This is a genomic window from Clostridioides sp. ZZV14-6387, assembly GCF_020657835.1.
Classification (GTDB): Bacteria; Bacillota; Clostridia; order Peptostreptococcales; family Peptostreptococcaceae; genus Clostridioides; species Clostridioides difficile_A.
In genome coordinates this window covers 57,672-151,202 of the sequence record NZ_JAGWCW010000009.1, presented here as the reverse complement: position 1 = coordinate 151,202, position 93,531 = coordinate 57,672, and the positions used below count along the sequence as shown (strand labels likewise).

The 93,531-nt window shown below is 29.2% G+C and carries 70 protein-coding genes and 2 riboswitches (1 of these 72 cut by a window edge); of the genes, 58 read left to right on the top strand and 12 right to left on the bottom strand.

Features of this window, described 5'->3' with window-relative positions:
* Positions 1-2,676: SrtB-anchored collagen-binding adhesin (locus tag KGF38_RS08050; RefSeq protein WP_227832295.1), on the top strand; the 2,676-nt coding region annotated here is incomplete at its 5' end.
* Positions 2,677-2,860: 184 nt separating this feature from the next.
* Positions 2,861-2,946, top strand: a riboswitch (cyclic di-GMP riboswitch).
* A gap of 99 nt (positions 2,947-3,045) precedes the next feature.
* Positions 3,046-3,708, top strand: a complete 663-nt coding sequence (locus KGF38_RS08045; protein WP_054271401.1) for an anthrax toxin lethal factor-related metalloendopeptidase — start codon at positions 3,046-3,048, stop codon at positions 3,706-3,708.
* 120 nt (positions 3,709-3,828) lie between these two features.
* Here the strand turns inward: KGF38_RS08045 and KGF38_RS08040 are convergent, their stop codons facing one another.
* The gene (locus tag KGF38_RS08040) at positions 3,829-4,791 is read right to left on the bottom strand and encodes a DMT family transporter (protein ID WP_074180142.1); all 963 of its coding nucleotides are present in this window, start codon (positions 4,789-4,791) and stop codon (positions 3,829-3,831) included.
* Positions 4,792-4,957: 166 nt separating this feature from the next.
* Positions 4,958-6,148 carry a pyridoxal phosphate-dependent aminotransferase gene (locus tag KGF38_RS08035; RefSeq protein ID WP_167639998.1) on the bottom strand — a complete coding sequence of 397 codons (1,191 nt, stop codon included), beginning with the start codon at positions 6,146-6,148 and terminating at the stop codon, positions 4,958-4,960.
* A 304-nt stretch (positions 6,149-6,452) separates the two neighbouring features.
* Here KGF38_RS08035 and bilQ point away from each other — a divergent pair, with 304 nt between their 5' ends.
* From bilQ to KGF38_RS08015, 4 genes are all read left to right on the top strand, one after another.
* Positions 6,453-6,899 carry a bilirubin utilization transcriptional regulator BilQ gene (gene bilQ / locus KGF38_RS08030; protein ID WP_054271398.1) on the top strand — a complete coding sequence of 149 codons (447 nt, stop codon included), beginning with the start codon at positions 6,453-6,455 and terminating at the stop codon, positions 6,897-6,899.
* A 1-nt stretch (position 6,900) separates the two neighbouring features.
* Positions 6,901-7,995, top strand: a complete 1,095-nt coding sequence (bilR, locus tag KGF38_RS08025; RefSeq protein WP_074180144.1) for a bilirubin reductase — start codon at positions 6,901-6,903, stop codon at positions 7,993-7,995.
* A 90-nt stretch (positions 7,996-8,085) separates the two neighbouring features.
* Positions 8,086-8,619 carry a flavodoxin family protein BilS gene (gene bilS / locus KGF38_RS08020; protein ID WP_074180145.1) on the top strand — a complete coding sequence of 178 codons (534 nt, stop codon included), beginning with the start codon at positions 8,086-8,088 and terminating at the stop codon, positions 8,617-8,619.
* A gap of 302 nt (positions 8,620-8,921) precedes the next feature.
* The gene (locus tag KGF38_RS08015) at positions 8,922-9,755 is read left to right on the top strand and encodes a MerR family transcriptional regulator (protein WP_074180146.1); all 834 of its coding nucleotides are present in this window, start codon (positions 8,922-8,924) and stop codon (positions 9,753-9,755) included.
* A gap of 92 nt (positions 9,756-9,847) precedes the next feature.
* Here KGF38_RS08015 and KGF38_RS08010 read toward each other — a convergent pair whose 3' ends face one another.
* Positions 9,848-11,209, bottom strand: a complete 1,362-nt coding sequence (locus tag KGF38_RS08010) for a hypothetical protein (RefSeq protein ID WP_074180147.1) — start codon at positions 11,207-11,209, stop codon at positions 9,848-9,850.
* Between the two features lie 262 nt (positions 11,210-11,471).
* Between KGF38_RS08010 and KGF38_RS08005 the strand changes: the two genes are divergently transcribed.
* From KGF38_RS08005 to KGF38_RS07995, 3 genes are read left to right on the top strand one after another with little or no spacing between them, the layout of a single operon-like run.
* Positions 11,472-12,644 carry a M20 family metallopeptidase gene (locus KGF38_RS08005; RefSeq protein WP_074180148.1) on the top strand — a complete coding sequence of 391 codons (1,173 nt, stop codon included), beginning with the start codon at positions 11,472-11,474 and terminating at the stop codon, positions 12,642-12,644.
* 13 nt (positions 12,645-12,657) lie between these two features.
* Positions 12,658-13,299, top strand: a complete 642-nt coding sequence (locus KGF38_RS08000) for a nucleoside recognition domain-containing protein (protein ID WP_074180149.1) — start codon at positions 12,658-12,660, stop codon at positions 13,297-13,299.
* Position 13,300: 1 nt separating this feature from the next.
* The gene (locus tag KGF38_RS07995; RefSeq protein WP_054271392.1) at positions 13,301-13,810 is read left to right on the top strand and encodes a nucleoside recognition domain-containing protein; all 510 of its coding nucleotides are present in this window, start codon (positions 13,301-13,303) and stop codon (positions 13,808-13,810) included.
* 221 nt (positions 13,811-14,031) lie between these two features.
* On the opposite strand, the gene KGF38_RS07990 is transcribed toward KGF38_RS07995, so the two are convergent.
* Positions 14,032-15,144: an alanine racemase gene (locus KGF38_RS07990; RefSeq protein ID WP_054271391.1), complete on the bottom strand. Its 1,113-nt coding sequence runs from the start codon at positions 15,142-15,144 to the stop codon at positions 14,032-14,034.
* A 315-nt stretch (positions 15,145-15,459) separates the two neighbouring features.
* Between KGF38_RS07990 and KGF38_RS07985 the strand changes: the two genes are divergently transcribed.
* The 3 genes from KGF38_RS07985 to KGF38_RS07975 all read left to right on the top strand — a co-directional run bounded on the left by KGF38_RS07985 (position 15,460) and on the right by KGF38_RS07975 (position 19,761).
* Positions 15,460-15,993, top strand: coding sequence for a dihydrofolate reductase family protein (locus KGF38_RS07985; protein ID WP_054271390.1), 534 nt, complete (start codon positions 15,460-15,462; stop codon positions 15,991-15,993).
* A gap of 250 nt (positions 15,994-16,243) precedes the next feature.
* Entirely contained in the window at positions 16,244-17,971 is a 1,728-nt protein-coding gene (locus tag KGF38_RS07980; protein ID WP_054271389.1) for an ABC transporter ATP-binding protein, read from the top strand.
* On the top strand, positions 17,971-19,761 hold the full coding sequence (locus KGF38_RS07975; protein ID WP_054277394.1) for an ABC transporter ATP-binding protein: 1,791 nt from the start codon (positions 17,971-17,973) through the stop codon (positions 19,759-19,761). Before KGF38_RS07980 ends, KGF38_RS07975 begins: the two co-directional genes overlap by 1 nt.
* Before the next feature lie 145 nt (positions 19,762-19,906).
* Here the strand turns inward: KGF38_RS07975 and KGF38_RS07970 are convergent, their stop codons facing one another.
* From KGF38_RS07970 to KGF38_RS07960, 3 genes are all read right to left on the bottom strand, one after another.
* The gene (locus tag KGF38_RS07970) at positions 19,907-20,215 is read right to left on the bottom strand and encodes a hypothetical protein (protein WP_021385744.1); all 309 of its coding nucleotides are present in this window, start codon (positions 20,213-20,215) and stop codon (positions 19,907-19,909) included.
* Between the two features lie 261 nt (positions 20,216-20,476).
* A complete protein-coding gene (locus tag KGF38_RS07965; RefSeq protein ID WP_176702559.1) occupies positions 20,477-21,025 on the bottom strand; it encodes a hypothetical protein in 549 nt (182 codons plus the stop codon).
* A gap of 94 nt (positions 21,026-21,119) precedes the next feature.
* Positions 21,120-21,791 carry a GntR family transcriptional regulator gene (locus KGF38_RS07960; RefSeq protein ID WP_074180153.1) on the bottom strand — a complete coding sequence of 224 codons (672 nt, stop codon included), beginning with the start codon at positions 21,789-21,791 and terminating at the stop codon, positions 21,120-21,122.
* Positions 21,792-22,182: 391 nt separating this feature from the next.
* Between KGF38_RS07960 and garR the strand changes: the two genes are divergently transcribed.
* The 3 genes from garR (at position 22,183) to KGF38_RS07945 (ending at position 26,101) form a co-directional block, all read left to right on the top strand.
* The gene (garR, locus tag KGF38_RS07955; RefSeq protein ID WP_074180154.1) at positions 22,183-23,073 is read left to right on the top strand and encodes a 2-hydroxy-3-oxopropionate reductase; all 891 of its coding nucleotides are present in this window, start codon (positions 22,183-22,185) and stop codon (positions 23,071-23,073) included.
* A gap of 137 nt (positions 23,074-23,210) precedes the next feature.
* Complete coding sequence (locus KGF38_RS07950; RefSeq protein ID WP_054277391.1) at positions 23,211-24,593, top strand: GntP family permease; 1,383 nt, start codon at positions 23,211-23,213, stop codon at positions 24,591-24,593.
* A gap of 71 nt (positions 24,594-24,664) precedes the next feature.
* On the top strand, positions 24,665-26,101 hold the full coding sequence (locus KGF38_RS07945) for a four-carbon acid sugar kinase family protein (RefSeq protein WP_074180155.1): 1,437 nt from the start codon (positions 24,665-24,667) through the stop codon (positions 26,099-26,101).
* A 96-nt stretch (positions 26,102-26,197) separates the two neighbouring features.
* On the opposite strand, the gene KGF38_RS07940 is transcribed toward KGF38_RS07945, so the two are convergent.
* Both KGF38_RS07940 and KGF38_RS07935 read right to left on the bottom strand, forming a co-directional pair.
* Positions 26,198-27,052, bottom strand: coding sequence for a putative ABC transporter permease (locus tag KGF38_RS07940; RefSeq protein WP_054271382.1), 855 nt, complete (start codon positions 27,050-27,052; stop codon positions 26,198-26,200).
* 271 nt (positions 27,053-27,323) lie between these two features.
* Positions 27,324-27,647: a DUF1540 domain-containing protein gene (locus tag KGF38_RS07935; RefSeq protein ID WP_054271381.1), complete on the bottom strand. Its 324-nt coding sequence runs from the start codon at positions 27,645-27,647 to the stop codon at positions 27,324-27,326.
* Between the two features lie 202 nt (positions 27,648-27,849).
* Between KGF38_RS07935 and KGF38_RS07930 the strand changes: the two genes are divergently transcribed.
* From KGF38_RS07930 to KGF38_RS07830, 21 genes are all read left to right on the top strand, one after another.
* Positions 27,850-28,479: a hypothetical protein gene (locus KGF38_RS07930; protein WP_054271380.1), complete on the top strand. Its 630-nt coding sequence runs from the start codon at positions 27,850-27,852 to the stop codon at positions 28,477-28,479.
* Between the two features lie 252 nt (positions 28,480-28,731).
* Positions 28,732-29,241 (top strand): crossover junction endodeoxyribonuclease RuvC, encoded by a 510-nt coding sequence (gene ruvC, locus KGF38_RS07925; protein WP_074180156.1) that lies wholly within the window; start codon positions 28,732-28,734, stop codon positions 29,239-29,241.
* Complete coding sequence (gene ruvA, locus KGF38_RS07920; RefSeq protein WP_054271379.1) at positions 29,234-29,836, top strand: Holliday junction branch migration protein RuvA; 603 nt, start codon at positions 29,234-29,236, stop codon at positions 29,834-29,836. The genes ruvC and ruvA overlap by 8 nt, the downstream gene beginning before the upstream one ends.
* 89 nt (positions 29,837-29,925) lie before the next feature.
* Positions 29,926-30,945, top strand: a complete 1,020-nt coding sequence (gene ruvB, locus KGF38_RS07915) for a Holliday junction branch migration DNA helicase RuvB (RefSeq protein ID WP_054277388.1) — start codon at positions 29,926-29,928, stop codon at positions 30,943-30,945.
* Positions 30,946-31,262: 317 nt separating this feature from the next.
* A complete protein-coding gene (gene queA, locus KGF38_RS07910) occupies positions 31,263-32,288 on the top strand; it encodes a tRNA preQ1(34) S-adenosylmethionine ribosyltransferase-isomerase QueA (RefSeq protein ID WP_074180157.1) in 1,026 nt (341 codons plus the stop codon).
* Between the two features lie 11 nt (positions 32,289-32,299).
* The gene (locus KGF38_RS07905; RefSeq protein ID WP_054271377.1) at positions 32,300-32,785 is read left to right on the top strand and encodes a phosphate-starvation-inducible PsiE family protein; all 486 of its coding nucleotides are present in this window, start codon (positions 32,300-32,302) and stop codon (positions 32,783-32,785) included.
* 78 nt (positions 32,786-32,863) lie between these two features.
* Positions 32,864-33,985, top strand: a complete 1,122-nt coding sequence (gene tgt / locus KGF38_RS07900) for a tRNA guanosine(34) transglycosylase Tgt (protein ID WP_054271376.1) — start codon at positions 32,864-32,866, stop codon at positions 33,983-33,985.
* Positions 33,986-34,117: 132 nt separating this feature from the next.
* Positions 34,118-34,411, top strand: coding sequence for a preprotein translocase subunit YajC (gene yajC / locus KGF38_RS07895; protein ID WP_054271375.1), 294 nt, complete (start codon positions 34,118-34,120; stop codon positions 34,409-34,411).
* A 58-nt stretch (positions 34,412-34,469) separates the two neighbouring features.
* Positions 34,470-34,832, top strand: a complete 363-nt coding sequence (locus tag KGF38_RS07890; RefSeq protein ID WP_054271374.1) for a TIGR04086 family membrane protein — start codon at positions 34,470-34,472, stop codon at positions 34,830-34,832.
* A 65-nt stretch (positions 34,833-34,897) separates the two neighbouring features.
* Positions 34,898-35,041: a six-cysteine ranthipeptide SCIFF gene (scfA, locus tag KGF38_RS07885; RefSeq protein WP_009891067.1), complete on the top strand. Its 144-nt coding sequence runs from the start codon at positions 34,898-34,900 to the stop codon at positions 35,039-35,041.
* Between the two features lie 353 nt (positions 35,042-35,394).
* A complete protein-coding gene (locus KGF38_RS07880; protein ID WP_054271373.1) occupies positions 35,395-37,290 on the top strand; it encodes a cell wall-binding repeat-containing protein in 1,896 nt (631 codons plus the stop codon).
* Positions 37,291-37,774: 484 nt separating this feature from the next.
* Positions 37,775-39,178: a cell wall-binding repeat-containing protein gene (locus KGF38_RS07875; protein WP_227832294.1), complete on the top strand. Its 1,404-nt coding sequence runs from the start codon at positions 37,775-37,777 to the stop codon at positions 39,176-39,178.
* A 219-nt stretch (positions 39,179-39,397) separates the two neighbouring features.
* A riboswitch (cyclic di-GMP riboswitch) is annotated at positions 39,398-39,483 on the top strand.
* A 121-nt stretch (positions 39,484-39,604) separates the two neighbouring features.
* Complete coding sequence (locus tag KGF38_RS07870) at positions 39,605-45,532, top strand: M60 family metallopeptidase (protein ID WP_227832293.1); 5,928 nt, start codon at positions 39,605-39,607, stop codon at positions 45,530-45,532.
* A 211-nt stretch (positions 45,533-45,743) separates the two neighbouring features.
* The gene (locus tag KGF38_RS07865) at positions 45,744-47,627 is read left to right on the top strand and encodes a cell wall-binding repeat-containing protein (protein ID WP_227832292.1); all 1,884 of its coding nucleotides are present in this window, start codon (positions 45,744-45,746) and stop codon (positions 47,625-47,627) included.
* Between the two features lie 368 nt (positions 47,628-47,995).
* Positions 47,996-49,597 (top strand): cell wall-binding repeat-containing protein, encoded by a 1,602-nt coding sequence (locus KGF38_RS07860; protein ID WP_227832291.1) that lies wholly within the window; start codon positions 47,996-47,998, stop codon positions 49,595-49,597.
* 218 nt (positions 49,598-49,815) lie between these two features.
* A complete protein-coding gene (locus KGF38_RS07855) occupies positions 49,816-51,414 on the top strand; it encodes a cell wall-binding repeat-containing protein (protein ID WP_227832290.1) in 1,599 nt (532 codons plus the stop codon).
* 281 nt (positions 51,415-51,695) lie between these two features.
* A complete protein-coding gene (slpA, locus tag KGF38_RS07850) occupies positions 51,696-53,861 on the top strand; it encodes an S-layer protein SlpA (RefSeq protein ID WP_227832289.1) in 2,166 nt (721 codons plus the stop codon).
* 300 nt (positions 53,862-54,161) lie between these two features.
* A complete protein-coding gene (secA, locus tag KGF38_RS07845) occupies positions 54,162-56,507 on the top strand; it encodes a preprotein translocase subunit SecA (protein ID WP_227832288.1) in 2,346 nt (781 codons plus the stop codon).
* Between the two features lie 425 nt (positions 56,508-56,932).
* Positions 56,933-58,804, top strand: a complete 1,872-nt coding sequence (locus KGF38_RS07840; RefSeq protein WP_227832287.1) for a cell wall-binding repeat-containing protein — start codon at positions 56,933-56,935, stop codon at positions 58,802-58,804.
* Between the two features lie 104 nt (positions 58,805-58,908).
* Positions 58,909-59,616 (top strand): PIG-L family deacetylase, encoded by a 708-nt coding sequence (locus tag KGF38_RS07835; RefSeq protein ID WP_167640335.1) that lies wholly within the window; start codon positions 58,909-58,911, stop codon positions 59,614-59,616.
* Between the two features lie 32 nt (positions 59,617-59,648).
* Positions 59,649-61,481: a cell wall-binding repeat-containing protein gene (locus tag KGF38_RS07830; RefSeq protein ID WP_227832286.1), complete on the top strand. Its 1,833-nt coding sequence runs from the start codon at positions 59,649-59,651 to the stop codon at positions 61,479-61,481.
* Between the two features lie 48 nt (positions 61,482-61,529).
* Here the strand turns inward: KGF38_RS07830 and KGF38_RS07825 are convergent, their stop codons facing one another.
* Positions 61,530-61,928, bottom strand: a complete 399-nt coding sequence (locus tag KGF38_RS07825) for a GtrA family protein (RefSeq protein ID WP_227832285.1) — start codon at positions 61,926-61,928, stop codon at positions 61,530-61,532.
* 198 nt (positions 61,929-62,126) lie between these two features.
* Here KGF38_RS07825 and KGF38_RS07820 point away from each other — a divergent pair, with 198 nt between their 5' ends.
* The 21 genes from KGF38_RS07820 to KGF38_RS07720 all read left to right on the top strand — a co-directional run bounded on the left by KGF38_RS07820 (position 62,127) and on the right by KGF38_RS07720 (position 90,611).
* On the top strand, positions 62,127-64,538 hold the full coding sequence (locus tag KGF38_RS07820; RefSeq protein WP_227832284.1) for a cell wall-binding cysteine protease Cwp84: 2,412 nt from the start codon (positions 62,127-62,129) through the stop codon (positions 64,536-64,538).
* Positions 64,539-64,738: 200 nt separating this feature from the next.
* The gene (locus KGF38_RS07815; protein ID WP_227832283.1) at positions 64,739-66,316 is read left to right on the top strand and encodes a cell wall-binding repeat-containing protein; all 1,578 of its coding nucleotides are present in this window, start codon (positions 64,739-64,741) and stop codon (positions 66,314-66,316) included.
* A gap of 109 nt (positions 66,317-66,425) precedes the next feature.
* Entirely contained in the window at positions 66,426-67,577 is a 1,152-nt protein-coding gene (locus KGF38_RS07810) for an acyltransferase family protein (protein WP_227832282.1), read from the top strand.
* A 250-nt stretch (positions 67,578-67,827) separates the two neighbouring features.
* Positions 67,828-69,852 carry an N-acetylmuramoyl-L-alanine amidase gene (locus KGF38_RS07805; protein WP_054271360.1) on the top strand — a complete coding sequence of 675 codons (2,025 nt, stop codon included), beginning with the start codon at positions 67,828-67,830 and terminating at the stop codon, positions 69,850-69,852.
* Between the two features lie 219 nt (positions 69,853-70,071).
* On the top strand, positions 70,072-70,758 hold the full coding sequence (locus tag KGF38_RS07800; RefSeq protein ID WP_021385677.1) for a sugar transferase: 687 nt from the start codon (positions 70,072-70,074) through the stop codon (positions 70,756-70,758).
* Between the two features lie 96 nt (positions 70,759-70,854).
* Positions 70,855-71,910, top strand: a complete 1,056-nt coding sequence (locus KGF38_RS07795; protein WP_054271359.1) for a cell wall-binding repeat-containing protein — start codon at positions 70,855-70,857, stop codon at positions 71,908-71,910.
* Between the two features lie 113 nt (positions 71,911-72,023).
* Complete coding sequence (murJ, locus tag KGF38_RS07790; RefSeq protein WP_054271358.1) at positions 72,024-73,580, top strand: murein biosynthesis integral membrane protein MurJ; 1,557 nt, start codon at positions 72,024-72,026, stop codon at positions 73,578-73,580.
* A 45-nt stretch (positions 73,581-73,625) separates the two neighbouring features.
* On the top strand, positions 73,626-75,332 hold the full coding sequence (locus KGF38_RS07785) for a phospho-sugar mutase (RefSeq protein WP_074178797.1): 1,707 nt from the start codon (positions 73,626-73,628) through the stop codon (positions 75,330-75,332).
* A gap of 21 nt (positions 75,333-75,353) precedes the next feature.
* The gene (locus tag KGF38_RS07780) at positions 75,354-76,427 is read left to right on the top strand and encodes a mannose-1-phosphate guanylyltransferase (protein WP_054271356.1); all 1,074 of its coding nucleotides are present in this window, start codon (positions 75,354-75,356) and stop codon (positions 76,425-76,427) included.
* Between the two features lie 11 nt (positions 76,428-76,438).
* A complete protein-coding gene (locus KGF38_RS07775) occupies positions 76,439-77,161 on the top strand; it encodes a glycosyltransferase (RefSeq protein WP_074178798.1) in 723 nt (240 codons plus the stop codon).
* Positions 77,162-77,176: 15 nt separating this feature from the next.
* Complete coding sequence (locus KGF38_RS07770) at positions 77,177-78,334, top strand: polysaccharide polymerase (RefSeq protein WP_074178799.1); 1,158 nt, start codon at positions 77,177-77,179, stop codon at positions 78,332-78,334.
* 2 nt (positions 78,335-78,336) lie between these two features.
* Complete coding sequence (locus KGF38_RS07765) at positions 78,337-79,176, top strand: glycosyltransferase family 2 protein (protein WP_074178800.1); 840 nt, start codon at positions 78,337-78,339, stop codon at positions 79,174-79,176.
* A gap of 14 nt (positions 79,177-79,190) precedes the next feature.
* Positions 79,191-80,366, top strand: coding sequence for a CDP-glycerol glycerophosphotransferase family protein (locus KGF38_RS07760; RefSeq protein ID WP_054271352.1), 1,176 nt, complete (start codon positions 79,191-79,193; stop codon positions 80,364-80,366).
* 28 nt (positions 80,367-80,394) lie between these two features.
* A complete protein-coding gene (locus KGF38_RS07755) occupies positions 80,395-81,144 on the top strand; it encodes a glycosyltransferase family 2 protein (RefSeq protein ID WP_054271351.1) in 750 nt (249 codons plus the stop codon).
* 21 nt (positions 81,145-81,165) lie between these two features.
* Positions 81,166-82,074, top strand: a complete 909-nt coding sequence (locus tag KGF38_RS07750; protein ID WP_074178802.1) for a glycosyltransferase family A protein — start codon at positions 81,166-81,168, stop codon at positions 82,072-82,074.
* A 47-nt stretch (positions 82,075-82,121) separates the two neighbouring features.
* A complete protein-coding gene (locus tag KGF38_RS07745) occupies positions 82,122-82,874 on the top strand; it encodes a glycosyltransferase family 2 protein (RefSeq protein ID WP_054271349.1) in 753 nt (250 codons plus the stop codon).
* A 26-nt stretch (positions 82,875-82,900) separates the two neighbouring features.
* Positions 82,901-84,196, top strand: a complete 1,296-nt coding sequence (locus tag KGF38_RS07740; RefSeq protein ID WP_074178803.1) for a UDP-glucose dehydrogenase family protein — start codon at positions 82,901-82,903, stop codon at positions 84,194-84,196.
* 5 nt (positions 84,197-84,201) lie between these two features.
* On the top strand, positions 84,202-85,293 hold the full coding sequence (locus KGF38_RS07735; RefSeq protein ID WP_074178804.1) for a glycosyltransferase: 1,092 nt from the start codon (positions 84,202-84,204) through the stop codon (positions 85,291-85,293).
* An 83-nt stretch (positions 85,294-85,376) separates the two neighbouring features.
* Positions 85,377-87,290 carry a polysaccharide biosynthesis protein gene (locus tag KGF38_RS07730; RefSeq protein ID WP_074178805.1) on the top strand — a complete coding sequence of 638 codons (1,914 nt, stop codon included), beginning with the start codon at positions 85,377-85,379 and terminating at the stop codon, positions 87,288-87,290.
* A 201-nt stretch (positions 87,291-87,491) separates the two neighbouring features.
* Positions 87,492-88,196, top strand: coding sequence for a C40 family peptidase (locus KGF38_RS07725; protein WP_227832281.1), 705 nt, complete (start codon positions 87,492-87,494; stop codon positions 88,194-88,196).
* 300 nt (positions 88,197-88,496) lie between these two features.
* Complete coding sequence (locus KGF38_RS07720) at positions 88,497-90,611, top strand: cell wall-binding glycosyl-hydrolase Cwp19 (protein ID WP_074178806.1); 2,115 nt, start codon at positions 88,497-88,499, stop codon at positions 90,609-90,611.
* A gap of 191 nt (positions 90,612-90,802) precedes the next feature.
* Here KGF38_RS07720 and KGF38_RS07715 read toward each other — a convergent pair whose 3' ends face one another.
* Positions 90,803-91,768 carry an LCP family protein gene (locus KGF38_RS07715; protein ID WP_054271343.1) on the bottom strand — a complete coding sequence of 322 codons (966 nt, stop codon included), beginning with the start codon at positions 91,766-91,768 and terminating at the stop codon, positions 90,803-90,805.
* A 285-nt stretch (positions 91,769-92,053) separates the two neighbouring features.
* Complete coding sequence (locus KGF38_RS07710) at positions 92,054-93,010, bottom strand: LCP family protein (protein ID WP_054271342.1); 957 nt, start codon at positions 93,008-93,010, stop codon at positions 92,054-92,056.
* Between the two features lie 368 nt (positions 93,011-93,378).
* Between KGF38_RS07710 and KGF38_RS07705 the strand changes: the two genes are divergently transcribed.
* Positions 93,379-93,531, top strand: partial view of an HAD family hydrolase gene (locus KGF38_RS07705; RefSeq protein WP_054271341.1) — the beginning only. Its footprint extends 636 nt past the window's final position; the window shows 153 of its 789 coding nt (coding positions 1-153); its start codon is at positions 93,379-93,381; its stop codon lies beyond the right edge, outside the window.

Here is a 93,531-nt window from a genome sequence, read left to right as displayed (position 1 = left end):
GGAGAGAAGCCATCAGACAACAAAAAACCAGAGCAGACTCCAGAAGAGGAGAAGCCATCAGACAACAAAAAACCAGAGCAGATTCCAGAAGAGGAGAAACCATCAGACAACAAAAAACCAGAACAGACTCCAGAAGGAGAGAAGCCATCAGATAACAAAAAACCAGAGCAGACTCCAGAAGAGGAAAAGCCACTAGATAATAAAAATATAGATCAGACTCCAAAAGAAGAAAAGCTGCTAGAAGATGAGAATTTGCTGAAAACGTTAGAAGAAGAACTTAATGAAGAGAATGAAGATTATGGATTTATTATAAAAATTAATAATAGTACAATAGAAACTGAATCAATGAAAAAGATATCATTTAATTTAACTTATACTCCAACATCAAAGGGAATACAAGCAGGTGATTCAATAACTTTCAAGGTGCCAGATGTATTTAACAAAGTTAATTTAGATTATACAAGTGAATGTTTCGATAAAACAGAAAGTAATGGAGAATATACACTTACATTTAGAGAACTGCCTAATGGTCAAAGTGTAATGCAAGGAAAAATAGGTCTAGAAGCATACGTTAAAAGGGTTGACGAAGAGACAAATACAAAAATTCATATTGAGACTACTGGAAAAATAGAAAGTGGAAATGGAGATGTGGATGTAGAAATAAAGCCTGGAGATAAGGGCGAGGAAGAAGAGTCTAAAGGAACTCTTAAGAAACTTGTTGAAGGAAAAAAATCAACTACAGTATTTATGCCAGTTAAAAATAAAGATATAAATTATAGCATACTAGTAAATGAGAAACAGGAAGAATTGAAAGATATTACTTTGTATGATGAGCTTCCTGAAGGATTGACATTAGTAAATGATTCTGTAAGTGTAGTAACAAGTGATGGGAAAGAAGTAAGTGATTTTAATATTGAACAAAGTGCAAATTCTATATCAGTTAATTTTGGAAATATAGATAAAGCATATACTGTTAAATACAAAGCTAGAATTAGTGATGAAAATGCAAAACATGATAATAAATATAAAAATGTAGCTAGGATAGAATCTGATGGTAAGAAGGTACAAGAAGATGATGCTACTGTAAGTATCTTTGATAGAGGTAGCGATTATCTTTTGACTAAAGGGCATTCAGGAGTAACAAATATTACTCAAGTTGGCCAAGTAATAAACTATCAGATTTCAGTAAATGATGATAAGTCGCCAATAAGTAATGTTGTTATAACAGATAATATACCAGAGGGTATGAGATTAACTACAGCAGGAGAAGCTGGACATGATTTTAGAGTAGTAGAAATTCCAATGAATGGTAACTGGACTCCTTGGAGTAAAGAAAAAATTGCAAACAATATTTCATATAAAATAGAAGAGAAAAGAAATGAAAGCGGTCAAGTAGATAAAGTTATAACTGGATTTACGATTAATCTTAGTAAAGAAGAAGTAGAATCAAAGTTTTATATAGCTTATACATTAAAGGTTATTAGTATTGAAGATAGTTATACAAATAGAGCTGTTCTTGATGCAAATAACAGTCAAGTTGATAAAAGCGATGAGATAAGTTTTAAGAAAAACTCTGGATTAATAAGCGCAAAAAAAGAAGTTGATAAAAAAGTTTTAAATAACAATGATAGTCAAATTGTTAAATACAAAATAAATATGTCAACTTATGGAGTTTATGATGCAGGGCAAGTAAATCTTTTAGATGAAGTAAACTCAGCTCTAAAAATATCTAATATAAAATATTCTGATAACCTTGAGTTTAAAAAAGAAGCTGGAGATGGAGAAAATACTGTAAGATTAGTAAATAAATATGAATTTAAGCAGATAAAAGAAGGCGAACCTGTACAAAGTTGGGTTACATTCGATGCAGATTTTACAGATGTAAAAGTTGGAGAGACTATACAAAATGTAGCTCAGATTAATGGCTCAAGTCCTCCTGGAGTAGAAACTACTAAGCAAGGTTATGCTTTTGAAGCTAAAAAAGTAGATTCTTTAGATAAAAAGGCACTTTCAGGTGCTAAGTTTAATTTAGAAGATGTATATGGAAATGTAGTAATTAAAGATTTAGTTAGTGATGAAGATGGTATAATTCAGTCTAGTGTAAAAAAACCAGGAACATATTATTTAGTGGAAATAATAGCTCCAAGTGGATATGAAAAACTAAAGGATAAAGTCAAAGTTAATATTGATAAGAAAGATATTGGTAGTATTGTGGATATTGGAAATATAGAAAATATAAAACAAGAAAATCCACCAGTAAATCCACCAATACCACCGAATCCAGATAAACCAGTAGTAAATCCACCAGTACCACCAAACACAGATAAGCCAAGAAAACCATCAAAACCATCTGACACAGATGAAATAGTAGTAAATCCACCAGTACCACCATCAGATGATGTGGTAAATCCTCCGATACCAGAGGTAGTAAATCCACCAATACCACCATCAAATGAGGTAATAGAAAATCCTGTTAAACCAATTGTTCCAATACCAGAAGTAGTAAAACCATCAGTATCAGAAGAAAAGAATAATAAAGTGAAAGATGACGCTGTAGTAAATCCTCCAGTACCACCAAAGACAGGAGATAACACTACAATTACTGGAGAAATACTATTAGGTTTAGGAGCTATTGTGGGGCTTATTATATTAAGAAGAAACAAAAACACAAATTAGACCCTAACATTATTAAAATATAAGTAATATTAAAAAATATCTTCTAAAACAATATTTAAGAGTGAAAATATTGTTAGAAGATATTTTTTTTTGAAAGATTATGTAAAAAAATAATAATGTTTTAGAAAAAAAATCCAAAAAACTATAGACAATTAGAAATATATAAGCTATAATATAAATATAAAATTAAATGAGGCAAAACTAGGGAAACCTAGTCACGCAAAGCTATAGGGGCTAAAGTTTAGTAAACTACGCCAGCCAGCTGCCGAAAAGAGTAAAAATTTCTTTTTGTATATACAAAGATACTCTTGGGTATCTTTTTTATTTTGAAATTTATTACTCCCGGCCTAACTCAAAGGAGGGAATAATATGAAAACAAGTAAAAAGTTATTAATCGCTATAATGTCAATATTCTTAATAAGTTCAGTTCCAGTAAGTGCACATGCAGATAATGTAAATGTACAAAAAAACAAAGAAACACTTAATCAAATAGTGGTTCTTCCAGCTGGAAATTACAATAAAAATGAAGCTAATGCTATGGTAAGTAGATTAGCAAATATAGATGGAAAATATTTAAGTGCTTTAAAACAAGATAATTTAAAAATAAAATTATTAAGTGGAAAGTTAACAGATGAAAAAGAATACGCTTATTTAAAAGGTGTAGTTCCTAAGGGTTGGGAAGGCACTGGAAAAACTTGGGATGATGTTCCTGGTTTAGGTGGAAGTTCAGTAGCTCTTAGAATAGGATTTAGTAACAAAGGTAAAGGTCATGATGCAATAAACTTAGAATTACATGAAACAGCACATGCAGTAGATCATATAGCATTAAATGATATTTCTAAATCAGCACAATTTAAACAAATATTTGCTAAAGAAGGACGTTCTTTAGGTAATGTAAATTACTTAGGCGTATATCCAGAAGAATTCTTCGCAGAAGCATTTGCATATTATTATTTAAATCAAGATACAAATAGTAAATTAAAAGCAGCTTGTCCACAAACTTATAGTTTTTTACAAAACTTAGCTAAATAGAGAATTTAAAAAATTTAAAATAAATATAAATTAAGAGATGCTATTATGATAGCATCTCTTTTATATTTCGTTTAAGACTAATAAATTTGTCTTGTGTATATTATGATAGATTATAAGTTACTACTCCTTATACAAGGCTTCAACGTGCTTATTATGTGCTTGAGTAATTATCGTAGGTATAATAGAAATTATTGAACCAATTACTATCAACAAAATTCCTATAATCATGTTAATGGGGATAATTTCTTTAAGTATTAATAATGCTAGTATTGGAGAGATTACTGGCTTAAAGAAGAATACTAAAGACGTAAGACTAGTAGATGTAGCCTCCATTGCCATAAAGTAAAGTGCATAACCAACACCTGTGACGAATACAAATACATAAATCATAATAGGCATATTGTGTAAAGTATAGCCACTAAAAATAGGGATATTTGCAAATACATGGAGTTTATTTTTATTTAAAATATCTGCTATAAAATTAATTTTAGTAAGCAAAACTAATATTAACATTTCTAAACTTCCAAATATAAAACTAAAGCAAGTTACAACTATCCCACCAAATTTTAACGTTTTCTTTTTACCAAATACAGTATACATTGAAAAAATGATAGCAGAAGATAATGTCAGGAATATTCCACTAAGAGTTAATTTTGTATGCAATGGATTTATGATAACTATAATTCCAAGCACTTCTAATATAAGTGAAATTACATTGTGCCTATATATTTTTTCCTTTAAAATTAAGTAAGCTAAAAGCATTACAAATACTGGATTACAACTAAACAAAACAGCAACTACAGATGCTTTTGTGTTTAGAACAGCCAGCTGGTACAATGACATACTCACAACTACACACATAAAACCTAGAAATGCAAAGTATTTTAGGTCTGATTTTGTAATAGAAAGATTAAGAGATTTTAATCTTTTTATGGCAAAAGGTAGTAAGACTAAACCACCAACAAAAAATCTTGATAAAGTTATTTGTAAGGGATTAAAGTCATTAGTAACAGTTTTTAGACTAATTTCCATTGAACTAAAAAATAGGGTAGTCAGTATGATATAAACATAACCTTTTTTCAAGTCAAACACCTCCTTGTAATTTATATTAGTACTATAGATTACAATATTCAAGTATATTGGTATAATATGGTATATAAAATATAGTACATAAAATTATAAACTACCTTAGTATAGAATACTTAGATTCTAAACTAAGGTAGTTAATTATTTGAATTACCTTATTTAATTATTTTAAATTATAAAGTTTAGCTAATTTTTCAAATGCTGGCAAAGAGCTTTTAACTTTGTCATAAGACACACAATATGATACTCTAAAGTGGCCTGGACAACCAAAAGAAGAACCTGGTACTAATAATAAATTAAACTGTTTTGCATCATTGCAGAATTTTTTATCATCTTCAATTGGAGCTTTTGGGAATAAATAGAATGTACCACTAGGTTTAACACAAGAAAATCCCATATCTATTAAGCTATTATATAAAAGGTCAAAATTCTTTTTATAAATATTTACATCAACTTCAGCATCTAAACTTCTTGCAATAACTCTTTGGAAAAGAGAAGGAGCATTTACAAATCCAAGTATTCTATTTGCAACATTTAATGAAGACATAACATCATCAAAATCATCCATTTGTCCATTAGCAACAATATATCCAATACGTTCACCAGGTAGAGATAATGATTTACTATAAGAGTATCCTATAAATGAATTTCTATAGTATTTTAGTACACAAGGTACTTTAGCACCATCATAAATTATTTCTCTATATGGTTCATCAGAGATTAGATATATGTTTGTATTTAATTCTTTTTGCTTTGAGTCTAATAGTTCTCCAAGGTCTTTTAATAATTCTTCAGAATAGATAACACCAGTAGGATTATTTGGAGTGTTTATTATTAAAGCTCTTGTTTTTGAAGTAATGGCATTTTTCAACGCATCTAAATCTGGTTCAAAAGTTTCTATATTTGTAGGTACTTCTATTAATTTTCCATCATAGTTCTCTGTATAGTTTTTATACTCACCAAAATATGGAGCAAAAGCAATAACTTCATCATCAGGATTCAAAAGAGTTTTTAAAATAATATTTAGACCACCAGCAGCACCACAAGTCATAATTAAATTTTCTCTTGTAAGGTTTAACCCGTCTTTTTTATTTATATGTTCAGCAATAGCATCTCTTACATCTTCATATCCTGAATTATTCATGTATCCATGAACTAGATTTGGAGATTCTTCATTTAAAATATCATTTATAACTGCTTTAATAGTCTCTGGAGGTTCAACACTTGGATTTCCTATACTAAAATCAAAAACATTTTCTTCTCCATAAATATCAGAAAGTTTTTTTCCTTCTTCAAACATAGCTCTTATAACAGAGCTATTTGCAACTAAAGTTTGCATTTTATTAGATATCATATGTAACACTCCTTTTTATAGATTTATATTGCCTATGTATATAGTACCATATTTTTACAGAATTTAGACAATTTTCGAAAAATTATTTGTTTGAAAATATAAACTTTTATATAAAATATATTTATGTATGCTAAGTATTAAAAATTCCAGTTTCAACTTAATCATAATTATTTAGCAAAAGAGTTTTATAAAAAATTAATAAAAGTTATCTTAATAAAGTAAAATATTCTTGACTAGATTAATTGTTTAATATAATATAGTTGATATAGTCAAATATATTGAAATTATAGAGGGGAAATTTAAGATGGATTTTAGAAATTTACAGTATGAAAGTTTATCGTATGTTATATGTAATTTACAAAAAAACTTTAAACTTTATTGTGAGAAATGTTTAAAGCCATACAAACTTACGAATGGTTTGTATTTCTATTTAATTTATATCAATAAGAATAGAAACTGCTCTTTAAATGATATTTCAACAGAATTTGAAGTTGACAAAGCGCATACAACAAGAACTATATCTAGATTAGAGCAAGATGGATACATAGAAAAAATCCAAAATCCCAATGACAGCAGAGCTTTTCAGCTGAGAGTAACAGATAAGGGTGAGGAAGTCTTAGGAGATATAAAAAATATATTTTCAAAATGGGATAATAATATAAAAAAAGAATTTTCAGATGAAGAGTATAGAGAATTAGTTAAGAAATTACATATAGTAAAGGATATAAAGACAACAGTGGAGGAAGAATAGGATGTATTGCAATCTTTTAAAGCCAATTAAAATTGGAAATTTGGAATTAAAAAATAGAGTATCATTTGCACCTACAAGTATGAGTCTTAAATTTGAAGAAAAAATTAAAAAACTTTGTGATATTGCCAAATCAGGTGTAGCTCTGATTACTTTGGGAGATGTATCTGTTAGACCTAGCTTTCATAAGATGGCTTTGAGTTTATCAGATGAAGAAGGAGTAATGAAGTATAAGAAAATTGTGGATGAAATACACAATTCTGGTGCAAAGGTATCTGCACAGTTGTTTTGTTCAGATTATGATATTAATTTAATTAAAGATACTATGAAGACAGGAATTACTTCACATGATGATATTAAAAGAATAATGAGTGATGGAGTAAAAGATTACATAACAAATATGTCAAAAGAAGAAATTAAGAATATTATAGATTTGTTTAAAGTAGCAGCATTGAATGCAAAAAAAGCTGGTTTTGATATGATTCAGATTCATGGAGATAGATTGATAGGAAGTTTTTCTTCAAGTATATTTAATAATAGAAACGATGAATATGGTGGGACATGTGATAATAGAAGTAGACTTGCAAGTGAGATAATCAGGAGTATACGAAATGAGATTAAGGATATTCCAATAGACTACAAACTTGCAATAAGACAAGAAAGCCCTCATTATGGTAATGCAGGAGTGCTACTTTCAGAGGTTGAGTATTTTGTGAAGAAATTTGAATCATCAGGCGTAAATAGTTTTCATGTAACACTTGCAAATCATTCAAAATTAGAAGATACTATACCAACTAAGAATCATCCTTATTTTAAAGATGAAGGATGTTTTTTATATTTGGCTGATGAAGTAAAAAAACATACAAATCTTCCAGTGTGTGGAGTTGGAAAATTATCTAGTCCAGATTTTATAGAAAATATTATCTCAAATGATAGGGTAGATATGGTTTCTATGTCAAGACAATTATTGGCAGATAGTAAGTGGTTACAAAAAGTAAAAGATGGAAGAGTAGAGGATATTAAAAAATGCTGTTATTGTAATAAAAAATGTGCAGATGCATTACAAACACGTTCCCAGTTTGGATGTATATTAGATTAGACTATGTTTATAGAAATTAAAAAACATATTCATAATTAATATGTTTTCGCTAAGATGAGATAAGTGTATAGATAAAGAGGAGGATATATCATGAAAAGTTTAATTTTATATTCAAGTTTAACTGGAAATACTAAAAAAATTGCTTATTCTATATATGATGCAATACAAGGAGAAAAAGACATTAAAAACATAAGTGAATTAGTTGATGAGAGTATTAACTATGAAAATTATGATATAGTATTCCTAGGGTATTGGGTGGATAAAGGAATTTGTGATAAAAATTCAAAGCAGGTACTTGAAAATATTCATAACAAAAAGATAGCTCTATTTGGAACAATGGGAGCTAGTACAAAGGGAAGTTATGGTGCTAGTATTATAGAAAAGGTTGAATCAATCGTTTCAAAAGATAATGAAAACTTAGGTTCATTTATATGCCAAGGGAAGATAGCAAAAGAGTTAAAAGTAAAATATGAAGAGCTGTTAAAGCTTCATCCTGAGAATGAGCATATTCGTGAACAGTTAAATAATCATGAAGAGTCTCAAAGTCATCCAGATGAGCAAGAGATAAGTGAAGCTATCATATTTGCAAAAGATGTGATGAGTAAGGTTAATACTATTATGTAATAGTTACACTCTAAGTTTATAGAATCTATAGTCTAATAAAAAAGCATGGCAAATGATTTGTTATGCTTTTTTTTATGAAATCAAAAAAATAATAAAAATACTTGACTGTAAACCTTGTTTATAGAGTACTTTATAGAAAATAATATAGTTTTAAATATAGAAAAATAGAGTATTGTATGAAAATTTATAGTAGATAAGGAACTTGCTTTTAAGATATCATAAATACTTCTACATAAAAAATGAATGGATATAAAACTAGAGCATAGTTATAGTTTAGCAGAATGGGAAGGAGATATTTAAAAATGACAATTAAAGAAGTTGAAGAAAAAACAGGATTGGCTCGTTCTAATATTCGTTTTTATGAGAAAGAGTTTTTAATTAAACCAATTCGTAATGAAAATAATGGATATAGGGAATATTCAGAGGAAAATGTGGAGGACATCAAAAAAATTGCATATTTACGTACATTGGGAATTTCTATTGAGGATATCCGTAATATTATATTACAGAAAGTCTCTTTATATGAAGTTCTTGAAAAACAAGAGCAAGTTCTTAAAACTCAAATATCCGATTTAGAAAATGCTAAAAGTATGTGTAAGAAAATGTTAAAGTCTGAGGAATTAACTTATTTAAATTTAAAAGTAGAAGAATACATAAATAAGTTGCCAGAATACTGGAATAAAAACAGACCTATTTTCAAACTAGATTCTGTAAGCTTCTTATATATGTGGGGAGGAAAATTTACATGGGGAGTTATTACTCTTGCATGTTTGCTGATTGCAATAATAGTATTTCCAAAGTTGCCATCCCAGATTCCTGTGCAATGGAATAATGGAGTGGCTAATTATGTAGATAAAAAATTTATTTATGCATATCCTGTTGTTTGTGTTGTGTTTAGATTTCTTTTACGTCCATTTATATGGAGATGGTTACAAATACATACTTTTCATATTGATATTATTGCAGATTATTTAACGAATTTTGTGTGTTTTGTAGCTTTGTCTGTAGAAGTATTCTCTATACTTTTTATATATAATATTGTCGAACATGTTACAGTAATTCTCTTTATAGATGCACTTGTATTTATTGTTCTACTGATAATAGGATGGTATAAACTGTTTAAAAAAAATAATTAAATTTAAAAAATTAGTAACAAGTAATGATATAAAAAATAGCCACTACAAATTATAGTTTGTAGTGGCTATTTTTTATTAACTAAATTAAATATCTACATATTATTTAAAAAAGACAAGAAGTCAATTTTATATATTTTTTTTGGTCTTCCTCTTTGGTTATCAAGTTTTGTATTTACAATAGTAGCAATTCCAGCTTTATATAAGATACTTAATATTCTATTTGCACTTCTAAGAGTTATATTCATATAGTCTGATAGTATTTCTGCTGAGACATTATTTGAATTTCTATCATTAATCATGCATATAATTTTAGATACATTAGTATTAGATAGAGGTATAAAAGAAGCAACCTTATTAGCTAATGAGCTTTCTTCAATATCAGGATAATTCTTATTTGAATATAAAGGTCCTATTGTATTATTAGTATCATTTACTATAAAAGTACAGTTTCCACCTAAAGAAGAAGATTTACCATTAGCTTGACGAGCATTCTGTTCTGCATGAATATTTGTATTTCCAATACCCCAACCAATATTTAAGCTATACTTAATTTCTTTTAAATCTTCTGAAATAAAAAAGTCTGTATAATTATTGGTCATATTATTTAACATTTCTTTAGTGGTATGTATCTCTATTTTCATATCATTTTTTTTGACTTGAACACCATAAAAACCATTTCTTGATAGCGAATCTAAGATAGTGTTATATATTTGGTTTTGTATCTCATCATTTTTAAATATCAAATCTTCATTTATATACTCTGAACTGTTTACTGTAACTATGCAAGTTGCAGATTTATTTTTGTCTAAGTTCTGTAATGTTATTTCGTTTACTAAAGATTTAAATGTATTTAAGATTGATTCTGTGGATGGAACCATATAAATACAATCGTGTCCAAGTTTATTAAGTTCACAACTAATGATGTAATTTCTAGTAAAAGAAAGGTTAATCTTATTATTTTTCAATAAATCCAAGTGTATCTCCAGTAACTTATCATTTAATTTCTTAAAGTCATACACAGGTTGAGGGATGTTAAAATCTTTAATTGTATATGGACATTTATTAGAATCTATTAATGAATAGATATCATAATAATTATTGTCTTCTCTTAAAAAATCCATGAATGATTTTGTAAAATCAATATCTTTATGGCTATTTAATAGCTTAAATAAGTATTTATAAAAATCTCTTTCATCAAGTTTTAAAAAGTTCAATGGTACTTTTATGTCCTTTATGTTTATTACAAGTTCACTATATGGAACTATACCACTACATACAAATCCATCGAAATTGTCTACTTGCTTATTGTATATATTAGGTAAATTACTAAAAGGATTTTCTCCTTTGAGTTCAATAAATGTAATTTCACAAATATTTTTTAGTTCTTTAAGAGCTTGTTTGTACTTGTCTGACATAAAATAAGATGTTGTTAAAAATCCAATTTTATATTTCATAAAACCTCCTTTAAGATTTCGAGAGTATTATAATCAATCAATTTATATCCTCATTTTATAATAGTAGATAAAACGCGTCAATTTATTTTACAAAACGAAAATTGAAAGAAAAATCAGAAAATATAAAAAATACAGAAAAAAATGTTGACTGATAAAAATAATTGTGATATTTTGTATTTAAGGACTAGTCTTTTAAAATTTCCTAAAATAAGCTTAGTTTTAGGAAATAAGTATATTTTATTAAAGAATGAAGGAGATTATTATGAATACATATTTAAATGAGATTTCTGAGTTTGTTGATGAGAATAAAGAAGAAATAGTTTCAATATGGAAAGAGATTGTCAATATGGAAAGCTATACACATTGCAAAGAAAGCGTAAATAAGTTGGCTGATAGATTAAAGCTTGAGTTTGAAAAGGAAGGTTTAGATTGTGAGCTAGTGGATGTTGGAGATAATGGTAGCACACTTATAGGAACACTTGGTTCTAATATAGATAAAAAGCCAATAATTTTTTCAGGACATATGGACACTGTGTTTGAAACAGGTACATTTGGTAAAAATCCATTTAAAATAATAGAGGGAAAAGCATATGGACCAGGTGTCTTAGATATGAAAGGTGGAATAATAATTGCTTTATATGTTATCAAAGCTTTAAATAAAATAGGGTATAAAGAAAGACCAATAAAAATAGTATTTTCTGGGGATGAAGAGATAGGACATAAGGATTCAACTGGTGGGGAAGTTATATTAAAAGAAGCAAAAGGTGGTCTTTGTGCTTTTAATATGGAAACTGGATTAGTAGACAATAGCTTGTGTGTAGGTAGAAAAGGAAGAATAGGATGTAATATACATGTAAAAGGTGTAGAGACACATGCAGGTAATGACTTTGAAGGTGGAAGAAATGCCATAGAAGAAATGGCAAATAAGATATTATGCATACAGAAATTGACCAATCTTGAGGTTGGAACTACAGCAAGTGTAAGTGTAATTAAAGGAGGAAGAGTATCAAACTCTATTCCAGAAGATTGTAATATAGAAGTAGACCTTAGATTTGAAAAAGTGGAAGAAATGGAGAATGTTAAAGAAAGAATTAGAGAAATATGCAAAGAAACTTATATAGATGGAACTTCTACAGAAGTTGACTTTATAAGCGAAATGATGGCATTTGAGACTACAGAAGATGTTATGAGATTTCATAAATTTGTAAATACAGTATCTAAAGAAAATGGGTTTGGAGAATTAAATGCTAAGAGACTTGGAGGTAGTTCAGATGCTAGTTATTTGACAATTGCAAACGTTCCCACAATCTGCTCTTTTGGTGTAAGAGGAGAATGGAATCATACATCAAGAGAATACGCATTAGTAAATTCGATGTTTGAGAGGGTGAAATTAATTTCTACAATTATTTTAAATTTAGATAAATTTGAGGTATAAAGGGGGATTTTATATGGATAAAACAACTGGAGATAATAAGGTAACATGGAAAGGGTATCTGTCTTTATTTATATTGATAGTATTATTTTCAGGAATATTTAAGGATAGTCAAGGATTTCTTAAAGCACTAGATTTTGCAAATCTCACAGGTTCATTTGGTACTATCTCAGATGGTGTAGATTTTATGGGGAAAGGAGGAACTGGAGCAAAAGATGGATTCTTATTTGCACTGACTTTAATACCAACTGTCTGTTTTGCTGTAGGTCTTATAGATGTAGTTGAGTCTATGGGAGGAATGAAAGCAGCATCAAAAATATTCAATCCATTGCTTAGACCTATACTTGGTATACCTGGTATAGCAGGTATAGCATTTGTATCTTCATTTACTAGTTCAGATGTTGCTTCAATAATGACAAAAGAATTGTATGAAAGTGGAGAAATAACTGATGATGAAAGAACTATATTTGTAGCATATCAATATGCTGGTTCAGCTGTTATATTAAACACAATAAATACTCAAGCTCCACTTTTACCAATAGCATTATTGGCATTAGGCCCAATAATCCTTATAGAGATATTCTGTAAGATACTTGGTGCCAATCTAGTTAGATTAATTATAAGTATAAAAAATAAAAAGACTAAGGAGGCTGTGTAGTATGAGTCAACAAACTAATGGAAATGCAATTGTAAATAGTAAACCTAAGAAAACTGCTGTTGAAACATTTATGGGGGGAGCAAAAAAAGGTTTCTACATAGGTGTTGAACAAATATTACCAGCTATGATAATGGGTTATGTAATAGTACAGTTTTTACAATTAACTGGACTAGTTGATATTTTAGGAAGTGTTTTTGGACCAGTAATGGGTATTTTTGGACTACCTGGAGAATCAGTTGTAGTTTTGATAGCAGCGTTCTTTGCTAAGGCAGCAGGAGCAGCTACAGCAGCAAACTTATTTGCACAAGGTCTAATTACTGCACCACAAGCAACTATATTAATTATGCCATGTATGTTAATGGGTACTCTAGTTGGTCATTATGCAAGAATAGTACTTGTAGCAAATGCTAGTACTAAGTATAGAGTGTTATTGCTGGCAGTTCCAATATTTGATGCAGTAGTGGGAATGTTGATAGTAAGAGTTTTACTTACTGTTATGGGATTAATGTAGATAAAATAAAATTATAACCTAATTATAAAGTATGTATGAGAATCTATATATGCAGAAATTGACAAATATAATAATTATATACTAATTAAAAAAGAAGAGGTTATCTCAAAATAGAGATAAACCTCTTCTTCATTGTTGAAATGATGAAAACATATTTTCTTTTTACATTTTTAATGACGATATTATAATAAATACATTTTGAAATTAATATAAATATGTTTTTAAAGTAGAATTTGTTGTGAATTTCCACGTATATCCACTTTGATAACTTTTTCTATTGTATCTCCTCTAAAACCTAACAAATTACTTGTCAAGTTTGCAGTAGAACAAGAATGATTAGGTATGATTCTTATTCTATCACCAATTTTTATATTAGTTTCACCATTTACTTTAATTTTTCCAACTTCTTCTGAAAGTGAATCAATAGTAAGTTCTGGATGTCCACAAACTCTGCCATAGCCAACAATACTACTATTTCCATGTGCACCTTTATCAAGTCCAAGACACTTGCTTCCACAATCTACTAAATAATATCCACTGCTATTTTTTGAGATTACAGTGCACATAACAGTAAGAGCACACATATCTTCAGTAGCACAACCTAGACCTATTTGTATAGCATCGTAGTATACATAGTTTCCAGGTCTTACAGCAGTTATAGTTTTAGAAGCAGCTTCAGCTTCAACTGTTGGAGTACTACCAGAAGCTACAATTTCTACATTGAATCCATTATCAGTTAAAGCCTTGCATGCTTTCTCTAAAGAAGAATCTTCTTGAATACACACATCTGGAACTCCTTCTGGGGAACTACAACCATAGACTTGTCCTGGATGTGAGCTTATACCAACGATTTTTATGTTTTCTAGTTTTGAAATTGCAGTAGCAAGTTCAACTACTTTTTCTGGCTCAATTCCAAAACGATGTAAGCCACAATCTACAATGATAAGTAATTTACATTCAACTTTAGCCTTAGAAAAAGCTTCACTGTAAGCTTTAGCACACTCTAGATTATCTGTAGCACATATTAAATTTATTTTTGATGCCATAGATAAGATTCTATTTATATTTGCATCTCCCATGTAAGGGTAAGCCAACATAATATCTTCAAAGCCAGATTTCATTAAACATTCAGCCTCATCAAGTGTTCCAACTAGAAATCCAGTGGCTCCTGCATCTTTTTGAAGTTTTGCAATATAGGTACTTTTATGCGTCTTAAGCATAGGCCAAAGTTGCTTATTATTCTTTGAACAAATTTGTTGAACTGTATCAATATTCTTTTCTAACTGGTCTAAATCTAGTAAAAAACTTGGAGTAGCAATTTCTGAAATTTTCATGTCATTTACCACCTTTCAACAAAAGTAAAATTAACTATAAGTATTAAAGTCATTATGTTAAAATAATAGCTTTACAATATTAATAGCTTATAATTATATTATAGAACCAGTATTAAGTGAGAGCAATGTTTATTTAGACTAATTGGAATTTTCAATAAATTATTGTATTTTTAAATTATTTATATAATAATTTTTAAAATTAATGCCAACTTTATTTAAATTTGTTTTAGGAAATATTAATAGGGTATCATTGAATGAGTAAAAAAGTGATATTTACATAGAATAATCACACTATAAATATTGGAGGTATTAAATATGAGAAAAGTAGTACTTTACATTGCAATGAGTTTAGATGGATATATAGCTGAGGAAAATGGTAGTGTAGGTTTTTTAGATGAGATATATCCAGATTTTCAACAGGAGGAAGATTATAATACTTTCTACAATACAATTGATACTATTATTATGGGAAATTCAACATATACACAGATTGTAAATGAACTTAGTCCTGCTCAGTGGTATTATAAAGGTAAAGAATGTTATGTATACTCAAATACAGTTAATGGAACAACTGAAAATGTAAAGTATACAAATTTAGAACCCCAAAAACTAATTGAGCAACTTGGGAAAGAGAATAATAAAAAAGATATTTGGATAGTTGGAGGAAGTGACATAGTAAAATTATTTATGAAAGATAATCTAATTGATGATTATTATATCTATATAATGCCAATAATATTGGGTAAAGGGATTCCATTGTTTAAATCTGGTATAAACAAGACGAATTTAAACTTTAAGAGACTTAGTAATATTGGAGAACTTGTAAAATTAGAGTACAGTAAAAAATAAGAATAAAGTGCATGCCAATTTGTTATAACGTTATGAAATAAAGCATTTAAAAGACTTTTGGCTATATGAATTGACATTACTTGCCAAATGTGTTAACATATAAGCGACTTGTCGGAGGGTGTATTAAAAAGAATATGCTGGAGAAGAGAGTGCGTTAACTCTTTTCTCCTTTTTTTATAAAATTAAGTATTTATAAATTTGGTATTATTATGTAATTACACTACCTCAAAAACTAAGAAAGGAGAAACATATGAAATTAATTTTAAGTTATTTAAAGAATTATAAGTTGTTAATAGTATTAAATATACTGGCTATATTTAGTTTTGCATTAGTTGAATTGGGTATTCCAACAATAATAGCTAAAATAATTGATAATGGTATAGCAAATCAAAATATAGCTTACATAAAACAAATGGGAATAGTGATTGTTATTATTTCTGTTATAGGAGTTGTGGGTAGTATATTGTTGGGTTATTGTTCTGCAAAGGTGTCAACAAGTGTAACTAGAGATATAAGAAATGACATATTTAAAAAATCACAAGAATTTTCACATACTGAATATAATAAGTTTGGAGTTTCTTCAATGATTACAAGAACGACAAACGATGCATTTCAAATTCAGCAATTTGTGAATATACTACTAAGAACCGCTTTATTAACACCAGTCATGTTTATTATAAGTATAATAATGACTATTAGAACAAGTGTAGAACTTTCAATGGTATTAGCTATATCAGTACCTTTTATAATTATTGGGGTAGCAATAATAGCAAAGGTATCTCAAGCTATATCTTTAAAACAACAAAAAGGATTGGATAAATTAAACCTTATATCAAGGGAAAATTTAACAGGAATAAGAGTAATTAGAGCTTTTGGAAATGATGATTATGAAACAGAAAGGTTTGAAAAAACAAATACATATTATGCTAATGTTTCTAAAAAATTATTCAAGCTTATGTCAATTACTCAACCAGCATTCTTTTTACTATTAAATATAGCCGTTTTGGTTGTATTTTGGATTTCAAGTGAGAAGATAAATATTGGAGAACTTCAAGTTGGACAATTGGTTGCATTTTTGGAATATCTTTTTCATGCTATGTTTTCAATTATGCTTTTCTCGATGGTATTTATTATGTATCCAAGAGCAGAAGTGTCTGCAAATAGAATAAAGGAACTTTTAAATGAGGAACCACTTATAAAAAATCCTGAAAATGGAATCAAAGATACTGAAAATAAAGGCATTATAGAATTTGATGATGTAACTTTTACTTATCCAGATGGAGAGGCTTCAGTACTTAAGGATATTTCATTTACTGCAAAAACAGGTGAAACAGTTGCTTTTATAGGAAGTACTGGTAGTGGAAAAAGTACTCTTATTAACTTGATACCTAGATTTTATGATGTAACAGAAGGTAGTATTAGGATAAATGGAGTAGATATAAGAGAATATGATTTGAAGGCTTTAAGAAAGAAGATAGGATTTATACCTCAAAAATCATTACTATTTACTGGTAGTATAGCAAACAATATTAGATTTGGTAAACATAAGGCAGGAGAATCAGAACTAGAATATTCAGCAAAAGTTGCGCAAGCATATGAATTTATATCAAAAAAACCTAGAAAATTCGATGAATTAATTAGTGAAGGTGGAGCAAATGTATCAGGAGGTCAAAAACAGAGACTTTCTATTGCAAGAGCTATTATAAGAAGACCTGAAATATATATTTTTGATGATAGTTTTTCTGCACTTGATTTTAAAACTGATGCAATACTTCGTTCTAAGTTAAAGAAAGAAACAAAAGAGGCAATTGTATTGATTGTTGCACAGAGAATTAGTTCTATTATTGATGCTGATAAGATTATAGTACTCAATGAGGGGCAAGTTGTCGGAATGGGAACTCATAAGGAACTATTAAAGAATTGTGAAATATACTATGAAATTGCAACATCTCAGTTGAAAAAGGAGGAATTGGAATAATGAAAAAGTCTAAAGGTTTTAAAAAAACAATTGGTAGACTTCTTCCATTTGTAAAACGATATAAATTTTCCTTTATTATAGCTATTATATGTATAATTTCAGCAGCCACTATGAATGCAATTGCTCCTAAAACAGAGGGATTAATAATAACACAATTAACTAAAGACGTAATTCGTATAGCGAAAGGAATACCTGGAGCATCTGTAAATTTTAATTATGTAATAAAAATATTGGTGCTTTTAGCATGTATATATGTTGCCAATGCAATTTTCACTTATGTTTCAAGTTTTTTACTTACAAATGCTATCCAAAATACGATGAGAGATTTAAGAAATGAAGTAGAAAATAAGATAAGAAGATTGCCAATTAGTTACTTTGATAGTAATAGCTTTGGAGATGTGTTAAGCCGTATATCAAACGACGTAGATACAATATCAAATGCCCTACAACAGAGCTTCATGCAAATTGTAAATTCAATCTTAGTAATAATCTTAGCACTTTCAATGATGTTTACAATTAACACATATATGGCAATTATAGCCCTTTTTATAATTCCAATTAGTTATTTTGTATCCAAGTTTATAGTAAAAAAATCACAAAATAGATTTTCATTACAGCAAAATGCTCTTGGAAAACTAAATGGAAAAGTACAAGAAATGTATACTGGGTTTAATGAGATAAAATTATATGGAAAAGAAGAAGACTCTATAAAAGAATTTAAAAAAGTAAATCAAGAACTTTGTGAAAATGGATTTAAGGCGCAATTTATATCAAGTATGATGAATCCAATGGTTTCATTAGTAACTTATTTTGGAATTGCAGCAGTAGCAGTTGTTGGTTCTATATATGCAGTAAGTGGAGGAATAACAGTCGGAAATTTACAGGCATTTGTACGTTATATATGGCAGATAAATCAGCCTCTTTCACAAATGACACAATTGTCAACTGTAATACAATCTTCTTTTGCAGCAATAGAGCGTGTGTTTGAAATCTTGGATGAAGAAGAGGAAATACCTGATGCTGAAAATTCAATTAAGATAGAAGATGTAAAAGGTAATGTTACATTTGAGCATGTCAATTTTGGTTATGGAGAAGATGCAACCTTAATAGAAGATTTAAATGCAGAAATAAAAAGTGGTCAGATGGTAGCTATTGTTGGACCTACTGGAGCAGGTAAAACAACATTAATAAACTTATTGATGAGGTTTTATGATGTTAAGAAGGGGGCTATTAAAATTGATGGGGTAGACATAAGGGATATGAAACGTAAAGATTTACGTTCGATGTTTGGTATGGTACTTCAAGATACATGGCTATTTAATGGAACCATTTTTGAAAATATAGAATATGGTAGATTTGGAGCTACTAAAGAAGAAATTATACAGGCAGCAAAAGTAGCAAATGTGCATCATTTTATAACTACTCTTCCAGATGGATATAATATGTTCTTAAATGAAGAAGCATCTAATATATCTTTGGGAGAAAAACAACTTTTAACCATAGCTAGAGCTTTTATATCAGACCCTTCAATATTGATACTTGATGAAGCTACTAGTTCTGTTGATACTAGATTAGAACTTATGCTTCAAAAAGCAATGAGAAATCTTATGAATGGTAGAACTAGTTTTGTTATAGCACATAGACTTTCTACGATTCGTAATGCTGACTTGATTTTAGTTATGAATAATGGAAGTATTATAGAGCAGGGGAATCATGAAGAACTTATGGAAAAAGGTGGATTTTATGAGAAGCTTTATAATAGTCAATTTGCAGATACAGAATCTGAATAGATAGCATAAAAATTTTTATAGAATTTTGTAATAAATTTAAATATTAATAATATAATTAAAAAGAGTATCAGTAAGTTATTTTGTAAATTTACTGATACTCTTTGGTTTTAAGACTAAAGGTACTTATAATTCACAACTAGTCTTGTTACATCTGATAACCAGAATTACAGTACTTTTCTTTTTTACCTTTTTGTTCTCTGACATATAATAATTCGCTTAACTTATCAATGTAATAACAATCATCACTTATGCGAATTAAACTAGTCAGATAATAACCATCTTTACTTCTAGGAATCTTTTTATTTATTGCTAAATCAATAGCTGTCTTTGCTGCTTCAAAATGCTTTAAATGTGTGTGACCTTCTTCAAAACTCTTTCTAGTATTATAAACTACATAACCTTTTTTAACTTGAAAAACTATAAATTCTTTCTTTTCATATATTTTATTAAACATTCAATCAGCCCTTCTCAAGATAGTTTTATAGCATAACATTAGAAGCTCCTAAAAAATTTTACAAAGAACATAAATATTTTATAAATTATAAAACTAAAACTATAATTTATAAAGATAATTTTCTTATTACCTATATGATAATACATATAGATTAAAATTAAATTATCTTTAAGTTAAACCAAAGTAAAATAAAAGACTAGTTATAATATTTATATGAAAAAGTACAAAATATAGTATAAGAATATAGAAAATTTAATTTATTTATTTACAATTTTTATTTCCATATGTGTACTTACCTTCAGATACCTTGTCATCATGGAAATATATTCTTTCACAGCTTTTATCTCCCCATAGAATGTTTTTTGTTATTTTGTGGGATGTATCTCCTGTAAATACTTCGGCGACAGTAGTATCTGTAACATCACAATAAAGAGATGCAAATTTTTTAAACCAAGGATTTTCCTCAAATCTTGAAAGCCAGGAAGCACCATAAGGGCAATGCAACTCTTCAAATTCAGGAACCCAGCCTAAGAATGGAACATCAGTTGTGCTAATAATATTGTCTGCAATTAATTCCTCTCCATTTTCATGAGCTCTTTCTCTCATAGCAATAGCTCTTTCTTCAGACCTTTCAAACAAAACTTTCTTTAATATTTCGCTAGTTTTATCTTCTCCAAGCTCTTCAAATAACACTTTGGAAAAATAAAAATATAAGTCACCAAAATGCTTACATGCCATACGAACTTCTTCAATGGCATAATCTTTGTCGATTGTTTCATTAGTTACAACATCTTCGTTCAAAAAAATCACTCCTTAAAATAATATTAGTTACACTATAATTATAGATTATTTTTTATAACTAGGAAATTAATTTAATATAAATATAATTTTACCAAAGATGATATTAAAATATTTTATTGTTGCAGAAATCTTCTAAATTAATGTATTTAGGAGTTTCCATATGAACGAGTGTCGTTCTGTAAACATCTTCAATACATCCATTCGCTATATTATTAAAAATATCTGTATGCTCTTTTAATGTTGTTTCAAGTCTTCCCTCATGTGACAATGAGTCAAGAGCTAGTTTTTTTATTCTGTACATATAACTGTTAAACATCTTATCAAATTCAGTATTTTGAGCATATGAGACTATTGTTGTGTGAAATAATGTATCGTATTCAGCAAATGAATTTAAGTTTTTATCACCTAATAAAATATCTTTTTGTTTATCTAAAAGAGATTTTAATTTACTTATAGTTTCAATTGCTCTAGGTTCTTTGTATTGACTTGTAATTAAAAAAGTACAAAATCCTTCTATCGCAGAGCGTATTTGGAATATCTCTACAATTTCATTTGCTGTAATTTGATGAATTCTAAAACCTTTACTTGGAATTATATCTATAAATCCATCTTGGCTAAGCCTTTGAAGAGCATCTCTTATTGGCGTTCTGGAGATACCTATTTCACTAGCAAGCTTTGTCTCGGAATATATTTCATTTTCTACTATTTCTCCAGACAGTATCAATTCTTTTAAGTAGTCATATGCTTGTTCTTGTAATCTTTTAAATGTAGCCATATATAATACCCCCTAAACAATATAAAAATACAAAAACTTATATAATTTTAAGCATACAACATAGTAAAAATAAGGTCAATCTTTTGAAATCTAAATTATATATAAGATGACAAAATATGAAAAATTGTTGGATAGTGATATATGATTTATATTAGAACTAGATTAATTTAAATATATAAATTATATGAGAAGTAGAGTGTAGTATTTTAAATTAATAGTATGTATTAAATATCATATAGAATAACTAAATACAATATAAATGTATAAAAAATACAATTTATTGTTAAAATAAATACTTTTAGAATTTATATTGACCGGTATACTGGTGTGTAGTATACTCTAAATCATAAAAAACCGTTTTCAAAAATGTGAAGATATGGAGGAAGATAAAATGAAGTTAGGATTTATTGGATTAGGAATAATGGGAAAACCAATGGCAAAAAATTTATTGAAAGATGGATGTAATCTTTTTGTGTATGATATTAATAAATCTGCTGTGGATGAACTTATATCATGTGGAGCAAAATATTCAAGTGTTTTAGAAATGGGTAAAGAGTGTGAGCTAGTATTTACAATTCTTCCAAATGGAGCTATTGTACAGGATGTATTATTTGGAGTAGATGGTTTGACAAAGACTCTAAAAGAAGGAAGTATAATAGTGGATATGAGTTCAGTTACTCCTACAGAATCTGTTTTGTGTGCAAATAAGTTAAAAGAAATGAACTTCGAATTTATAGATTCTCCAGTAAGTGGAGGAGAGCCAAAAGCAATTGATGGTACACTTGCTTTTATGGCTGGTGGCAAGGAAGAAATCTATAAAAAAGTAGAGCCATTTTTTAATATAATGGGGAGTTCATCTATTTTAATTGGAGATAATGGAAGTGGAAGTGTTACAAAACTTACAAATCAAGTAATAGTTAATTTGACAATAGCAGCAGTATCTGAGGCATTTGTACTTGCAGCAAAAGCAGGAGCAGACCCAGAAAAAGTCTATAAGGCAATAAGAGGAGGTCTAGCTGGCAGTACAATATTGGATGCAAAGATACCAATGATTATGAATCGTGACTTTAAACCAGGTGGTAAAATATCTATTAATCTAAAAGATATTAAGAATGTAATGCAGACAGCACACAATTTAGATGTGCCACTACCTATGACAAGTCAACTATTAGAAATCATGCAGACACTAAAAGTACATGGGCATTTAGAAGATGACCATGGTGCAATAGCACAGTATTTTGAAAAATTAGCAGATGTTGAAATAAAGAAACATAATGATTAATTTTAAATACATTGATGTAGTAGTAAATACATATTATTAAGATTAGATTATATAAATACAGCAAAGTTAAGTTATCATAGTAAAGAAAAAATAAGATTGATAAAATAATAAAGTAGAATGATAGAGGGGTAAAAATTATGATTACAGGATATGGACTTTTGATAGCATTTGTTATATCTATAGGAATTTTACTTGTATCGATTATTAAGTTTAAAGTAAATCCATTTTTAGCATTACTTATAACATCGATAATTACAGGTTTTATGGTTAGAATGCCTATAAATGAAATTTCAACTACAATATCGACTGGGTTTGGAAATACATTAGGAAGTATAGGTATTGTAATTGGACTTGGAATAATATTTGGAAATATTCTTTCAGAGTCAAGAGCTACAGAATCTATCGCAAAAGGTTTGTTAGCTAAAACAGGAGAAAAAAATAGTGCATTAGCTGTAACTACAGCAGGATTTTTAATCTCAATTCCAGTCTTTATGGATGCAGCTTTCGTTATAATGATGCCTATAATTAAGTATGTTTCAAGGGTAACTAAGAAATCTCTAATGGTCTTTGTATGTGCATTAGGGGTTGGGACTATAGTAGGACATGCACTTGTAATACCTACACCAGGACCTTTGGCAGTTGCAGCAAATGTAAATGCGAATGTGGGTAGTTTTATACTTTATTCTATAATTGTTGCTTTTCCAGCTGCTCTTGTAGGTGGATGGCTTTATGGAAAACGTTTTGAGAAATATCCGTCTTATGCAATTGATGAGAATGATAGAGAAAAAAATTTAGAACAGGGAGAAGATAGCATTAAGCTTGAAAATGATAACTCTTCTGAAGTACCAGGTTTTGGAATTTCTATGTTCTCTTTATTATTTCCAATACTTCTTATACTTGTATCAAATGTATTTAGTATGTTTGTGGAAAAAGGTTCTAAAATTAGTGGAATACTTGCATTTATAGGAGATAAAAACATAGCAATACTTCTTGGGATATTAGTAGCAATAGTATTTTTAAAGAAATACATAAGTAAACCTATGGGAGACGTTGTTATCGAAGCTGCCGATTCAGCTGGTTTAATACTATTAATAACAGGCTCAGGGGGAGCATTTGGTAGTGTTATAAATGCAAGTGGTATAGGTAATTTCTTAGTTGATACTATGTCTGGTCTTAGTATATCAGTTATAGTACTTGGGTTCTTGTTAAGTGCACTACTTAGGATTTCTCAAGGTTCTGCTACTGTAGCCCTAGTAACGACATCGTCAATTTTAGGGCCTACGATTTTGGCAACTGGTATGTCACCAGTTTTAGTAGGGCTTGCTATATGTGCTGGAGGAGTTGGTTTTTCTCTTCCAAATGATTCTGGGTTCTGGGTACTCTCAAGATTTAGTGGGTTATCAGTTAAAGATACTTTAAATTCTTGGACAATTGGAGGAACTATTGCTGGTGTTGTAGCATTTATAATGGTTCTATTACTTAGTGTTATAAATGGAATTATACCACTTCCAGGATTATAAATAATAAACTATTGAGTTATATTATATAGGTTATATTCAGATTACATAAATTACATAAAGGGGCGTTTTAAATGAGAGAAGTAAAACCAATTAGCATAGATATACTTAATACTTTTAAAGAAGTAGATGAGGATAAATTAAATGAACTTCTTGTAACTGAACTTAAAAATTTAGATAGAAAGATAATCGTATTAGATGATGACCCAACAGGCGTGCAGACTGTTCATGATATTTCTGTTTATACTGATTGGGACAAAGATAGTATAGAACAAGGTTTTAATGAAGAAAATAGTATGTTTTTTATACTTACTAATTCAAGAGGATTTACTGTTAATCAAACAACAGAAGCACATAGAGAAATATCAAAAAATATTGTGGATGTATCTAAAAAAACTAATAAGGATTTTATAATTATAAGTCGTAGTGATTCTACAATGAGAGGACACTATCCTCTTGAAACCGATTTGTTAAAAAGTGAAGTAGAGAAATTATCAGGAAAGACATATGATGGTGAAATAATAATGCCATTTTTTAAAGAAGGTGGCAGATTCACTATAGATAATATACATTATGTTAAAGAAGAAGAAATGCTTATACCAGCAGGGATGACTGAATTTGCAAAAGACAAGTCTTTTGGTTATAAAGCTTCTGATATAGGTGAGTGGTGTGAAGAAAAGACAAATGGAAAGTACAAGTCTAATGATATGATATACATTTCTTCTGAAGAGCTTAGAGGACTAAAGATTAAAGCTATAACAGAAAAACTTAAAATGGTTAAAGATTTCAATAAAGTCATTGTAAATGCAACTGACTATGTAGACGTAAAGGTATTTGCAATTGCATTTATACGTGCAGTAAATAGTGGAAAAGAGTTTATGTTTAGAAGTGCTGCTGCTATAACAAAGGTTCTTGGAGGAGTGAGTGATAAGGCATTACTTACTAAAGATGAGTTAGTTTCAAAAGATAATACTAATGGAGGGATTATACTTGTTGGTTCACATGTAAATAAGACCACTCAGCAATTAGAAGAACTTAAAAATTGTAAATATCCGATAGAATTTATAGAGTTTAATCAACATTTAGTTCTACAGGAAAATGGTCTAAAAAATGAAGTAAAAAGAGTTATACAAGTAGTAGAAGAAAAAATAAGTAGTGGAAAAACGGTTGCTGTTTATACTAGGCGAGAGCGTTTTGATTTAGATACAAACGATAAAGATAAACAACTTATGATTTCTGTAGAGATATCAGATGCTGTTACTAGTATAATTGGTATGCTTAATGTAAGGCCTAACTTCATTATAGCTAAAGGTGGGATTACATCTAGTGATGTTGGTACTAAAGCACTTAAAGTAAAAAAAGCTACAGTAATGGGGCAAATAAAACCTGGTATACCAGTATGGATGACAGGTAAAGAAAGTAAATTTCCTAATATGCCATATATAATTTTCCCTGGTAATGTTGGAGAAGTCAGTACACTTAAAGAATCTGTTGAGATACTGATGGATTAGAATATCAATGGATTAGAGTATTTTATAAAAAATACTCTAATCCTTACTATTATGTATTAATATTTTTATTATTGAATTTATATTATGTTTATTAAACTATTTATCTTTTTTTATTGATTTAATGTCTTCTTTGATTTTATTCAAAATATCTTTATGTTTATTAGAGCTAATATTAGGGAATGCTTTGATAATACGTCTATGAAGTAATTTGTGGTTAGACAATAAATTATTAAGTTTATTTTTAAGTTCATCAATACGGTTTCTAACATAACGATAGTTTTCTTTTTCCTTAAGTATTTCAAATCTATCTTCTAAAGTCTCAAGTCTATTTTCAATCAAAGACTCAAGTTTGTTTTCAATAGTTTCCTGTGTAATAAGTTTGTAGTATTCTTTTTTATCTTTTAATTCTTTAATTATAAGATTGATTTGTTTTAATTTGCCATTTAATTGTAAGATTGTATGTACTGTAATTACTAAATCTAAAACAAAATAAACTTCTATAGATATAGCCAGTATAGATAGTATATTTTTAGGGATAGAGTTAATTAAATCAACTACAATAGGATGTACTATAAGCATTACAATTAATGATAATACACCAAACATAAGTGAATTTTCTAGACAAACTCTGCCATGAATATTAAATTTGTGCTTAGAATAATCCCACCAGGTCATATTAAATATTTTTTCTAATGCAAAGCTTGTAAGATATTCCATTATACTAGTTATAATTATACTAAATAAAAACAACAAGGGAATATTGTGTACAAAAGGAGTTAATGTAGCAACTATCGCTAATGCTCCAAAGCCATATATAGGACAAAATGGTCCATTTAAAAAACCTCTATTTACAAATTTCTTTTGTAAAATTGAACAATATGTAGTCTCACAACACCATCCTATAAAACTATAAATTACAAAATAAAGAAATTGAATGTAAAATATACTCATAAGCACCTCATTTCTAGTTAATATAACACTATATACTCGATATTTTATTTTTATGACTAATTTATTTAAAATTCAATTTACATATTGATTATACCAATTTATAGAAATTTATCAAATTTAATTACAGTTATAATATTATATATGATTATAATAATGAGATTTTATTCAAAATAAATAAGGGTGTCAAGTATAATCAAACTAATAGTTGTAGATACTCTACACTATGTTAGTTTAGTCATATTTGACACCCTTATATTTATTTATATTGTGATTATTTGCATTTAAAGCTAGAACAACATGTTTCAACATAAAGATTTACTCTATCAGTTTCAGGAGCAACCAATATATTGTCAAGTGTACATAAACTACCATCTTTATTGTATTCACAGTTTTTTACACTACAAACTAATTCTTCACAATTTCTATTATTAACATTGCTTGATAGATTGCTGTAAATAGACTCATCTAAAAATGAACTACAACAAGTATGTCTATCATTGTGAGCTTTTTCACCATTTATAAAAATTTTATCTGCATAACATATATGGCTATTATTATGTGAGCAGTTAGTTACATTACAATTTATTCTTTCCAAAGTTATTACCTCCTAAACGATTATTTATTATAAATTATGTCCATATAATTACAAGAATATAACCTTTAAGAGAAAACTCTCTTTTATAAAATATCTATTCTTAGAGTAATTTGAAATGTAAATATATTTTCTTCTAAAATTTACCTAAATTGTATAAAAACTTACAGCTTGGAGAAAATAATAGAAAAAGGAGGCGTAATCAATGTTTGAAAAGAAGAAAAAAGAATTATTTCCTTGGAAAATATCTGCCTTAATACTAGTAGGAGTATTTGTATTAAGTAGTGGAGTTTATATAGGGACAAGATTAAAACATAATGGAGTTCAAACTGGTGAAGTTGTAAGTACTAGTGCGAATATGAATGAAAAGTCAAAAGAAGCTTTTGGATTAAATAAAAATTGTGAAGTTTGGCTTCAAAGTGAAGGCGAAAATGAAACTAATTATAAGAGAACACTTACAATGGCTGGGATAGTTCCAGAATCATTATTAGATAAGACAAAATCAGAAATAGTATCATATTTTAAAAAAGAGTATCCAAGTAAAGAAATAAAGAGTATGGATAAAAATGAAATCGTACTAGTAGAATCTAAATATAGTGACACTAAAGATGTACAAGCAATGAATGCCACTATAAAAGGTAAATATACGATTGAAAATGATAATGGAAATATAGCATTATATAAATATGATAATAGTGGAAATAAAACCTTAGTAGAAAAAACAAAAATAAGAATAGATTCACTTCCTAAGACAGTTCAAGATGAAATCAAAAAAGGTGTAGTTATGGATACTGAAGAAGATGCTTATTCAAGATTGGAAGACTTTGCAAGTTAATACTAAGTAAGTTAATATTAAAATTGTAGTCACATTTAATTCCTATAAAATACCATAATTTATTTGTACTAAATATAAAAGTTATACTGAAGTAAAATCTTGCTTTGGTATGACTTTTTTATTTTATTTTATATTTTACATATACCATTTTATGATTTGTTAATATTATTTATGGTATAATAATTTAGAACATAAGTTTTTATGAGAAATACATTTTGGTATTTCTTTTATTTTTAGGGGGAATTTAAAAAAATGATAATATTGGGGATTGACCCAGGTATAGCTATAGTTGGATATGGTATAGTTGAATACAAAAATAGCAAGTTTAAGGTAATAGATTATGGAGCAGTGACAACACCTGCACACATGAATATATCGAGAAGATTGGAACTTGTATATAAAGGAATTGATACAATCGTAAAGAATTACAATATAGATGAAGTTGGAATGGAAGAATTATTCTTTAACAAGAATGTAAAAACAGCTATAACAGTTGCACAAGCTAGAGGTGTTACTATGCTTGCATGTGCTCATAATGGGAAGCCAGTGTATGAATACACTCCACTTCAAGTAAAACAAGGTGTAGTTGGATATGGAAGAGCAGATAAGGCACAAGTTCAACAGATGGTAACTTCATTTTTGAATTTAAAAAAGGTTCCAAAACCAGATGATGTTGCAGATGCCTTAGCTGTGGCTATTTGCCATGCTCATTCAAATAAGCTTGAAAAAACTCTAAAGAATATAGGTGGTAAGTATGTATAGTTATATAAAAGGTACAATAGAAGAGATTTATATAGATAATATAGTTATTGAAAATAATGGTATAGGATATAAGGTAAATGTATCATCCAATACAATCATGAATTTACAAGTGGGAGAAGCTACAAAAATATATACTAAACTAATTGTGAGAGAAGATGATATGAGCCTTTGTGGTTTTGTAAGTAGGGAGGAACTTAAGATGTTTGAGTTACTTACATCTGTATCTAAGATAGGGCCTAAGGTGGCACTTTCAATACTATCATTTGCATCACCAGCACAGTTAGGAGCGTATATTTTAAGTGAAGATATTGGAAAGCTATCCAAAGCTCCTGGTGTTGGGAAAAAGACAGCAGAAAGAATTGTCTTAGAACTTAAAGACAAGGTAGACAAAAACAACATAGAATTTGAACCAACATTATTATCACAAAAACCTACCTTAATATCTCAAGATGAGTCTGTGGATGCACTTGTAGCCTTAGGTTATACATTATCAGAGTCAAAAGATGCAGTTCAAAAGTGTAAAAAGGATGGTATGGATACAGAAGCCATTATAAAAAAAGCACTTACATATATAATGAGTAAATCTTTAAAATAACATTTAGACTTTAAAATAATATTTAAAGTATAGAGGTAGATTTCAAAATATCACAGTAGATTTCCAAAAGTACGAGAGGAGGGGTATAAATGCAAGGTTTTGAAGATGAAAATAGAATAATAACTTCTACAATGAAGACAGAAGATATAGATATAGAAAATAGTCTAAGACCAAAGACTCTAGAAGATTATTTAGGTCAAGAAAAATCCAAGGAGCAACTTAGCATATTTATAGAGGCAGCTAAATCAAGAAATGAGCAGTTAGACCATGTGCTTTTATATGGACCACCAGGTCTTGGAAAGACTACTCTAGCTAGCATAATAGCTAATGAGATGGGTGTAAATTTAAGGATTACATCAGGTCCTGCAATAGAAAGAGCTGGGGATTTGGCAGCTATACTTACAAACTTAAATGAAAATGATGTCTTATTTATAGATGAGATACACAGAATCAACAGAAGTGTTGAAGAAGTTTTGTATCCAGCGATGGAAGACTTTTGTTTAGATATAATAATAGGAAAAGGACCATCTGCAAGGAGTATAAGACTTGACCTTCCTAAATTCACGCTTATTGGGGCTACAACAAGAGCTGGTATGCTTACAAATCCACTTAGAGATAGATTTGGTGTTATTTGTAAATTGGATTACTATACAGTTGATGAGCTTTCAAAAATAGTCCTTAGGTCATCACATATCTTAGATGCAGAAATACAATCTAATGGTGCTTTAGAGCTTGCAAAACGTTCAAGAGGGACTCCAAGAATAGCAAATAGATTATTAAAAAGAGTTAGGGATTTTGCACAAGTTAGAGCTGATGGAAAAATAACTGATGAGGTAGCAAAAGATGCACTAGAACTTTTAGGTGTTGATAATTTAGGGCTTGATTTTGTAGATGAGAAACTTCTTATGACTATAATAGAAAAATTTAGAGGGGGACCAGTTGGTCTTGATACATTAGCAGCTTCTATTGGTGAAGATAGAAATACGATAGAAGATGTATATGAGCCATATTTGCTTCAACTGGGTTTTATAAATAGAGGGCCTAGAGGGAGAGTAGCTATGCCATTAGCATATGAACACCTAAAAATTCCATATCCTAATGAAAAATAAAAATAGATTATATAAATACTTATAAAATAGAATAGTCATTAAATTTAAATATTTCTAAAATGGCTAAAAATTCAAACATATCCACAAAATGGTAATTACACCTGTAGATACTGTGGATAAATACACTGAAAATTGTGTGTACTGCATCTATATATTGTGGATAAGACGTGTATATCGTGGAAAAATATCTATATATTGTGGATATAATGTATGCTAAAAAGAGTAATTTCTTGATAGATTATGGTAATATTGTGGAAAATAAGTTGTTTTTTTGATATTATTGTAGCTAGAGAAATTTTAAGAGAGGAAGTTTAACATTGAAAACAAGTGATTTTAAATTTGACTTACCACAGGAACTTATAGCTCAAGTTCCTATAGAAGATAGAGCTAGTTCAAGATTGATGGTACTGGATAAAGAGACAGGAGATATTGAGCATAAAGTCTTTAGAGATGTAATAGAATATTTAAATCCAGGGGATTGTTTAGTTCTAAATAATACTAGAGTTATACCAGCTAGATTGATAGGTGAGAAGCTTGAAACTGGAGGAAAAATTGAGTTTCTATTATTAAAAAGAACTGAGGAAGATACTTGGCAAGCTCTAGTAAAACCAGGGAAAAGAGCAAAAGTAGGTACTAAGTTTTCTTTTGGAAATGGAAAGTTAATTGGAGAAGTTGTGGATTTATCAGATGAAGGCTCAAGAATTATAAAGTTCCATTACGATGGGATTTTTGAAGAAATCTTGGATGAACTTGGAAACATGCCACTACCTCCATATATAACTGCTAGATTGGATGAAAAAGAGAGATATCAAACTGTTTATTCAAAACATAATGGTTCAGCAGCAGCACCTACAGCAGGATTACACTTTACAGAAGAACTATTAAGCAAAATAAAAGAAAAAGGTGTGGATATAGCCTTTGTAACTTTACATGTTGGTTTAGGTACTTTTAGACCAGTAAAAGTAGATGATGTTTTAAATCATAAGATGCATTCAGAATATTATATGGTTAGTCAGGAAGCAGCTGACAAAATAAATAGAGCAAAAGAAAATGGAAATAATGTAATCTGTGTTGGAACTACTAGTTGTAGAACTATAGAGTCAGCCTGTAATGAAGATGGAAAGATGAAAGAAACTAGTGGATGGACAGAGATATTTATATATCCAGGTTATAAGTTTAAAGTTCTAGATAAGCTTATTACTAATTTTCATTTGCCAGAGTCTACATTGATAATGCTAGTAAGTGCTATTTGTGGAAAAGATAATGTTTTAAATGCATATAATGAGGCAGTAAAAGAAAGATATAGATTCTTCAGTTTTGGAGATGCTATGATTATAAAGTAGGGAGGTAATTGATGCATAGTTTACAAAAACAAAAAAAGAATAACCCTATATTAAAGATTGCTTTTATATTTGAACGTGTGTTAGCAGTGGTAGTTTTAATAGCTGTATTTCTAGGGACTGTAGATGTATTAAGACTTATGTGGGGAGCATATATAGTTGACTTTCAAAATCCGGTACAATACAGTCAGCTTAACGACTTCTTAGCGCAAATATTACTTTTAGTGATAGGTGTTGAACTTGTAGTAATGCTATCACTTCATATACCAGGAGCATTTATTGAGGCACTACTTTATGCTATAGCTAGAAAAATGTTGTTACTTCCTAAAAATGAAGGAATGATAGATGTTTTAATAGGTGTTATAGCTATTGCAGGACTTTTTGCTATAAAAAAGTTTTTAGTAACAAAAGACAAGAGTGCTCTTAATATAACGAGTATACATGATGAAGAAGCGATTAAAGAACAACAGGAAAAAGATGATAAAGATAAATCTATTTAGAAAATGTACTAGATAAATAGATTATTACAAGAATATATTAAAAAATAATGATAAATAAATATTACTAAGGAGAACTTTATGTACGCAGTAAGATACGAATTGATAAAAACTTGCAAACAGAGTGGTGCAAGGTTAGGAAGATTACACACTCCACATGGAATAATAGAAACACCAATATTTATGCCAGTTGGAACTCAAGCAACTGTCAAATCTATGACACCAGAAGAGCTAAAAGAGATTGGCTCACAAATAATACTTAGTAACACATACCATTTATATATGAGACCAGGTCATGAGCTTATAAAAAGAGCAGGTGGACTTCATAAGTTTATGAACTGGGATAAGCCAATACTTACAGATAGTGGTGGGTTCCAAGTATTTAGTTTAGGGCCTCTAAGAAAGATAAAAGAAGAAGGGGTAGAATTTAGGTCACATTTAGATGGTTCAAAACATTTTCTAACTCCAGAAAAGGCTATGGAAATACAAAATGCGTTGGGGTCAGATATAATGATGGCATTTGATGAGTGCGCACCATACCCAGCAGATAGAGAATATGTAAAAAATTCGTTAGAAAGAACAACAAGATGGTTAAAAAGATGTAAAGATGCCCATAATAATACAGATAAGCAAGCTTTATTTGGTATAATACAAGGTGGAATGTATAAAGATTTAAGAGAGCAATCAGCAAAGGAGATAACTAGCATTGATTTACCAGGATATGCTATTGGTGGACTTAGTGTTGGAGAGCCAAAGCCACTTATGTATGATGTACTAGAACATACAACTCCATTTATGCCAAAAGATAAACCAAGATATCTAATGGGAGTTGGTAGCCCAGATGATTTAGTGGAAGGTGTTATAAGAGGAGTAGACATGTTTGATTGTGTTTTACCTACTCGTATAGCTAGAAATGGGACTGCAATGACTAGTCAAGGTAAAGTAGTAGTAAGAAATGCAACTTATGCTGAAGACTTTACTCCACTTGACCCAGAGTGTGATTGTTATGCTTGTAAAAACTATTCAAGAGCTTATATAAGACATCTTATAAAAGCAAATGAAATATTAGGAGCTAGATTAATAACTACTCATAATCTTCATTTTTTACTAAATTTAATGAAGCAAATAAGACAAGCGATAATGGAAGATAGATTACTGGATTTTAGAAATGAATTTTTTGCAAAATATGGCTATGAAATATAGAGTTTGGACTATTAATTATAATCATTTTAATATATAATATTCAATAGTACTCAAAACTAAAAAAGTAAATACTTATATAGATATTTACAGTGTTTTACAAAAGAGTATAATTTATGAAGGAGTGAAAAATTAATGCCACAGCAACAAATAATGATGAGTATAGGTCTATGGGTAGTAGTAATAGCAATCTTTTATTTCCTAATGATTAGACCTCAAAAGAAAAAAGACAAACAATTAAAAGAAATGAGAAGTAGCCTAGGTGTAGGAGACAAGGTCGTTACAATAGGTGGAATAGTAGCTAATGTAGCTAAAGTTGAAGATGATGTTGTAATACTAGAGTTAGGACCAAATAGAACTAAAGTTCCATTTGAAAAATGGGCTATAGGTACAGTTAAATCTAAAAAAGAAGAAATAGAAGAAGAGTAAATTAGTAATTTAAAAGCCTTTTCTCGAATATATATTAATTTGAGAGGAGGTTTTTTTTATGGGAAAATCTAATTATATTTTTAAAGGTCTAGGGTATGCGTATATAATAACTTTGGCTGTTTTATTAGTGTATAACTTATTTTTGACATTTACAGATATTGGTGGGGATAATATAACCATGGTTTCATCATTTATAACTACCATTTCTGCAGCTATAGGGGGTTTTTATACTTCAAAACACATGAAAGAAAAAGGTCTTATATATGGACTTTTGGTTGGACTTTTGTACATAGTATGTATTTTTTTAACTGTGTTTTTAGCACAAGAAAAGTTTGTGTTTGAAGTAGGAATGATTTATAAGTTATTGTTAATATCAGCAGCGGGAGGTATTGGAGGCGTATTGGGCGTCAACTTTAAATAGAGTTTATATTAGAGTAGTTTTATGATATAATCAATAGGAAACAATTAGAAATGGAGGCGTTGAAAATGGAAAATAAACATGTAAAAACTTTATCTCAAGCTACTTTAAAGCAAAGTGCTGCAAAAGGTGGATGTGGAGAGTGTCAAACTTCTTGTCAATCAGCTTGTAAAACTTCTTGTACAGTTGCAAATCAAGAGTGTGAAAGATAGAAAATTATTGACTTAGTTATTTTCAAGAGGATACTTCAAAATGATTCTATTATCATTGAGAGGTATCCTCTTTTGTTTTACAATACTTCTTGTAATAAATAGTAGTCTTAAACTTTGTAAAATAGTTTAAATTAGTGATGTATATTTAATTTAAATAGAGAGGATTAATTAGTAAAAGTTGATATGATAATGTGCTTAAAATACGGATTTTTATGCAATTATTTTAAAATATATACTAGTAAATTATGTAAACTTATAAAATGTATTGATAAATAATATTATATATAATATTATTTATATGTGGGAAATACGAATATAAAAAAATTAAAAAACAATATTCGGAGGACATAAATATGTTGAGCAACAAGAAGAGAAGTATGGCAATAGTAATGGCAGGAGCCACAGTTATGAGTGCAGCAGCACCAATATTCGCAGATAACACTGTGTCAGAAAATGTTGATAAAAGTTACACAGTAAGTGCGAAAGATTCTACTAAATTAATTGAAGAAGTTAGAAAAGCATTAGAAATTAAGTTTGAAGAGACAAAAGCAGGAGCAAATGTAAATGACAGAGTTTACGATATAAAAGTAGACAATGTAACTTTAACTAATGCAACTCAATTACAAAACAAAATAAACGCATTAGTAGAAGGACAAAGTTTAAAAGTTACAATACAAGACAAAGGTCATCAAACTCTAGGTGGAAAAGTAGTTGACTATAAAATTGAAAACTATAAAACAGCCCAAGAAATAGTAGATGCAGTTAATGCTTTCAATGCAACTTTAGCAGAAGATTCTGATAGCAAATTAACAGCAACAATAAAATCTACAAGCTCAGTTGAAGTAAAAAGAGCAAAAGATTCAAAAAATGTTATTACTATAAATGTGGGAGACCAACACTTAGATTTCTCAAAACAAATAATATCAGAAGAAAGTACTTTTGAAGGCTATGAAAAGAAATATAGTGATATAGAATCAAAAGAATTACATACAATAACAGTTAAAAATGCAGATTTACAAGATGTATCAGCAGAAGATTTATTCGATGGAGTTAGATTGACTACATCAGGAAGAGAAATAGTTAATAAAGTTAAAAATGGATATTCTTTAACATTTGAAAATGTAGCTATACTTACTCAAGAGCAAGAAGATAGTGATGATAAAGATAAGCCAGAAAAATCAAGCTTCGATATGATTTTAAGCAAGACAAATGAAAAGCCAGAAACAATAAGTATATCAAGTAAAAATCATAAGTTAGTAAGAGATTTACACAAAGTATTAACTGATGTTAAAGATGGAAAAGAATTAAAGGTAGAAGTTTTATCTGGAGATTCAAGATTTACAACAGCAGTAGAGGTTAGCAAAGAGAGATTTAATGATGGAGCAGCAGAAGCAATAATATTAGTTGGAGAAGATGCTATAGTTGATGGATTGGCATCAGCACCACTTGCATCTCAAAAAAATGCACCAATACTATTATCAAAGAAAGATTCATTACCATCAGAAATAGAAGCTGAGATATTAAGAGTACTTGGAAGCAACTTATCTTCTAAGAAGATATATATAGTAGGTGGAGAATCTAAAATATCAAAAGAAACTGAAGAAAAACTTGCTAAGTTAGGTGTAAGTAAAGTTGAAAGAGTTTCTGGAGAAGATAGATTTGAGACTTCTTTAGAAATAGCAAAACAATTAAAAGATACATTTAAAACTGCTTTCGTAGTAGGTGGAAATGGAGAAGCAGATGCTATGAGTATATCTGCTAGAGCTGCTCAATTTGGTGCTCCAATAATAGTTACAGGTAACGAATTGGATGCTAAAGCTGAGAAGTTATTAAATGGAAAAGAATTAGAAATAGTTGGTGGAGAGAACTCTGTATCAAAAGACGTTGAAAACAAATTAGTTGAAATAGATTTAAATAATAAAGTTGAAAGATTAGCAGGAGAAAACAGAAAAGACACTAATGCTAAAGTAATCAACAAGTACTATGCAGGAGCAACTAAAGCATATGTTGCAAAAGATGGTTATGTAGGTGGAAATGGACAATTAGTTGATGCACTTACAGCAGCACCACTTGCAGCTAGTGCAAAGGCACCAATAATATTAACTACAGAAGAACTTTCTAAGTCACAAGAAGAAGTAGTTGAATTAAGACTTAAGAATGCTACTAAGTTAGTACAAATAGGTGAAGGAATAGCTAAAAATGCTATTGAGAAAATAGCAGAAAAAATAAACTTATTTACTAGAAACTAATAGTATATAAAATTTAAATTTGTAAGTTTATTTAGATAATGTTTAGCTAAGTAAGATATAATATAGATAATAAATAAGTATAAACAATTAAAATAGAAATAATGAAAAGATGGTATCTTAAAATAAGTTAGGATACCATCTTTTTATTGTTTTTGATTATTATATCTTGTGGTAGATGTTATCTTAAGATATTTATTTAAAAAACTTTATATATAAGAAAGGTTATAGAAAATAAATACTTATTAAATTATATTGTTTTAAGTGTATAACTTAATAAAACTTTTGAGCCTATCACTTAATTAAAGAAAATAAGTTATAATGTTTTGAATTTATGAATAATAAAAACTTTAATTATATTGTTTGAGTTAGATGGATAACTATGGTATCATATATAAAATATGGTAACAAAATTGTAACTTTTTATTAAGTCTAAGTAAAATCAATATAACAAAATTATAAAAACTAATATTGGGGGTAAAAAAATATGAAGAATAGTAGAAAGATATTTGCTATAGGACTTACACTATTTTTAGTAATGGTAAATACTCCTAGAGTAAATGCGCTCACATCAGTTGAACAAATAAAAGGAATTGACAGATATGAGACAGCAGCAAAAATAGCAGACAAACAAAACTATAATACAGCAATACTAATCAATTCGGATAATAGCTTGTCAGATGGCTTGAGCGCAAGTGGTTTAGCAGGAGCATTAAAAGCGCCTATTTTAATGACAAAACAAAATCAAATCCCAAATACTACAATGGAAAGATTAAATAAAGCAAAGAATGTATATATAATAGGTTCAGAATCAACTATCAGTAAAGGTATAGAAAATCAATTGATATCTAAAAATAAGGTTGTAGAGAGAATATTTGGCGAAAATAGATTTGATACAAGTGTAAAGATAGCTGAAAAAATCAAAGAAATTAAACCAATCGATAAGGTAATTATAGCTAATGGAATCACAGGAGAAGCAGATGCAATAAGTGCATCGCCAGTAGCAGCAAGAGATGGAGTACCTATAATACTTACAGATGGAAGCAGTGTAGGATTTGATACAACAGGATTAAAGAGTTATGCACTTGGTTCTAGCGAGATAATAAGTGATGAACTGGTTAAGAGTACAAATTCTGTTAGATTGGGTGGAACGGATAGATTTGACACAAATAAAAGAGTTATACAAGAATTTTATAAAGACAGTAAAGAATTTTATTTAAGTAAAGGTATGCAACTAACTGATGCATTGGTAGCTTCTACAATAGCAAAAAATGCACCTGTGGTTTTAGTTGAAAATGGTAGCAATAAGAGTATTTTAAGTGGTGCAGATAAATTAACTGTACTAGGAGGAATAAATCAGAATGTCATCAAGCAATGTATAAATCAAGCCTCTCCAAATCAACAAGGATTATACTATAATCCAAATGATAAAGTATTTAAGGATAGAATAAAGGGAAAAATATATGCTCTTACAAAACAATACAGAAAAGAAAATGGAGTAAGAGAGTTATCTGTAGCAAGTAGATTAGAAGGTTTAGCAAATGACTGGTCTAATTTAATGGCAAATAAAAAGACTTTATCTCATACTATAAATGGTAAAAATTCGTATTCTACTTTTTTGAAATACTTAGATTGGAGTGAGATTAAGCCTGGATACATTTCTGTTCAAGGGGAAAATATAATTAAGTATAAAATCCAAGATAAGCCTGTATATACAAATAGGGATGCAGATGATATAGGAAACTTTATTTTTAATGAGTGGAAGACCAATCCTGAGGAAGGTACAAATATGTTGCATAAGGGATATGAGATAATGGGATTTGGATTAACTATGACAGGTGATAAGACTATATATGCAACACATGAGTTTTATGGAAGATATAAAGAATAAGTATTTACCAAGATTTAGATATTTTGATAAGAATGATATATAAGTGCTGGAAATATGTAATAAGATAATAATTAGAAAATAACGTATAAGTAATGTATTTATAATGAGAAAGAATATTTATATTAACATAATAATATAAATATTCTTTTTTTGGATTTTAACATAAAAAATTTGTATTAAAAAGTTTAAATATAGTATAAAATGGGTATAAAAGCATTGAAAATTAAATGGCAAAATTAGGGAAATCTAATGACGCAAAACTATAGGGATTAAAGCTTATAAAGCCATATCAGCCAGTTGCTAAAAAGAGCAAATTCTTTTTATTCATAATAAAGATTCTCTTTGAGTGTCTTTTTTTATTGTCTGAAACTATAGCATTTAAATTCATGGAAAATTAAAGATTTATTGAGGGAGGATTGTTATTTCATGAAAAAGGCAATATCTTGTGTACTAGCAGTATCTATGTGTAGTGCACCATTGAATGTTTTTGCAGAGCCTATATTAGAGGGAAAACTAAGGGCAGTTGAAAAATCAGTTACAGAAAAGCTAAAGGGGAATCTAGAAGTGGATTTAAATTTTTCACTTCCAATCAAAAATAATGAATCAGAAAGTATAACTGATATACAGCTACAATTAAAAGATGGTAATAATAATAGTGGGATAATAAAACTTGGAGGTAATAATTTAGGAAGTATAAATATAGGAACAGATACTATAGACTATACTATCAAAAAATTATCTGCCAATAGAAGTGAAGTAAAAGATAAAGATGAAAATATATCATATTATAATATTATGTTCAGCAATTTACCTGTTGGAAAATACAAGGTAGAAGTCTCTGGAAGTGGATTTAAGAGTAAAGAAGTTAAAGATATTGATATATCAAATTATTCTCAAAGGGTTTTATTAAGTAATAGAGCAAGTGTAGATAATAAAAATAAACCTTTAAACTATGAACTATTCTTAATGGGTGATGTAAATGGAGACGGCAAAGTAGATAAAAATGATTATAATGAAGTTTTAGAAAATATAGATTCAAATAAAAAAGAATATGATTTAAATAGAGATGGAAAGATAGATATTTCTGACCTAGACTATGTACATAAAAATCTAGGACAAAATGAAAATGCAAATAGTCTAGAAAGTATAGTACCTACTAATCCTATAGTAGATACAAGTAAAGTAATATTAGAAAAAAATACTGATACAGATATTCAAGGTACTGTAGAAGATTTATTTAGTGGAGAAAGTAGTGGAGTTACAATATCTCCAACAAATAAAGAGGATAAAATATCAGAAGAAAAACCAGCAGTAATGGATATAGCTTTATCAGAAGCTCTTGATATGGAAGTCATAAATATTAAAGCTCCTGAAGGGAGTGCTCCAGCAAAAGGAATAGTTGAGGTTACAGATAAAGATGGTAATGTTCAAGAGATTCCTTATGAAAACAAAGAGTATGTAAAAACTTTAAAAGAGGAACAACAAGAAGAAGTAAATAATAAAGAAGAAAATACAGAGCAACTTGATAATAACTTAGATAATACTCAAGAAGAAAAGAATGATAAAGAAGAATCAAATTCTAATACAAATGAACAAGAAAACAATAATAAGGAAAGTAATGATAAAGAAAGTTCATCAACAGATAAATCTGATTTAGACAAAGATACACCAAAAGAAGATAATAATATTAGTAAAGATGATAACTCTACAACATCTACATATAGTAGGTCAGTTTTAGAAACATATGCAGATGTTCAAAATAGCGATATAGTGATAAATCTTGGAAAACAAGTAGCAGTGAAAAAGATAACTATAAAAATAACAGCTACAACTGCTAATGATAGAAATCTTGCAGAAATATCTAAAGTTGAATTTTTAAATAATGTTTATAAAGAAATACCAAAGCCAGACATGAATATACCTAAAATTAATAAAATAGCAACTAGTACTGCTGTTGGAAATGAAAAGGTATCTTTTTATTGGAACAATGAAGTGAATGTGTCCGCATATGAACTTATATTAGATACAATTGATAGTAAAGGAAAAGTATTATCAACTAAAAAATTACAAACTAGCAAAAATTCTATAGAGGTTAGAGATATAGATGCGTATGGTCTATATAGAGTTAGCATACAGTCTTTAAATGGCGATTGGTCTAGTGGATATAAAGAAGCTTCACCAAGCAATTTAGATGGAGTACCAGAAAATGTAGACTCAAACTATAAGCCTATACAATTTAGCCCAGACAGTATAATAGAGTTTCAAGTTGTTCCAGATACAAGACCAGAGCCACCAGAAGGCATAAGCATTAAAGGTAGATTTAAAGCTCTTGATGTAAGTTGGAAAAATCATAAACAAGCTAAAGATTTTGACTTATATTACAGAGAAAAAGGTTCTAATGGTTCTTGGATAAAATACAATGATAAGCTTATTCGTGGAACAAGTTCAAAAATAGAAGGGCTTAAAGATAATACAACATATGAAGTTAGAATGACAGCTACTAATCACTTAGGTACTAGTGGAATGTCTAAGATATATCTAGGCACAACTGAAAGTGTAGATGCACCAACAACACCTAACTATAGATTGATTAATACTCCTAAAGAAAATGCTGGCTTTGGGATACCAACTAATCATATAGTTGATGTCACTTATCCTGCTAAATATGATGCAAGTGAATATAGTGATAAAAATCCATTTGATAAATTTAATGTAGTAGATGGAGACTTTACAACACATTGGACTTTCTCAGAATATAATGCAGCTGAAGGAACAAATAGAGGACCAATCATAACTTTTGATAAAGCTTATACTATGGATACTTTTATGGCTACACCTAGATTTGATGTTTCTGATAAGACAATAAATGACTTTGAGATACAATATTGGGATGAAAATGGTCAATTACATAATTTAGGCGATGCACCTTTTGAAACAAAGACAGACCCTGTAAATAATAATAAATACGTGATGGTTAGATTAAAAGAACCAATAAATGCGACTAAGATACAAGTTAGTGTTTGCTCGTCTTATTCATATAAATCTAATATATCAGAGCTTAAATTCTATGAGTATGACAGTATAGAAAAAGAGGTAAGAGACTTATTTACAGACGATTTACAAGTTGAATTAAAAGAAGGTATAACTCAAGAAAAAATAACAGAACTAAAAGATAGACTTAATACTCCAGATACAGCAAGTGGAGAATATCATCCATATAAGACTGTTATAGAAAGAGAATTAAAATTAGCTCAAGACTTATATAATGATAGAGCAACACTTACTGATGTGACTACTGTTAATCAAGATATAAATGTATCAGGAAAATATAAAGATAAGAGTGGAAACTATACTATTAAGTCGAATAACTTAGGTATGGGAAATGACTGGCAGGCATTGGGAGTAGCTGCTAGAGCTGGAGATGAAATCACGATATATGTTGGAAGTAAAAGTGGTAAGACTCCTAAGTTAATCTATACACAATATTATGGAGAGTCTGGAGCATATAAGAGTGGAGAAATAAACCTTAACACTGGTAAAAATGTAATTCAGTTGAGTAAGCTTCACAGCTTAGATGCAGAACGTGGAGGAAGCTTATATATAAGATACCCTTATGATACTCCGAGTGGTGGAGATATAAAAGTGCGTGTAGCAGGAGCTACTAAGATACCACACCTTAACTTAAATGGAATGATAAATGACAATAGCCCTGAGGGGGTTTCTAAATCTAAAGAAAAAATAAAAGTTTATATAGAAGAATTAGCTAAATATAAGAATGAGATAAAAGGAGAACCATACTATCCAGGCACAAATATCGGTAATTCATATGGATATTCAGAAACAACAGGTGTATTAAATACTACTGACATTGAAAGTGACAAAGTAACATTAAACGTTCCAGCAACAGCTGTATATCAAGGAATATCAAAAGGAAATTCTGATTTAAACACACAAGTAGATAGACTATATAACAGTATGCTTGCATGGGAACAAATTATGGATTTAATATACTCTGAAAGAGGCGTATTTAAGACACAAGATTTAGATGGTAATGGAACTATAGACGATAATGAGTTTAATATAACTAAAAATGATATGGCTCCAAAATCTCGTATGAACATAAAATATCAAAGAATGTTTATTGGAGCATTTATGTATGCTTCTGGTCTACATGTAGGAGTGGAATACGCTTCAGTTCCAGGGCTTATGAATGGAGTACCTTTCCAAATAGATGCTAATGGAAAAGCTAGTGGAGGAAGTTTATTTGGATGGGGAATAGGTCATGAGATAGGGCATGTTACAGATATAGGTAAGATGACATATAGTGAGACTAGTAACAATGTACTTGCACTACTTGCTCAGACATTTGATGATGAGACACATTCAAGACTTGAAGGTTCTACAATGGATAAGATATATGAACATGTTACTTCAAATAGTTTGGGAATACCAAGTAACGTATTTGAAAGACTTGGAATGTTATGGCAATTACATTTAGCATATGACGATGATTTTACTGGTTCAATGTTAAAGAATAATTCAGATGCTGATTTAGGTAATGATTCATTCTATGCTAAAATTTCTAGAAAATATAGAGCACTTTCAAGTGATGACCCAATAAATAACTTGCCAAAAGACCAAATGCTAGTTGCTATGGCATCAAGTGTCGTTGAAAAAGATTTAAGAGATTACTTTAAGGCATGGGGAGTAGAGATTACACCAGAGCTAAACAGTATAATGGATGGTAAGAAGTTAGAAAAAGAGACTAGAAAGATACAGTATGTAAATGATGAGGCTAGAAGAAAGATTTTAAATGAAAACATATCTAACATGGCAGAAGATACTAAGGTAAGTGCTAGTTTTGCTGATGGAGTGCAAAGTGGTTCTTTAGTTAAATCTAATAAGATAGCTATAGATTTAGATGTTGATAAAGACAAAGATAAAATATTAGGATATGAAATAATAAGAAGTGATGGAAACTACTTAGATGGTGAAAATGGAACTCAGGTAAAATACAGAACAGTAGGTTTTGTGGATGCAAAAGGAAATAGTAAAGCTCAATTTATTGACAATATATCTCCTCTTAATAACAGAGCGTTTACATATAAAGTAGTTGCATATGACTATCATTTAAATCCAACAGACGAGTTTGAAGTTGGTACTGTAAAATTATCTGATGAAGGGAAAATTAATAAGTCAGCATGGTCATTTATAACAAATACTGTTTCTGATGGTGACGTTAGAAGTGAAAATGACTCACATGGGCCACTACAAAATCCTGAAATTGATAATATAAAGGATAATGATGCAAGCACTACTTATAAAGGAAAGAGAATTAGTAAAGCTGAATGGAACAAAGACCCACAAAAAGACCCAGATATAAATGTAGAAGAAAATCCATATATAATAGTAGATATGAAAGAGACATTACCTATAGTTGGATTAAAGTATACAAAACCAAAGACAGAAGCTAGAAAGTTCTCACTAAAAGGACTGTTTAGTCTTAGAAAGGATACTAGCACAACATATAGTCCATTGACTACTTACAAGATACAAGTAAGTAATGATAAAAAGACTTGGGAAGATGTGAGTCAAGGAACTTTTGAATATGGACAAGACTTAGTTGGTGGAGGAAAAGACCAAGACAATGAAGCTAGAGTTACATTTAATAAAGATGGTAAGCTTTGGACATATCAAGCTAGATATGTAAAATTAATATCTAACAATAAGTCTAATATAGAAGTTGCAGAGTTAGATATAATAGGGCCTCCAGGCGACAATATAGAGATTGGGACAGTGAATAGTGTAGACCAAGCTCGTACTAATGGAATTGGAAAGTTAGCAGAGGATTATATATATCAAAGCGATGACCCTAATACAAATGAAGATGAAACAGCTAAAATTCCATCAGGTTCAATAGTAATTACAGGAGAATATAGTGGAAATCCAGCATTTAATTTACCATTACTTGTAGATAAAAACAATAAAACTATCTCTGGAGAAGCTCTTTTATTTGCAGAGGTGCCAAAAAATGGACAATTAGGTGAGATAAGTAAAGGGACATGGGTTTATTATATGCCAAAAGAAGATTTCAACTCTTTAAGTGATAAGGTTAAAGCAGAACTTTATAGATACAATGACCTTCAGGGAGATACTCCAGTAGGTCAGAGATTTGTAAGTGATACAATGTATGTACCTGTGGGAGCTACAACTTATGATGAGTTAAAGACGATAAGTCTTACTGATAGTAATAGTAAAGCTAGAAAGGCTACAAGAAGTACTATTGATGTGAGTGATAAGAAGGTAATTACTGTGAATAATAAAGTAAAGAGTAATATTGTCAGAGATAAATAGTATGTGAAAGTCTGAAAAGACTAAGATATCAGTATGATATTGGGCATTTTGTGTGAGTAGTAGCTAAAAAAGTTTTGAAAAAGCAATTTGTCAAAAATAAAGCATATATAATGTAACTATAAATTTAGGGTAATTTATAAATTAAATATAAGAAGCTAGATGGATAAAGGATTTTATTCATCTAGCTGATGATAGATAAGGACGGGTGTTAATGAGTAAAGGAAAATCTTTTATAAGAACTATTGCAGTGTCAAGTATGGCAGTAGCTATAACTGGAAGTGCGACATGTGCATATGCTGCTCCAGTGTTGCAAGGAACAAAGACGTATGAAAAGGTAAATACTATAGATATTTCTGTGGAATCAGTAGAGAATATAGTGTATTCGTTTCAAGCTAGTATAAAGGTGCAAGGTGAGGTTGAATTAATAGATAATGAACCAGGTCAAAAGATTAAGTGGTCTGATAATATATCAAAGCAGATAAAAAATGGAAATGTTAATGCAACTTGTAGAGCAGATTATAATAAAGGAAATAATACAACTACATTAGATATATATGTTACATCAAGTGAAGATTTACTAGATGGAGATACATTAAACATAGGAAGGATTTCTGTAAAGAAATCTGGTGGTAATTCAAATGCTGAGTATAAAGTCTTAGGAAATGGGACAGATGCTAAACCAGCTTTAAAAATTGTTACATATAATAATAAGTCTGTTGATTTTGAAAGTATAAGTTCTAGTGAAGGCTTAGTATTCACTCTTGTTAATGAAAATGAAGTAAAACCAATTGGGGGAAGTGGTACTAGCAAAAATGACCCTGAAAAATATAAGGTTGAAAAGAGTGAAGCATTAGAATACTTATTAAATAATATTAGAATAAACTATTCTGTTGTTAGTAAAGAAACAGAGGAAAGTGGTTCAAATATAGTATTAAAGCTTGGATTATCTCAAAAATCAAGTAAAGGAAGAAAGGCTACAATAAGTAAGTATGTTGAAGTTACCCTTCCAAAAAGTTTAGAGTATGTAGTTGATAATGAGCTAGCTAAACCAGATGAGTTACCACCAGACGGTTCTGATGACAATAATAATGGTGGAAATAATAATTCAGGTGGTTCATCTGGAGGTGGTAGTTCTAGTGGAGGAAGTTCAAGTGACTCTACTTCTAATGTTACAGTAAAAAAATTAAAAGGTGCAGATAGATTTGAAACTGCTGTTAAAATATCTCAAAGTGGCTGGACAAAATCAGATATAGTTGTAATAGTAAATGGAGAAGACAGAAGTATGGTGGATGGGCTTACTGCTACACCACTTGCTAGTGTAAAAAACTCACCAATTCTTTTATCTTCAAATGACAAGCTTCCTCAAAAAACAGTAGAAGAAATAAAAAGATTAAATCCATCAAAAGTGATTGTAATAGGTGGAAATAATTCTATGCCAAATGCAGTGATTGAATCAATTAAGGCTATAAATTCAAAAATATCAGTACAAAGAATAGGTGGAGGTACAAGATATCAGACTTCTATTAATATAGCAAAAGAAATTGATAAGACAAATAATGTAAGTAAGCTGTATATAGGAGCAGGAAATGGAGAAGCTGATTCATTATCAATAGCATCATTAGCTGGAAAGGAAAAAACTCCAATAGTGCTTACACAAAAAGATGGTGTAGACAATGAAGCTGAACAGTTTATTAAATCAAATAAGGTGTCAAATATATATTTTATTGGTGGAGTAGAAAAGATATCTAACAAGGTTATTGAACAAGTTGGAAAAATAACGAATAAAGATGTATCAAAAAATAGAATAGCAGGTCAAAATAGACAAGAGACAAATGCTAAGGTAATAGATAAATTCTATTCTCAATCAAAACTTGATGGGGTTGTAGTTGCTAATCAAGATAAGCTTATAGATGCTTTAGCAGTTGGACCATTAGCAGCTAAAAATAATTCGCCAGTTGTACTTGCTACAAACACGTTAGATAAATCACAAGAAATTTCATTGAAAAATAAAAATTCATCTAAGTTATTTGAGATAGGTGGAGGAATAGCTTCATCTGTAGTAGATAAGATTAAGAGTTTAATTGAATCAAAATAAGTATCAAAGTAAATATAAATAAGTAAGCTTAAAATAAGAATGTATTTAGATATAAATCATATGTCTAAGTACATTCTTATTTTTATTTATATTGTCTTAATAATATTATAGTGAGATATGTATCATAATTTAAGTAAAATTAAATTTAACTTATAAAATGGTGTGGATTATATTTATTAATGAAATATATTTTATAAATATTTAAAATATAACTAGAGATGATTTTTGGATTTTTAATAAAATAAAATATTAATATATAGACGGAATATATTTATATAAGATATACTTTATAATATACAAAAAATAACAAAATAATTAAAAAAAGTAAACAGAATATAAATATAAAACATAAAAATCATCAGGGGGATATGAAAATGAATAAAAAAATATTATCATTAGGTCTAGCAGTATCATTAATCTTGGTAAACTTCAAAAGTGTAAATGCATCATCAGTAGTAGAAAAAATATATGGCAAAGATAGATATGAAACAGCAGCAAAGATAGCTGATAGACAAACTTATGAAACAGTAATTTTAGTAAATACAGAAAAATCGCTTGCAGATGGATTAAGTGCAAGTGGGTTGTCAGGTGCCACAAAAGCACCAATATTATTTACACAAAAAAATAAGATACCAACAGAGACAAATAGATGTCTAAAAAATATCAAAAAAGCATACATAATAGGTACAGAAGATACTATAAGTAAATCAGTAGAAAAAGAACTAGATTCTAAACATATAGAAGTAAAAAGAATTGGTGGAGAAGATAGACTAAAAACAAGTTATCTAATAGCTAAAGAAATAGCAACTATAAAAAAAGTGGACAAAGTATTATTAACTAATGCCTATAGTGGAGAAGCAGATGCAATGAGTGTATCATCAGTAGCTACTAGAGATGGAGCTCCAATTATACTTACAGATGGAAAGAGTGTGCCTTTTGATGTCAAAAATGTTCAGTCTTATTGTATAGGGTCAGAGGAGATAATGAGCAGTTCTTTAGTAAAAAACACAAATTCAGTTAGAATAGAAGGAACTGACAGATTTGAAACTAATAAAGAGGTAATAGACTACTTTTATAAAAATGTAGATGGATTCTATATATCAGATGGATATCAGTTAGTAGATGCTATAGCAGCTGCACCCCTGACTAAAGAATATCCAGTAGTATTAGTAAATGATGGTAGTAATAAATCTGTGTTAGAAGGAGCAAATCATATAACTTCTGTAGGAGAGTTGAGTGACAAGGTGATAGAACAATGTATGAGTGCCTCAAAATCAAATGGACAATCTCCAACAATTACAATAGGAACAACAGAAATATATAAAGGTGAAAAGTTTGACAGTAGTAAGTTAAATATAGTTGCTAAAGATAATACTGGGAAGGTATTGCCAATAAAAATTGATGGGTTTATAGATACAAATAGAGTAGGTACATACATATTGACATTAAAAGCTACAGATGAGTGGGGTAAAAGTACAGAAAAAAGAGTTCAAATAGAAGTTTTGGATGATAAATCTCATGATTACAATAGCCCAGAATTCAAAAAAATGGTATCTACTGAAATGTATAACTTAATTAATTCTTATAGGAAAGAAAAAGGTAAAGAGCCTTTGGTAGTGTCTAGTAAGCTAGAAGGTATGGCAAACGCATGGTCTAAGTATATGATGGATAAAAAAGTTTTTGCACATTATATAGATGGTAAAAATGCGCCACAAGTATTTTCTGAATTTGGAATGAGAAGTGAAGAGAATATAGCATATATTTATATCAAGTCTAAGGATGTTCAGACAACTCAAGATGCAAAAGATTTGGCAAAGACTATATTTGAAGCGTGGAAGAAGTCTCCTGAATACAATGTAAATATGCTTAGTAATGAGTTTTACAGTACTGGGTTTGGGATTTATATACTGTCTGATGGTCAAGTACATGCTACTCAAGAATTTTTAAATGGCAATGAAGGTAGCTTGTAAAAAATACCAAAAATCTTGTTTTTTTATTAATTTACTGATATTATAAAATGAAAATCACATCTAAAGTACTTTTTGTAATCTGTTTTGTTATTGCTTTTATAGATTATGGTATTTTAGGTGTTTTTTATTTTAGAAATTTATAAGTTTAGAGGGAATGACTACTGAGGATGTAATTTATAATGAGTTGAATTATATAAAAAATTAGTAGGAGGAGTTTGATGAAGGTAAATAAGAGAATATTATTGATAGGATTGGCAGTAACATTAATGATGGCAGGCGCATCAAATATTAATGCATTTTCAGGTATAGAAAAGATACAAGGGAAGGATAGATATGAGACTTCTGCATTAATAGCCGACAAACAAATATATGATACAGTTATATTAGTAAACACTGATAATTCTATAGTGGATGGATTAAGTGCAAGTGGATTATCAGGAGTGACTAAAGCGCCTATAATGTTGGTACAAAAAGATAAGATACCAACAGCTGTTGAAAAGAGATTAAAGGATGTTAAGAATGCTTATGTCATAGGGACAGAGGATACTATAGGTAAATCTGTAGAAAATCAACTTAAGAATAAAGGAATTGAGGTTAAGAGAATTGGTGGAGAAGATAGGATAAAGACTAGTTATCTTATAGCAAAAGAAATCTCTACTATTAAACCAGTAAATAAAGGTGATAAGGTATTTCTTGTAAATGGATATACAGGTGAAGCTGATGCAATGAGCGTTTCTTCTGTAGCTGCCAGAGATGGAGTGCCTGTTATACTTACAGATGGAAAGAGTATTCCATTTAAAGTTGATGGTGTTCAGTGCTATTCTCTTGGGTCAGAGGAGATAATGAGTAATGAACTAGTTAATAAGACTAATTCTGTTAGGATTGCTGGAAAGGATAGATTTGAGACTAATAAGAAGGTTATACAACGATTTTATAAGGGAACAAAGAAGTTTTATGTTTCTCAAGGATATAAGTTAGTTGATGCTGTGGCTGGTTCTCCACTGTCTAAAGAAAAACCTATAGTACTTGTTAATGATGGAAGTGATAAAAATATACTTAAGGGAGCTGATGAGCTTACTTCTTTAGGTGGGATGGATAATAAGGTTGTTGAACAATGTCTGAGTTCTGCATCTGATAAAAATACATTGCCTACAATAACTGCTAATGATATAGAGCTTTCTGTAGGAGATAAGTTTAATAATAGTATGTTAAATATAGTTGCAACTGATTATTATGGTAATAATCTAAAGACTAATATTGAGGGAACTGTGGATACTAGCAATGCCGGGACATATGTTTTGAATATAAGCGCTTTTGATAATTTTGGTCAAAAGTGTGAGATTAATGTAAATGTCAAGGTAATTGTAGATACAAGTACAAGAGATCCTAATGGTTATGAGTTTAAGGCTATGGTTTCTAATGAGATGTATGATTTAGTTAATTCATATAGGAAAGAAAAAGGTAAGAATACTTTAAAAGAATTAAATTCTTTGGCTGGAATGTCAAATGCATGGTCTAAGTATATGGATGATAAGAAGATATTTGCTCATGAAATAGATGGTAAAAATGCAGCTGAAATTTTTTCGGGTTTTGGAATGAGAACTGGAGAGAATATTGCATATCTACCTATGAATATTAAGTCTGTTTATACATCTAAAGATGCAAAAGATATAGCTAGGTCTATTTTTGATTTATGGAAAAAGTCTTCTAAGTATAATGACAATATGTTAAAAGAAGAATTTTATAGCTTTGGATTTGGGATATATGTTTCTACTAAAGGTGAAATTAATGCTACAATGGAATTTTTAAATAGCTAGATTTTATTCTAGTATCTTATAATAGAAAATATAAAGTTGATTAAAAATAAAATGAAAATAATAATTAAAAATGAACGAAAAATTTAAAAAAACAAAAAATGGTGAAAAAACACTTAATTTGTTGGAAAAAACTTCTATTAATTTTGTATAAATTATTGAAATTATATTTTATATGGTCTATCATAAGAGTGTGAGAAATATTTGGTTTGTATGAACATGAAATTTATATGTACATAATTAAAGAGATGTAATTTAATATAATGTTGGGAGGAATTTAAGAAATGAATAAGAAAAATTTAGCAATGGCTATGGCAGCTGTTACTGTTGTAGGTTCTGCTGCACCAGTATTTGCAGCTGGAGATGTGCAAAACTACACAATTTCGCAAAATAAGTACGAGAAGGCTGTAAAGGAATTACAAGATGGACTATTAAGTGGACAAATTAAAACAATAGGAGTTTCTTTTAATGGATCTATTGTTGCAACAATTGATCCAACAAAAGAAACTGTGGGTACTACAGGAAAAACTCAAGTACAATTAGCTAGTGAAAAATTAAAATCATTAGTTGATGATAAGTTAGATAATTTAGGTGATGGAGACTATGTTGATTTTGATATAGCTGTTGTAGGTGAGTCTGATAAAGCAGATGCTGAATACTTTGCAACTTTAACAGCTGCTTCAGGTACTGGAAGTATGGCTGCATCAACTACAGTAGCAGTTCCAGCAGGAACTGCTCAAGACGATGGTGTTGTTGGAAATGTTGGTGCTAGTGGTGGTGCTGATAATACATCAACTACAGCTCTTACGTTTAAGGATGTATTTGATGCAAAAATTTCAGGTAATTCAGTTAAAATAAGTATAAAACCAGCTATTGTATCTAGTGGAATTAAAATTGGTAAAGTAGATACTGGTGTTAAAGAGTATACTCTAGTGAATCCATTATTAAGTAATGGTGAAACAGAAATGACATTAAATGTTGGTGATACTAAATTAGATTTATCTCAAACTGTTACTCTTGATAAAGCTACTGGTAAATTTAGTGCTTTTGCAACGAGCGCAACAGTGGGAGCAGATAAAAATATAAAGCTTAGAGTTGTAAATGCAAAAGAAGAAATAATAGATATAGATGCAAATTCATATAGAGAAGCTAAAGATTTAGCTGAAAGATATGTATTTGTAAAAAGTGATATAGAAGAAATAATCACTGCATTAAAAGCGTTAGATAATAATGGAACAGAAAGTAATTTAATACAAAAAGTTAGCTCTAAATATCAAGTTTCTATTTTTGCTGAAGGTAAAAGATTAAATACTAAGAGTGCAAGTTTAGCTACTCCAGATTCTCCATTGAAAGCTACAATTAAAGCTGATAGATTAAAGGATCTAATTGATTATTTTGAAGATTTAAAAACATATAATAATGGTTATTCTAATTCTGTAACTGTAGCAGGTGAAGATAGAATAGAGACTGCAATAGAATTATGTAATAAATACTACAATTCAACTGATGATAATGCTGTGACTGATGATGCAGTTAATAATTTAGTATTAGTTGGATCTCAATCTATAGTTGATGGGCTTGTTGCTTCTCCTTTAGCATCAGAAAAGAAAGCTCCATTATTATTAACTTCAAAAGATAAACTAGATGCAAGTGTTAAATCTGAAATCAAGAGAGTTATGAATTTAAAATCTACAACAGGAGTAAATACATCTAAAAAAGTATATTTAGCTGGTGGTGTTAATTCTATATCTAAAGAAGTAGAAAATGAATTAAAAGATTTAGGACTTAAAGTTACAAGATTAGCAGGTGATGATAGATATGCTACTTCATTAGAAATAGCTGATGAAATAGGTTTAGACAATGATAAAGCATATGTTGTTGGTGGAACAGGATTAGCAGACGCTATGAGTATAGCTCCAGTTGCTTCTCAAATCAAAAATGGTCATGCTACTCCAATAGTAGTAGTAGATGGAAAAGCTAAAGAAATAAATGAAGCTACAAAAGATTTCTTAGATGATTCTGATGTTGATGTAATAGGTGGAGAAAATAGTGTATCTAAAGATGTGGAAAGATCTATAGATGATGCTACTGGAAAAGCTCCTGATAGAATTAGTGGAGAAGATAGACAAGCAACTAATGCTAAAGTTATAAAAGAGTACTTCAAGTATAACGCTGATGTTGAAAACTTCTTTGTAGCTAAAGATGGTTCAACTAAAGAAGATCAATTAGTAGATGCATTAGCAGCTGCTCCAGTTGCAGCAAACTTTGATCTTGCTGATGGTGTAGCTTCTCCAGCTCCAATTGTATTAGCTACTGATTCATTATCTACTGATCAAACAGTAGCAGTAAGTAAAGCTGTAAAAGCTGGTGGAGCTGAAAACTTAGTTCAAGTTGGTAAAGGAATATCTAGTTCATTAATAACTAAATTAAAAGATTTATTAGATATGTAATCTAAATTTAATAAATAAAAAAGACTTCTTATTTGAGAAGTCTTTTTATTTATTAAATAATAAGATTATATTTTTAAACATTAATATCTATGAAGAGTTTCAAATAAGTTAACTTGAAACTCTTTGTAAAATAAAAAAGAGGCTATTAGCCTCTTTTTTATGTGAGAAATACTTAAAAAATAAGATGTAATTATTTATTTAAGTATCATCATTATACTATACATTAAAATAATTGTCTACTATTCTACTTTTTTAATGTATAATAGTAGTTGGATTATAAATTTAGGAGGTAAACAAAATATGTCAGTTCTGGATTCAATTTTAGACAAGGCCGATGAGCAAGAAATTAAAAAATTAAATATAATAGTAGATAAAATAGAAGCATTAGAAAAAGATATGTCAGATATGTCAGATGATGAATTAAGAGCTATGACTAATATCTTGAAAAATAGGTTAAGTTCAGGAGAGACTTTAGATGAAATATTACCTGATGCCTTTGCTGTCGCTAGAGAAGCTTCAAAAAGAGTATTAGGAATGCGTCAATATAGAGTTCAGTTACTGGGAGGAATAGTAATTCATCAAGGAAAAATAGCAGAGATGAAAACTGGAGAAGGGAAGACATTAGCCGAGGTAGCACCAGTTTATTTAAATGCTTTAACTGGTAAAGGTGTACATGTTGTCACTGTAAATGACTATTTAGCACAACGTGATAAAGAAATTATGGAATCAGTATATAATTTTTTAGGTATGACAGTAGGAGTAATTGTGGCTAATCTTGATAATGCTACTAGAAAAAATCAGTATGAGTGTGACATTACTTATGGAACTAATAATGAATTTGGTTTTGATTACCTAAGAGATAATATGGTAACCAAAAAAACTGATAAAGTACAAAGATTATTAAATTTTGCTATAATAGATGAAGTTGATTCTATTCTTATAGATGAAGCCAGGACTCCACTGATTATTGCTGGAGAAGGAGATGAAGATTTAAATCTTTATGAGTTATCAAATAACTTTATAAAAACTGTTAAAGAAGAAGATTTTGAACTAGATAGAAAAGATAAAACTATAGCCCTAACAGAAAGTGGTATAAGTAAGGCAGAGTCATTTTTTAGTATAAAGAACATTACTGATATAAAGAATATCGAATTATATCATCATATAAATCAAGCTTTAAGAGCTCATAAGCTTATGGAAAAAGATGTTGACTATGTTATTTCAAATGGAGAAGTAATGATAGTTGATGAATTTACAGGAAGAGTAATGGATGGAAGAAGATTTACAGATGGGCTTCATCAAGCTATAGAGGCTAAAGAAGGTGTTGAAATAAAAAATGAATCTAAAACCATGGCTACAGTTACTTATCAAAATTTCTTTAGACTGTATGAAAAACTTTCAGGAATGACTGGTACTGCAAAGACAGAAGAAGGAGAATTTGAGTCAATCTATAAATTAAATGTTGTTCAAATACCAACCAACAAACCAGTTATTAGAGCTGATTTACATGATAAAGTATTTAAAACAGAAGAAGAAAAATACGATGCTGTTGTAGAAGAAATAATAAGGATACATAAGACTAGACAACCAATACTTGTTGGTACAGTTTCCGTTGAAAAGTCTGAAAAGTTATCTAAAATGCTTAAAAAACAAGGGATAAAACACCAAGTCTTAAATGCAAAACAACATGATAGAGAGGCAGAAATAATCTCTAAAGCTGGTAAACTGGATGCTATAACAATTGCCACAAATATGGCAGGTAGAGGAACTGATATCTCTTTAGGAGCAGGAGATAAAGATGAAGAACAAGAAGTTAAAAATTTAGGTGGTCTTTATGTTATAGGAACAGAAAGACATGAATCAAGAAGAATTGATAACCAGCTTAGAGGACGTTCTGGTCGTCAAGGAGACCCAGGGACATCAAGATTTTTTGTAAGTCTTGAAGATGATGTAATAAAACTTTATGGTGGAAAAACTATAGAGAAACTTATGAAGAGAACAAATTCAAAGGAAAATACAGCTATTGAAAGCAAGGCACTTACAAGAGCTATAGAAAGAGCACAAAAAGGTGTAGAAGGCAAAAACTTTGAAATAAGAAAAAATGTTCTTAAATATGATGATACTATAAATGAGCAAAGAAAAGTTATATACAATGAAAGAAATAAAGTTCTAAATGATGAGGATATTCAAGAAGATATTCAAAAAATGGTTAAGGATATTATACAAGAAGCAGGAGAAACTTATTTAATTGGAAGAAAAAGAGATTATTATGGATATTTTAAACATTTATACAGTACATTTATGCCAGCAGATACATTATTAATTCCTGGAGTAGATAAAAAAAGTGTTCAAGAAATAGTTGATAGCACTTATGAAATTTCAAAAAGAGTTTATGACTTGAAAAAGATGATGGTTGGTATTGAAAAGGTTGCAGAGTTGGAAAAGACAGTACTTTTAAAAGTAGTTGATCAATACTGGATAGACCATATAGATGCTATGGAACAATTGAGACAGTATGTAGGTCTAAAAACTTATGCTCAAAAAGATCCATTTAAGGAATATGCTTTAGAAGGATACGATATGTTTGAAGAACTAAATAAAAATATAAGGGAAACAACAGTACAATACCTATATAAATTTAATTAAAAATGATAACTTAGATTACCTTCATTAAAAATAAGTAATAATAAGCATTTTGATTTATATATGGTAAGATTATAATTAAATTAGTAAATTCATATAAATGAAAAAGAAGCTGAAAATCAGCTTCTTTTTCTGTGTGAGAAATACGGAAAAAAGAGATGCTTGAAATTTCTTTCTTCCATTTAATATTATACTATAAAGAAGATGAAAAGTCTATCAGTTATAAACTGGATTATAAAAAAAAATTACAATTTTGTTACTTTTTTGTATACATAAATGTTTAAAAAATAAAGTATAAAAAAGAATTTCATACTAAATGGTTAGTTATTACAATATAGCCTATTTATTGAAATAATATCAAATATATATTATAATTGGTAAATAAGGAAAAAATGATGAAAAATTGAATTTTTTAGGGGGAAAATACTATGAATAGAAAAAATCTTTCTATAGTTATGGCAGCTGCAATGATAAGTACATCAGTAGCTCCAATTTTTGCTGCAGAAACTACACAGGTAAAAAAAGAAACAATAACTAAAAAAGAAGCTACAGAATTAGTTTCAAAAGTTAGAGACTTAATGTCTCAAAAGTACACTGGAGGTTCTCAAGTTGGACAACCAATATATGAAATAAAAGTTGGTGAAACTTCATCACAGTTAAAAATAATAACTAACATAGATGAATTAGAAAAATTAGTAAATGCCTTGGGAGAAAATAAAGAACTTCTAGTAACTATAACAGATAAAGGGCATACAACAAACAGTGCTAATGAAGTAGTTGCTGAAGCAATTGAAAAATATGAAAACTCAGCAGACCTTTCAGCTGAAGCTAATTCTATAACAGAAAAAGCTAAAACTGAAACTAATGGAATTTATGGAGTTGCAGATGTAAAGGCTTCATATGATAGTGCTAAAGACAAACTAGTTATAACTTTAAGGGATAAAAAAGAAACAATAACTTCTAAAACTATAGAGGTAAGTATTGGTGATGAAAAAATTGATTTAGTAGCAAATCCAGTTGATTCAACTGGAACAAACTTAGACCCATCTGTAGAAGGATTTAAAGTAAATAAAATAAATAAGTTAGGTTTAGCAGGAACTAAAGACATAGCTGATGTTAAATTAGCTGAAATAACTATAAAAAATAGTGACCTAAATACAGTTTCACCACAAGATTTATATGATGGATATAGATTAACTGTTAAAGGTAATATGGTAGTAAATGGCACATCAAAATCAATTAGTGATATTTCAGCAAAAGATTCAGAAACAGGAAAATATAAATTTACTGTTAAGTATACTGATGCATCTGGAAAAGCTATAGAGCTTACTGTAGAAAGTACTAATGAGAAGGATTTAAAAGATGCTAAATCTGCATTAGAAGGAAATTCAAAAGTTAAATTGATAGCTGGAGATGATAGATATGCAACTGCTGTAGCTATAGCAAAACAAACAAAATATACTGACAATGTAGTTATAGTTAATTCAAATAAACTAGTTGATGGATTAGCAGCTACACCACTAGCTCAATCTAAAAAAGCACCTATATTATTAGCATCTGATAATGAAATACCAAAAGTAACTTTAGACTATATAAAAGATATAATTAAGAAAAATCCATCAGCTAAAATATATATAGTTGGAGGAGAATCAGCAGTATCAAATACAGCTAAAAAGCAATTAGAATCAGTAACTAAAAATGTTGAAAGACTAGCTGGAGATGATAGACATACAACTTCTGTAGCAGTAGCAAAAGCTATGGGTTCTTTTAAAGATGCATTTGTAGTAGGTGCGAAAGGTGAAGCTGATGCTATGAGTATAGCTGCAAAAGCTGCTGAACTTAAGGCTCCTATAATAGTAAATGGCTGGAATGATCTCTCAGCAGAAGCTATCAAATTGATGGATGGAAAAGAGATTGGTATAGTTGGTGGTTCTAATAATGTATCTAGTCAAATTGAAAATCAACTTATTGATATTGATAAAGATAGAAAGGTTCAAAGAGTTGAAGGAGAAACAAGACACGATACTAATGCCAAAGTCATAGAAACATATTATGATAAATTAGATAAATTATATATAGCTAAAGATGGATATGGAAATAATGGTATGCTAGTGGATGCATTAGCATCAGGTCCTTTAGCAGCAGGAAAAGGACCAATACTTCTAGCTAAAAATGATATAACAGATTCACAAAAAAGTGCTCTTGATAAAAAATTAAATCTTGGTGCAGAAGTAACTCAAATAGGTAATGGGGTTGAATTGACAGTAATACAAAAGATAGCTAAAATACTAGGTTGGTAATAATCTATACTGTGGAGAAGATTCCTTAATATATAGGAATCTTTTTCTACAGTTTAGTTATTTATTGTAGATTATAACATTTTATGAAATAGGAGGATATAGTAGTGGTAGATGCAACTTTATTTTTTACACCACATCAAGATGATGAAACTTTAAGTATGGGTAGTGCCATAATTGAGCACGTTGAAAAAAGTGATACACACGTAATTTTGTGTACAGATGGTAGTAAATCAATAATAAGAAAAGTTCTAGATGATGGAGGAACATGTTCTTATCATATTAAAGATGTGCATAAGTATTCTCTATCAGAAAGTGAATTTTCAAAAAATAGAGATGAAGAATTCAAAGATAGTTGTGAAGCAATGGGTGTAAAAGAAAGCAATATACATATAGAAGATAATAGAGCTCATGATGGTGAGCTAAATAAAGAAAAAGCAAGAGAAATAATTCTTAAGTATCTAAAAGAATATCCAGATGCGAAAGTAAAAACAGTTACTCCATTTAAAGCTAGTGGAATACATGAAGACCATAGAGCATTAGGTGAAGCAGCTTTAGAATTATATAAAGAAGGTAAAATAAAAGACTTAAGATTTTATGTAGAACCATATGACTACATTGATTTTAAAAAAGTTAATCCAAATGTAGAAGTATGGGAGGTATTGCCTAGCCAAGAAGAGAAGTTATTAAGTGCAATGAATTCATATAAGAAATGGAATCCAGAAAGTGGTCATTATGCTATAGGGTACCATTCAGTAAAATCTCACTTTGATGAACTAGCTACAAGTAAAATACAGTATGTACATGCTCCATAAAATATTATTAAAGAATTAGGAGGTAATAATTAATGAAAATATCAAAAAAGATAGTGTCATTATTAACTATAACATTTTTATCTGTTACATTATATGGAAATATGTCTAATGCGTCTACCAAAGATACACTAACAGGTTCTGGTAGATGGGAAACTGCTATAAAAATAAGTCAAGCTGGATGGACAAAATCTGATAATGCTATATTAGTAAATGATAATTCAATAGCAGATGCTTTATCAGCTACTCCATTTGCAAAGGCAAAAGATGCTCCAATACTATTAACTCAAAGTAATAAACTGGATAGTAGAACAAAAGCAGAGTTAAAAAGACTTGGTGTAAAAAATGTATATTTGATAGGTGGCTCAATTGCAATAGGTTCAAATGTTGAAAAGCAATTAGATGCAAATAATATAAACTTTGAAAGAATATCTGGGAGTAGTAGATATGAAACTTCTTTAAAATTAGCAGAAAAATTAGATAAGGAAAATTCTATATCTAAAATAGTTGTGGTAAATGGAGAAAAAGGACTTGCTGATGCTGTAAGTGTTGGAGCTATAGCAGCTCAAGAAAATATGCCAATAATACTTTCTGATTCAAATGATGGAATTGAAGTAGCAAATAATTTTATAGATAGTAAAGATATCAAAAATTCATATGTAATAGGTGGGACATATTCTATTTCTAATTCTGTAGAAAGAAGTTTACCAAATGCTACAAGAATAGCAGGAGAGAGTAGAAGTGAGACAAATGCAAAGATTATAGAAGAATTCTATAAAGATACTGATATAAAAAATATTTATGTTACAAAAGATGGTACAAAGAATAAGAATGATTTAATAGATTCTTTGGCAGTAGGAGTATTAGCTGCAAAAAATGATTCTCCAATACTTCTAGCAGGTAATAAATTAGATACTAATCAAAAAGATATATTAAATACTAAAATTATAGATAAAGTTACTCAAATTGGTGGCTTAGGAAATGAAAATGTTGTAGGAGATATACTAGATATACAAGAAGAGACTAAGTATACTGTGGAAACCATTGATGAAATGAATGTAGCTATAAAAAAAGCTGATGCAAATGATGTTATAATGTTTAAACCTGAGAAAGATAGGAATGTAACAAATTCATTCAAAATAGAAACTGATAAGGCTATAACAGTTGAATTTTATGGAATATATAAACAACAAATAACAATTAACATGCCAAATGGAGATATAAAGAATACTGGAGAAATTGATGGAGGTATAAAACTAGTTGATATAAATAGTAACACACTTATTAACAGTGGTAGTATACAGGACTTAGATATTTATGATGATAATGGCTGCAAAATTGAAAATGAAAGAGATGGAGATATATGGCTTATAACTATACTTTCAAGTGCTAAAGATACATACATCTCAAATTATGGAGACATAACAAAAATATCAAACAGCAGTACTAGTGCTATAGTAAAAAATTCTGGAAATATTGATATGGTGACTGGAACAAAAGATATTGCTATAAGTGGGAAAAAACCAAAAATTGACGATACTAAAAAAGATGATGAGGTAGCACGTGGATTGTCTGTTGAGGTAAATAAATGTTCTACTCCAAAAGAAGACTCTGTTATGGTAACATTATTTACTGAACCTAAAGATTCAGATTATAAAATTTATTATAGAATAGTAAAAGACAAACCAGTAGCTATGTATGTGGGAGATAGAATTGATTTAAGTGATTGGACTGTTGTACCAAAATCGGATAGTTCATTTATTACAAAAGCTAAGGATGGATCATATGTAGAAGTTGTAGAAGCTAATACTTTGACTAAAAGAATTTCTAGATGGGGAAGATCAAACTCAACGGATGATGGATTTTAAAGTTTAAATAAGATTTTGAAAGTAGATTACTATTTCTAGTAGTCTACTTTATTGTTTCCTAAAAATTATCATCTTACTAAATAAATAATTTAAAACTATAACTACTATATTAGTAAAAACCTTCACTATAACATCATTTACAAAAAGTAAATCAATCATTATATACATAATAACCATTTCTATAATACCAGAAATCAACCTAAAACTAACAAAAGACAAAAACTCCTTAAATAAAAATTTTAACTCAACTTTTCTACTTTCAAACACAAAAAACTTATTAGTAACATAAGCAAATAAGACAGCAAGAATCCATGCCAAAGCATTTGCAACCATAAAATTAAATGAAATAACTCTAGTAAAAAATAAATAAGAAACTATATTTACAAGGGTAGTAAATGCTCCAAAAAATAAATATAATATTGTCTCTTTATGTTTTTTAAAAATCAAATATAACCCTCCCAAACTAATCAAATATAACTATTCTTGAAAATTCTAACATATTTTAGTATAACATATCTATTAATTAATAAATCAATACATTATAAAATTAATATACACTTATAATACATATTTTATCAAAATAAAATATGACCTTGATTTAGAAATCTGATATAATAAAAATTAAATACATACAAGGGGGTAAATATGAGAAAGTACAAATCAAAAAAATTGTCAAAGCTACTGGCATTGTTGACAGTTTGCTTTTTAATAGTGTCAACAGTACCTGTATCAGCAGAAAACAATAAAACACTAGATGGAGTAGAAACTGCAGAATACTCTGAAAGCTATCTTCAATATCTAGAAGATGTCAAAAATGGAGATACAGCAAAATATAATGGAGTAATACCAGTTCCACATGAAATGGAAGGTACAATACTTCAAAATAAGGGAAGAAGCACTCTTCCATCATCATACAAAGCGAGTGCATCGTACAATCCAATAAATTTAGGATTGACTACACCAGCAAAAAATCAAGGAAATCTTAATACATGCTGGGCATTTTCTAGTATGTCAACTTTAGAATCATACTTAAAGTTAAAAGGTTATGGAACTTATGACCTTTCAGAAGAACACTTTAGATGGTGGTCAACTGGTGGAACGTATGGATGGAATTTAGATGATATGTCAGGTAGCTCAAATGTAACAGCTATAGGATATTTGACTGCATGGGCAGGACCTAAATTAGAAAAAGATATACCATATAATCTTAAATCTGAAGAACAAGGTGCAACTAGACCTTCAAATATGGATACTGCACCAACTCAATTTAATGTAACAGATGTTATTCGTCTTGGTAAAGATAAAGAAACTGTAAAAAATGCTATAATGCAATATGGTTCTGTTACATCAGGATATGCACATTATTCAACATATTTTAATAAAGATGAAACAGCATATAATTGTACAAATAAGAGAGCACCTTTAAATCATGCTGTAGCTATAGTAGGATGGGATGACAATTATTCAAAGGACAACTTTGCTTCTGATGTTAAGCCAGAATCAAATGGAGCTTGGTTAGTAAAAAGTAGCTGGGGAGAATTCAACTCTATGAAAGGATTCTTCTGGATTTCTTATGAAGACAAAACTATTTTAACAGATACAGATAACTATGCAATGAAATCAGTATCAAAACCAGACAGTGACAAAAAAATGTACCAACTTGAATATGCTGGTCTTAGTAAGATAATGTCAAATAAAATAACAGCAGCAAATGTATTTGATTTCAGCAGAGACTCTGAAAAGCTTGACTCAGTTATGTTTGAAACAGACTCTGTAGGAGCAAAATATGAAGTATATTATGCACCAGTAGTAAATGGAGTTCCTCAAAACAACTCAATGACAAAACTTGCAAATGGAACAGTATCATACTCTGGATACATAAATGTGTCTACTAACTCTTATAACCTTCCAAAAGGGAAAGGTGCAATAGTAGTAGTTATAGATAACACAGCAAATCCTAATAGAGAAAAATCAACTTTAGCATATGAAACTAACATAGATGGATACTATCTATATGAAGCTAAAGCAAACTTAGGTGAAAGTTACATACTTCAAAACAATAAATTTGAAGATATAAATACATACAGTGAATTTTCTCCTTGTAACTTTGTTATAAAAGCTATAACAAAAACATCTTCTGGACAAGCTACTTCAGGAGAATCTTTAACTGGGGCAGACAGATATGAAACAGCAGTTAAAGTTAGTCAAAAAGGGTGGACTTCTTCACAAAATGCAGTACTAGTAAATGGAAATGCAATAGTGGATGCTTTAACAGCTACACCATTTACAGCAGCAATTGATTCTCCAATCCTTTTAACAGGAAAAGATAACTTAGATTCAAAAACTAAAGCAGAATTACAAAGATTAGGAACTAAAAAGGTTTATCTAATAGGTGGAGAGAATTCTTTAAGTAAGAATGTACAAACTCAACTTAGCAATATGGGTATATCAGTAGAAAGAATTTCTGGTAGCGATAGATACAAGACTAGTATATCTTTAGCTCAAAAACTAAACAGTATAAAATCTGTTTCACAAGTTGTAGTGGCAAATGGTGTCAATGGACTTGCAGATGCAATAAGTGTTGGCGCAGCAGCAGCTGATAACAATATGCCAATAATACTTACTAATGAAAAGAGTGAGTTACAAGGTGCTGATGAGTTTTTAAATTCATCAAAAATAGCTAAGTCTTATATAATTGGTGGTACAGCTACTTTATCATCAAACTTAGAAAGCAAGCTTTCAAATCCAACAAGACTTGCAGGAAGTAATAGAAATGAAACTAATGCTAAGATAATAGACAAATTCTATACTAATTCAGATTTAAAATATGCTTTTGTTGTTAAAGATGGTTCAAAAAGTCAAGGTGACTTAATAGATGGACTAGCAGTAGGAGCATTAGGTGCTAAAACTGATTCACCAGTAGTTCTAGTTGGAAATAAATTAGATGAAAGTCAAAAAAGTGTTCTTAAATCTAAGAAAATAGAAACTCCTATTAGAGTTGGTGGAAATGGAAATGAAAGTGCTTTTAATGAATTAAATAGTCTTTTAGGAAAATAGTAAATAGAAAAGTTATATATTTTATTATTAAAAAATATTTAATAGAACTTTACAAATATGAAACAGTAGAAAGCCTTGACCTAAATATGGTCAAGGCTTTTATTTATGAAAATGTAATAAATTTAAACTGTAAAATAGTGTAAAGATATTTTATAATATAAATATAGTAAGATTTTAAACAAAATAAGGGGGTAATAATAATGAAAGCACCAAAAACTATTTTAACAACATTGACAATAGCGCTTACTTTAAGTAGCATTTCTATAACTTCATCATATGCACTTACAGAGGAAAAAATAATAGGTAATGGAAGATATGAAACTGCTGTAAAGATAAGTCAAAAGGCGTATAGCTCTAGTACTAATGTAGTACTGGTTAATGATAAGTCATTAGCAGATGCTCTTTCGGCTACACCATTTGCAAAAGTTAAAGGGGCACCAATACTTTTAACAGAAAATAATAAATTGGATGATAGAACTAAAGCAGAGATAAAACGTCTAGGAGCTAAGGACATTTATTTGATAGGTGGTACTACTGTTTTAAGTAAAGATATAGAAAATCAATTGAAAAGTGAAGGATTTAATGTAGAAAGAATTAGTGGTAATGATAGATATGAAACTTCATTGATTTTGGCTAATAAATTGAAAGACATAAAAGATGTTAAGGAAGTGGCTGTAGTAAATGGAGAAAAAGGTCTAAGTGATGCTGTTAGTGTTGGAGCACCATCTGCTCAAAACAACATGCCTATAATATTATCTAGTCCCAAAGATGGAGTAGAAGCATTTGAAAAATTTATAAAAGATGAGAAAGTTATAAAGGCATATGTAATAGGAGGTACAAATTCTGTCTCAAGAGCTATAGAAAAGACCCTTCCGAATGCAGAAAGATTGAGTGGAAAAGATAGAAATGAAACTAATGCCAAAGTAGTAGAAAAGTTTTATACTGATACAAGTTTAAGTAATCTATATGTTACTAAGGATGGAAGTAAAAATGAAAATCAGCTTATAGATTCATTAGCAGTTGGAGTATTAGCAGCTAGAAATGAGTCACCAGTTGTTTTAGTTGGAGATAAACTAAATACAAAGCAGAGAGATGTACTTAGTACGAAAAAATTAAGCACTGTAACACAAGTTGGTGGAAATGGAAATGAAGAAGCTTTTGATGAGATTAAGAGTATACAAGATAAGACTGTATTTGAGGCAAAAACTGTTGAAGAATTAACTGATATGATAAATATTGCAAGCCCTAATGATATTATAAACTTTAATCCAAAAGAGGATACTGTAAATGAGGCTTTTAGAATGGTAACAAATAAGCCAATAACTATTAACATAAAAGGCGATTGCTCAAAAACTGTTACAGTAGATATGCCTAATGGTGAAGTAAATAACTATGCTACTTTAGTAAATGTTATAGTTAGAAATATTGGAGAAGGTGGATTTAATAATCATGATACGATAACTATATTGTCAGTTCGTGACAAAAATGGTAGAGTTATAGAAAATACTAGAAATTCAGATATAGAAACAATGATGATATTGGCATCTGCTAATGATACAAAATTAATTAATGATGGTTATATAGGAAAGCTTATAGATAACTCATCTAATAGTGACATTACTAATCATGGAACTATAGATAAAAAAGTAAATCAGGTTGAGGATTTAGAAGCTAAGGTTGATTCAATAGAAAAAACTATAGATTCTATAAGCCAGAAAATTAATAAGATACAAGATATATTAGATAAACTTGGATTTCTAAAGAAGTTTCTTAATTAAAAAGATGTATATTTAAGAAAGCTATATTTTAGACTTATATCTGAAGATATATAGTTAGATAGATTCATAGCTAAATCTAAATATACAGTTAAATCTTGGGGGAGGTAATATGGAAAGTGGATTTGAAGGTAAATTAGATACAAAAATTATGAAAAATAGAGTTAAATCAATAGATATAATAAGAGGGCTATCAATAGCCCTCATGATAGTTTGCAATAATCCTGGAACTTGGATGAGAATGTATCCTCAGCTAAGACATGCTATATGGCATGGTGTAACACTTGCAGATTTTGCATTTCCTTTTTTTGTTATATCTTTAGGGGTTACAATTCCAATATCAATAAATAGTAAACTAAAAAACAATAAGTCTACATTAAGCATAGTACTCAGTATATTTAAGAGAAGTATTTTACTTATATTATTTGGATTTTTCTTAAATTACCTAGGAAATCACGACTTAAGTACTGTGAGAATACTTGGAGTACTTCAACGTATGGGACTAGTTTATTTTGTAACTAGTTTAGTATACTTACTATTAAAAAAATTAAATGTAGGAAGTACTATGACAATAATTATATTCTTATGTATATCTGCATTTATAATAATAGGTTATTATGTAGTTGCAAAACCATATGGATTCGAGTTAGAAGGTTCTCTTGCACAATTGGTGGATTTCCATTTTTTTAAAGGTCATTTATACAAACCGGATTTTGAACCAGATGGATTCCTAACTAGTATAGTAGCAATTTCTTCAGGTATGTTGGGTTGTATTATGGGATGTGTACTTTTAAAAGAAAACATAGGAGAATACAAAAAATTCTTTAAAATATTAGTTATGAGTATTATTTTGCTAATATGTGCTTTTATCTTTAATCAATATTTTCCATTTAATAAAAGATTATGGTCTAGCTCATTTGTACTTTTAATGGCTGGAAGTTATGGTATATTACTGGCAATATTTTATTTCATATGCGACATCAAAAATAAGAGTAAAATATTCACACCAGTAATAGCACTTGGTAGTAGCCCGATTTTTACATATATGTGTCTTGAGATATTAAGTCATGTTTTTTGGAATCTTCCAAAACTTACAGATAAAGTCGATTATCCAACTACTTTGGTAGAGTGGGTTACATATGAACTTATAACACCTTGGGCAGGTACAACTTGGGATTCGCTAGTATTTTCTTTATTGTATGTCTTATTCTGGGTTATAGTAATGTCCATTATGTATAAGAAAAAAATATTTATCAAAATTTAGTGTGATGTTTTTTTAGACAAGAACTCCTTTGTTTTTGTTTAAATATACAGAAAGTATCGGATATAATACAAGTTTCCTCTAGATAAAATTTAAAAATCATGCCATAAAAGATTACAAAAAGATTACAATTTGTAATTTTTTATGCTATAATGAAAAAAGATTTACATAATATTGCATTTATGTAATATAAAACAAGTTCAAGACGAATTTAAACAAAGATTTAAAGGTTTAAAAATCTAGGGGGGATATAATGAAAAAGAGTACAAAATTATTAGCAACAGGAATGTTGTCTATAGCAATGGTGGCACCAAACGTGGCTTTAGCAGCGGAAAATACTACTGCAAATACAGAATCTAATTCAGATATTAATATAAATTTACAAAGAAAAAGTGTAGTGTTAGGAAGTAAATCGAATGCAAGTGTAAAGTTTAAAGAAAAATTAAATGCTGATTCAATAACATTAAACTTTATGTGTTATGATATGCCACTTGAAGCTACTTTAAATTACAATGAAAAGACAGATACATATGAAGGTGTAATAAACTATAATAAAGACCCAGAATACTTAAATGTATGGGAACTTCAAAGCATAAAAGTAAATGGTAAAGATGAACAAAAAGTTTTAAACAAAGAAGACTTAGAATCTATGGGATTAAATCTTAAAGATTATGATGTTACACAAGAATTTATAATAAGTGATGCAAATTCAACAAAAGCAGTAAATGAATATATGAGAAAAACTTCTGCACCAGTAAAAAAACTTGCAGGAGCTACTAGATTTGAAACTGCTGTTGAGATAAGTAAACAAGGTTGGAAAGATGGAGCTAATAAGGTTGTAATAGTTAATGGAGAACTGGCAGCAGACGGAATAACAGCTACTCCACTTGCTTCTACTTATGATGCACCAATATTACTTGCAAATAAAGATGATATACCAGAAAGTACAAAGGCAGAATTAAAACGTCTAAATCCAAGTGATGTAATAATCATTGGTGATGATGGTTCAGTTTCACAAAAAGCAGTATCTCAAATTAAATCTGCTGTAGATGTGAATGTAACTCGTATTGGTGGTGTTGATAGACATGAAACATCTTTACTTATAGCAAAAGAAATAGATAAGTACCATGATGTTAATAAAATATACATAGCAAATGGTTATGCTGGTGAATATGATGCTCTTAACATTTCACCAAAAGCAGGTGAAGACCAACAACCTATAATATTATCTAATAAAGATTCTGTACCACAAAGTACATATGATTGGTTATCTTCACAAGGTCTAGAGGAAGCTTATTATATAGGTGGTAGCCAAAGCTTATCATCAAAACTTATAGACCAAATATCTAAAATAGCAAAAAATGGAGCTTCAAAAAATAGAGTTTCTGGTGCAGATAGACATGAAACAAATGCAAATGTAATTAAGACTTTCTATCCAGACCAAGAGTTGAGTGCAATGTTAGTTGCAAAATCTGACATAATAGTTGACTCAATAACAGCTGGACCTTTAGCGGCTAAATTAAAAGCTCCTATACTTATAACTCCAAAAACTTATGTTTCTGCATACCATACTACAAATTTATCAGAAAAAACAGCAGGAACAGTATATCAAATAGGTGATGGAATGAAAGATAGTGTTATAAGTTCTATAGCATCTAGTCTATCAAAACATAATTCACCTACAGAGCCAGAAAATCCAGGAGATGCTACAGGAAAAACTGTAGTGATTGACCCAGGTCATGGGGGTTCTGATTCAGGAGCAACAAGTGGATTAAATGGTGGAGCACAAGAAAAGAAATATACTCTTGATACAGCGTTAGCAACTACTGAATATCTACGTTCAAAAGGTGTAAATGTTGTTATGACTAGAGATACAGATAAAACAATGGCTCTAGGAGAAAGAACAACTTTATCAAATACTATAAAACCAGATTTATTTACAAGTATACATTACAATGCATCTAATGGTGCAGGTAATGGTGTAGAAATTTTTTATAAAGTAAAAGATAAAAATGGTGGGAAAACTAAGACTGCTGCATCAAATATATTAAAAAGAATATTAGAAAAATTTAACATGCAAAATAGAGGAATTAAAACAAGAACACTTGCAAATGGAAATGATTACCTATATGTTTTAAGAAACAATAATTACCCAGCGATACTTGTCGAATGTGCATTTATAGACAATAAGAGCGATATGGATAAGTTAAATACTTCTGAAAAAGTAAAAACAATGGGAACTCAAATTGGAATAGGAATAGAAGAATCTGTAAAATAAAACAAAAAATATTAAAGCAAAATATATCATCTCCTGTTATAATGTAAAATATAACAAGGGATGATATATTTTTGTAAAGAATCAAATTGTTTACAATGACGTTTATTGTATTGATAATCTGCTCATTATTGAGTATAATATAGAAATAAGTCAAAAATAAGATAGAAATAAGTTGAAATTAAGAATTAAAAAAATTTTTATTCCAATATGGAGGTAACTATGTCTGGATATACTAATGATGAATGTGAAATACCTAAAGTTAAAAGCTATCCAGGGGCAGATAAGGAAATTGCAAGCGAGATTGACTATAGCATAGTAAAAGGAACAGTTTTATTTGACTTGTACCAGAGAATTATGGATTTAGTTTTATCTATAATAGGACTTGTGATAGGTTTACCTTTAATAGCAATATTTGGAATTCTTATTAAAATAGAGGACAAAGGACCAATAACTTATAAGCAAGAAAGACTAGGAAAATGCGGAAGAAGATTCTATATATATAAATTAAGATCTATGAGAACAGACGCAGAAAAATTTGGCGCACAATGGGCTGAAAAAGATGATCCTAGAATAACTAAGGTTGGAAAGTTTATTAGGAAAACTAGAATTGATGAGATTCCACAGCTGTTTAATATATTAAAGGGGGATATGGGCTTAATAGGTCCTAGACCAGAAAGACCAAACTTTACTGTTCAATTTAATGAGGAAATACCTGGATTTATCAACAGGCTTGCTATAAAACCTGGACTTACAGGTTGGGCACAAGTAAATGGTGGATACGAAATCACTCCTGAAGAAAAACTTAAAGAAGATATTTACTATATAAAAAATAGGAGTATATTACTTGACTTTAAGATACTCTTTAAAACTGTTAAAGTAGTATTGACAGGAGATGGAGCTAGATAATTTTAAAATATTAGATTACTAATCAATGAAAAAGCTCTTTAAAAAAGAGCTTTTTTATTGTCAAAAAATACAAAAAAAGAAAAGGAATGAGAACTTATGATTAAAAAAATTTCTACTATATTATCGTTAGTTTTATTAATCTCTATTTCTAGTACGATAGGAGTATTTGCAGATGCAAATCCTAAGGAAGAGTTAATAGAAGGAAGTATACCAGAGATTTCTACAGAGTTAAATAAAAGAGTATTTAAGAGTTCTAAGGAAGTAATTCTTGTAAATGAAGATTCAATTGTAGATAGTATAAGTGCAACACCTTTAGCCTATTTAAAAAATGCCCCAATAGTTGTAACTAAGAGTAAAAATCTTGGGAGAGTAACAAGAAATTATCTAAAAGAACTAGGTACAGAGAAAGTTACAATAATAGGTGGTTTAAAAGCAGTATCTAAAGATGCTGAGCGTACTATAGAAAGAATGGGAATGAAAGTTGAAAGAATAAGAGGAAAAGACAGATATGATACATCCTTAAAGATAGCTAGAGAAATGTATAGAACTGTAGGGTTCGATAAGGTATTTTTACTTAGCTCAACTGTAGGATTAGAGAATGCCATATCTGTATATTCTTATGCCGCTAAAAATGGAATGCCAATAATATGGGCTAAAGATGAAGGTTTTGAAGAACAAATTGATTTCCTAAAAGGTAAAGACCTTGAAACAATATATGCACTAGGTGATTCAAAAGAGTTTATTGCAGAAGTTGATTCTAGCTTAAAGAATATAGAAGGTATAAAGCAAATAAATAAATCAAGTACAAATATCGATTTAATAAAGAAGTTTTATAATGAAAAAGATATAAAGAAAATATATACTGCTAGTTTAGACTTTGGTAGTAGGTCTGATGTAAATGAATATATTTCTTTGGGAGTAGTATCAGCTAAAGAAAATATGCCAATACTGATTTGTAGTGATAACTTAAGTAGTACACAAGATAAATTCTTAAAAAGTAACAATATAAATGAGGTAGTTGAAGTTGGATATGCAGTAGGGGATTATAGTCTATTAAAGAGTATATTTAATCTAACATCCTTATCTTGTATAATATTAATACTATTATTGCTATTGATTACATTTAGGGCACTTAGATATGATTCAATATAGTCTTTAATTTATAAGGAAGCTTTTCATAGGTTAAATTTATTTAATCAGAATAATGTTTATAAGCAGTTTTAAAAGTTCTACTTTTAGAGTTTAAATAGATAAGGAGAAAGAAAATGTCAAAAACAGCTAAAGCAGCATTGTGGATTATGGCAGCCACTATGTTTTCAAAAGTATTAGGTTTCCTTAGAGAACTTGTACTTGCAAATTTCTATGGGACAGGTATGTATGCAGACGTATTTGTATTAACATTAAATATACCTGGTTTAATCATAGCAGTCATAGGCTCTGCAATTGCTACAACTTATATACCTATGTACTTTGAAACAAAGAAAAGACTTGGAGATGAAGGTGCTTTAAAATTTACTAATAATGTTTTAAATATATGCTATATAATGGCTATAATAATAGCTATTCTTGGGCTTTTATTTACAGAGCAATTTGTTACAGTATTTGCAGCAGGATTTAGAAATGACCCTGCTAAGTTCCAAGCAGCAATACTATTTACTAAAATAATGATTTCAGGAGTTCTGTTCCTGAGTGGAAGTAAAATATTTAGTTCATTTTTACAGGTGAATGACAGTTTTGTAATTCCTGGTCTTATAGGAATTCCATATAATATTATAATAATAGCAGCAATAGCACTAAGTGCAGGTAAAAATGTATGGATACTACCAGCAGGAGCACTGATTGCTATGGCAAGTCAACTATTATTTCAGTTGCCATTTGCGTTTAAGAAGTCCTACAAGTATAAGCCATATATAAATTTTAAGGATGAGTCTATAAAAGAATTAGTCAATCTAGTATTACCTATGTTAATAGGGGTAGCTGTTGGACAGTTAAATATATTTGTCGACAGGTTATTGGCAACGACTTTAGGGGATGGAAAGTTGTCAGCTCTTAACTATGCAAATAGACTAAATGAGTTTGTTATGGCATTATTCGTAACATCAATAATAACAGTTATATATCCTAAGCTAGCAAAGATGTCAGGTAAAGATAATAAAGAAGGATTTATAAGTACTATTGTAAAATCATCTAACTGTATCATATTGGTGGTGCTTCCTATATCTATTGGAGCTATCATATTAGCAGAACCTTTAGTTAGAATCTTATTCCAAAGAGGTAAATTCGACGCATTATCAACAGACCTTACATCTATAGCACTTAGATTATATTCACTAGGTTTATTAGCGTGTGGAGTAAGAGATGTTTTATATAGGGCATTTTACTCTCTTGCAGATACAAAGACACCAATGATAAATGGAAGTATAGCTTTAATAATAAATATAGTTCTTAATTTAATATTGATAAGACCACTTGGTCATGCAGGTATTGCTATATCAACTAGTACTTCAAATATAATTACAGTTATATTATTGTTTATATCTCTTAAAAAGAAAAATGGATATTTTGGAGGAGATAAAATTATAAAGACTGGTCTAAAAAGTTTGGTAGCATCAGGAGTAATGGCAGTAGTCACTTTATTGATATATAATAACCTATATGCATTTATGGGTGCAGGAACAATTAAAGAAATCATATCAGTTGGAGTAGGAGTATTAGGTGGAGCTTCTGTATATACGATATTGATAGTTTTATTTAAAGTAGAAGAGATGGACTTAGCTTTTGAATTTTTAAGAAAAGGAAAACAAAAACTACTTAAAAGATAGACACTTACATTAGAAAATTAAAATAAAGTCAGAAAGGATGAAAATATGGATTATAAGAATAATTATGAAATGTGGTTGAATTCTCCTTATTTTGATGAACAAACGAAAAATGAGCTATTAAGCATAAAAGATGATGAAAAAGAAATACAAGATAGATTCTACAAAAACTTAGAGTTTGGAACAGGTGGTTTAAGAGGTATAATAGGAGCGGGAACTAATAGAATCAATATTTATACTGTTAGACGTGCGACACTTGGAGTTTTAAATTATATCATAAAGACTCAAGGTGAAGAAGGAAAACAAAAGGGAATAGTTATAGCACATGATAGTAGATACATGTCGAGAGAGTTTTGTATAGAAGTAGCAAAGACTCTAAGTGCTTATGGTGTAAAGGCTTATATTTTTGAAGAATTAAAGCCTACACCAGAACTTTCTTTTGCTGTTAGATACTTAAAGTGTGCTATGGGCGTAGTAATAACAGCAAGTCACAATCCTAAAGAGTACAATGGATATAAGGTATATGACTCAGAGGGGGGTCAAATCTGTATAGATATGGCAAATGATATAATAGCAGAAGTTAATAAGATTGATGATTACAGTGTTATTAAGAGTTTAGATTTTGAAGAAGCTTTATCTAAAAATTTAATAACTATATTAGATAATGAAGTAGATGACGAATTTATAAAAGCTGTTAAGAAGCAAGCGTTAAGACAAAATATAATAAATGAATATGGTAAAAAATTAAAAATAATATATACACCTATTCATGGAACTGGAAATAAGCCAGTAAGAAGAGTCTTAAATGAATGTGGATTTGAAAATGTGATGGTGGTTAAGGAACAAGAATTACCAGATTCTAATTTTTCAACAGTTAAGTATCCTAATCCAGAGGAAAAGTCAGTATTTAATATAGCTATTGAAATGGCAAAGAGTAATAATACTGATTTGGTAATAGGAACAGACCCTGATTGTGATAGAGTAGGGGTTGTTGTAAAAGATTCAAGTGGTGAATATATAGTCTTAAATGGAAATCAAGTTGGCTCACTTTTAGTTAGATATATAATAGAGAGTTTAGTTGAAGAAAATAAACTTCCTAAAAACAATCCTACAATAATAAAAACTATAGTTACATCAGAGTTAGGTGCAAAAATAGCGAAGGCTTCTAATGTAGATTGTTTAAATACTTTAACGGGATTTAAATTTATAGGAGAAAAAATAAAAGAATTTGAAGAAAGTAATGATAGAAGCTTTATAATGGGATATGAGGAAAGCTATGGTTACTTAATTGGAACTCATGCTAGAGATAAAGATGGTGTTGTATCTTCACTTATGATATGTGAAATGGCAGCATATTATTCTTCAAAAGGTATGAACCTGTATGAAGCTATGATAGATACATATAATAAATTTGGATATTATAAGGAAGAATTAAAGTCAGTGACTTTAAAAGGTATAGATGGAATAAAAAAAATAAAAGAGATGATGCTTTACTTTAGAAGTGTTAAAATAGATAATGTGGCTGATGTAAAAGTAGATAAGATTTTGGATTATAAGGATGGAGTAGATGATTTACCTAAATCAGATGTACTTAAATTTTTACTTGAAGATGGCTCTTGGATAGCTATAAGACCTTCAGGTACAGAACCTAAAATTAAATTTTACTTTGGAGCAAACTCAGACAACCAAGAAGATGTAGAATTAAAATTGAAAAATTTAATATCTTATATATTAAATGTAGTGGATTCTATATAAAAAGCTAAGGGGAGATAAACAATGAAAGTATACAATGTCATAATGGCTGGAGGAGGAGGAACTCGTTTCTGGCCACTTAGTAGACAAGAAGTACCTAAACAGCTTATAAATTTAAGTGGAGAAGATGCTTTAATAAATGAAACTATAAACAGAATAGATTCTCTAGCAAAAAAAGACGATTTATTTATAGTAACTAATGAGAAGCAATTGGAAGCTTTAAAGGATACAGTAAAAGATAAATGTTTAGATGGCAACATATTGCCAGAACCATGTGCCAGAAATACAGCAGCAGCTATAGGTTTTGCAGCTTTTAACATAATGAAAAAATATGGTGATGGTGTTATGTGTGTATATCCAGCTGACCATTATATAAAAGATGAAAAAGAATTTAAATCTATATTAGAAAAAGCTATCTATATAGCGGAAAACAATGATAAACTAGTAACTATTGGTATAACGCCTACATTTCCATCAACAGGATATGGATACATAAATTTTAATAGAGAAAACACAATAGAAAATGTTGCATATGAAGTAGTGGAGTTTGTAGAAAAGCCAAATTATGAAATTGCTAAAGAATATGTAAACTCTAAAAAATATGTATGGAATAGTGGAATGTTTGTATGGAAGGTATCTAAAATATTAGAAGATTTTAAGAGGTACTTACCTAAAGTATATGAAAAATTAGAAGAAATCAGCAATTACTTAGGTACAAAGGAAGAAATAGAAAAAATAAAAGAAATATATCCAACAATACAATCAATTTCCATAGATTATGGTATTATGGAAAGAAGTAATGATGTTATAGTAGTTCCTGGCGATTTTGGGTGGAATGATGTTGGGTCTTGGGATTCTCTAGGTGCAATATATCCAACTGATAATGAAGGTAACATCAAAAGAGGTGAAAATATTACTATAGACACTAAAAATTCAATTATATATTCAGATGACAAATTAATATCAACAATAGGTATTAGTGATTTGATAGTAGTATCTACAAATGATGCAGTTATGGTTTGTAGAAAAGATAAAGCTCAAGATGTCAAAAAGATAGTAGAGCAATTAAAAGAAGAAGATAGACAAGAATATATGTAGGAGGTGCTCATTTGATTCCTAAAAAAATACATTATGTATGGTTTGGTGGTCCAAAAGGAAATATAGAAAATATATGTATAAATTCTTGGAAAGAAAAGCTTCCAGAATATGAGATAGTAGAGTGGAATGAAAAAAACTTTGATATAGAGAAGGAAATAAAAGGAAATAAGTTTTTGGAAGAATGTTATAAAAGAAAGCTTTGGGCATTCATATCTGATTATACAAGAATAAAAGTACTCTATGAACAAGGTGGAGTTTATATGGATACAGATATGCAAATATTAAAGGATATAACTCCTCTTTTAGAAAATAATAGGCTAATCTGTGGGTATGAAGATGATAGAGAATATATAAATGGTGCTATAATAGGTGTAGAAAAAGGACATCCTTTTTTAAAAGACTTATTGGAGTATTATGAAAAAGAAGTACTTACTTCTTCATTGTTTACAATACCAAAGATAATGACTCATCTTATGGAAAAAAATTATAAGAAGATTGACCCAAATAATTATGAAGAAGACATTCGTGTCTATGATAAAGAATATTTTTATCCTTTTGGATTTAAAGAAGACTTTACACCAGAATGTATAACAGAAAACACTTTTGGTATACATTGGTGGGGAAAAAGTTGGGCTAAAAAGAGAAATTATTTCTTAGAAAGCAAACACTTAACAGGTGCAAATAAGATATGGAAGTGTTGTAAAATATTTGCAAGTAATACTTTACGAAACTAAAAGGGAGAAAGTAAAATGAAGACTTTAAACGATGATAGAAATATTATGATGAAAAAATATCTTTATATATTTGTTTTGTTTATCATAGTACTTAGAAAGTATATGATATCATTTATTGACCCAAATATAAATCTAGGGATGATTAAATCAGCGTTATTTTATTCTTCAATAGGAATACTAATGCTACTTTTTTTATTTGATAAGAGAAAAAGTATAACAGAAATGTTTCTAGTTGGAGCTTGTGTCTTACTTTATGTATTAAATAGAGAAGGAGCTATATTATTAATTGTATTACTAGCTGTATCAGCTAAACAAATAGATGATAAATATATAGTTAAAAGTTACTTAATAATATCTGCATGTTTTTTAATAGTAGCTATATTATTATTTAATTTATTTCCTTCATTAGTATTTAATCAAGAAGTCCACTATAGATATATAGAAAATATAGATATGCTTGTTACAAGAATGGATTTTGGGCTTGGTAATCCAAATAGTGTATTTTATCATATGGTTACTATATATGCAGCATATATATTCTTAAGATATAAAAACTATAATAAATGGGATAGAATAATTTTATTTGGTTCTGCATTTTTTGTTTATCAAACGACATATAGTAGAACAGGTTTTTTTACTATATTAGCAGGATTAATATTTGTAGAAATAATAAGATTGATAAACATAAAAAAAATAAAAGGTCTACCAACACTTGTAAAGATGTTGCCAATAATACTTACTTTATCCAGTGTAGCTATTGGTATAATGTTTTCTAAGAGTAGTATATTAAATAGATTATTAGCAAGTAGACCTAAGTATTGGCATGTATACTTAGCTGAAGCAGGAAATTTTATGAAACCTTTTGGAAATTCATATAGCGCAGCTATAAAAGCAACTAATCCATTAGACAGTTCTTATATATATATAATTAGTGTATTAGGAGTAATTGCTTGCATATTATTTATGTATTTGATGTATAAAGGCATAGGAAGTTTTATAGAAAAAGATAAGAAAGAGTATTTAGTAGCTTTATTCATATTTTTACTATACTCTTTTGCAGAAAACTTACTATTAGAGGCTTCATTTAGTTTTGCAATAGTATTACTAATAAAAGAAGTAATATTAAATGATAAAAGAAATGTAGAACTGTGGAAAATGAAAAGTAGGAGGTAGTAATGTTAATATCATTAATAATGCCAACGTTAAATAGATATGATGATATATACTTACTTATGGACAGCTTAGAAAGTCAAACTTACAAAAACTTTGAACTTATAGTAGTGGATCAAAACGATAATAACAAAGTTAAGGAGATAGTTGACAAATACATTGATAAGTTAGATATAAAGTATATAAAAAGCGATAAGCTGGGATTAAGTTATAACAGAAATGTAGGAATAAATAACGCTAAAGGTCAAATTATAGGTTTCCCTGATGATGACTGTGTTTATGAAAATAATACATTAGAAAAAGTTATAAACTTCTTTAATCAAAATAAAGACTATAAAATATACAGTTGTAAGACTATGGATGCAAATAAAATTGATGCATTTAAAAAAATGGCGGATGGAACTTGTGATATTACAAGTTCCAACGTTTTAAATACTATAACATCTATAACTTTTTTTGTTGACTTTGAAGAGAAAGAATATACAAGGTTTGATGAAAAATTAGGTGTTGGTGGAGAATTTGGTGCTGGTGAAGAGATAGATTATGTTTTAAATTTATTGAGCTTAGGATTTAAAGGAAAATACTTTGGAGATGATATAATTTACCATCCTGCAAAAAAACATTCTAAATCTAAAGAAAAGTATCAAAAAGATTATAACTATGGAAGAGGTTTTGGAGCACTTTGTAAAAAAGAAATAGTCTATAGAAAGAATTATAAGTTTGTAAAGGTTATGGCATCAAAACTTGTAAGAAATATAGGTGGTCTTATATTGAGTTCCAACAGAGATTATCATAGTGCCACTATAAAAGGAAGAATTAATGGATTTAGACAGTATAAGTTATAATGAGGATGGTGTTTATGGACAAGGTTAAATTTTTAATAAATATGCTTTTGGCTTTTTTTATGTATCCATTTAGTAAGCATAAGTTTAATGGTAGAAATATCTGGCTTATAGGTGGACATTCAGGAGATATATACAATGATAATGCGAAGTTCTTTTATGAGTATATGTTGAAGGAGCATAATGATGTAGAGACTTATTGGGTGGTAAATAAAGACAGTAAAGTATTCGATAAAATTCCAGGCAAAAAATTAATAAGAGGAAGTGTAGAAAACTATCTATATTATTACAATTCAAAAGCCATAGTATTTTCACATGCGCCATCAGCAGATATAGCACCATATAACTTTGCTGTACCTGTTCTTAATTATTTTCATAAAAAGACAGTAAAAGTATTCTTAAATCATGGGACTATAAGTTTTAAAAAGAGAAAACCAATGAATAAAAAATTCAAAAATATTATAGATAATCTATATAAAAGCTATAATATAGTTACAGCAAGTTCTGAGTTTGAAAGAAATGTTATGGTAGATGATTGGGGAATGTTAGATGACTCAGTTTATATAATTGGAAATGCAAGATATGACAATTTACCAACAAATGAAGTTGCACAAACACGAGATATATTATATACTCCTACATGGAGAGATTGGATAAAATTTAGTTCAGGAAAATTTACAGATACAGATTATTTTAAAAGTATAATGAATTTTTTGAATGATGATAAGTTAAATAAAATACTAGATGAGAAAGATATAAATGTAAAAATTTATATGCATCATCTTATGCATGAGTTTATAGATGACATAAAAGAAAATATAACGGGAAAACGAATTGTGTTTTTAGACAAAGGGGTAACTCTAGCAAATGAAATTAGAAAATCAGCTGCAAATATAACTGATTATTCAAGTGTAGCTATAGACTTTTTATATATGAATAGACCTATACTGTTTTACCAATTTGATTTGGAGGAATATATGGAAAAAGTTGATTCATATATAGATTTGAAAGGTGAAATGTTTGGGTCTTTAGCTTATAATAATGATGAAGCTGTGAATAAACTTATTGATATTATTGAAAATAATTTTGAGGTTATGGGTAACCAAAAAAATGAGAGAAATAAGTTTTTCAGATATAATGACAATAAGAACTGCAAGAGGATATATGATTGTGTAATAAGTAAAATTAAATAAATATTTTATAAATGATGAGGAAGGTAATATGAAGAAGAATTTAGTATCTATAATTACTCCCATGTATAATTCTGAAAAATTTATTGAAGCAACCATAAAATCAGTATTAAACCAAACTTATCAAGAATGGGAAATGTTAATTATTGATGATTGCTCAACAGATAATAGTCCTAATATAGTCAAATCTTATATGCAACAGGATAGCAGAATAAAATGTATAAAGACTGAGACTAATAAGGGTGTCTCTAATGCTAGAAATTTAGCACTAAGTAAGGCAACAGGACAATTTATAGCTTTTTTAGATAGTGATGACCAATGGAATAGTAGTAAGTTAGAAAAACAAGTAAACTTTATGTTAGAAAATGATTATGTAATATCATTTACTTCATATGAACTGATGGATGAAAATGACAAAAAATTAAACAAGGTAATAAAAGTACCACCTAATGTAGATTATAGGAGATTATTGAAAGGAAATATCTTAGGATGTCTTACTGTTGTAATTGATAAGTCTAAACTAGATTTTGAAATAAAAATGAGTGGTGTAAGACATGAAGATTATGTTTTATGGTTATCTATATTGAAAAGAGGGCATATTGCCCACGGAATAAACGAAGTTTTAGCATTATATAGAAAGTCTAGTAATTCACTAAGTGGTAATAAAATAAAAGCTGCCATGTGGACTTGGAATATATATAGAAATATAGAAAAAATACCTCTATACAAAGCTGTATACTACTTTATTAATTATGGAATAAATGGAATCAAAAAAAGTTAGATAGAGAGGAAGATTTAATTAATGTATAAATATAAATTTACTGTATTTACTCCAACATATAATAGAGATCATTTACTTGAAAATTTGTACAATGATTTAAAAGCTCAAACTTATGACTTCAATGATTTTGAATGGCTGATTGTTGATGATGGAAGTGAAGATGGTACTAAAGAATTAGTTGAAAAATTTATATCAGAAAATAAATTAAATATAAGATATATATACAAAGAAAATGGAGGAAAACATACTGCAATAAATCTAGGTGTAAAAAATGCAGATGGAGAACTATTTTTCATTGTAGATAGTGATGATGGTTTAATTAAAGATTCTCTTGAAATTGCTAATGATGAATGGAATTCTGTAGAGAATAAAGAAGGATTTAGTGGAGTTGTTGGACTTTGTGTATACCCAAGTGGAGATTTAATAGGGACAGAAATGCCTGAAGATAAGAAAATATGTCACTTTGCAGACCTATATTTTAAGTACGGTGTTAAGGGAGATAAAAGTATAGTATTTGTAACTGATGAACTTATAAAATTTCCTTTTCCAGAAAGAAAAGAAGTGAGATTTTTACCAGAAAGTGTAGTATGGAATGAAATGTCTAAATACTATAAAGTTAAATGTGTAAACAAGCCTATGATAATAAGAGATTATTTGGATGATGGTTTAACAAAAAATATCTTAAGTAAAAATTCGTTAAGAGGTAGAGCATTAGAATTTTTATATTTGATAAATCAAAATACATATCCTTTAGGTAGATATCCATATATGTGGATAAAAAATTACATAAATTTAGCTAGATATTCGTTATTGTCTGATAGCCATTATTTTGGAGAAATCAATAAAATATCTGATAAATTGTTGTATTTAGTATTATTCCCATTAGGATATTACAAATATATTGGACAAAGAAAATTAGTATCTAAGTAAACTTGTTGGTATAGTACTGCTAGTTGCTATATAAGGAGAGTAAAAATATGAATGAGCCTTTAGTATCGATAATTACTCCTGTATATAATTCAGAAGAGTTTTTATCAGAGACAATAAAGTCAATCCAAAATCAAACTTATAAAAATTGGCAGCTTTTATTAGTGGATGATTGTTCTAAGGACAATTCAAGTGAAATTATAAAAAGTTTTCAAAAAGAAGATGCTAGAATAAAATATATAAAGCTTGAAAAAAATTCTGGAGCTGCAGTATCTAGGAATGTAGGAATTAAAAATGCGGAAGGTCGATTTATTGCATTTATAGATAGTGATGATTTATGGGATAGTAAAAAGTTAGAAATTCAGATAGGATATATGTTAAAAGAAAATATCGGATTTTCTTTTACATCTTATAGATATATGAGAGAAGATGGAACAAAAACAAGTAAAGTTGCAAGAGCTCCTAAAAAGATTGACTATGAAGGACTACTTAGAAATACTATAATAGGGTGCTCTACCGTAGTCATTGATAAGAATATCGTAGGCGAATTTAATATGCCTTTGGTAAGAAGAGGACAAGATACTGCAACTTGGTTACAATTACTTAAAAAAGAAGAGTATGCGTATGGTATTTATGAAGATTTAGTAAATTACAGATTAGTTGGAAATTCTATATCTAGTAATAAAATAAAAGCATTAAAAAGAACTTGGAATACTTATAGAAATGTTGAAAATTTAAGTTTGCCAAAAAGTCTATATGTATTTTGTTTTTATGTCTTTAATGCTATCAAGAAGAGAGTATAAGTTTTATATACTTGGAGGTAAAAATAATGAAAATAGCTATAGCTGGGACTGGATATGTAGGATTGGTTACAGGCGTTTGTCTAGCAGAAGTAGGTAATGAGAATATAATTTGTGTTGATGTAGACGAACAAAAGGTTAAATCAATGAAGCTAGGAATAGCTCCTATATATGAAGAAGGCCTAGAAGAACTTATGGTTAAAAATTACAATAGAGGAAGAATAGATTACACTACTGACTATAAAAAAGCTTATGAAGATGTAGATGTAATATTAATAGCTGTAGGTACACCAGAGAGAAGTGATGGTTCAGCTAATTTAGATTATATAAAGGCAGTTGCAAAGCAAATAGCTGAAACTGTAACGAAAGATACTCTAGTGGTAATAAAATCTACAGTGCCAATTGGTACAAATGAAGAAATAGAAGATTATATAAGTAGAAATTTAAAAAATGATGTAAAAATAGAACTGGCATCTAATCCAGAGTTTTTGTCACAAGGAACAGCAGTAAGAGATACTTTACATGCCTCAAGAATCGTTATAGGTGTAGAAAGTGAATGGGCTAGAGACATATTACAGAAAATTTATGAGCCTTTTAATCAACCTATAATAGTTACAAATAGAAATAGTGCTGAAATGATAAAGTATGCATCAAATAATTTCTTGGCACTTAAAATATCATTTATGAATGATATTGCAAATCTTTGTGAAATAGCTGGAGCTAATGTAGAAGATGTGGCTTTAGGAATGAGTTATGATGATAGAATTGGAAGTAAGTTTTTAAAGGCAGGTATCGGGTATGGAGGTTCTTGTTTTCCAAAAGATACAAAAGCACTTCATTGGTTATCTGAACATAATGGCTATGAACTAAAAACAGTAAAGGCTGCAATCGAAGTTAATGAAAGTCAGAAGCTTAAATTAGTTAGAAAAGCATCAAAGTTAGTTGAGAGTTTTCAAGATATGAAGGTTGCTGTACTAGGTCTTACTTTTAAACCTGATACTGATGATATAAGAGAAGCACCATCTATACCAAATATAAAATATTTGCTTGAAAGAGGAGCAAGAGTAACAGTATATGACCCAATTGGTGTCAGCAATACTAAGAAAATATTTGGCGATTCTATACTTTATGCCAATTCTATAGATGATACAATAGAAGATGCAGAGATATGTTTTATAATGACAGAATGGAAAGATGTCTTAAATTATGATATACATAAGTATAAGGAAAAGATGAAAAATCCTTTAGTTCTTGATGGAAGAAACTGCTATAGGGTTAAAGATATGGAAGAACTTGGGATTGAGTATTATTCGATAGGAAGGTAAAGATTATGAAGACTGTTTGTTATTTAGCTGATGGGTCAAATCCTCATACTTTAAAATGGTGTAGTTTTTTTAAAAATAAAGGATATGATATTCATGTAATCTCTCTAAATGGAGGTCACATGGAAGGGATAAAAATTTATGACTTTGGTTCTAATGTAGAAGAACTAAAGAATGAAAAAATTTCTAAAAAAACAGGATATTTAGGCTCAATAAAAAAAATAAAGAAGTTAGTGAATGAAATAAAGCCAGATATATTGCATGCACAATATGCAAGTAGTTATGGATTTATAGGAAGTTTACTTGGGTATCATCCATATATTATTTCTGTTTGGGGTACTGATATTTACGATTTCCCTAACAATGGTTTTATACAAAAACAAATTATAAAGCATAACTTTAGAAAAGCAGACTATATTTTTTCAAATAGTAGAGATATGGCTAAAGAGGCTAATAAATATACAGCAAAACATGTAGATGTAACCTTTTTCGGAGTAGATATGGATAGATTTAAACCTATGGAAGTAGAAAAAGAAGATGCTTTTGTAATAGGAATTATAAAAAGTTTAGAAAAAAAATATGGAATAGAATATTTAATACAAGCTTTTAAGATGTTGAAAGATGAATATAAAGATAAGAGAATAATTCTTAAAATAGGTGGCTCTGGGAGCCAGATGGACAACCTAATAAATTTAGCTAAGGAATTAGGTGTAGAAGAAGATGTTCAATTCTTAGGAAGAATATCTCCAGAGAATGTCAACAAGACTTTTAATTCTTTTGATGTAACTGTGTTTCCTTCTTTAAGAGAGGGATTTGGTGTGGCAGCTATAGAATCAGAAGCCTGTCAAGTACCTGTAATAGTTACGAATGTAGGTGGACATCCAGAATCTGTATGGGAAAATGAAACTGGCTTAATTGTAGAACCAAAACAACCAGAAGAAATAAAAAATGCGATAATAAAATTAATGGAAGATGATGAACTTAGACTCAGTATGGGTACAAAAGGACGTCAGTTTGTTAAAGAAAATTATGAAGTTAATCTAAACTTTAATGATATAGAAAAAATTTATGACTCTATATTAGATAAACATAAAAAATAAAATTAAAAAATACAGCAAAAGATAGATGTTGTTGGCTATGCTTAGGTGCGTAGCTTTTGCTGTTTAATGGAGGGCTTCTAGTTATGCGAGAAGGTATAGATTTAGAGAAAGAAAGCTTTTTTAATAAGCTTTTTAAGAAATATAAATTTAGACAATTAACATTATTAATTCTAGATATTTGTAGCGTGCTAGTAGCATTTCGAATGTCTTTAAGTCTTACAGGTAATTTAAATGTATTTACTATTAATGATGTAATAATTTCAGTTTGTATATATATTGTACTTCATATAGTATCATTTAGATTATTTAAGTGTTACAACACATTATGGAGATATGCAGGCGAAGAAGAAATTGTCTCTATTTTTATTGCAACTTTAGCCTATTTAATACCAGCTTATATAATCAATAAATTATTGGGCTTTGACTATCCCATAATGTTTTATGTATTAAATACAATATTTATTATAATGTTTACAAGTGGTGCAAGAATAGCGTATAGAGCTATAAGAATAGTCATGAATAAGACTTATTCTAGAGGAAAGGTTTCAAATATCCTTATAATTGGTGCAGGGGATGCTGGAGAAATGGTTATACAGGAGTTAAAAAGAAATCCAGAACTTAAAAAAGTAGCAGTGGCTATAATAGATGATGATGAAAATAAGGTTGGAAGAATAATTCATAATGTAAAGATTGTAGGGGCAACTTCAAATATAAAAGATGTAGTTGAAAAATACAATATAGATGAAATAATATTTTCAATTGCAAATATAGAAAAATATAGAAAAAAAGAAATTATTGATATATGTAAGAATACTAATTGTAAAATAAAGACAATACCAGGAATTTACGAAATTATAGACGGAAAAGTAGATATAAAACAGATTAGAGAAGTAGATATAGAAGATTTATTGGGGAGAGAGCCAATAAAAACAAATTTAAGAGAGATAAGCAATTATATTGAAGGAAAAGTAATTCTAATAACTGGAGGTGGAGGCTCAATTGGTTCAGAGCTTTGCAGACAGATTGCAGGATTTAATCCTAAAGAGCTTATTATAGTTGATAATTATGAAAATAATGCTTATGCGATACAGCAAGAATTGATTAGAAAATATAGAAATAAATTGGATTTAAAGACGATAATAGCATCAATAAGAGAAGAAAAAAGAATGGATGAGATATTTAATAAATATAAGCCAGAAGTAGTATTTCATGCAGCAGCACATAAACATGTTCCTCTTATGGAATCAAGTCCTGGTGAAGCTATAAAGAATAACATATTTGGGACTTTAAACATAGCAGGCTTATCCTCAAAATATAGAGCTAAGAAATTTGTTCTTATATCTACAGATAAGGCTGTAAATCCTACTAACATAATGGGAGCTACTAAAAGGGCAGCTGAAATGATTATACAGACTATTAATGCTGAAAGTGAGACTGAATTTGTTGCTGTTAGATTTGGAAACGTACTTGGAAGTAATGGAAGTGTAATTCCACTCTTTAAAAAGCAAATAGAAGATGGTGGGCCAGTTACAGTTACACATCCAGATATCATTAGATATTTTATGACAATACCAGAAGCAGTAGGATTGGTTATACAAGCTGGAGCTATGGCTAAAGGAGGAGAAATATTCGTACTTGATATGGGAGAGCCTGTAAAGATATTGGATTTAGCGAAAAATTTGATTAAATTCAGTGGATTTGAGCCAGATGTTGATATAAAAATTGAATTTTCTGGTCTTAGACCAGGAGAAAAATTATATGAAGAACTACTTATGTCAGAAGAAGGTCTATTGGATACAGAGCATAAAAAGATTTTTATTGGAAGACCAATAGATGTTGATAGAGAAAAAATAACAAAATACTTAAAACTTTTAAGAGAAATTACTAACAATGAAGAAATTGAAAAAATAGATAGTGTTATGAGAAAATTAGTGCCAACTTACATTAAACCAGAAGATGCTAATATCAAGGAAATCGCAATAACTCGGGAGAAGTAGAATATATTTCTAATTTGTAACCAGGGGGAGCAAAAAGAAACAAATATATAAGAAAAAGAAACAAAAGATTACAAAAAGATTACAAAAAGATTACAAAAAAGGTTGCAATTTATTTTGATGTAAGTTAGAATGTTAATTAGGAATTGGAAACGAAGGAACAAAATGTTAAATTTTCGAAAGGATTAGGTATTTGAGATTATGATGAATATTAAAAATAAAAAACATATATTAAAAAAATTTATAGCTATGGTGTTAATAGCAGGAGTTGTCACAGTAGAAGCAGGAGCAATAACAGCTAGTGCGGCAGAGCTAACTAATTCACCTATGACTGCAACAGTAGACCAATGTGATTTCTTAAATATGAGAAGTGGAGCTAGTGCAAATGACTCAGTAGTAGGAAAGATAAACACAGGAGACAAAGTTGAGGTTTTAGAATTACATTCAAATGGATGGCTTAAAATAAAAACAGTTGACAATGTTACAGGATGGGTAAATGGAGACTATTTAACTATTGAAGGTGGAAATGTAGATGCAAAGGTACAAAATGTTTTAAACTTAGCATTTAAGCAACAAGGTAAGCCATATAGATGGGGAGCAACTGGACCAAACTCTTTTGATTGTTCTGGGTTCACTTCTTATGTCTATAAAAATGGAGCAGGAGTTAATTTACCAAGAGTATCAAGATCACAAGCAACAGTAGGAAAGAAAGTATCAAGAGCAGAATTAAAACCAGGAGATTTAGTTTTCTTTGGTTCAGGTGGTTCAATTAATCATGTTGGATTGTATGTAGGAGATTCTAAATTCATACATTCACCACAAACAGGAGATGTAGTAAAAGTTACTAGCATGGCTCCAGGAACAAATTATGGAAGAAGACTTATAACTGCTACACGTGTTTTACAATAATAATATAGATTTACATAGGATTGAATATTAACATTAAGTATGTAGAGTTACATTTGATGTTTTACATAAATATTGAAACGGTTAGTAATATTAAAATAGCAATGAACGTTATAAAAACAGCAAAGAAGATAAATTTCTTTGCTGTTTTTTTTATAATAAATTATCTTATATTATAATCAAATATTAAATATAAATTTTAACTATATTATTCAATATTTGACAGATAATATGAATTTTAGATATACTTAGTAAGGAGTATATTGTAAAAAAAAATAAATTTTAGAAATTAAGGGGGATGAAATGAAAAAAATAAGTATATTAGTATTATCACTTATAATGACACTTACAATGTGTAGTGTAAGTTCATTTGCTGATTCATCAAATGATAAGGAAATGAGAGCTGCTTGGATATCTACAGTTTATAACTTAGACTGGCCTAAGACTAAAAATAATGAAGCCAAGCAAAAAAAGGAATACACAGATTTATTAGACAAATTAAAAAGTTCAGGGATAAATACAGCAGTGGTTCAAGTAAGACCAAAATCAGATGCTTTATATAAATCAAATATAAATCCATGGTCTGAATATCTTACAGGGACACAAGGTAAAGACCCTGGATATGACCCATTACCATTTTTAATAGAAGAAGCACATAAAAGAGGTATGGAATTTCATGCATGGTTTAATCCATACAGAATAACTATGGCAGATGAGAGTATTGATAAATTACCAGCTAACCATCCAGCAAAGAAAAATCCAAGTTGGGTAATTAAACATGGAAATAAGTATTACTATGACCCAGGTTTGCCAGAAGTTAGAAAGTACATAGTTGATAGTATAGCAGAGGTTGTTCAGAATTATGACATAGATGGTGTTCATTTTGATGATTACTTCTATCCAGGAGAAAGTTTCAATGATAATGCAACATATCAGAAATATGGAAATGGACAGAATAAAGACAATTGGAGAAGAGAAAATGTAAATACTCTACTTAGAGATGTAAAAGCATCTATAAAGAGTATAAAATCTAATGTTGTATTTGGTGTAAGTCCAGCTGGTATATGGAGAAATAAGAGTAGTGACCCAACAGGTTCAGATACATCAGGTAATGAAAGTTATGTAGGTACATATGCAGATACAAGAGCTTGGATAAAACAAGGATTAGTTGATTATGTAGTTCCACAACTTTATTGGCCAATTGGTCTTAAAGCTGCAGATTACTCTAAATTAGTGGCATGGTGGGCTAATGAAGTAAAAGGAACAAACGTAGACTTATACATAGGACAAGGTATATATAAGCAAGGTCAATCAAGTTATAATGGACAAAATATAGCAAAAGAAATAGTACAACAAGTAACATTAAATAGAAAATATAGTGAAATAAAAGGTAGTATGTATTTTTCAGCTAAAGATATAGCAAATAGTACTTCTATACAAAATGATTTAAAGAGTTTATATTCTAGTAGTAATGAAGAACCAGTTACTCCACCATCAAATGTTAAAGTGGAAAAATTAAGAGGTAATGAAAGATATGATACAGCAGTAGCAATAAGTAAAAAAGGTTGGGCTACAAATTCAGATACAGTAGTATTAGTAAATGGATATTCTATAGTTGATGGTATAACATCAACACCACTTGCTACAGCAAATGATGCTCCTATATTATTAGTAAATAAGGATAATATACCAACATCTACTAAGGATGAGATAAAAAGACTTAATCCAAGCAAAGTTGTTCTAATAGGAGGAAATAACTCTATTGGAGATAAAGTTGAGAATGAAATAAAGGATACACTATCAAATGTGTCAATAAATAGAGTTGGCGGTTCAGATAGATATAGTACATCTTTATTAATAGCAAAGGAATTAGTAAAAACTAATCCAGTAGAAAAATTATATATAACAAGTGGTACAGGTGAAGCCGATTCTCTTTCTATAGCTTCAAAAGCAGGAGAGGAAAAGCAACCAATAGTATTAGTATCAAAAGATAATGTAAGTGATGATGTTTACAACTGGATATCAGACTTAAAAGTAAAGGATGCTTATTTTATAGGTGGTAATCTAAGTATATCTGATTCAGTAATAAATAAATTAGATAAGGTTATTACAAATGATGTATCTAAAAATAGAATAGCTGGAGAAAATAGAGAAGAAACAAATGGAAAAGTAATACAAAAATTCTATCCAAATGCTGAATATCCATCAATGTTTGTAAGTAAAAGTAATCAGTTAGTAGATGCTTTAACATCAGGTCCTTTAGCAGCTAAATTGAAATCACCAGTAGTTATGCTTGGAAATAGTGTAACATCTGCTCAGAAAACTGCCTTAGAGCCTAAGAAAACGACTCTAGTATATGAAGCAGGTGATGGTATAAATCAAACTTCATTAAATACTTTCTTAAACTTAGTTAAGTAATAGAAAAATTTGTTTGAAATACAGACTATTTTTATTAAGATAAAATGAGGATTATAGATATAAACTAGAAAATAAAAAAGAACTATATACACTTTATAATCAAGTATCATAATGACTTGAAGATAATTATGTGATATAGTTCTTTTTTTATGTTTAATCTTATATTTACAATAAACTTTATGTTAAATTTCTTATTCTTTAAATTCTATATCATTAAATATAAAATCATGTAATATGTCTAATGTATCTGGGTCAAATCTCAGAACCCATCCAGCTTTTCCATATATACCACCTGTACTGTGAATTTCATCATCAATAGGGAATTCAAATTGCTTAACATTCAAGTCGCCCATTTTTAAAACTTGAGCTCCTAAAGAAAGTATCGCATTAGGTTTCATGTTAGTTTTAACATATGGAAGAACAGCATCTAATAAACCTGGATATTTAGTGACAGGTAAAGTTTCTGTTTTCTTGATTATAGCCTGTATAATCTGTCTCTGTCTGCCGTCTCTAGCAAAAGCTGTATCGTTGTGTCTGATACGTGCAAAAGATAATGCTTGGTATCCATTTAAAGTTTGTTCTCCTGATTTTTTAATGTATTGTATGCTACCTTTATCATCACTCTTATTCCAACCATAAGTTTCAGGAATAAATTTATTTAATTCTTGTATTTCACCTTTTTCAATGGTAACTTCAACGCCACCAATAGCATCAATTATATACATAAATGATTCGAAATTAACACAAGCATAATTCTGAATATCGATATTAAAATTCTCTTCAATTGTTTGTATTAATAAATCAGCTTGTCCATAAGCATAAGCATGAGTAAGTTTTTGTTTACCATGACCAGGGATGTCTACATAACTATCACGAGCTAATGATGTAAGTTTGATATCATTGTGTTTGTTATCAATAGTAAGTATCATCATAGCATCTGACCTTGAAGAATCTTCGTTTGGTCTAGCATCTGTTCCCATAAGTAGTATGTTAGTTATTCCATTTTCATTTTTATGGTCATTATTATTTAACAAATTACTATCTATGCTCGAGTCATGAATAGCAGATAATTTATAATAAAAATATCCATAGACGCTTATAGGGAATATTACTACCAAGAAAGCCAGTAGTATAACAAATTTCTTTAATTTTGACAAAAGTACCCCTTCTTTCTTCTTTTTCCTGTATATTTTTTAATAGCATACACTTAATTATATTAAAGTATTGAGATATATTCAATACTTGTTTCAGTTACAAAAAAAAGACAAAGATATAATTTATAAGAAAATTTGTCAATTTATATATAATTAAAAGTATATGTAATATATTAAAAAAATTTAATTTATATTTTAAAATAAAAACACACCTCACAATTGCAAAGAAACTTGCATTTGAGAGGTATGTACTTACTATAAAATTATTGATTTGTTTTAGATAAATACTTATTCTTCCAACATAATGTCCTCAAATATAAAATCATGCATTGCGTCTAATTCATATTCTTCAAAAGGAATTACATAGCCTGCATCACCTATTTTTCTACCATTTTCAGTAGAAAGAGGGAATTCCATAGATTTAAGGTTTAAATTTCCTATGCTCAACAAATCTTTTCCTAAAGATATTATTTCATTAGGATTCATATTAGTTTTTACATATGGAAGTATTGTATTAACTAGATTAGGATATTTAGTAACTGGTAAATCCTTAACACCATTTATTAAGCTTTGTATAACACTTCTTTGTCTTCTATCTCTTTGGTCTGTACTATCATTTTTTCTTATACGAGAAAATGCAAGTGTTTGGTATCCATTTAGTTTTTGCTCACCTGAGTTTCTTATATATTTAAGAGAACCTTTGTCATCACTTTTATTCCACTTATAAGTTTCAGGTATAAACTTGTTTAATTCTCTTATTTCACTCTTATCAACAGTAACAGTTACTCCACCTAAAGCATCGACTATATCCATAAAAGAGAAAAAGTCAACTACAGCATAGTTTTGTATGTCAATTTCGAAGTTCTCCTCTATAGTTTCTATCAATAAGTTAGCTTGTCCATATACATAAGCATGTGTTAGTTTTTGCTCTCCATGTCCTGGTATATTAACATAAGTATCTCTATTTAATGAAGTCAATTTAAGGCTTTTATTTTTATTATCAATAGTCAGTATCATCATGGCATCTGAACGAGAAACTTCTTCTCCTGGTCTTGCATCTGTACCTAATAATAATATATTTGTGATACTTTCTTCATTTTTATAGTCATTACTACTAAGCGCCTCTGTATTTATACTATCATCTTGGATAGTTTTTAGTTTAGTAAAAACATATCCATATATGCTAACAGGAAATGCTATAACTAAAAGGGCTAGAAATATAACGAACTTTTTGAGTCCTGACAATAATATCCCCTACTTTCTAAATTTTTTAATTACACACAGTTAATTATATTAAAAATTTGTTACATAAGCAATAAAAAACACAATAAATTAGCATAAGTTTGTCATAATATAATTATTTTTATAATGTTTTAAAGAAGAAAGTGTGTAGTTATTATTAATTTCCTTGGAATATAATTATATTATGACTTAAATTTTTATAAATAGATGTACATATTGAAAAAAATATTTTCCTAGATGTACTTATATCAACTTACAAAATGAGCAAATTGTAATTTAAAATTTTTAGTGTATAATAGGAATTGAAAATTTAAACTGATAAAAAATAATAAAAAATAATCATAAATTATATAATTTGGGGGAGGAAATGTATGATAAAATTAATAGCAACAGACTTAGATGGAACTTTGTTAGATGAGAAGAGCGAAATAAATCCAGAATTTTATAAAGTATTTGAAAAATTAAGAGAGAGAGGGATAATGTTTTCAGCTGCAAGTGGTAGACAGTATCAGAATCTTATAAAG

Bases quoted from the DNA above. Each gene is read 5' to 3' on its own strand.
- KGF38_RS08045 (WP_054271401.1), top strand. From the start codon at position 3,046: ATGAAAACAAGTAAAAAGTTATTAATCGCTATAATGTCAATATTCTTA.
- KGF38_RS08035 (WP_167639998.1), bottom strand. From the start codon at position 6,148: ATGATATCTAATAAAATGCAAACTTTAGTTGCAAATAGCTCTGTTATA.
- bilQ (WP_054271398.1), top strand. From the start codon at position 6,453: ATGGATTTTAGAAATTTACAGTATGAAAGTTTATCGTATGTTATATGT.
- bilR (WP_074180144.1), top strand. From the start codon at position 6,901: ATGTATTGCAATCTTTTAAAGCCAATTAAAATTGGAAATTTGGAATTA.
- bilS (WP_074180145.1), top strand. From the start codon at position 8,086: ATGAAAAGTTTAATTTTATATTCAAGTTTAACTGGAAATACTAAAAAA.
- KGF38_RS08015 (WP_074180146.1), top strand. From the start codon at position 8,922: ATGACAATTAAAGAAGTTGAAGAAAAAACAGGATTGGCTCGTTCTAAT.
- KGF38_RS08010 (WP_074180147.1), bottom strand. From the start codon at position 11,209: ATGAAATATAAAATTGGATTTTTAACAACATCTTATTTTATGTCAGAC.
- KGF38_RS08005 (WP_074180148.1), top strand. From the start codon at position 11,472: ATGAATACATATTTAAATGAGATTTCTGAGTTTGTTGATGAGAATAAA.
- KGF38_RS08000 (WP_074180149.1), top strand. From the start codon at position 12,658: ATGGATAAAACAACTGGAGATAATAAGGTAACATGGAAAGGGTATCTG.
- KGF38_RS07995 (WP_054271392.1), top strand. From the start codon at position 13,301: ATGAGTCAACAAACTAATGGAAATGCAATTGTAAATAGTAAACCTAAG.
- KGF38_RS07990 (WP_054271391.1), bottom strand. From the start codon at position 15,144: ATGAAAATTTCAGAAATTGCTACTCCAAGTTTTTTACTAGATTTAGAC.
- KGF38_RS07985 (WP_054271390.1), top strand. From the start codon at position 15,460: ATGAGAAAAGTAGTACTTTACATTGCAATGAGTTTAGATGGATATATA.
- KGF38_RS07980 (WP_054271389.1), top strand. From the start codon at position 16,244: ATGAAATTAATTTTAAGTTATTTAAAGAATTATAAGTTGTTAATAGTA.
- KGF38_RS07975 (WP_054277394.1), top strand. From the start codon at position 17,971: ATGAAAAAGTCTAAAGGTTTTAAAAAAACAATTGGTAGACTTCTTCCA.
- KGF38_RS07970 (WP_021385744.1), bottom strand. From the start codon at position 20,215: ATGTTTAATAAAATATATGAAAAGAAAGAATTTATAGTTTTTCAAGTT.
- KGF38_RS07960 (WP_074180153.1), bottom strand. From the start codon at position 21,791: ATGGCTACATTTAAAAGATTACAAGAACAAGCATATGACTACTTAAAA.
- garR (WP_074180154.1), top strand. From the start codon at position 22,183: ATGAAGTTAGGATTTATTGGATTAGGAATAATGGGAAAACCAATGGCA.
- KGF38_RS07950 (WP_054277391.1), top strand. From the start codon at position 23,211: ATGATTACAGGATATGGACTTTTGATAGCATTTGTTATATCTATAGGA.
- KGF38_RS07945 (WP_074180155.1), top strand. From the start codon at position 24,665: ATGAGAGAAGTAAAACCAATTAGCATAGATATACTTAATACTTTTAAA.
- KGF38_RS07940 (WP_054271382.1), bottom strand. From the start codon at position 27,052: ATGAGTATATTTTACATTCAATTTCTTTATTTTGTAATTTATAGTTTT.
- KGF38_RS07930 (WP_054271380.1), top strand. From the start codon at position 27,850: ATGTTTGAAAAGAAGAAAAAAGAATTATTTCCTTGGAAAATATCTGCC.
- ruvC (WP_074180156.1), top strand. From the start codon at position 28,732: ATGATAATATTGGGGATTGACCCAGGTATAGCTATAGTTGGATATGGT.
- ruvA (WP_054271379.1), top strand. From the start codon at position 29,234: ATGTATAGTTATATAAAAGGTACAATAGAAGAGATTTATATAGATAAT.
- ruvB (WP_054277388.1), top strand. From the start codon at position 29,926: ATGCAAGGTTTTGAAGATGAAAATAGAATAATAACTTCTACAATGAAG.
- KGF38_RS07905 (WP_054271377.1), top strand. From the start codon at position 32,300: ATGCATAGTTTACAAAAACAAAAAAAGAATAACCCTATATTAAAGATT.
- tgt (WP_054271376.1), top strand. From the start codon at position 32,864: ATGTACGCAGTAAGATACGAATTGATAAAAACTTGCAAACAGAGTGGT.
- yajC (WP_054271375.1), top strand. From the start codon at position 34,118: ATGCCACAGCAACAAATAATGATGAGTATAGGTCTATGGGTAGTAGTA.
- KGF38_RS07890 (WP_054271374.1), top strand. From the start codon at position 34,470: ATGGGAAAATCTAATTATATTTTTAAAGGTCTAGGGTATGCGTATATA.
- scfA (WP_009891067.1), top strand. From the start codon at position 34,898: ATGGAAAATAAACATGTAAAAACTTTATCTCAAGCTACTTTAAAGCAA.
- KGF38_RS07880 (WP_054271373.1), top strand. From the start codon at position 35,395: ATGTTGAGCAACAAGAAGAGAAGTATGGCAATAGTAATGGCAGGAGCC.
- KGF38_RS07875 (WP_227832294.1), top strand. From the start codon at position 37,775: ATGAAGAATAGTAGAAAGATATTTGCTATAGGACTTACACTATTTTTA.
- KGF38_RS07870 (WP_227832293.1), top strand. From the start codon at position 39,605: ATGAAAAAGGCAATATCTTGTGTACTAGCAGTATCTATGTGTAGTGCA.
- KGF38_RS07865 (WP_227832292.1), top strand. From the start codon at position 45,744: ATGAGTAAAGGAAAATCTTTTATAAGAACTATTGCAGTGTCAAGTATG.
- KGF38_RS07860 (WP_227832291.1), top strand. From the start codon at position 47,996: ATGAAAATGAATAAAAAAATATTATCATTAGGTCTAGCAGTATCATTA.
- KGF38_RS07855 (WP_227832290.1), top strand. From the start codon at position 49,816: ATGAAGGTAAATAAGAGAATATTATTGATAGGATTGGCAGTAACATTA.
- slpA (WP_227832289.1), top strand. From the start codon at position 51,696: ATGAATAAGAAAAATTTAGCAATGGCTATGGCAGCTGTTACTGTTGTA.
- secA (WP_227832288.1), top strand. From the start codon at position 54,162: ATGTCAGTTCTGGATTCAATTTTAGACAAGGCCGATGAGCAAGAAATT.
- KGF38_RS07840 (WP_227832287.1), top strand. From the start codon at position 56,933: ATGAATAGAAAAAATCTTTCTATAGTTATGGCAGCTGCAATGATAAGT.
- KGF38_RS07830 (WP_227832286.1), top strand. From the start codon at position 59,649: ATGAAAATATCAAAAAAGATAGTGTCATTATTAACTATAACATTTTTA.
- KGF38_RS07820 (WP_227832284.1), top strand. From the start codon at position 62,127: ATGAGAAAGTACAAATCAAAAAAATTGTCAAAGCTACTGGCATTGTTG.
- KGF38_RS07815 (WP_227832283.1), top strand. From the start codon at position 64,739: ATGAAAGCACCAAAAACTATTTTAACAACATTGACAATAGCGCTTACT.
- KGF38_RS07810 (WP_227832282.1), top strand. From the start codon at position 66,426: ATGGAAAGTGGATTTGAAGGTAAATTAGATACAAAAATTATGAAAAAT.
- KGF38_RS07805 (WP_054271360.1), top strand. From the start codon at position 67,828: ATGAAAAAGAGTACAAAATTATTAGCAACAGGAATGTTGTCTATAGCA.
- KGF38_RS07800 (WP_021385677.1), top strand. From the start codon at position 70,072: ATGTCTGGATATACTAATGATGAATGTGAAATACCTAAAGTTAAAAGC.
- KGF38_RS07795 (WP_054271359.1), top strand. From the start codon at position 70,855: ATGATTAAAAAAATTTCTACTATATTATCGTTAGTTTTATTAATCTCT.
- murJ (WP_054271358.1), top strand. From the start codon at position 72,024: ATGTCAAAAACAGCTAAAGCAGCATTGTGGATTATGGCAGCCACTATG.
- KGF38_RS07785 (WP_074178797.1), top strand. From the start codon at position 73,626: ATGGATTATAAGAATAATTATGAAATGTGGTTGAATTCTCCTTATTTT.
- KGF38_RS07780 (WP_054271356.1), top strand. From the start codon at position 75,354: ATGAAAGTATACAATGTCATAATGGCTGGAGGAGGAGGAACTCGTTTC.
- KGF38_RS07770 (WP_074178799.1), top strand. From the start codon at position 77,177: ATGAAGACTTTAAACGATGATAGAAATATTATGATGAAAAAATATCTT.
- KGF38_RS07765 (WP_074178800.1), top strand. From the start codon at position 78,337: ATGTTAATATCATTAATAATGCCAACGTTAAATAGATATGATGATATA.
- KGF38_RS07760 (WP_054271352.1), top strand. From the start codon at position 79,191: ATGGACAAGGTTAAATTTTTAATAAATATGCTTTTGGCTTTTTTTATG.
- KGF38_RS07755 (WP_054271351.1), top strand. From the start codon at position 80,395: ATGAAGAAGAATTTAGTATCTATAATTACTCCCATGTATAATTCTGAA.
- KGF38_RS07750 (WP_074178802.1), top strand. From the start codon at position 81,166: ATGTATAAATATAAATTTACTGTATTTACTCCAACATATAATAGAGAT.
- KGF38_RS07745 (WP_054271349.1), top strand. From the start codon at position 82,122: ATGAATGAGCCTTTAGTATCGATAATTACTCCTGTATATAATTCAGAA.
- KGF38_RS07740 (WP_074178803.1), top strand. From the start codon at position 82,901: ATGAAAATAGCTATAGCTGGGACTGGATATGTAGGATTGGTTACAGGC.
- KGF38_RS07735 (WP_074178804.1), top strand. From the start codon at position 84,202: ATGAAGACTGTTTGTTATTTAGCTGATGGGTCAAATCCTCATACTTTA.
- KGF38_RS07730 (WP_074178805.1), top strand. From the start codon at position 85,377: ATGCGAGAAGGTATAGATTTAGAGAAAGAAAGCTTTTTTAATAAGCTT.
- KGF38_RS07725 (WP_227832281.1), top strand. From the start codon at position 87,492: ATGAATATTAAAAATAAAAAACATATATTAAAAAAATTTATAGCTATG.
- KGF38_RS07720 (WP_074178806.1), top strand. From the start codon at position 88,497: ATGAAAAAAATAAGTATATTAGTATTATCACTTATAATGACACTTACA.